Raw genomic sequence first — 115343 nt, 5'->3', positions numbered from 1 at the left:
TAGCCTCTGCCGCCACCCCACAGCGCATTGCGCCACAGCGCCTCCAGCACCCGGACGCCGCGACCCACATCACCGACGGGTCCGACGAAGGCGCTGTCTCCGGAGAGCATGTAGGCGGTGGTGACGCCCAGGGTCCGCACCAGAGCCGGGATGTCGTCGCTGATCGGGTTCGCGGTACCCGCGGCGATCTCCTCGTTGACCACGCCGACGATCTGGTCGATCACCGCGTCGATCTGGGCGTCCAGCAGCTCCCGGATCTCGGCATCGCTGTTGCGCGCCAGGTTGCACGCCGACATCACCGGATCGTTGTGGGCGTAGACCGCGGCCGCGCTGCCCACCATCCGCTGCGCGAACGCCGCCGGCGATTCGTCGGCGCCCCGCGGCGCGAAGTAGTGGGTGAGTTCTTCGAGCTCCTGGGTCGCCTCGGCCAGGATGTGGGCGAGCACGGCGTACTTGGAGTCGAAGTAGAAATAGAACCCCGAGCGCGCCACCCCGGCCCGGTCGCTGATGGTGCTGACCGACAGTTCCGCGAAGGGCTTTTCCTCCAGCAGCTCCCGCACCGCCTGAACGATCGCCTGACGCTGCTTGTCACCCCGCCGCATCGGCAGATCGTCAGCAGACCGCTCGCTCACGTCGTCCTGCGTATTCACCTCTGCACCTTGCACCACGCCGAGCCGGATTCAAACTTGACAGGCGTCAAGCTTAATCCAAGTATTAGGGGCTAAGTGACGGTTGCCACAACCTGTCCGGGCCGTTAAAGGAGCGTCTGTGACTACCATCAGCACCCCGCGTTACCTGCTCGACCAGGCCAAACGCCGGTTCATACCGACGGTGAACACCATCCCCGGGATGGGACTGCTGGAGAAGCGGCTGATGACCGTCGACTGGCCGCAGAGGACCCTGGCCACCCCGCCGGCGGGCAGCGACCTGAAACCCATCGTCGGCGACTCGGGTCTGCCGTTGCTGGGGCACATCGTCGAGATGTTCCGCCAGGGACCGGACTTCCCGCTGCACCTGTACCACACGCGCGGCCCGATCACCTTCGCCGATTCGCCGATCCTGCCGTCGATCGTCGCCCTGGGGCCCGACGCCACCCAGACGATCTTCACCAACAAGAACAAGGACTACTCGCAGAAGGGCTGGCTCCCGGTGATCGGGCCGTTCTTCAACCGCGGCCTGATGATGCTGGAGTTCGACGAGCACATGGCGCACCGGCGGATCATGCAGTCCGCCTTCACCCGACCCCGGCTGGCCAGCTACGTCGAAGACATCGACCGGGTGGCCAGCGCGATCGTGGCGGACTGGCCCACCGACGACGGCCGCTTCCTGGTGTACCCGGCGATGAAGGAACTGACCCTCGACGTCGCCTCGGTGGTGTTCATGGGCCACGAGCCGGGCAGCGATCACCAGCTGGTCACCAAGGTGAACCGCGCCTTCGAGCAGACCACCCGGGCCGGCGGCGCGATCATCCGGACCTCGGTGCCGCCGTTCAAATGGTGGCAGGGTCTGCAGGGCCGCAAGGTGCTCGAGGAGTACTTCGTCGAGCGGGTCAAAGAGCGCCGCAACGCCGAGGGCACCGACATGCTGACGGTGCTGTGCCACACCGCAGACGAGGACGGCAACAGCTTCTCCGACGCCGACATCGTCAACCACATGATCTTCTTGATGATGGCCGCCCACGACACCACCACCTCGACGGTGACCACGATGATCTACCACCTGGCGGCCAACCCGGAATGGCAGGAACGGGCCCGCGACGAGTCGGCGCGCCTCGGCGACGCACCGCTGGACATCGAGTCGCTGGAGAAGCTGGAGACCCTGGACCTGGTGATGGACGAGTCCCTGCGGCTCGTCACCCCGCTGCCGTTCAACATGCGCCAGACGGTGCGCGACACCGACCTGCTGGGCCACTACGTGCCGGCCGGCACCAACGTGGTCACCTGGCCGGGGATGAACCACTGGCTGCCCGAGCTCTATACCAACCCGCGTCAGTTCGACCCGGAGCGGTTCCTCGAACCGCGTGCCGAGCACAAGAAGCACCGCTACGCTTTCGCGCCGTTCGGCGGCGGGGCGCACAAGTGCATCGGAATGGTGTTCGGCCGCCTCGAGATCAAGACGGTCCTGCATCGGCTGCTGCGCCAGTACCGGTTGGAACTGGCCCACCCCAACTATCAGCCGCGGTGGGACTACGGCGGCATGCCGCTTCCGATGGACGGAATGCCGATCGTTCTGCGGCGGCTCTAGTTCACTCGCCGGCCGCGGTAGCGGTCAGCAGTCGGTTAACGCAGGTGACAACCGCTTCCACCACGGAGCCCCCGGCATCCGGTGCGAAACCGACCGCCCAGGCCGTCTCGCGGCCGTTGGAGCCGTGGATGAACGTCGCCGTCTCATCTCCGCAGCCGAGCTGGTGAAACCCGAGTATTTCCAACGTGATTCCACGTTCGTACAGCATCTCGGTGAGCGCGGCCAGCGGCCCGTACGCCGCCGCGGTACAGGTACCGGATCGGTCGCCGACGGCGATCGTGGCCTGGTAGGTCCTGCTCTGCAGGCCCAGCCGGCTGCCCGGCCGTTCGGAGTCCAGGCAGCGCCACCTGCCGACTCGCAGCGGCCCCGTGGCGTGCCCGTAGGCGGCCACGAACCCCTCCCAGGTCAGCTGCGCGCCTTGGTCGCGCAGTTCACGTGGGAGTCGGGTGGTGAAGCGGTCTGCGAAAGATGTGCTGGTCATGATGCGGTCTTTTCTGCTCGAAGAGAGCGACCGACGGGTAGTAGCTTCCGACCCACAGCGGGGGGTCGGTCTGGATCAGACCCCGCTGCGGGTACTGGCTACTACGAGAAGAAGTTGCATGATGTCACCAAGGCTAGTGGCGCGTCCGCTGGAGGCGCAAGGCATTTATGAACCAGCGCCGAGATCGATATCAATTCAAGATGCGGCGGGCCACGTTGGTGCTCACCAGGTCAAGCAGTTCATCGGCGCGACCGGCCAGGATGGTCCGGATCGCATAGAGCGAGAACCCTTTGGCCTGTTCGGCGGTGATCGCCGGCGGGATCGACAGTTCCTGGCGGGCGGTGACGACGTCGACCACGGCCGGTCCGTCGTAGGCGAACGCGTCCCGCAGGGCGTCCTCCAGCTCGGCGGGCTGCTCGACCCGGCGCCCGAACATGCCCAGCGCGGTGGCGACGGCGCCGAAGTCCGGGTTGTCCAACTCGGTGCCGAAGTTGACGATGCCGGCGGCCTTCATCTCCAGTTCGACGAAGTTGAGCGACGAATTGTTGAACACGATCACCTTGACCGGCAGGCGGTTCTGGTTCAGGGTGAGCAACTCTCCGAACAGCATCGCCAGCCCGCCGTCGCCGGCCAGCGCGACGACTTGCCGCTCACGGTCGGCGGTCTGTGCACCGATCGCATGCGGCAGCGCGCACGCCATGGTGCCGTGGTTGAACGACCCGATCAGCCGTCGTCGCCCGTTCATGCTCACGTAGCGCGCCGCCCAAACCACCGGGGAGCCGACGTCGACGGTGAAGACCGCATCATCTGCGGCCAACCGATCGGCCACCGCGGCAACGTATTCGGGACGTATCGGGGTGCGGTCCCGATCGTTGGAGGCCAGTGAGTCCAGCCGCTTACGGGTCTTGCGGTAGTGCTTCAGCGACCTTTCCAGGTGGGTGCGGTCGGTCTTGCTCGTCAACAACGGGCGCAGCGCTGCGACGGTGTCGGCGACCGTGCCGAGCAACCCGAGATCGATCGGGGTGCGCCGGCCCAGGTTTCGGCCGCGGATGTCGATTTGGATGATCTGCGCGCGGTCGGGATAGAACTGCTGGTAAGGAAAGTCGGTGCCGAGCATCAGCAGCACGTCGGCTTCCGCGATCGCCTTGTACCCGGAGGCGAACCCGAGCAGCCCTGTCATGCCGACGTCATAGGGATTGTCGTACTCGATGTACTCCTTGCCGCGCAATGCGTGAACGATCGGGGCCTGCAGCGTGTGCGCCAGCTCGACAACCAGATCGTGGGCGCCGGCCACCCCCGCGCCGGCCAGGATGGTGACGTTGGCGGCAGAGTTGAGCATGGCCGCGGCTGCCCTCAGCCCCTGCTCGTCGGGGTGGCACACCGATCCGGTGGGTAGCAGCGGACGCGCTCCCCAGCCGGTCTCGTCGAGGCGGTGACCGAAGACCTCGCCCGGCACGACGACGACGGCGACGCCGTTCTCCTCCACCGCCGCGCGCATGGCCATCGCCAGGATGCGCGGCGCCTGCTCGGGAGTGCTGACCAACTCGCAGTAGACACTGCACTCGCGAAACAGGTTCTGCGGATGGGTTTCCTGGAAGTAGTCGGAGCCGACCTCGGCCAGCGGGATGTGGGCGGCGATCGCCAGCACCGGCACCCGGGTGCGCTGTGCGTCGAACAGCCCGTTGATCAGGTGCAGGTTGCCGGGTCCGCAACTGCCCGCGCACACCGCCAACGCGCCGGTCAGCGCCGCCTCAGCGGCGGCCGCGAAGGCGGCGGTCTCCTCATGGCGCACCTGTTCCCAGCTGAAGTCGTCGGCTCGGCGGATCGCGTCGGTGAAGCCGTTGAGGCTGTCGCCGGGTATCCCGTAGGCCCGCTGTACGCCGCTGCGCTTGAGGGTCGCGATGACATGGTCAGCGACGGTTGCCATTTCGCATCCTCCTCACCCACGAGCGAGCGTGCGCAGAATGCCGTTGCAGCCGGCGTGTCGCCGTGCAAACACGCACCCTCGCGCCGAGAAGAACGCTACTTGATCAGCGGGTCGCGGGGCATCCCAAGGATCCGCTCGGCGATCTGATTGCGGGTCACCTCCGAGGTGCCGCCGGCGATCGCGATCCCGCGCGCCCCCATCACCATCCGGCCGGCCATCGCGCCCGGCCCGTCGTCGAGGGCGACGTCGGGTCCCAGCAACGCCGCTCCGATAGCCGCACCGTCGCCCATGTGCTCGGCGAGCTTGAGCTTGGTGACGTTGCCCTCCGGGCCGGGGCCGGCACCGGCGATGCTGCGCGCCACCCGGCGCAGGTTCAGCAGCCGCAATGCGTGCTCGTCGGCGACGAACCGCCCGACCCGGGTGGCCGCGTCGGCCATCGACTGCCGGTGCTGCTGGGCCAGCGCGATCAGCCGCTGGTCGATGCCGGCGGTGTAGGAGCCGCCCCCGCCGATGCTGACCCGCTCATTGCCCAAGGTGGCCCGGGCCACCTTCCAGCCCTCGTTCACCTCGCCGACGACGTCCTCGTCGGGCACGAAGACGTCGTTGAAGAACACCTCGTTGAACTCCGAACCGCCGGTGATCTGACGCAGCGGCCGCACCTCGACCCCGGGCGCCTCCATGTCGATGATCACCATGGTGATGCCGGCGTGCTTGGGGACGTCGAAGTCGGTGCGCACGGTCGCCAGGCCGCGCCGGCACAGGTGCGCGCCGGACGTCCACACCTTCTGGCCGTTGATCTTCCAGCCGCCCTCGACCCGGGTGGCCTTGGTCTTGACCGCGGCGGCATCCGAGCCGGCGTCCGGCTCGGAGAACAGCTGGCACCAGATCTCCTCCTGGCGCAGCGCCTTCTCCACGAATCGCTCGATCTGCCAGTCGGTGCCCTGCTGGATCAGCGTCAGGATCACCCAGCCGGTGATCGAGTAGTCGGGCCGCTGGACACCGGCGGCGCTGAACTCCTGCTCGATCACCAGCTGCTCGACCGCGTCGGCGGCCCGGCCCCACGGCTTGGGCCAATGCGGCATCACGTAACCGGTCGCGATCAGCCGATCCAACTGTTCGTCGGCGCCCAACGCGGCGATCTCCGCCGCGTCGGCGTGGATCCGGGTGCGCAGTTCCTCGGCCTCGGGCGGCAGGTCGAGGCTGTTGGCCCGGGTGATGCCGGCGGCGGCGCTCTCGAAGACGGCCAGGGCCGGTGCGTCACCGCCGAACAGGGCCTGCACCGTCAGTGCGCGACGCAGCTGCAGGTGGGCGTCGTGCTCCCAGGTGTAGCCGATACCGCCGTGCACCTGGATGTTCAGCTCGGCGTTGCGCACGTAGGCCGGAAACGCCAGGGTGGCGGCCACTGCGGCGGCCAGCCGGAACGCGAACTCGTCCTCGCCGTCGGCACGGGCGGCATCCCACACCGCGGCGGTGGCCGACTCGGCGCCGACCAGCATGTTCGCGCAGTGATGCTTGATGGCCTGGAAGGTGGCGATGGTCCGGCCGAACTGTTCGCGCACCTTGGCGTACTCGACCGCCGAGTCCGTGCAGTCGGCCGCGCCGCCCACCGCCTCGGCCGCCAGCAGCACCCGGGCCCGCGCCAGCGCCGACTCGCGCCCACCGGCCAGGACGTCGTCGGCGCTGATCCCGACACCGGTCAGCGTCACCCGCCCGGAGCGCCGGGTCGGGTCGAGGTTGCCGGGCACGTCGACGTTCACTCCGGCCCGGTCACGCTCCAGCACCAGCACGTCCTCGCCGGCCGCCACCAGCAGCACGTCGGCCAGCCCGGCGCCCAACACGATCCCGGCGTCACCAGAGGCCACACCCCCGTCGAGGGCGACGTCACCGGCCAGACCCACTCCCGCGGTCACCGAACCGTCGATCAGTCCGGGCAGCAGGCGGGCCTGCTGTTCGGGGGTGCCGGCGGCGGCGATCACCGCCGAGGCGATGACCGTCGGAACGAACGGTCCCGGCGCCACCGCCCGGCCCAGCTCCTCGATCACCACCACCAGCTCCGGCAGCCCGAAGCCCGAGCCGCCGTACTGCTCGTCGATATGCAGGCCCAGCCAGCCCAGGGCCGCGAGTTCTCCCCAGAACGGTGGCCGACTCTCGTCTTCGGCGTCCAGCAGCGCACGGGCCGCCGAGCGGGCTTTCTGTGCGGTCAGGAATCCGCGGGCCACCTCGGCCAGTTCGCGGTGGTCGTCGGTTACTGCGATGCCCATGGGAAGCCTCCTGGATTCGTCTACTCGGGAAGCTACTTGGGAGCGAATCGTTGCCCGGCGTCGAGTCGCAGGCACTGCCCGTTGAGCATCGGGTTGTCGACGACGGCGGCGACCAGCTTGGCGAACTCCTCGGGCCGGCCCAGACGCTTGGGGAACGCCGCGTCCTTGGTCAGCGCGCTGGCGAACTCCTCCGGGATGCCCTTGGTCAGTCCGGTGGCGAACAGGCTCGGAGCGATCGCCAGCGCCCGGATGCCCACCGAGCCGAGGTCACGAGCCATGGTCAGGGCCATGCCGGCGATGCCCGCCTTGGCGGCGGTGTAGGCCACCTGGCCGATCTGGCCTTCGAAGGCCGCGATCGAGGCCGTGTTGATGATGACCCCGCGCTCATCGTCTTCGGGCTCGTTGGTGCTCATGTGTGCCGCGGCCAGCCGGTTGATGTTGAACGTGGCGACCAGGTTCAGGTCGATCACCGCGCGGAACGACTCCAGGTCGTGCGGGCCGGACTTGGACAGGGTGCGCTTGGCGATGCCACCGCCCGCGGTGGTGACGATGACGTGCAGGCCGCCGAGGCCCTCGACCGCTGCGGCCAGGGTCTTCTCAGTGCCGGCGAAGTCGGTGACATCCACCGGGTAGAAGGCGCCGGCTCCCCCCTTCAGGCCCGCGGCCACCTCCCCGCCCTCCGAACCCTCCCGGTCGAGCACCGCAACGTCGGCTCCCCCGGCGGCCAGCAGCTCCGCGGTGGCTCGCCCCATCCCGGAGGCGCCGCCGACGATGATGACCTTCTTGCCGTTGATGTCCATCCACACACCCCTTCAGACCGTTACGCGAGAATCTAGTAGTTGAGAATCTAGACAAGTTATCGTTCCGCTCGGAAACCACTGCCCCTCGGGCATCAGACAGGGCCCAAGGAGGGAACCGTGGCCGCACCGACGGCGCCGGAAGTGCTCGAGCGACACGACGGCCCGGTGACCTACCTCCACACCGACCCCGGCCTGCCCCCGGTCGCCGTCATCGACCGCTCCCCGATCTCCGCGCGCCAGAAATTGATGTTCGGTGCACTCGCCGTGGTGGGCGCCGTGGCGTGGGCGGTGATCGCGTTCGCCCGCGGCGAGTCGGTGAACGCCGTGTGGTTCGTGATCGCCGCGCTCTGCACCTACATCATCGGAATTCGTTTCTACGCAAGGTTTATCGAGCGCAAGATCGTGCGCCCCCGCGACGAGCACGCCACTCCCGCGGAGATTCTCGAGGACGGCACCGACTACCTGCCGACCGACCGGCGGGTGCTCTTCGGCCACCATTTCGCGGCGATCGCCGGCGCCGGCCCGCTGGTCGGCCCGGTACTGGCCACGCAGATGGGCTATCTGCCGGGCGCCATCTGGATCGTGATCGGCGCGGTGGTGGCCGGCTGCGTGCAGGACTACCTGGTGCTGTGGTGCTCGGTGCGGCGGCGCGGCCGTTCATTGGGACAGATGGCCCGCGAGGAACTCGGCGTGATCGGCGGTGCGGCCGCGATCATCGGGGTGCTGGTGATCATGGTGATCCTGATCGCGGTGCTGGCGCTGATCGTGGTGCGGGCGCTGGCGGTCAGCCCCTGGGGGGTGTTCTCCATCGCGATGACCATTCCGATCGCACTGTTCATGGGGTGCTATCTGCGATTCCTGCGGCCGGGCCGGGTGTCGGAGGTGTCGCTGATCGGGGTCATCGCACTGCTGGGCGCTGTCGCAGGCGGCAAGTGGGTCGCCGAAACATCCTGGGGCGCCGCTTGGTTCACGCTGTCCCCGGTGACGTTGTGCTGGTGCATCATCGGCTACGGCTTCGCGGCCTCGGTGCTGCCGGTGTGGCTGCTGCTGGCGCCGCGCGACTATCTGTCGACGTTCATGAAGGTCGGCACCATCGCGCTGCTGGCCGTCAGCATCCTGCTCGCCCGGCCGGTGATGGCCGCTCCCGCCGTCTCGGAGTTCGCGCACACCGGTGACGGGCCGGTGTTCGCCGGGTCGCTGTTCCCGTTCCTGTTCATCACGATCGCGTGCGGCGCGCTGTCGGGATTTCATTCGCTGATCGCCTCGGGCACCACCCCGAAACTGCTGGAGAAAGAGAGCCAGATGCGGCTGATCGGCTACGGCGGCATGCTCACCGAGTCTTTCGTGGCGGTGATGGCGCTGATCACGGCCGCGATCCTGGACCAGCACCTGTACTTCGCCCTCAATGCCCCGGTCGCCGCCACCGGCGGCACCGCCGAGAGCGCCGCCGCCTACGTCAACGGACTCGGCCTGGGCGGGTCACCGGTGACCGGCGAGCAGATCAGCGAGGCCGCCGCCGCTGTCGGCGAGCAGTCGATCGTGTCGCGCACCGGTGGCGCGCCGACCCTGGCGGTGGGGATGGCCGACGTGCTGGGCCGGGTGTTCGGCGGCCCGGCCCTCAAAGCGTTCTGGTACCACTTCGCGATCATGTTCGAGGCGCTGTTCATCCTGACCACCCTCGACGCGGGGACCCGGGTGGCCCGGTTCATGCTCGCCGACGCACTGAGCAACCTCGGCGGGCCGCTGCGCCGGCTGGCCAACCCGAGTTGGCGCGTCGGGGCTTGGGCCTGCAGCCTGGCCGTGGTCGCCGGCTGGGGTTCGATCCTGTTGATGGGCGTGACCGATCCGCTCGGCGGGATCAACACCCTGTTCCCGCTGTTCGGCATCGCCAATCAGTTGCTCGCCGCGATCGCACTGACCGTGGTGACGGTGATCGTGATCAGGCACGCCGGCCTGAAATGGGCACTGATTCCCGGCATTCCGCTGCTCTGGGACCTGACGGTCACCATGACGGCGTCGTGGCAGAAGATCTTCTCCGGTGATCCGCGGGTGGGCTACTGGACCCAGCACTTCGCCTATCGGGCCGCTGAGCGGGCCGGTGAAACGTCATTCGGGTCGGCGGCCGATCCGCGGCAGTTGCACGACGTCGTCCGCAACACCTTCATCCAGGGCAGCCTGTCGATCGTGTTCGCCTCCGTGGTCGCCGTGGTGTTCGTGACCGGAATCGTGGTGTCACTGCGTGCGATTCGCCGAACGGATCCGATCACCGAACCGCCGCCGGTGCTGTCGCGGCGGTTTGCGCCGGCCGGATTGATCCCGACGCCCGCCGAGCGAAAGGTGCAGGCGCAATGGGACGCCCACTCGACCGGCTAGCCCGGGCCGCCCGCCATATCGGCTGGTACTGGGCAACCCTGATGGGCGACAACCACTACCGCCGCTACCTGGAATACCACCACCGCGCCCACCCCGGTGAACCGGTGCTCTCCGAACGGGACTACTGGCGTCGGCGTCACGCCACGGACCCCGGCGCGCGCTGCTGCTGAGGCCGTTCACGCAGGGCCGTGGCCAAACCTTAATGAAGCCTTGACCGAGTTGTGGGCATGTGCGAAGGGCTTCGCCGCCCGAATCTCCCTACCATCAACGGCGATAACCCAAGTTTTAAGTTCGGGAAGGTACGCCGGAGATGTGGAAATCGGTGCGCTCTGCAATGGTGGTGGTCGGGGTCGCAGTCACAACGCTGGTAACGCCGCCCGGATCGGCCTCGGCCGCGGCCAGCCAGCCACCCGGTGCCGGTATCGCATCGATCCAGCCGGCGTCGGGCACCGTGGTCGGCGTGGCGCATCCGGTGGTGGTCACGTTCTCCGCGCCGGTGCTCGACCGCCGGGCCGCCGAGCGCACCATCGCGGTGCGCACCAATCCGCCCATGACCGGAACCTATGAGTGGGTCGAGGACACCGAGGTGCACTGGGTTCCCGACCACTATTGGCCCGCGCACAGCACCGTGGCACTGTCGGTGGGCAAGCTCTCCGCCGACTTCAGCACCGGCGCAAAGGTGGTGGGTGTCGCCAGTATCTCCGCGCACACCTTCACCGTGACCGTCGACGATGAGGAGGCGGGCCCGCTGCCGGCACCGCACCACCGCCCGCACTGGGGCGAAGACGGGGTCATGCCCGCCACCATGGGCAAGTCCGAATACGAGACACCGACGGGCAACTACACCGTGCTGGCCAAGGACCGAAAAGTGCTGATGGACTCCAGCAGCGTCGGTATCCCCATCGACGACCCCGAGGGCTACCGCTTCGAGGTGGAGCAGGCCGTGCGCATCACCCGGCGTGGGCTCTACATCCACGCCGCCCCCTGGGCGCTGCACTCACTGGGCCTGGAGAACGTCAGCCACGGCTGCGTCGGTCTGAGCCCCACCGACGCGGAGTGGTACTTCGACCGGGTCAATATCGGCGACCCGGTGATCATCAAGGAGTGACGCCGCGCGTCAGGCCGAGGCCGCAGTCCCGAATTCCACCGGCATGGCGTCGATCCCGTTGATCCAGGGCAGCACCGAGCGTGACGGACGGTCCAGCTGGTGAATGTCGGGAATGATGTCCGCCAGTGCGCCGAAGATCAGGTTGATCTGCATGCGAGCGAGATTCGCGCCGATGCAGTAGTGCGCGCCCGGAGCCCCGAAACCCAGATGATGGTTGGGGCTTCGCAGGATGTTGAACGTGAACGGGTCGTCGAAAACCTCTTCGTCGTAATTGGCTGAGCCGTAGAACATTCCGACCCGTTGACCCTTGCTGATCTGCACCCCACCGAGCTCGACATCGCGCAGCGCCGTGCGCTGAAACGAGATGATCGGTGTGGCCCAGCGGACCACCTCGTCGGCCATGGTCGGCGGGCGCTGCTCGACGTAGAGCCGCCATTGGTCGGGGTGGTCGAAGAACGCCAGCATCCCCTGCGAGGTGGCGTTGCGGGTGGTCTCGTTGCCGGCGACCATCAGCATCATCACGTAGTAGCCGAATTCCAGTGGGGTGAGCGCTTCTCCGTCGATGGTCGCGGTGACCAGGGCGGTCGCAATGTCGTCCCGCGGCCTGCGCTTCCGGTCCTCGGCCAGCTGGTAGGCGTAGCCCAGAAGTTCCGCGGAAGCCTGCATGCCGTCTGCGACGGCCTCCGGTTCACCCGTGCCGCCGCCCACCAGCCGATTGCTCCAGTCGAAGACCTGCTGGCTCTCTTCGGCCGGCACCCCGATCAGCTCGCAGATGGTTGCCAACGGCAATTGCGTTGCCACCTCGGTGACGAAGTCGCCGGATTGGTGCTCGGCAGCGGCTGCGACGATCTCGCGCGCTCGGCGGTCGAGTGAATCCCGCATGCCCGCGACGACGCGGGGCGTGAATCCACGGGAGACGATCCGGCGCAACTTGGTGTGCTTCGGTCCGTCGAGGAACAGCATCACGTTGTCGCGGCTGGCCTCGTGGACATCGGCGTTGTCGGTGGTGTTCGTCCGGATCAGCGAAGTGTTCTCATGCGAGGAGAACACCTCGTCGTGCAGCGACACCTCGCGTACATCAGCGTGTTTCGTGACGACCCAGTAGCCCTCGTCGGGGTAGCCGGAGACGCCGTAGGGCTGGGCGTTCCACCAGATCGGTTGAGTCTTGCGCAGCAGAGCGAACTCCTCATGCGGAATCCGCTCGGCGATGAGCGCGGGGTCGGTGAAATCGAAGCCCTCCGGCAGCAGGCGTTGTGTCTCGGTCATCGTGCTCCCTCTCGCTCTACCAGTGGTTGCCATGCCATACCGTCTTCGGCGCTGATGACGTAGCCGCCCGAGGGGGCGGCGAAATGTGATCCGAGCAGCAGTGCCCGCTCGTCGGCGACACGGCGCAGCAGCTGCAGCCGGCTGGCGTGAGCCGCGCCCGCGTCCGCGTCGGGCAGGGCGCTGATCTGCGGGTCGCCGATCTGGACCGGATGGTGTACGACGTCGCCGGTGATGTACGCGACCGCGCCGGCGGACTCGATGCGCACCGACACATGGCCGGGGGTGTGACCCGCGGTGGGGACGAGCCGGACCTGCTCGCTCACTTGATGATCGGGGGCGATCAGCCGGAGCCTGCCATGGTGTTCCAACGGTGCGACGCATTCCGAGGGCGCCCGGTCCTCACCGGTGATCCCGCACCAGTGTTCGTGCTCGGCCACGGTAACCAGGTATTCGGCATTGGCGAACATCGGCACCCATTGCCCGTCGCGCTCGACGGTGTTGCGGCCGGCGTGGTCGCGGTGCAGATGAGTGCACACCACCGCCGTGATGTCGTCCGGGCGAAATCCCGTGGCGGCCAGTGACTCCTCGAAGCGATCCGGTATCCCCCGGGTCCGCAGGAAGCTTTCGGCGAAGCAGGTGTCGACGAGCACGCGGGCGGCCGGGGACTCGATCAGGTAGGACTGGATCGCCATCAGGATGTTGCCCGACTCATCGGAATAGTCGGGCAGCGAACTGTCCGGAAAACGCTCGGGTGCTGCTGCGAACAGCCGCGACGGCGGGATCGGAATGACCGCCTGCAGGACCGCGTAGATGTGAGCTTCGCCGACAGTCCAGTGCTGCACGCCCATGGTCCCCTTCTCGCACGGCGATCGTATGACACAAATCATTTGGAATTCAATGATTCGTCGAACCGGGCGGTCTGGCACACTCAACCCGTGGCAGCACCCACCGTCCGCTTTCGGCGGCTCGCCGAACAGGTCGCCGATGAGCTCCGCCGGCGCATCCTCGCCGGCCAGCTCACCGACGATCATGTGCTTCCCAAAGAGGACCAACTGCTGGTCGAATTCGCCATCAGCAAGCCGTCGCTGCGCGAAGCCATGCGGATCCTGGAGGCCGAGGGGCTGATCACCGTGCGCCGCGGCAAACACGGCGGCGCGGTGGTCCACCGCCCCACTCCAGCAAACGTCGCGTACACGATGGGCCTGGTCCTGGGCTCCCAGCAGGTGAGCCTCGCGGACGTCGGCACCGCACTGTTGCAGGTCGAACCGGCCTGCGCGGCGCTGTGCGCTCAGCGGCCGGACCGGAAGAGCACGGTGGTGCCCATTCTGCGTCGCCTGCACGAGGAATCGGTGATCGCGGTCGCCGACTTGCAGCAGGCCACCTCGGCCAGCCGGCGCTATCACGAAGCGCTCGTCACGCACTGCGGCAACGCCACCATGCGCGTAATGGCGGGCGCTCTGGAAACCCTGTGGTCGGCTCACGAGCAAAGCTGGTCGAGTCAGGTCACCGACCACTCGACGGTGCCGGTGTCCGAACGGCGCGCGGTCCTGGAGGACCACCGACAGGTGATCGACGCGATCGACGTCGGCGACGCCCAGCGGGCCCGTGAACTCGCGGCCGCACACCTGCTGCACGTTCAGCACTACCCCGGCCGATCGGCGATCGTCGATCCCGCCATGATCCGCCCGCGCGGGCTCCCCACGTCCTACGAGGACGACCGCGCAGCGCCCGCCGGCTCGCATTGACGGCCCGCCTTATTTCCATATGATTTGTTCATGCCGGACTCGGTCGACGTGCAGAGCCCCCGCCTCGGCGGTTCAGCGGTCTGGTCGCCCTCGGTGGTCCCGCCGATCGGGGTGGAGCTGAGCAACGCCCAGGCCCTGGCGGTGGCGTTCCGGCACCTCGCCGACATCGGCTTCGCCGAGAACATGGCCGGCCACATCACCTGGCAGCCCGAGGGCCAGACCGAGATGCTGGTCAATCCGTGGGGATTGTGGTGGGCCGAGCTGACCGCCTCCGACATCTGCACCGTGGACGAGGACGCCCGGGTGGTGCGGGGCCGCTGGGACGTCACCCCGGCCATTCATATCCACACCGAACTGCACCGTGCCCGCCCCGACGCGCGCGTGGTGATCCACAACCATCCCTACTACGTGAGCCTGTTGGCGTCGCTGCAGACGCTGCCCGAACTGGTCCACCAGACCGGGTCGCTGTTCCTCGACGACCTGTGCTTCGTCGACACCTACGACGGCGAGGTGGACACCGCATCGAGGGCCCGGGAGCTGGCCGAGCGCATCGGTGGCGCGAACCTGGCCATCCTGGCGTCGCACGGGGTGATCGCCACCGGGCGCACGCTGGCCGAGGCGGTCTATCGGTCCGCGACCATCGAGCGGGTGTGCAAGCTGGCCTACCACGTCATGCTGACCGGCCGGACGCCCCCGCCGATGAACCGGTCCGACATGGCCGGCATGCAGGCATCCTTGATCGAGCGCGCCGCCGATGTGTACTGGGCCGGCGCGGCACGCATGACCATCAAGGCCGACCGCGGTGTGCTGGAGTAGCGCCCATGAAATCGATCGATGAACTCAGCTCCGACCTGAGCTTCACCACCGCCAAGTCCGGCGCGGAGCGCACCGTGACGTTCCTGCCCGAACCGCCGCGGGCACAACGTCGCTACACGGTGATCTCGGTGGACGATCACATCGTCGAACCCCCGGACACCTTCGAGGGCCGGGTACCACGCACACTGGCCGACCGGGCGCCGAAGGTGGTCGAGACCGAGACCGGCGGCCAGACCTGGATCTACGACGGCCAAGCACTGCCGAACGTCGGTTTCAACGCCGTGGTCGGCCGGCCGGTATCCGAGTACGGCTTCGAGCCGGCCCGATTCGACGAGATGCGGCGCGGCGCCTGGGATATCCACGCGCGCATCAAAGACATGGATCTCAACGGCGTCTACGCCTCCCTCAACTTCCCGTCCTTCCTGCCCGGTTTCGCCGGTCAGCGCCTGCAGCTGACGACCAGCGACCGGGAGCTGGCCCTGGCCTCGGTGCGGGCGTGGAACGACTGGCACCACGAGGTGTGGGCCGGCTCCTACCCGGACCGCATCATCGGCTGTCAGTTGCCCTGGCTGCTGGATCCGCAACTGGCGGCGTCCATGATCTACGAGAACGCCGAACGGGGTTTCCGCGCAGTCACATTCAGCGAGAACCCCGCGATGTTGGGGTTGCCGACCATTCACTCCGGGTATTGGGATCCGATGATCGCCGCCTGCGCCGAGACGGGCACCGTGGTCAACCTGCATATCGGGTCGTCGGGCACTTCACCCTCCACTACCGACGACGCACCCCCGGATGTTGCCGGCGTGCTGTTCTTCGCCTACGCCATCTCCGCCGCGGTCGACTGGTTGTACTCCGGGTTGCCCAGCCGCTTTCCGGAGCTGAAGATCTGCCTGTCCGAAGGCGGGATCGGCTGGGTCGCAGGCCTACTGGACCGCCTCGATCACATGCTGAGCTATCACGAGATGTACGGCACCTGGAAGGCCCTGGGTGAAACGCTCTCCCCCGCCGAGGTCCTGCAACGCAACTTCTGGTTCTGCGCCGTCGAAGACCAGTCGTCGTTCTGCCAGCATGAGCGCATCGGCACCGACCACATCATGCTTGAGGCCGACTACCCGCACTGCGACTCGACCTGGCCGAACACCCAGCGGGTCATCCACGAGGAGATCGGCGACCTGCCGCCGGAGGTGATCCGGAAGTTCACCTGGGAGAACGCCTCTCGGCTGTATCAGCATCCCGTCCCCGAAGCGGTCCAACGCGACCCGGACGCGTTCTGAAGATGGGAGCCTCCTCATCGCCGCTGCGCATCGCGGTGCTCGACGACTATCAGGGCATCGCCGAAACGGTGGACTGGTCGGCCATTCCGCGTCCCGTCGACCTGCTGGCCATCCGCGAACACCTGGAACCCGGCGATGAACTCATCGCCCGGCTGGCCGATCGCGAGGTGCTGGTGGCGATGCGGGAACGCACGCCGATCGGCGCCGACCTGCTGGCTCGGCTGCCGTCGTTGAGATTGCTGGTCACCACCGGGCCGTTCAACGCCGCCATCGACGTGCCGGCCGCCCACCGACTCGGGATCACGGTCTGTGGCACCGGCGGCACCATCACGCCGACGGTCGAACTCACCTGGGCATTGATCCATGCCCTGCAACGTCACCTGATCGTCGAGGACGCGGCGCTGCGCGCCGGGCGGTGGCAGCAGACCGTGGGCGCCGATCTCGCCGGGGCGACGCTGGGGCTGGTGGGACTGGGCCGGATCGGCCGGCTGGTCGCCGCGGTGGGCCGTGCCTACGGCATGCGGGTGGTGGCATGGAGCCCGCACCTGACCACCGAGCGGGCCGCCGAAGCGCAGGCGGAGCTGTTGGACCGGCGTGCCCTGTTCGAGACCGCCGACGTGGTGTCGATCCACATGGTGCTCTCCGAGGCAACCCGCGGGCTGGTGGGCCGCGACGAGCTCGCCGCGATGAAACCCAGCGCTGTGCTGGTCAACACCTCACGGGGCGGCCTGATCGATGAGGCCGCGCTGATCGACGCACTGCGCGCAAACCGGATCCGCGGCGCCGGGCTCGATGTCTACTCCCAGGAGCCACTGCCGGCCGGACACCCGTTGACCGCGCTGAAAAACACCGTGCTGACTCCGCACCTGGGCTATGTGACCGAGAACTGCATGAACAAATTCTATGCGGATATCGTCGACGATATCGTCGGCTACTGTGCGGGTACCCCGCGACGCCTGGTGAAGAGTTGACCAACGCCGTTTATGCGGTTTTATAAGGCGTGGTTCCGTAACAAATACGTCGCATCGATATAACAGTTCTACAAACAATTATGTGCGGCCATATTCGTTATTTTGCGCGCGACAAAGGGCCCGCGACCGAGGATGGTGGCGGGCCCTTTTGTCGTCGAAATGCTATTTGGTGCCGCCGGCCAGCCCGATGGGGGCACCGGCGACGTCTGCCGCCACGCCGGCGATAGGGCTCGCGGCGGCGGCGCCGGCTGGCCCCGGCGCCACCAACGGCACGGGTGGCGGCATTCCGGGCACCACCGGTATCGGGGCAATCGGAATCGGGGGCACCGGACCGGGAAGCCCCATCGGCACCGCTGGAGCAGCAAGAGTGGTCAGGTCGGCCGCCGCTGGCCCGCAGGGCACCCCGGTGCCGGCCACCAAGGTCGCATCGGCCACGCCGGGGACCGGCGCCGCTCCCGGAATCGGAGCTGCTCCCACGATCGGAGCCGCTCCGGCAACCGGCGCTCCGGCCGGTGCACCGGCACCCGCCGGACCCACGAACGTGGTCAGTCCCCCGTTACACACCGGGCCGCCCACCGGCAACGGCACCATCGAAAATGGCGCAGCCGCCGCACTCGCATTCAAAATCAATGCACTTGCACACAAGCCAATACCGGCAAATGCAGCGATACCGGGTCTCCCGAGGCTCTTCAACGCAAACTCCGATTGTTAGTATCCAGCCCCCCGGACACGCAATCTGATGACTGCAAATGGAACCGTATCACAGCGGTGTAAGTAGCTCGGACCGCAATTTGATTCGTTACCGTACCGATGCGGATCGGCCACGTTGACTCTGCGCTCACGGTGCGGTCTACTCGCACTTTTGCGCCGTCAGCGCAGAGTGAATGGAGTGGTCGTCAAAATGAGTGGAGCTAAGGGGACTCGAACCCCTGACCCCCACACTGCCAGTGTGGTGCGCTACCAGCTGCGCCATAGCCCCGCGTTGTCGTGCTCATCGAAGCTACACCACGGCCATCTCCAGGTTCAAAACACCTGGTCGGTCAGGTGTGGTTCAGGCCGGATGCTGGGACTGATGCAGCCCGAAGGGCACCGCGTCGAGCAACGTGACCGTCACGTTGGCACCGCTGGGCACCTGGTAGCTGCGCTGCTCGCCGGGTCGGGCACCGGTGATCGCCATGCCCAGCGGTGACTGCGGCGAGTAGACCTCCATCCCGCTCTGGTCGTCGTCGCGCACCCCGAGCAGAAAGGTCTCGGTGTCCCCGTCGCCGTAGCGGACCGTGAGCACCATGCCGGGCTCAGCCACACCGTCATCGGGCGGATCCTCACCGACCACCGCGACCGACAGCAGCTCGTGGATCTGATGGATCCGAGCTTGGCGCGCCTGTTGCTCGTTGACATCGGTACCGCCCGAACCGGCTTGCGGTGCAGACAGTTCAGCCAGCTCGGCCAGCAGCCGCTCCTTGGTCTGCGGCGTCATCCAGACACCTTGCGGATCAGTCATCGACAGTTCTCCTTTACAACAGCATTTGGTTCAGCACCCACCGACTCAGTGGGCTCAGCGCAAGGGATCGAGGTCGCGCAACACGGCCGACTGCTTGCCGGTGGTGATCTGCTCGGCCAGCAGCCGGCCCGTCACAGGACCGTGCGTCATGCCCCACATGCCGTGCCCGCAGGCGACGTAGACGGTGCGTGGGCATACCTCCCCCACCAGGGGGCGCCCGTCGGGGCTGACCGGGCGGGGACCCACCCAGATGTCGGTGCGCTCATCCCAGCGCACCCCGTCGAGGAACGGGCGGGCCGCCGCGACGATCGCTTCGACCCGGGCCGGGACGATCGGGGCGTCCGGATCACCGAACTCCATGGTGCCGGCGACCCGCAGCTCGGCGTTCAACGGCGTGCAGGCCACCCGAGCATCGGGCAGGTAGATCGGGCCGGTGACCGGTCCGTCGACCGGCACGGTGAAGGAGTAGCCGCGCCCGGCCCGCACCGGCAACCGAATCCAGCGGGCAGCCAACCGCGACAGCCAGGCGCCGTTGGCGATCACCGCCGCTGCCGCGGTCAGCGTCGTACCGTCATGGCCGGTCACCACCACACCGTCGCCGGCCGGCGCCACGTCGGCGACATCCACGGTGTACAGCGCGGCACCGCGCGCCACCACCGCACGGCCCAGCGCGGTCACGAACCGGCCGGGGTCCAGGAACCGTTGGCCGTCGATCTGCACCGCGGCGGCCACCGCCGCCGATGCCAGTGGCACCCGTTCGGCCAGCGCGGCGCCGGTCAGTTCGGTGCCGAACACCGGCTGACCGGCCTCGGAGAACCGCCGCAGCTCGTCGAGCAGTCGCTCGGCGTCGGCGGAGGTGCGGAAGATCGCGGTGATCGGCGCGTCGGTGACCGGGGTGTCCACCCCGTTGGCGACCAGCACGTCGTAGGCCTCGATGCACTCAGCGCTCAGCGGCGCGTTGGCGCGCACCGCGCGGCGCCAGGCCGCGGGGCGGCTGTTCGCGGCGAAGCGCGCCAAGAACGTCCACATTGCCGGGCTGGCGTTCAGCGGGACCTGCAGCGGCGCGGTCCGGCTCAGCAGCGACCGCAGCCCGAAGCGCAGGTTGGCGGGCTCGTTGAGCGGAATCGCCAGCGCAGGCGAGATCCAGCCGGCATTGCCCCATGAGGAACCGGCCGCCACTCCGACGCGGTCCACCACCGTGACCTCGACACCGCGCTCCTGCAGGAACCAGGCGGTCGACAACCCGACGATGCCGGCGCCCACCACGATCACCGACCGTGGGGCTCCGTCGATCCGGTTGCCCTCACCCATCACTCCATGATGCGACCACCTCGGGACGGCCGGTTTAACCGAATCGCACAACGACGATGTCAGGGTTTGTCGAGTTCCGACATGTCACCGGCTGCCAGCTCGATCATCGCCGCGAACCGGGCGCGCGGATCGGCCAGGCCCAGCGCTGTGACCTCGGCCATCTTGCGGAGCCGGTAGCGCACCGTGTTCTCGTGCACACCCAGCTGCTCGGCTGCCGTCGCCAGATCGCCCTGGGCGTCGAGCCAGGCCCGCAGCGTGCTCACATAGGGCGTGTTGTGTGCTGTGTCGTGGTGGCGCAGCTCCGCGACCGGCCCGCGGGCCGGCACCCGGCCGGCTCTGGCCGCGGTGTGCAGGCGGCGCAGCACGATCTCATCCCAGGACTCGTCGTAGGACGGCGGCGTGCTCTCGGGCGGCCCGGCTTCGTGCAGGGCCAGGCACTCCTCGGCCTCCCGGCGCGCTGCCGCCAGCTCGGTGACGGTGGCGACCGCGCTGATCCCGGCCAGCACGGTGGCCTGCGGCGGCAGGGCCGCGCTCAGCCCGCGCACCCATTGCCGGGCCTGGGACGCATCCTCTGCCGGCAGCAAGGTGTAGATGGTGTTGGCGGCCAATGCGCTGCGACCGGGGCGCGACCAGCCGAATCCGGTGGTGACGGCCTCGAAGGCCAGCAGCAGACCGGCGTGCGGCTGAGTGGCGATCCGGGTGTGCACGGCGATCACCCGCAACGGCGCCTGCGGCAGCCCCAATCTGGCCAGCAGAGCAGCGGCGTCGACAGCATTGTCATCACCGTCCAAAAGCCGGGTCACCCAGTCGGATTCGACTTGACGTTCCAGATCAGCACTGGCCCGTGATCGCAGCACGTGCAGCGCCACCGTGCGGGCGCCGTCGGCCAGCGCGGTCAGCTGATCCCCGCTCAACGGGGCCGGGCAGGCCACCCACACCGCGCCCAGCAGCTCCCGGCCGGCCCGCACCGCCACCACCATCCGGCCGGTCAGCCCATGCTCGGAGTCGGCCTCGACGAACAGCGGTTCATCGTGGAGATCCAAATGCGCTAGGACACCGCGCTTTTCGAATAGATCCCGCAGCGGACCGGCCTCCTGCCGGTTGAGGATCGTCGCCGAGCGCGCCGGATCGGCGTGGCGCTGTCCACGCGAGTAGGCCAGCACCCGCCCGAGCTGATCCTCGATGGTGATCGCTCCGCCGACCGCGTCGGCCAAGCTGTCGGCCACCGCGAACAGATCCGTTGGGCCGCGGCCCGATTCGGTCTCCCGGCCTTCGAGCACCAGCCCGTAGACCACCGCGGCCAGCTCACTCCAGGACACCGCCGCGTCCAGCACGAGCACCGCCAGCGACTCGCCTTCACCGGCGAACGCGGCCTTGTCTTCGACGTCGCGCACCAGCACGGCGACGGCCTTGGCGGCCACCGCCCAGCGCACCGCCTCTTTTACTGAGCGCGCTCCCACAGCCAGCAGCACGTCGCCGACGGCAGCACGCTCACCGGTCACCTCGTGCATCACGACACTGCTCAGCGGCGTCGTCCGCGGGACGGAACAGAACCGAAGGCGAACCCCGTAGCTGCCCACCACATTGACCAGCCGGTCCAGTGTCACCATCAGCCGAGCCTAACGACGCCGTCGGGACGGCGATCCCGCCGATCGGATCGGCGGTCCGCGTCTCCGGCGCCCACAACCAGGCGGCCGCCGCCACCAACAGCACACCGCCGCTGACCGCGAAGCCCCACTCATAGGACAGCCGCTCGGCGATCTGGCCGACCGCCAGCGATCCCACGATCGACCCAAGGTCGGCCATCATCTGATACGTCGCCACCGCGGTGCCGGCGCGGGCCTGGTTGCCGACGAGGTCGGCCATGACGGCCTGCTGCGGCGACCCGTACATACCCGAGGCCGCCCCGGTCAGAAATGCCGCGATCAGGAACACCACCAGCAACGACGTCGCCCCGAGCAGGATGGTCGTGATGCCGGACAGCGCCAGCCCGATGATGAGCGGACCGCGCCGGCCGATCCGGTCGGAGAGTTGGCCGCTAGGCAGCACCGCGCAGACATTGCCGATCCCGATCGTCGCGAACACCAGGCCGGCCGCGGCGGGCCCACAGCCCAGGACTTCGGTGACGAACAGCGGCACCAACGCGACCCGCAGGCCGAACACCGACCAGCCGGTGGCGAAGTTCGACAACAGCGCCGACCGGTACGCGCGATGGCCCAGGGCCGCCCGCACCGACACCGTGGGCCCCGTCGACTCAGCGGGTTCGGCCAGGTGCGAGTTGCTCAGGCTGACGAACACTCCGGTGGCCGCCACCAGCAGCACCGAACCGTAGAACAAGAACGGCGCACTCAGACCGAAACCCGCTGTCAGGCTGCCCAATACCGGACCACCCACGGTGCCCAGCAGGAACGCGGTCGCGAACATCCCGGCGACCCGACCGCGAGCATCCGCGGGGCTGATCCGAATCATCAGACCCACCGCGGCGATGAAGAACATCGTCGATCCGACGCCGCCGAGCACACGGCAGAACATCAGCTGCCAGTAGGTCTGGACGAAGGCGCAGGCGGTCGTGGACACCGAGACGATCAACAGGCCGGCCACATAGACCCGACGCTCCCCTATCCGCTGAACCAGCAGACCGCTCACCGGCGCGAAACACAACCGCGCCAGCGCGAACACGGTGATGAGAAACGTCGTCGCGGAGATACTGACCCCGAAATGACGGGCATAGACCGGCAATACCGGCGACACCACCCCGTAGCCGAGCGCGATCAGGAAGTTCGCGCCGAGCAATACCCCGACCTCTCGCGGCAGCCGCATCCGGGCGGCCGAAGAGTCGGAGGTCACCCGACAACTTTAGTCACCCCCCGTAACCTCAGGCCCCGGGGAGGCAGGCTCACTGCCGGGCCAGCAGCTTGGCCAACACCGCCGCCTGACTGCCGTCCACGTCGCGGGTCGCGGTCACCAGGGTGACGGTCTTGTGGCCGCGGGCCAGCTCGCGCAGGCCCTCGAGCGCCGCCGCGCCCTGCGGAGTCCGCAGCTCGTCTTCGTAGCGGGTGACGAACTCGTCGAAACGCCCCGGCTGGTGGTTGTACCAGGTGCGCAGTTCCTTAGATGGCGCCACGTCCTTGTACCAGCGCCCCACCCGGGGATCGTCTTTGCGGAAGCCCCGGGGCCAGACCCGGTCGACCAGAATCCGTTCGCCGTCCTCGGCACGGGGTTCGTCGTACACGCGGGCCACCCGGTACGTGGTCGTGGGACTCATACCTCAGGCTATCGCCGGCTCCCAGGGCGTCAGCCGCTCACCCGGCATCGCGACGAATTCGAAGTTAGCTTAGGCAATGCTATTTTGATGTTATTTATCAATGACGCTCGTAGAAAATGGTGTCTGGCGTGGACGGTAGTTGGATCGCATCTCCTCCGGAGGTGCATTCCGCGCTGTTGAGCAGCGGGCCCGGTCCGGGCGCGCTGCTGGCCGCCGCGGGCGCCTGGTCAGCGTTGAGCGTCGAATACTCCGCCGTGGCCGCCGAACTCATCACCGTGCTCAGCGCCACCCGGTCAGCGACCTGGGACGGCCCGAGCGCGGACAGCTACGTCGCGGCGCATGCGCCCTATCTGGACTGGCTGACCCGCGCCAGCGCCGATGGCGCCCGCGCCGCCGCTCAACACGAGGTCGCGGCGACCGCCTACAGTGCGGCCCTGGCCGCCATGCCCACGCTGGCGGAACTGGCACTCAACCACACCGTCCACGGGGTCCTGACCGCCACGAATTTCTTCGGTATCAACACCATCCCGATCGCCCTCAATGAGGCCGATTACGCCCGGATGTGGGTGCAGGCCGCCACCGTCATGGCGACCTACGACGCGGTATCCGGCGCGGCCCTGGCCTCGGTACCCGGTATCGACCCGGCCCCACCGATACTCGCCGCCGACACCGGCCCGTCCGATACCGGCGACGGCGGCGGCGATGGCGAGCCGACCGATCCGATCGAAGAAGCGAACCGCTGGTTCTGGTTCATCTTCTGGAACATCGTCTTCTGGTCGACGTTCTTGTTCATCGTGACGATTCCGGTCCGGCTGCCGATCGTGCTGCCGCTGTTGATCAACGCCATCAACGACTTCATCGCGTCCATGCAGACCGAACCCGAGCCGGTGGTCGAGGAGCTCGCACCAGAGCCCTCCCCGGCCCCCGTGCCGCATCGCGCCGTCGTCGCACGACCGGCCGAGCATCCGATCGCGGTCGCGATCGGTGTCGGGGCCGGCGTCGCCGGGTCCGCGGGGACGTCCGCCAACCCGCCCGCTCCGGCGGCCACCACTCCGGCGCTGCCGGTGAGCGGCGCGGAAATGTTGGGCTATCTGGTCTCCGGGGGCCACGCCGAAGGATTCGGGCCCACCCTGATCGACCGCGATCGGTCCAGCGCACCGGCCGCCGGCCTTTCGGCGCTTGCCTCGGCCAAGGCACCGTCGGCTCGGGCACCGGTGCGGGCACGGCGACGCCGCCGCGTGGAGATGAAAGAGTACGCCGACGCCACCATGGTGCTGGATCCCGATTTCGGTCCGCCCGATGAGCCGGAGACGACGAGCACCGCCTCGGAATCCGGCGCGGCAGCGCTGGGATTCACCGGGACCGCGCAGCGAGCCGACGCACGTTCGACGGGGCTGGTCCGGTTGCGCGGTGACGTGTTCGGCGACGGCCCGGTGGTGCCGCTACTGCCCGAGACCTGGGACCAGGACCCTGCCGAGCGCTGACCGCCGCTAACCGTTGCGGGGCCGCAGCCCGAACCGTCGCCGCCCGCGCGCGGAGAACATGCGCATAAAGGCCAGCGCTATCGCCATCCCGCGTTTGGTAGCCGGATACCACAGCAGTTCGGACTTCTGGGTGGGCAGGCGCGGTGCCGTAATCGCTTGCTGGCGACAGTATTTGATGATCCCGCTGGGCCCGCCGGCACGATAGCCGATGCCGGACTGCTTCCAGCCACCCATCGGCAGGCCCGGGCAGAAGACGTTGACCAAGGCATCGTTGACGTTCACCGCGCCCACCTCAAGGCGCCGCGCCAGCCGCTCGCCGCGGCGCGAGTCGCCGGTCCACACCGTGGCCGACAATCCGTACGGCGAGTCGTTGGCCAGGCGGATCGCCTCGTTCTCGTCGGCGACCTTGATCACCGGCAGCGTCGGGCCGAAGGTCTCTTCAGTCATGCACGTCATGGACGGGTTGACGTCGGCGAGCACCGTCGGGGCAAAGAAAGTGCCGACCCCGGTCGGTTTGCCGCCGGTGAGCACGCGGGCGCCGGCGGCCGTCGCGTCATCGACATGCTGCGCCACGATGTCGCGTTGGGCGTCGGTGGCCATCGCGCCGGTGTCGCCGTCGGGACCCTGCCGCACTTCGCCGACCCGAGCGGCCAGCTTGGCGACGAATTCGTCGTACACCGGCGCTTCGACATAGATCCGTTCCACCGAAACACAGACCTGTCCGGAGTTGAACAGTCCGCCCCAAGCGATCCCGTTCGCGGCGCGGTCGAGATCGGCATCGGCCAGGACGATCGCCGGGTCTTTGCCTCCGAGCTCAAGGCCGTAGGGAATCAGCCGCTGCGCGCAGGCCACCGCGACCTTGCGCCCGGTGGCCGTGGACCCGGTGAACTGCAGGAAGTCGGCATGCTCGATCACCGCCTGGCCGGTGGCGCCGTAGCCGGTGGTCAGGCCGAGCACCGATGGTGCGCCGATCTCGGCCCAGCCGCGCACGAACTCGACCGCCGACAGCGGGGTCACCTCCGAGGGCTTGAGCAGCACGGCCGCACCGGCCGCCAACGCCGGCGGCACATCCAGGCCGGGCATCGCGAACGGGAAGTTCCACGGTGTGATGACCCCGACCAACGGATACGGCCGGTAGGCGGTGGTGAACCGCTTCACGCGATAGATGGGACTGTGCGCCTTGGGATGACGGTCGGCGAGGAACTCCTTGGCGTGGGTGGCCCAGTAGGCGATGGCGTCTCCGGTGGCGACCGGCTCCAAACTGGCGTCGACATGCGACTTTCCGGTCTCGGACATCAGCACCTCGGTGATGCGGTCGGCGTTGTCCAGGATCCATCCCTGCCACTTCAGCATCCATCGCTTGCGGCCCGTGGGCCCGAGCGCCTCCCATTCCGGTTGCGCCTGAACCAGTTCGGCCGCCTTGGCCGCCACCGTCTCGGGATCATCGATCGGCACGGTGCCCGACACCGCACCGGTCGCGGGGTTGCGCACGGTGATCGTGGACTCGGTGCTGGATTGCAGTGCGGTCATAGTGCACTCCCTGTCTAGGACCTGCGGGGTAGCTGTGACCTCACCGTATGCGATCGTCAGTTGCTCCGACAGGGTTTGTCGAGGGTTGAACATCCGTCTCTGGGGCGCAATCCGAGATCGCTTGCAACAGCTGACGACATCCGCGGCGCGATCGAGGCGAACTAGGTGCAGGCGCGCATGGGTTCGGTGATTCGGGTCCGCTCGTCGCGCGACATCGGCGTGAGCGTCACCTTCAGGCCCAGCGCCGCCGCGACCTCCGCGATGGTGCCGAGAGTCGGGTTTACCGAGTCAGATGACAGCAGCCGGCGCACAGTGCTCGGCTCAGAGCCGATCGCGCGGGCCAGCGCCGCCTTGCTCAGCTTCTCCGTGCCCCGCGCCTCATCGAGGGCGTTGATGATGGAGTCGATCGCCTCGATCCGTGCCGACTCCGCAGCATAGGCCCGGGCGAACTCGGGGTCACGCGCCTCAACTTCGAGCAGTGTGTTGAATACGTCGTTCATGGCGATCACCCCTCTAGGCTGCTGACGCGCAGACCGGGAAGCGTGGCATAAATGCCACGGTCAGGGTGGCGGTCGCGAACTCCCTGAAGCGGTAGCGATTCAGGGAGTCGAGGACGGCGGATAAAGCGAGAGGTGTTGACGGAGTCAACGCCCAGGATCACCCGCGAACTGCATCAGGATGGGTATTGCCCATCTACCCATGGCGGGGCAGACTGGTCGAGGGAAGGGAGGGCTGCGACATGACCATGGACGCAGGGTTTGAGCCGGTGACTGAGGTGACCGCGGATGACCGTGCCCGCATTTCCTTCGGTCGTGTTGGCGTACACCGCGACGATCGGTTCCTGGTGTCTCGGAACGCAAGCGGTGAGATTCTGTTGACCCCGATGGCGTCGGTCCCTCGCCGCGAACTCCTGATCTGGGAGGACGATCTATTGCGCGAGTCTCTCTTACGAGGCCTCGCCGATGCAGCGGCCGGCCGTGTCTCCCCGCGTGACGATCTCCTCGATTTGTGACCGCTCCGCCGTTCCAACTGCTCTACACCGACGAAGCTCTCAACGTCCTGAATGACCTCGCCCAACCTCGGCATGCCGTCAAGAACAAGAAGGTCATCAAAGCGCTTCGCCTTCTCCGTGACAACGGCCCGGCACGCCCCGGGCTGGAGTCCCACAAGTACCACTCGATCAGCGGTCTGCGGGGGGAGGACGTCTGGGAGTCCTACGTGGAGAACCGGACCCCCACCGCCTGGCGGATGTGGTGGGTTTATGGGCCAGGTCCGGACACCATCACCATCGTGACGATCGGTCCGCACCCGTAGTATCCGGAAACTGCCGCCAGAAAAAGGCCCTGACCTGCTGTTTCAGGTCAGGGCCCTCTCGGTGGAGCTGCCGGGAATCGAAACAGGCTCAAATTTCACCTTGACCTGGGAAAACGTCGGATATCAGGACGCGAAACAACGTCAAACGACGTGTCGCGACCTGGGAGTACAGCGAAAGGTGTTGACGGCGTCAACGCGGTGGTGGCGGGCAATACCGATGGTCGGATGCCTGCGGTGCCGCCGGTAAGGCCACACGAGCCGCGATTCGTCTGCTGCGACTGCTGCGTTTATTGCGTTTGGCCCGTAAGATGGGAGCATGACGCTGAAGGACCTTCACAAACCTGTAGCGCCGTCACGTGCCGGCCAGGCGCTAGGCGAACTCGATGCACTGCTCGCCGAACGTGGTCCTGCAGATGTGCCCGTGGCGGTCAGCGGTGCCCCAGATGTCGTTCACCTGCCCCGCGAGGTCGCGATGATCCTGCGCGAAGTTCTCGTCAGCTTCGCCAGCGGCACACCGGTCGCCGTGCTGCCGACACACGCCGAGCTGACCACCCAGCAAGCAGCGGACTTGCTGAACGTCTCACGCCCGTACGTGATCAAACTGCTTGATGCCGGAGAACTCGCACACCGCAAGGTCGGGACCCATCGCCGCATCCGTATTGATGATCTGCAGGCATACCAACGCGCCCAAGCCCTCGCCAGTAGGCGTGCCGCCGATGAGCTGACCGAGCTGTCCCAGAATCTCGGGCTGTACTGAGGTGACGTTCGTCGTTCTGTACGACGCCAACGTGCTGTACCCATCGACAATGCGTGACGTGCTCATTCGGGTCGCCCAACTGGGGGTCTTCCAAGCACGGTGGTCGGAGATGATCTTGAATGAGGCGCTGGGCAACCTCGCGAAGAATCGCCCAGACCTGAGCCGCGACCTCCTGGACCGGACACGCACGCTGATGAACCAGGCAGTGCCCGACTGTCTGATTGACGGTTTCGAACCTCTCATCGAGGAGCTGAACCTGCCGGACGCAGACGACCGCCATGTCCTCGCTGCCGCCATCACCGGCCAGGCGCGGGTCATCGTCACGATCAACCTCAAGGACTTCCCGTCGAGCGAGCTCGCCAGATACGGCATTGAAGCCAAGCATCCCGATGCATTCCTCCAGGACGTGATCGCAGTCGCCGGGCCCCGAGTACGCCAGGCAGTCACCGATGCCGCTGCGGCATGCAGGAATCCACCGCTCACTCCCGGCGACATCATCGACCGGCTAGAGCGAGATGGAATGCCGATTTCTGCTGCACTTCTACGCGGCCAAGTCGAGCACTGACGCTCTGATCGATCGGCACACTTGACACAGACAAAGATGCTGGTCACGAATCATAGTCGTGACCAGCATCTTTCGTTGTGGAGCTGCCGGGAATCGAACCCGGGTCCTACGGCATTCCCTCAAGACTTCTCCGTGCGCAGTTCGCTGTGCCTCTACTTGGATCTCCCGGTCACGCGAACCAGCCGAGATGACGATCCCAGTCGCTGTTGGTGTCCCGATAAATCCCGCGACCGGACGTATCGGTGGATCCCTCTAGTCGATGCCAGGGTCCGGGCCGAGGGAGGTCCCGGTCTGACAGGCCCGCTATCGCTTAGGCAGCGAGAGCGAAGTCGCTCTGAAGAGCGACCTTAGCCGGAGTAAGTGCAACCTTGGCGCTTACTTGGTTACAGCGACGCTTAACGGTGGTCTCCTGCCTGCACCGGCACGCTTCCCTTGATTCGACACACGCAGTCGAAACCTTTCAGCCCCCTGTTCTTGGGTTTTGCCGCCGACCTTCGACGGACACTTCATGGTACGCGGTTCCAACGACAAAGAGGCGCCCGTTCATTCCCCCGCGGCCAGAGCGTCACCCCGCGGTGATCATGACCACCGCCACGCCGGCCAGCACCATGCCCAGCACCTGCCCGCGGTGCACCCGCTCGCGCAGCACCACGATGGCCAGCACCACCGTCACCGCCGGGAACAGCGAGATCAGCACGCTGACCAGCGACAGGTCCGATCCCCGCAACGCCAGCAGCATGGCGACATTGGCGGCGGCGTCGGCCAGCCCCGCCAGCAGCGCCAGCTTCAACGGCCCGCCGGAGGGCAACCGCAGTTCGCGTGCGCCGGTGGCCGCGGCGAGCACCAGCACCGCGGCGGCCACCCGCGCGAACGCCAGGGGCCACAGCCCGGAGTCCGCCGGCGCCTCGTGGATGAACACGAAGTCCAACCCGAATGCCAGGCCGGTTCCGACGGTCAGCCAGGCCACCTTGCGGGTGAATCGATGCGGCCGGACGTCTTCGTCGGTGGCCTCTCTGCTCACCAGGGCCACCGCCAGCAAGGCCAGCACGATCCCGCTGGCGGCCACCAGCCCGGGCCGCTCGCCCTGGATCAGGCCGATCACCACCGGCACCGCGGCGGCCAGCACCGCCGACACCGGCGACACCACCGAGAGAGGACCCGAACCCAGCGCGGCGTAGAACCACCAGCCGCCCAAGCCCAGAGCCACCCCGGATGCCAGGCCCCAGCCGATCGCACCCGCCGGGATCGGCCCGCCCACCACGATGGCCAGCGAGCCCAACAACACCAACGCCACCGGATAGGACACCAGCACCACCCGCAGAGCCGGCACCCGGCGTGCGGCAAGACCGCCGGAGAAGTCGCTGACCCCGAAACCGGCCGCCGACAGCAGCGCCAGGACGGCGCCGCTCACATGCCCTTGGCGCGCCGGCCCAGCGCCCGGGTGACCTCACGCTGCGCGTCGCGGCGGGCCAGATCCTGCCGTTTGTCGTGGGCCTGCTTGCCGCGCGCCAGCGCCAGCTCGACCTTCACCTTGCCGTCGGTGAAGTACACCGACAACGGCACCAGGGTGAGGTTGCCGTCGCGGATCTTGCCGATCAGCATGTCGATCTGGCGTCGGTGCAACAGCAGCTTGCGGGTGCGGCGCGGCTCGTGATTGGTCCAGCTGCCGTGGTGATATTCGGGGATGTGCATGTTGCGCAGCCACACCTCGCCGTCGTCGACGGTGGCGAAAGCATCGACCAGTGACGCCTGGCCCGCCCGCAGGCTCTTCACTTCGGTGCCCAGCAGCGATATCCCCGCCTCGTACACGTCGAGGATCGAATAGTTGTGTCGTGCTTTGCGATTCGACGCGACAATCTGCTTGGCGGGCTGCTTCTTTCCGACCTTGGCCGCCGACTTCTTGGCCACCACTACCGCCGGACGTACAGACGCAGCGTGACGTAGGCGGTCGCTCCGGCCATCGCCGCGCCCAGCAGCAGCAGGATCGGCGAGATGTAGACGATATCGGCGTAGTCGATGCGTGCGATCAGATGCGCTTGATAGAACTGGCTCAGCGCGTTGTCGAGGAACAACGCCCGCACCACGATCAAACCGATGATCGCGATGATGACGCCCACCGTCGCGGCCAGCACCGCCTCCACCAGGAACGGCAGCTGGGTATACCAGCGGCTGGCGCCCACCAGGCGCATGATGGAGACCTCGGTGCGCCGGGTATAGGCGGCGACCTGAACCATGTTGGCAATCAACAGCACCGCCCCGACCGCCTGCACCAGGGCGATAGCGAACGCGGCACTGCTCAGTCCGTCGAGCACGGCGAACAACCGGTCGATCAATTTCTTCTGATTCAGCACGCTGAGCACACCCGGTTGGTCCTGCATCGCGGAGTCGAAATCCTTGCTCTGCTCCGGGTTTTCCAGCTTGACGATGAACGACGCCGGGAAGGAATCCTTACTCGCGACGTCCTTGAACTCGGGGAACTTGCGGATGGCGTCGGCGTAGGCGTCATCGGAGTTGAGGTAGCGCACGGACTTCACGTCGTCGCGTGTCTCGATCTGCTCCCGCAGCGCCTTGCAGGCCTGCCCCTCGCAGTTCGGGTCGTCGGCCGCGACGTCGGCGTCCAGGAACACCTGCGATTCCACCCGGTCCAGGTAGATGTTGCGGGACTGGTCGGCCAGGCGCACCACCAGCAGGCCGCCGCCGAACAGGCCGATCGAGATGGCCGTGGTCAGGATCATCGCCACCGTCATGGTGACGTTGCGGCGCAGCCCGGTCAGGACCTCATTGAACAGAAACCCAAAGCGCACGTCAGCGATCCATTCCGTAGACACCGCGCTGTTCGTCGCGCACCAAACGCCCCAGCGACAGCTCGACGACCCGTTGCCGCATCGAGTCGACGATGTGGTGGTCGTGGGTAGCCATCAGCACCGTGGTTCCGGTGCGGTTGATCCGCTCGAGCAGATCCATGATGTCCTCACTGGTCTCCGGGTCGAGGTTTCCGGTCGGCTCGTCGGCCAGCAGCACCAGCGGCCGGTTGACGAATGCGCGGGCGATCGCCACGCGCTGCTGCTCGCCGCCGGACAGTTCGCCGGGCAGCCGGTTGGCTTTGCCGGACAGCCCGACCATCTCCAGCACCTCGGGAACCACCCGGTTGATCATCTCCGGCTTCTTGCCGATGACCTCCAGCGCGAACGCGACGTTCTCGAACACGGTCTTCTGCTGCAGCAACCGGAAGTCCTGGAACACGCATCCGAGCACCTGGCGCAGGCTCGGGATGTGGCGGCCGGGCAGCTTGTTGACGTGGAACTTCGACACTTGGATGTCGCCCGAGGTGGGGGTCTCCTCGGCCAGCAGCAGACGCATGAACGTCGACTTGCCCGAGCCGGACGGGCCGATCAGGAAGACGAACTCGCCCTTGTCGATCTTGACGTTGATGTCGTCCAGTGCCGGACGGGCCGACGATTTGTACTGCTTGGTGACATGGTCGAGCGTGATCATCACGGCACGCAGTTTAACCGTGCGGCGTGCCAGGACCGGGCGGGGACGTCGGCGCGCCGGTCGGCGCCGTGGACGGGGGCGCCGATGGTGTGGGCTGGGCCGATGGTGAGGGCGACGGGGTGCTGTGCTCAGGCTGCTCCGACGGGGTCGGGTCCGGCGGCGGGCACAGCGGTGGACAGAACGGGAACCCCGGGACCGGTGTCGGGCTCGACGGTTCGCTGGTCGGCGATTCGGTCGGGGTCGGTTCCTCGGTCGTCGTCGGCGTCGGGGTGGGAGTGGGAGTCTCGGTGGGCGCCTGCGGCTGCTGCACCCTGGTGCGCGGCACCCAGGTGTAGGCCGGGTCGGGGATGAAGCCCGGCGGCACCACCTGCGGCGCGGCGGGCGGCGTCGACTCCTCCCGATAGGTGTCGTAGACCCACCACACCGCGACGAACGCGATGATCAGCACCACGGTGGAGGTCCGGACACGACCGCCGAACAGATGCGACGGCCAGTGCCATCCCCCACCGCCCGGCCGCTCCGGCCGGTCATCAGGCTTTCCCACCCAGAGCTTCACGGTGTCTCCACCGGCTTCACCTCACCGGCGGTGACGACACCGACCGATGCCAGCGCCCGCACCACCTGGACCCGCAGTCGGCGTCCCACTTCGAACTGCTTGCCGGGCAGGGTGCGGGCCACCATCCGCAGGTTGACGACACCGACCTCGAGGCTCTCCACCCCCATCATCGAGGGCTGGTCCAGCAGCAGGTCCCGCAGCGGGGCGTCGGCCTCGCGGGCGTGCTCGCACACCTGGTGCAATACCTCGTTGACCCGGGTCAGGTCGGCGCTGGTGGGTACCGGGATGTCGACGACGGCGCGGGCCCAGTCCTTGGACAGGTTCAGCGACCGCACGATGTTGCCGTTGGGGACGGTGTAGACCTCGCCGTTGGGGGTGCGCAGCTTGGTCACCCGCAACGTCACCTCCTCGACGGTCCCGAGCGCCTCGGTCAGCGCCCCGGTCATGGACAGCTGCACCAGATCGCCGAAGCCGTACTGCTTTTCGGTGATGATGAAGAACCCGCTCAACAGATCCTGGACCAGCTTCTGGGCGCCGAAACCCAATGCGCCACCCAGCACGGCGGCCGGGCCCACCAGTGATCCGACCGGGATGTCGAGGATCCCGGTGATCTGCACGGCCACCACCACACACAGCAGCACCACCGACACCCAGGAGATCACCGAAGCGACCGCCTGGCGATGCTTGGAGGCCTCCGAGCGCACCAGCGCATCACCGGCCTGGAAGCCGCGTTCCAGCCGGCGGGTGATCCGGCGTGCGGCCCAGTTGATGAACCGGGATGCCAGCACCGCCGCGATCAGCAGGAGGATGATCCGCAATCCCTTGGTCAGCACCCACTCGCCGATCTGACCGCGCCACAAATCGTGCCAGCGCTGTCCCGGCGAGAAGGCCAAAATCATCAGCTCAGTCGCCTTCCGGCCTGTTACGCCAACGGATTCCGGCCTCCAGGAATCCGTCGATGTCGCCGTCGAGCACCGCGGCGGGGTTGCCGACCTCGAACTCGGTGCGCAGGTCTTTGACCATCTGGTAGGGGTGCAGCACGTAAGAGCGCATCTGGTTGCCCCACGAGCTGCCGCCGTCACCCTTGAGCGCGTCGAGCTCGGCGCGTTCCTCGGAACGCTTGCGCTCCAACAACTTCGCCTGCAGCACCCGCATCGCCGAGACCTTGTTCTGCAACTGGGACTTCTCGTTCTGGCAGGTGACGACGATCCCGGTGGGGATATGGGTCAGCCGCACCGCGGAGTCGGTGGTGTTCACCGACTGTCCGCCGGGTCCGCTGGAACGGTAGACGTCGACGCGGACGTCGCCCTCGGGGATGTCGATGTGGTCGGTGGTCTCCACCACGGGCAGCACCTCGACCTCGGCGAACGACGTCTGCCGTCTGCTCTGGTTGTCGAACGGGCTGATCCGCACCAGCCGGTGAGTGCCCTGCTCCACCGAGAGCGTGCCGTAGGCGAAGGGTGCGTGCACCGCGAATGTGGCGCTCTTGATCCCGGCCTCTTCGGCGTAGGAGGTGTCGAACACCTCGACGCCGTACTTGTGCTGCTCGGCCCAGCGGATGTACATCCGCATCAGCATCTCGGCCCAGTCCGCGGCATCCACGCCGCCCGCACCGGAGCGGATCGTGACCAGCGCCTCGCGCTCGTCGTACTCGCCGGACAGCAGTGTGCGGACCTCCATGGCCTCGACGTCGGCCCTCAGCGAGGCGAGCTCGGCGTCGGCTTCGGCCAGCGCGTCGGCTCCGGCCGCGCCTTCTTCCTCGGCGGCCAGCTCGTAGAGCACCGGCAGGTCATCGAGGCGGCGGCGCAGGTCCTCGACCCGGCGCAGTTCGCCCTGGGCGTGTGACAACTCGCTGGTCACCCGCTGGGCGCGAGTCTGGTCGTCCCAGAGGTTCGGGTCGGACGCCTCGTGCTCGAGTTTGTCGATGCGGCTGCGCAGTCCGTCGACGTCTAGCACCCGCTCCACCGTGGTCAGGGTGGCGTCGAGGGCGGCGATGTCGGGCTGGCGGTCAGGTTCCACGTTTATCGAGGTTACCGGCGGCCGTCGGTGTTCGACCTCTAGCATCGGGGTTACGCGGGTGCATGCACGACTTCCGACAGGAAAGAAGGTTCGAGGATGCGGCCCTACCACGTCGCGATCGTGGGCTCCGGTCCATCTGGGTATTTCGCCGCGGCATCGCTGCTCAAGCTGGCTGCGGGCGGCGAGGTGGACGTGCGTGTCGACATGCTGGAGATGCTGCCGACGCCGTGGGGCCTGGTGCGCTCTGGCGTGGCGCCGGATCACCCGAAGATCAAGTCGATCAGCGCGCAGTTCGAGAAGACCGCGGCCGATCCCCGTTTCCGGTTCTACGGCAACGTCACCGTCGGCGAGCATGTCCAGCCGGCGGAACTGGCCGAACGCTATGACGCGGTGATCTACGCGATCGGTGCGCAGTCGAACCGGCACCTGGGCATCCCCGGGGAGGATCTTCCCGGCAGCGTCGCCGCGGTGGACTTCGTCGGCTGGTACAACGCACATCCGCACTTCGCCGACCACGCACCCGACCTGAGCTGCAAGCGGGCCATCGTCGTCGGCAACGGCAATGTGGCCCTGGACGTCGCCCGCATCCTGGTCAGCCAGCCCGACGAACTGCGCCGCACCGACATCGCCGACCACGCACTGGACGTGCTCGGCCCGCGCGGCGTCGAAGAGGTGGTGATCGTCGGCCGGCGCGGCCCGCTGCAGGCCACGTTCACCAGCCCGGAACTGCGCGAACTCGGCGATCTCAAGGGTCTCGACGATGTCGACGTGGTGATCGACGCCGCCGAGTTCGCCGGGATCACCGATGAGGACGTCGAGGCGGCCGCCAAGCACCCCAAGCAGAACGTCAAGGTGCTGCGCACCTATGTTGGACGCGAGATCCGCCCGGCCCATCGCCGGATCGTGTTCCGGTTCTGCACCTCTCCGATCGAGATCCGCGGCAACGGGCGGGTCGAGGAAATCGTGCTGGGACGCAACGAGTTGGTGACCGACGAGAACGGCCGGGTCAGCGCGCACGACACCGGTGAGCGCGAGGTGCTGGCGACCCAGCTGGTGGTGCGCTCGGTCGGCTACCGCGGCGTCCCGATGCCGGGATTGCCGTTCGACGAGCGCAGCTGCACCATTCCGCACACCGACGGGCGCATCGAAGGCACCAGCAACCAGTACGTGGTCGGTTGGATCAAGCGCGGACCGTCCGGGGTGATCGGTTCCAACAAGAGCGACTCACAGGCCACCGTCGACACGCTGGCCGCCGATCTGGCCGCCACCGACCTCCCCGACGTCGACGCCGACTACGAGACGCAGCTGCACCGCTGGCTGCTGTCCCGCCAGCCCGAGCTGGTCACCGCCGAACACTGGCAGCTGATCGACGCCCACGAGCGCTCGACCGGAGAGCCGCACGGCCGGCCCCGGGTCAAGGTGGTCAGCGTCGCCGAGATGCTGCGGATCGGACACGGGTCGGATGCGGCCGAGCCCTGCCCCGAGTGTGATGCGACCGCGAGTGGGAATCTGACGACGCAACACGCCGACGCGACGTCGGCCGATTCACTCTCGCGGTGACGACGGGGGCACCAGATTCCAGTTGTCCGGGTTGCGCGGCGAATACACCACCGGCAGCAGATCGCCGATGCTCGGCCAATTGCCGACATCGACCGCCAGCCGTTGGTAGACCTCATGCTCATCGATCGTGGGACCGTGCAGGACGCCGGTGATGGTGACGTACTGCAGGCCGGTGGCGTCAGGCCGCGGGCTGACACCGGTGATCAACACCGTGCCCTCTTGCGCTCCCCCACCCGGCCCCGGCCGGATGAACCGCGGCGCCACGAACGCCGCCAGGATCGCCAGCAGCAACAGCAGTGCCCAGATCTCCCACATCCGGTCATGGTAGGACTTCTGCCATGGCGCAGAGCAAAGACAATCTCGACTCACCTCTCCAAGCGGACCTCACCCTGGCACTGGCCCTGGCCGACCGTGCCGATGCGATCACCCTGGCGCGGTTCGGTGCGCTCGACCTTCGGGTCGACACCAAGCCGGATCTGACTCCGGTGACCGATGCCGATCAGGCGGTCGAGACCGCACTGCGCGAGGTGCTGGCCGCCGAGCGACCCGAGGACCAGATCCTGGGCGAGGAATTCGGCGGCACCGCCACGTTCTCCGGACGGCAATGGATCATCGACCCGATCGACGGCACCAAGAACTTCGTGCGCGGGGTTCCGGTCTGGGCCACCCTGATCGCGTTGCTCGAAGACGGCGTGCCGATCCTCGGGGCGGTCAGCGCGCCGGCGCTGCACCGGCGCTGGTGGGCGGCGCGCGGCCAGGGCGCGTTCGGGTCCGTCGGCGACGCCCCGGCACGACGGCTGTCGGTGTCCTCGGTGGCTGATGTCGAGTCGGCCAGCCTGACCTTCGCCGGTCTGACGACCTGGGCGCTGCGCGGTCTCCGGGAACAGTTCCTGGGGCTGACCGAGTCGGTGTGGCGGGCGCGCTCCTACGGCGATTTCTGGGCGTACTGCTTGCTCGCCGAGGGCGCTGTGGACATCGCCATCGAGCCGGCGGTGTCGGTGTGGGACCTGGCCGCGATCGACGTGCTGGTGCGTGAGGCGGGCGGAATCTTCACCGACCTGTCCGGCGCATCGGGGCCGCACGGCGGGAGCGCGGTGGCCGCCAACCCCGCGCTGCACGCGCAGGTGCTGGCCACCCTGACCACGGAGTAGTCCGGCGCCCGGCGGGGGCGCTGAGGACTTCGTCACACCTTACTGTCGAGTCATCTTACTTCGGAGTAAGGTGCTGTCATCGATACCTTCCCATCGAGTGAGGCTTTGACATGACTGATATCGCCCCCGCCACCAACGGCTCGAAGGTCCGCCTGAACAGCCGAGCCAGCGGCGTCGGGTCCGACCCGCACAAGCGCACCCCGATCGCGGCTGCGCTGGCGCTGGTGACTCCGCTGGTCAGCCGGGAGTTTCTGGACCGCTACCGGCTGCGGGACCCGCTCAACCGGAGTTTGAACTACGGCGTGAAGACCGTCTTCTCCGTCGCCGGCGCATCCACCCGCCAATTCAAGAAGGTCCAGGGCCTGGGCAAGGCGCCGACTCGGCTCGGCGCCCGCGGGGGCGGCGCAGACTACTTCGACCTGACCCCCGATGACGACCAGCAGATGATCATCGACACCGTCGAGGAGTTCGCGGCGGAACTGCTGCGTCCGGCGGCTCACGACGCCGACGAAGCCCTGGACTACCCCCGCGAGCTACTCGGCAAGGCCACGGAGCTCGGCATCACGGCGATCAACATCCCGGAGGACTTCGACGGGATCGCCGCACACCGTTCCGCAGTCACCAACGTGCTGGTCGCCGAGGCGCTGGCCTACGGCGACATGGGCCTGGCGCTGCCGATTCTGGCCCCCGGCGGCGTGGCTTCGGCATTGACCCACTGGGGCAGCGCCGACCAGCAGGCCACCTACCTGCCCGAGTTCGCCGGCGAGAACGTCCCGCAGGCCTGCGTGGCGATCGTCGAGCCGCATCCGCTGTTCGACCCGACCAACCTCAAGACCACCGCGGTGCGCACGCCCAGCGGCTACCGGCTGGACGGCGTGAAGTCGTTGGTCCCGGCCGCCGCCGACGCGGAACTGTTCATCGTGGCCGCCCAGCTGAACGGCAAGCCGGCCCTGTTCATCGTCGAATCCTCCGCACCGGGCCTGACCGTCAAGGCCGACCCCAGCATGGGCATTCGGGCCGCAGCCCTGGGCCAGATCGAACTGAACAAGGTATCGGTGCCGCTGAACGCCCGACTGGGCGAGGACGCCGCCGGCGACGCCGACTATTCACAGGCCATCGCGCTGTCCCGGTTGGGCTGGGCCGCGCTGGCGGTCGGTACCAGTCACGCCGTGCTCGACCACGTGATGCCCTACATCAAGGAGCGCGAAGCGTTCGGCGAGCCGATCGCCAACCGCCAGTCGGTGGCATTCATGTGCGCCAACATCGCCATCGAGCTCGACGGGCTGCGGCTGCTCACCTGGCGCGGCGCGTCGCGCTGCGAGCAGGGCCTGCCCTTCATCCGGGAAGCCGCGCTGGCCAAGCGGATCGCCACCGACAAGGGCATGCAGATCGGCCTGGACGGGGTGCAGCTGCTCGGCGGCCACGGCTACACCAAGGAGCACCCGGTCGAGCGCTGGTACCGGGATCTGCGGGCACTCGGCGTCGCCGAGGGCGTCGTGGTCATCTGAGTCATCTGAGCCATCAAGCAAACTCTGCTGCGAACACGAAAGTCTGATCATGGCAATCAATCTGGAACTGCCCCGCAAGCTGCAGGAAGTCATTGAGATGACCCATGCCGGGGCCGCCGAGATGCTGCGCCCCATCTCGCGCAAGTACGACTCGCGCGAGCACGCATACCCCGTTGAGCTGGACACCCTGGAAACCCTGTTCGACGGAGTATCGGGTACCGGCGGCAACGCGATGGCCGGCGCCGAGGCCTTCCGCGACACCGGCGAGCAGTCCGGGAACCGTAACGGGGCCAACATGGCCGCGATGCTGCAGGTGCTCGAGATGAGCTGGGGCGACGTCGCTTTAATGCTGTCGGTGCCCTACCAGGGCCTGGGTAACGCGGCGATCTCCGGTGTGGCCACCGATGAACAGCTCGCACGGCTGGGCAAGGTGTGGGCCGCGATGGCGATCACCGAGCCGAGCTTCGGCTCCGACTCCGCGGCGGTCACCACGACGGCCACCCTGGACGGCGACGAGTACGTCATCAACGGCGAGAAGATCTTCGTCACCGCCGGTTCGCGATGCACCCACATCGTGGTGTGGGCCACGCTGGACAAGGCGCTGGGGCGTGCGGCGATCAAGTCGTTCGTCGTGCCGCGCGAGCACCCGGGCGTGATCGTCGAACGCCTGGAGCACAAGCTCGGCATCAAGGCCTCCGACACCGCGGTGATCCGGTTCGACAATGCCCGCATCCCCAAGGACAACCTGCTCGGCAGCCCGGAGATCAACACCGAGAAGAGCTTCTCGGGGGTCATGGAGACCTTCGACAACACCCGGCCGATCGTGGCCGCGATGGCCGTCGGGGTGGCTCGCGCCGCACTCGAAGAGCTGCGCAAGATGCTCGCCGACGCCGGCATCAAGGTCTCCTACGACAAGCCGGCGCACGCCCAGAGCGCACCGGCCGCCGAGTTCCTGCGCATGGAGGCCGACTGGGAGTCGGCAAACCTGCTGACGCTGCGCTCGGCGTGGCAGGCCGACAACAGCATCCCCAACTCCAAAGAGGCGTCGATGGGCAAGGCCAAAGCCGGCCGGGTAGCCAGCGACATCACCCTCAAGGCCGTCGAAATGGCCGGCACCCTGGGCTATTCCGAGCAGACACTGCTGGAGAAGTGGAGCCGCGACTCGAAGATTCTGGACATCTTCGAGGGCACCCAGCAGATCCAGCTGCTGGTGGTGGCCCGCCGGCTGCTGGGCCTGAGTTCGTCCGAGCTCAAGTAGGACTGCCGAGCAGACACAGAATCGCACCCGCGGATGCCGCGAGGTGCGATTCTGTGTCTGCTCGCGGAGACCTGGCGTCTGCTACCGACCGGCCGCGATGGCGGCCATGATCGCCGCCGCCTCGTGGCTGCATACGCGCTGCAGCCCAACCGGGCCGCGACTCACGAGGTCGTCCACCCGGCGCCTGAGCTCGCCGGAGGCGACGTGGGCTTGCAGGCCCGCACCCGGGCAGGTGGTTTCCGACGTCATGTCCCGGTGACCGGCCAGGGTGTCGGTGCCGATCTGGAAGTGTTGTGCCGCCCACGCCAATACGAGTGCGGCGCTGTCGAGTTGCGCCTCCGGAACGTCCTGCTCGTCGAAATTTCCTTCGCACAGCAGAAGGAAGTGCCCGGTCGGGTCGTAGTCGGTCGCGGTGTCGCCGACCAGGCCGGTGTCCCGCAGCTCGAAGATGTTGCCGCCAAGGTCGATTCCCACGTGGTAGGCGATGTCGATCCAGCCCTTCTCGTCTTGGTGGTATCGCTGGTGCTGGCGGAAACGCTCGGCGATAGTCCGGTTGTCACTCAGCACGACGCCGGAATGGTGGATCGTCATCCGGCTTATGGTGTGGGGCCGCCCACCGGGCAGCGCGGGCCGCGCGCCCCAAGCGTCGCGGCACAGCAGCACCCCGGAGGTCAGAATCGGCTCGACGGTGGGCGGCGCCACGGCAGGGGGTTCCGCGACCGCTTCGGTCGGCGCACCGGACTCCGGCGACGGAACGGGATTCGGTGCGGTTCCGGATTCAGCGCCACGCTGGGCCGTCGTCCGGTCCGAACATGCGCCGACTGCCATGGCCAGCCCTGACGCCCCAGCCAGTTGCAGCAGCCGTCGTCGACTCGGGTCCATGACGTCACACGATACGGCGGCAGGCACTGCTGAACCCTGCGGTTGGCGTGGCGAGTACAGGCGCCACAGCAACTCTTGCCTCCGACCGAAACAAAAAGTAAAGTCACTTTTACTTTTTTGGTCCGATCACCGGGAGTCGCCGATGGAATCCTTCGTCCACCTGCGCAAAGGCACCACTCCGCGCCGCATACATGCCGACCTCGACGGCCTCAAAGACGACGAGCTGGGCCGGGGTGGCTTCAGCGGGCGTACCGCGAACATGTACCGGCGCCACGACCCCACCGCCTACCGAGCCGAAGGCCCGCTGCGGCCCGTCGACGTGCTCGCCGCACAGCTGCAACCGGCGGACGCCACCGACCCGGCGGGCCATCCGCTGCGGCTGTTCGACAACGCCGACTGCCGGATCTCGCTGTCTCGACGCTCGGCCGAGATGCCGTTTCACGTCCGCTATGTCGACGGCGACCTGCTCTGCTTCGTGCACACCGGGGCTGGCCGGTTGGAGACCGAGTTCGGGCCGCTGGACTACCGCGAAGGCGACTGGCTGTATCTGCCCAAGGCGACCACCTGGCGACAGCTTCCCGCGTCGGAGACGACGTTGCTGATGATCGAGGCCACCGACGAGTTCCGGTTGCCCCCGCCGGGACCGCTGGGCCGGCACTTCCCGTTCGACCCGTCGCTGGTGGTGATCCCCGAACCCGCCCCCATCGAAGATGACGGGCGAGACCGCTACGAGGTCCGGTTGATCCATCGGGGTGGCCCGACAAGGCTGTACTACCAACATAATCCGATCGACGTAGAAGGCTGGCGCGGGGACAACTTCGCCTTCTCCTTCAACATCGCCGACTACAACGTGGTGACGTCGGACAGCGTGCACCTGCCCCCGACGGTGCACCTGTTCATGCAGGCCACCGGGGTGTACGTGATGAACTTTCTGCCCAAGCCCGCCGAAACGGTGCCGGGCACCGAACGCACGCCGTGGTATCACCGCAACGTCGACTACGACGAGATCGCGTTCTTCCACGGCGGATCGCTGTACGGGATCCCGATGCCACCCGGCCTGATCAGCCACGCCCCGCAGGGCGTGCACCACGGCGCGCCGGAGAAGGCCCGCGAGCGGGCGCGCCGCAAGTTCGACGACTATCAGCGGGTGGACTGGCAGGTCATCGCCATCGACACCCGACGCCGCCTCACCCCGTCACCGGAAGTTCTCGCCGCCGACCTAGGACAACACGCATGATCACCAAGCACGACTACGAGCGAATCCCCTACCTGATTGCCTACCAGAACAATTCGGGCGTCCGCGACGTCTACGGCGGCGTCGCCGAGCTGGTGGTGCTGGAGAGCTACCTGCTGCGGCCGAAGAACACCCCGAGTGACACCGTGCTGGTGTTCATGCATCCCATCGGTGGCGGCGCGTACCTGCCGATGGTCAACGCACTGGCCCGCGCCAGGCACCACGTCATCTACTGCAACAGCCGATTCCGCGGCACCGACTCGGCGCTGCTGATGGAGAAGGTGGTCGAAGACCTCGGCGAATGCATCAAAGACGCCAAGAACCGACTCGGTTATTCCAAAGTGGTGCTGGCCGGATGGAGCGGCGGCGGCTCACTGTCGCTGTTCTACCAGCAGCAGGCGCAGCATCCGACGGTGACGGCGAGCCCGTCCGGGGACGGACCGGATCTGACCAAGCTCAACCTGATCCCGGCCGACGGTGTGCTGCTGCTGGCCGCCCACATCAGCCGGCACGGCACCCTGACCGAATGGCTGGACGCGTCGATTCTCGACGAGTCCGATCCGGCGAACCGCGATCCGGAGCTGGATCTCTACAACCCGGACAACCCCAACCAGCCGCCGTACAGCGCGGAATTCCTGGACCGCTACCGGGCCGCCCAGATCGACCGGAATCGCCGGATCACCGCCTGGGTCAAGGCGAAGCTGGCCGAGCTCAAGGCGGCGGGGCGTCCCGAGGATGAGTTCGCGTTCGTGGTGCACGGGACCATGGCCGACCCACGCTGGCTGGATCCGGCGGTGGACCCCAACGACCGCACGCCGGGTAGCTGCTATCTGGGGGATCCGCAGGTGGTGAACATGGGCCCGGTCGGCCTGGCGCGGTTCTGCACGCTGCGCAGTTGGCTGTCGCAGTGGAGCTACGACGACGCCCATGCTGACGGGGTGGACTGCGGCAACGACATCACGGTGCCCACGCTGGTGATCGGCAACATGGCCGACGACGCCTGCACCCCCAGCCACACCCGCCGGCTCTTCGAGGCGATCGGCACCGGCGACAAGGAGATGCATGAAATCCCCGGCGCCAACCACTATTACGCCGGTCCCGACCAGCGTGATGCGCTGCGACAGGCCGTGCAGATCGTCAGTGATTGGCTGGCCGAGCACGATTTCGTAGGCTCGTCGGCATGACCACACCCACGGGCGCGCTCGACGGCATCCGTGTCCTTGAGCTCGGCACGCTGATCTCCGGGCCGTTCGCCGGGCGACTGCTCGGCGACATGGGCGCCGAGGTCATCAAAGTCGAGCTGCCCGGCAAACCCGACCCGTTGCGCACCTGGGGGCAGGCCGAAGTCGACGGGCACCACTTCTTCTGGACCGTGCACGCCCGCAACAAGAAGGCCGTCACCCTGGACCTGCGCGCCGAGCGGGGCCGGGAACTGTTCCTGGAACTCATCGAGCAAACCGACATCGTCGTGGAGAACTTCCGGCCCGGCACCCTGGAGCGCTGGGGACTGGGATTCGATGCGCTGCGGCAACGCAACAAAGGCATCATCCTGGTGCGGGTCTCCGGGTACGGACAGACCGGACCGGACGCGCACAAGGCCGGCTACGCCTCGGTCGCCGAGGCGGCCAGCGGGCTGCGGCACATGAACGGCTTTGCGGGCGGTCCACCGCCGCGGCTGGCGCTGTCCCTCGGTGACAGCCTGGCCGGGATGTTCGCCGCGCAAGGCGCGCTCGCCGCCCTGTACCGGCGCACGGTCACCGGCGAGGGCCAGGTGGTCGATGTCGCCCTGACCGAATCCTGCTTGGCCATCCAGGAATCCACCATCCCCGACTACGACGTCGGAGGTGTGGTGCGCGGGCCGTCGGGCACCCGCCTGGAAGGCATCGCCCCGTCAAACATCTACCAGGCGGCCGACGGCAGCTGGGTGGTGATCGCCGCCAACCAGGACAGCGTGTTCGCCCGGCTGTGCGCGGCCATGGGCCAACCGGAGCTGGCGACCGACCCGCGGTTCGCCGATCACGGTGCGCGCGGCCGCAACCAGGACGAACTGGACACCATCATCGGGAAGTGGGCCGCGCAGCGAGCACCCGAGGACATCATCGCGACGCTGAGCGACGCCGGGGTGATCGCCGGGCCGATCAACACCGTCGCCGAGGTGGTCAACGACCCGCAGCTGCGGGCCCGCGGCATGCTCGCCGCGCACTGGGACGAAGGCGCCGAGCGCACGGTGCTGGGCCCCGGGATCATCCCGGTGCTCTCCGAAACGCCGGGCGGAATCCGCAACGCCGGCTCGGCCCGGCCCGGCCAGCACAACGACGAGGTCTACACCGGCCTGCTGAAGAAGACCGCCGCGGAGTTGGCGGCCCTGCGCACCGAGGGGGTGCTGTGAGCACACTGCCCGCCCAGGTCACCATCCGCGAAGTGGCGCTGCGCGACGGACTACAGATCGAGCAGCCGATCCCGTTGAGCGCCAAGCTCGAACTGTTGGCCGCGATCGCCGCCACCGGAGTGCGCGAGGTCGAGGTGACCTCGTTCGTCTCACCGACCAAGGTTCCGGCACTGGCCGACGCCGCCGAACTCGCCGCCGAACTGTGGCGATACCCCGACCTCGAATTCTCCGCGCTGGTCGCCAGCCCCGGTGGCGCCGCCCGGGCGGTGGCCGCCGGCCTGAAGTCGATCGAGTACGTGGTGTGTGCCTCGGACACGTTCAGTACCCGCAACGTCGGCCGGGTCACCGCGGAGGCCGTCTCCGCCATCTCCGACATCGCCGGGATCGCCCATGAGGCCGGCGCGTCGGTCGAGATCATCATCGCCACCTCGTGGGACTGCCCCTTCGACGGGCCGACACCGCCACAGCGCGTCACCGAGATCGCCGAGTCGGCGAGAGCGTTCGGGGTCGACCGGCTGGCCATCGCCGACACCATCGGTACCGCCACGCCCCGGCGGGTCACCGACCTGATCGCGGCGGTACAGCCGATCATCGGCGACATCCCGCTGGGGGCGCACTTCCACAACACCCGCGGCGCGGGGCTGGCCTGCGCCTACGCAGCGGTTCAGGCGGGCATCACCCGGCTCGACGCCTCGGCCGGCGGCCTGGGCGGGTGCCCGTTCGCCCCTGGAGCCACCGGCAATATCGCCACCGAGGACCTGGCCTACCTGCTCGGTGACTGCGGCATCGACACCGGGATCGACCTGGATGCCGCGATCGCCGCGGCCGGGGTGGCCAGTTCGGTCGTCGGGCACGGACTGCCCAGCGCGCTGCTGGCCGCCGGGGACCGGAAGCGGGCCTGAACAGGCGATGACAAGCCAGCGTGAGCTCAGCACGAAAGGGCGCCAAACCCGCGGGGCGATCGAGCAGGCCGCCCGGGAACTGTTTGCCGAACGCGGTTTTCACGGCACCACGCTGGCCGACATCACATCCACGGCCGGTAAGTCCACGGCCGTGCTGTACCGGTATTTCAGCGACAAGGAGGATCTGCTGGCCGCGCTGGCGGAGTCGTTTCTGACCGACGTGGTGGAGCCGTCGGGGCTGAAGATGCGGCTGCCGGACTCCCCACAGGACACCGAGTTCTTCACCTCGGTGGTCAGCGCCTACTGGAGCATGTTCAAGCAGAACATCGGCGTGATGATCGGGGTTGCGCAGCTGGCCGCGACCAGTGCGCGATTCGCCGCGCTGCAGAACGAATTCCGCCGGTTCGGCATGGAGATCGTGGCCGCTTCGGTCCGGCGCGCCCAGCAGCAGGGCCACGGTCTGGACCTCGACCCCGACCACATCGCAGCAGCCATCGCGTTGCTGTTCGAGAACTTCACCGTCGTCTTCGTCGGCCCCTCAGGGCCGGGCTGGCGAATCAGCGACAGCGACGCCATCACGACGTTGTCGACGATCTGGAGAAAGACCCTGTACGGCTGTTGAGCACCGACAACTGAAGGAATCACCATGGACTTCACACTGCCCGAACACCTTCCCGGGCTGCTCGCCGAGATGGACGACTTCATCGAGCGCGAGATCGCCCCGCTGCAGGCCGACAACATGCAGTACTTCGACCACCGGCGAGAGTTCGCCCGCACCGATGTCGAGCAGGGCGGCATCCCCCGCCGCGAGTGGGAGGAACTGCTCGGCGAGATGCGCCGCCGGGCCGATGCCGCGGGCTGGCTGCGCTACGGGCTGCCGTCGTCACTGGGCGGCCGGGACGGAACCAACGTCGACATGGCGGTGATCCGGGAGCACTTGGCGCACAAGGGGCTCGGCTTGCACAACGATCTGCAGGACGAGTCGTCGATCGTCGGGAACTTCCCGCAGGTGATCATGATGGAGCGGTTCGGCACCGACGAGCAGCGCCGCGAGTTCTCGCAAGCCATGATCACCGGCGAGCGGTCGATGGCCTTCGGCCTGACCGAGCCGGACCACGGTTCGGATGCGACCTGGATGGAGACCCGCGCCGAACTCGACGGTGACACCTGGGTGATCAACGGCGCCAAGCGATTCAACACCGGAGTGCACAGGGCCACCCACGACCTGGTGTTCGCGCGCACGTCCGGCGAGGACGGGTCAGCGCGCGGCATCACCGCGTTCCTGGTGCCCACCGACACACCGGGCTTCACCGTCCCGTTCTACTGGTGGACGTTCAACATGCCCACCGACCACGGCGAGGTCGAACTGCGCGATGTGCGGGTGCCCGCCGATGCGGTGCTCGGTGAGGTGGACGGCGGCCTGGACGTAGCGCAGACGTTCTTGCACGAGAACCGGATCCGCCAGGCCGCCTCCAGCCTGGGTGCCGCACAGTACTGCATCGACCGCGCCGCCGAATACGCCCGGAAGCGCATCGTGTTCGGCAAGCCGCTGTCGGTCAACCAAGCGGTGCAGTGGCCGCTGGCCGAGCTGGCCACCGAGGCCCAGATGGTGCGACTGCTGGTGAATTACGCCGCTTGGCATCTGGACCGCGACCACCACTTAGAGGTCTCCGACAAGGTGTCGATGGCCAACTACCGCGCCAACCGGCTGGTGTGCGAGGCCGCCGACCGGGCCATCCAGGTGTACGGCGGGCTGGGCTACACCCGCCACGAGCAGTTCGAGCACATCTACCGGCACCATCGCCGCTACCGAATCACCGAGGGCGCCGAGGAGATCCAGATCCGCCGGGTCGCCCAGCGACTGTTCGGGTTCGACCGCCGCCGATGACCGTCGACCAGTTGGCGGACCGGCTTTCGCAAGTGCTGGCACCGGTTTTGGGTCCGGTCGCAGTCGAAGGCCTGCGCGCCCTGACCGGTGGCGCCAGCCGGACCACCTGGGCTTTCGACGCCGTCTTGGAGAAGGGCCTCGGGACGGACCAGCGCAGGTCGCTGATCCTGCGCACCGGCCCGGTCGAGGAGCTCAACGCCACCATGGAGCTGGAAGCGCACGCACAGCGCGCCGCGGCGAACGCCGGCGCTCCGGTACCGGCCGTGCTGGTTGCCGATAATTCTCCTGCGGCACTGGGAAATCCGTACCTGATCTGCGATGAGGTCGCGGGCGAGACGGTGGTTCGCCGGATCGAGCGCCGGCTCGACCGAGCCGATGGACAAGCCGGACGCGCACACCTGCTGCACCAGTGCGCGCAGGCGTTGGCCGCCATCCACCGCGCCGACCCCGACGGTATCGCGCTGAGCGCCGAGGACCAGCTCAGCGCCTGCCGCAACCAGCTGGACACGCTGCCCAACACCACGGCCCCCTTCGAATGGGCGCTACGGCGGCTGGCCGCCGACCGGCCACCGCCCGCACCGGCCCGGCTGGTGCACGGCGATTTCCGGATGGGCAACCTGATGGTGTCCGACGGCGGTGACCTGGCGGCGGTGCTGGACTGGGAACTGGTGCATCTCGGTGACGCCTGCGAGGACCTCGCCTGGTTCTGTGTGCGGGCTTGGCGGTTCGGTGCGCCGGTCGATCGCGCCGCCGGCGGACTGGGCGGCATCGACGCCTTGCTGGACGCGTACGAACGGGCCGGTGGCGGGCACGTCGACCCGGACCGGTTCGACTGGTGGCTGCTGCTGAGCACACTGCGCTGGGGAATCATCTGCCGCTACCAGGCGCAGCGGCACCTGAGCGGCCAAACCCGCTCGGTGGAGCTGGCCACCATCGGCCGGCGGGTCTCCGAAAACGAATGGGACCTGCTGCGACTGCTCGACGGGGTCCGGCCGTGACCGCCGGGGGCCGCCGGCCCACCGCCGCCGAACTCGTCGCCGCGGTCACCGAATTCCTCGACACGGCGTTCGTCAACCGAGACGCACAGACCGCCACCGACGGGCAAGTCCGATTCCACGCTCGGGTGGCCGCCAACGCGTTGCGCATCGTCGAACGCGAGCTGCGTGATACCTCCGCCGGTGTCACCACGCAGGCGCTGGCCGAACTGGGTTTCGCCGACGAACAAACACTGGCGGCCGCGATCCGGGCCGGCGATCTCGACGATCGGGCCGAGGCGCTCACCGCCTGCTTGTACACCCTGGTAGAGCACCGACTGGCGATCGATCACCCGGGATACGCCCAATAGTCGCTAGAGTCGCTGCGCGACAATCACTTCGACGGGCCTGCGCCAAACCCGCCGTATCGGCGTGGCCCGGGCAGTAGCATCGGCACCGTGTCCGACTCCAATGCCACGCTGCGAATCCTTGTCTACAGTGACGACGCCGCGACCCGTGCACGGGTTGTGACCGCGTTGGGCAAGCACCTTCACCCAGACCTGCCGGAGCTCAGCTATGTCGAGGTCGCGACGGAGCCGGTGGTGATCCGGCAGATGGATGCCGGCGGAATCGACCTCGCCGTCCTGGACGGGGAAGCGGTTCCGGCCGGGGGCATGGGCATCTGCAAACAACTCAAGGACGAGATCACGCCGTGCCCGCCCATCGTGGTGCTCACCGGCCGCGCCGACGACGTCTGGCTGGCGAGGTGGTCACACGCCGACGCGGCGGTGGCACACCCGGTGGACCCGATGGAATTGAGCCGCACAGTCCTGGGGCTACTGCGCACCCCTGCGCCGAGTTAGGTAAGCCTCAGAACACGAATTCCCCTGTCGCCGTTGACCGCTACAGGTGATGCCTGTCACAGTTGACGGCAATTTGGGATTCTTCGCAACCGCCTGGTGACCGCACGTTAGGCTGTGCTGGAACTCACATCGGCGCCCGGAAGGGAACTACGTCACTGAGCATGAACCTGTATCTCCCGATCCTGGTACTCGCCGCGCTTGCCGCCGGTTTTGCCGGATTTTCCGTGGTCATCACCGCGCTGGTCGGCCCGTCGCGCTACAACCGGTCGAAACTGGAACCGTACGAATGCGGCATCGAACCCACCGACCAGCCGGTGAGCGGGCCACATGCCGCGCCCGGGCAGCGGTTCCCGGTGAAGTACTACCTGACCGCGATGCTGTTCATTGTCTTCGACATCGAGATCGTTTTTCTCTACCCCTGGGCTGTCGCCTTCGACGGGCTCGGGGTGTTCGCCGTCATCGAAATGGTGCTGTTCGCACTCGTCGTCTTCGTCGCCTACGCCTATGTCTGGCGGCGCGGCGGCCTGAACTGGGATTGATTTGGAGTAGGCGGGCTTATGGGATTAGAAGAACAGCTCCCGAGCGGTTTCCTGCTGTCCACGGTGGAGGACCTGGCCGGGTATTTCCGCAAGGGATCGCTGTGGCCGGCGACCTTCGGGCTGGCCTGTTGCGCGATCGAGATGATGTCGTCGATGGCGCCCGACTACGACATCTCCCGGTTCGGCATGGAGGTGTTCCGGGCCTCGCCGCGCCAGGCCGACCTGATGATCGTGGCCGGCCGGGTCAGCCAGAAGATGGCACCGGTGCTGCGGCAGATTTACGACCAGATGGTGGAGCCCAAGTGGGTGCTGTCGATGGGCGTGTGCGCGTCGTCGGGCGGGATGTTCAACAACTACGCGATCGTGCAGGGCGTGGACCATGTCGTCCCGGTCGACATCTACCTGCCTGGCTGCCCGCCCCGGCCGGAGATGTTGATGTACGCAATCCTCAAGCTGCACGAGAAGATTCGCACCATGCCACTGGGTGCTAACCGGGAGCAGGTGATCACCGCGACCGAAGAAGCGGCCTTGTCGGCCCCGTCCACCTGGCAGATGAGGGGGTTGCTGCGGTGAGCGAGGTGAACGAGCCGGACCGGGGCGACGCCGGGGATGTGATCAAGGTCCGCCACGGCCTGTTCGGTGCGGCGGGTAGCGGTGACACCTCCGGGTACGGGCACCTGGTGACCGAGGTCGCACTACCCGGGGAAACTCCACGGCCCTACGGCGGATATTTTGACGAACTCGTCGACACCCTCACCGAGGCGCTGCAGCGCAACGGCATCGAATACGCCGATGCCATAGAGAAAGTGGTGGTGTACCGCGGCGAGCTGACCCTGTACGTGCATCGGGCGCACCTACCGGCGGTGGCGAGGGTGCTGCGCGACGAGCCGGCGCTGCGCTTCGAACTGAGCCTCGGGGTCTCCGGCGTGCACTACCCCGGTGACGCCGACCGCGAACTGCACGCGGTCTACCCGCTGCGGTCCATCACCCACAACCGCCGCGTGCGCCTCGAAGTCGCTGCCCCCGACGCAGATCCACACATTCCGTCGCTGTTCGACATCTACCCCACCACCGACTGGCATGAGCGTGAGACCTACGACTTCTTCGGGATCATCTTCGACGGCCACCCCTCGCTGACCCGGATCGAGATGCCCGACGACTGGCACGGCCATCCCCAACGCAAGGACTATCCGTTGGGCGGCATCCCCGTCGAGTACAAGGGCGCGCAGATACCGCCGCCAGACCAGCGGAGGGCCTACAAGTAGATGAGCACCGACACGCCCCGCAAGGTCCTGAACGTCGGCGGGCAGGAATGGGACCAGGTGGTCGAGGCGGCCAAGGCCGCCGATCCCGGTGAACGCATCGTCGTCAACATGGGTCCCCAGCACCCGTCGACGCACGGCGTGCTGCGCCTGATTCTCGAACTCGACGGCGAAACGGTGACCGAAGCCCGTTGCGGCATAGGCTATCTGCACACCGGCATCGAAAAGAACCTGGAAAGCCGTTACTGGACCCAGGGCGTCACGTTCGTGACGCGGATGGACTACCTGTCACCGTTCTTCAACGAGGTCGCCTACTGCCTCGGGGTGGAGAAGCTGCTCGGCATCACCGACGATATCCCGAAGCGCGCCAGCACCATCCGGGTGCTGATGATGGAGCTCAACCGCATCTCCTCGCACCTGGTCGCGCTCGCGACCGGTGGCATGGAACTCGGGGCGCTCTCGGTGATGCTGTTCGGTTTCCGGGAACGCGAGCTGGTGCTCGACATCTTCGAAGCGATCACCGGCCTGCGGATGAACCATCAGTACATCCGGCCCGGCGGGGTGTCGGTGGACCTGCCCGACGAGGTGATCCCCCAGATCCGTGACTTCCTCAAGCTGATGCCTGAGCGGCTCAAGGACATCGAGGACCTGCTCACCGAGAACTACATCTGGAAGGCCCGCACCAAGGGCGTGGGATACCTGGACCTGACCGGGTGCATGGCGCTGGGCATCACCGGGCCGGTCCTGCGGTCGACGGGTCTGCCCTATGACGTGCGCCGCGTGGAGCCCTATTGCGGCTATCAGGACTACGAATTCGATGTGATCACCGATGACGGTTGTGACGCCTACGGCCGCTACCTGATCCGCATCGCGGAGATCAAGGAGTCCCTGAAAATCGTCGAGCAATGTACAGAGAGATTGGCCAGGTTGCACGGCGATCCCGTCATGGTCGAAGACCGCAAGATCGCCTGGCCGGGCGATCTGAAGGTCGGCCCCGACGGGCAGGGCAACTCCAAGGAGCACATCGCCTGGATCATGGGCCACTCGATGGAGGGTTTGATCCACCACTTCAAGCGGGTCACCGAGGATCTGTGGGTGCCGCCGGGTCAGGTGTTCGTCTCGGTCGAGTCGCCCCGCGGCGAACTCGGGGTGCACATGGTCAGCGACGGGGGCACCCGGCCTTACCGGGTGCACTACCGGGATCCCTCGTTCACCAACCTGCAGGCCGTCGCCGCCATGAGCGAGGGCGCGCTGATCGCCGACGTGATCGGCGCGGTCGCCAGCATCGACCCGGTCATGGGTGGGGTGGACCGGTGAGCGCGGCAGGCGGCGAGGTCGATCGGACCGGCGTCAACAAGACCGGCCGCGGCCGGTTGATGCCGCCGACCGCCGGGACCGACGGCAAGCGGGTCTTCCTGCAGCTGGGCCGCCAGCCCGAAGAACCCAACCAGTTCAACCACCCTGACGCGCCACGCCGCTACTCCCCCGACGTGCGCGCCCGGCTGGAGGCCGACGCCAAGGAGATCATCGGCCGCTACCCGCAGCCGCGCTCGGCGATCCTGCCACTGCTGCACCTGGTGCAATCAGAGGACACCTACGTCACCCCGGCCGGCCTGTCGTTCGTCGCGGAACTGCTCGGCCTGACCGCCGCCGATGTCGCCGGGGTCGCGTCGTTCTACTCGATGTACCGGCGTGACCCCACCGGCAAATACCTGGTCGGGGTCTGCACCAACACGCTGTGCGCGGTGATGGGCGGTGACGCCATCTATGACGAGCTCAAGGAGCACCTGGGCGTCAACAACGACCAGACCACCGCGGACGGCTCAATCACGCTGCAGCACATCGAGTGCAATGCCGCATGCGACTACGCGCCGGTGGTGATGGTCAACTGGGAGTTCTTCGACAACCAGACACCGGAATCGGCACGCGAACTGGTCGACAGGCTGCGTGACGATCAGGAGGTGCGGCCCACCCGCGGGATGCCGCTGTGCAGCTTCGCCGCGACCGAACGGATTCTCGCCGGCTTCCCCGACGAACGCACCGACGACGGGCAGGGCGGTGCCGGCGCGGCGACGCTGGCCGGTCTGCAGGTGGCGCGCGAGCGCGGGATGACGGCACCGGAGCCGGGCAGCAGCGCCGATAGGGGTGCGAAATGACCCTTACCAAAGGAACACCGCCCGAAGGCACACCGCTGACTCCGGTGTTGAGCAGCTACTGGGACGACCCCGAGTCGTGGACGCTGGAGACCTACCGCCGTCACGACGGTTACGCCGGTATGAAGCAGGCGCTGGACATGACGCCCGACGAGGTCATCGAACTGGTCAAGGACTCCGGGTTGCGCGGTCGCGGCGGCGCCGGGTTCTCCACCGGGACCAAGTGGTCCTTTGTCCCGCAGGGCACCGAGGGGGCCGGGGCAAAGCCGCACTACCTGCTGGTCAACGCCGACGAGTCCGAGCCCGGCACCTGCAAGGACATCCCGCTGCTTCTGGCGACGCCGCACGTGCTCATCGAGGGCATGATCATCTGCTGCTACGCGATCCGGGCCCGGCACGCCTTCATCTACATACGCGGTGAGGTGCTGCCGGTGGTGCGCCGGCTGCAGGCCGCGGTCGCCGAGGCGTATGCGGCCGGACTGCTGGGCAACGACATCGGCGGCAGCGGTTTCGACCTGGACATCACCGTGCACGCCGGTGCCGGCGCCTACATCTGCGGCGAGGAGACCGCGCTGATCGAGTCGCTGGAGGGCTACCGGGGCCAGCCCCGGCTGCGCCCGCCGTTTCCCGCGGTGGCCGGCTTGTACGCCTCACCCACGGTGGTCAACAACGTCGAATCGATCGCCAGCGTGCCGTCGATCCTGCGCAACGGAGCGGCCTGGTTCCGCTCGATGGGCACCGAGAAGTCTCGTGGGTTCACCCTGTATTCGCTGTCCGGGCACGTGAATCGGCCCGGGCAGTACGAGGCGCCGCTGGGCATCACGCTGCGCGAACTGCTCGTCTACGCCGGCGGGATACGCGACGGGCACCGGCTGAAGTTCTGGACGCCGGGCGGGTCGTCGACGCCGATATTGACCGAGGAACACCTCGACGTCCCGCTGGACTACGAGGGCATGGCGTCGGTCGGATCGATGCTGGGCACCAAGGCATTACAGATCTTCGACGAGACCACCTGCGTGGTGCGCGCGGCCATGCGCTGGTCGGAGTTCTACAAGCACGAGTCCTGCGGGAAGTGCACGCCGTGTCGCGAGGGCACCTACTGGCTGGTGCCGATCTATGAACGGCTGGAGACCGGACGCGGCACCCCCGAAGACCTGGAGACGCTGCTGGACATCGCCGATGTCATGTTCGGAAAATCCTTCTGCGCCTTGGGGGATGGTGCGGCGATGCCGGTGAAGTCGTCGATCCAGTATTTCCGTGACGAATACATCGCCCACCTTGAGGGGGGCTGCCCGTTCGACCCGAAAGCGAGCATATTCGTGCCAAACGGAGCACAAGGCGGTGTGGCGTGACGGCACCGGACGGTCAGGAGTCGGTGACCTTCACCATCGACGACCAAGAGATCACGGTCCCCAAGGGCACCTTGATCATTCGGGCCGCCGAGCAGCTGGGCATCGAGGTTCCACGGTTCTGCGACCACCCGCTGCTGGACCCGGTGGCCTGGTGCCGGCAGTGCATGGTCGAGGTGGAGGGCCAGCGCAAGCCGCAGCCGTCGTGTGCGGTGGCCGCCGCCGAAGGCATGGTGGTGCGCACCCAGCACACCTCCGCCGAAGCCGACCGGGCCCAGCACCTGGTGATGGAACTGCTGCTGATCAACCACCCGCTGGACTGCCCGACCTGCGACAAGGGCGGCGAGTGCCCGCTGCAGAACCAGGCAATGACTCACGGGCGCACCGAAACCCGGTTCGAAGAGGAAAAGCGCCACTACCCCAAGCCGATCAACATCTCCTCGCAGGTGCTGTTGGACCGGGATCGCTGCATCCTGTGCGCGCGCTGCACCCGATTCGCCAACGAGATCGCCGGGGACAAGTTCATCGAGATGATGGACCGCGGCGCCCTGCAGCAGGTCGGCATCTACACCGACACGCCGTTCGACTCCTACTTCTCCGGCAACACCGTGCAGATCTGCCCGGTGGGTGCGCTCACGGGTGCCTCCTACCGGTTCCGGGCCCGCCCGTTCGACCTGGTGTCCACGCCCACCATCTGCGAACACTGCGCCGGCGGCTGCGCCGAACGCACCGACCACCGTCGCGGCAAGGTGATGCGGCGGCTGGCCGGCCAGGATCCGGACGTCAACGAGGAATGGAACTGCGACAAGGGTCGTTGGGCGTTCACCTACGCCACTCAGCCCGACCGGATCAGCACTCCCCTGGTGCGCGACCCCAATGATCCGGCCGGCGAACTGGTTCCGACCTCCTGGCCGCACGCGCTGGCGGTGGCGGCGCGCGGCCTGGCCGCCGCCCGCGGCCGCACCGGGGTGCTGGTCGGCGGCCGGGTGACCAGTGAAGACGCCTACGGCTACGCCAAGTTCGCCCGGGTGGCGCTGCACAGCGACGACATCGACTTCCGGGCGCGTGTCCAGTCCGCCGAGGAAGCCGCGTTCCTGGCCGCCCGGGTGGCCGGTCGCGGTATTGACGTCAGCTACACCGACCTGCAAGCCGCCCCGGCGGTACTCCTGGTCGGCCTGCAACCCGAGGAAGAGGCCCCGATCGTCTTCCTGCGGCTGCGCAAGGCCGCGCGCAAGAACGACACCAAGGTTTTCAGCGTCGCGCCGTTCGCCGACCGTGCGCTGGGCAAGATGTTCGGCACCGTGTTGCCGACCGTTCCCGGCGGTGAGGCGGCGACGCTGGATGACCTGCACACCGGTGATGTCGGGCAGCTGCTGCGCCAACCCGGCGCGGTGATCCTGGCCGGCGAGCGGTTGGCCGGCTCGCCGGGCGCGCTGTCCGCGGCGGTCCGGCTGGCCGAGGCCACCGGCGCCCGGCTGGCCTGGGTGCCTCGGCGCGCCGGGGAGCGCGGTGCACTGGATGCCGGCGCGCTGGCCGGCCTGCTGCCCGGCGGACGTCCGCTGAGCGACCCGGCCGCGCGGGCCGAAGTCGCCCAGGCGTGGGGCCTCGAAGGTCCCGATGCCCTGCCGTCGCAGGCGGGGCGCGACACCGACGGCATCCTGGCGGCCGCCGCCGACGGGACGTTGGGGGCGTTGCTGGTCGGTGGGGTCGAACCGGCCGACCTGGCCGACCCGGACGCGGCACTGGCCGCCCTGGACGCGGCCGGATTCCTGGTCAGCCTTGAGTTGCGGCACAGCGAGGTCACCGAACGCGCGGACGTGGTGCTGCCGATCGCGCCGGCGGCGGAGAAGGCCGGCACCTTCGTCAACTGGGAGGGCCGGCACCGGCGGTTCGGTGTCGCGCTGGGCGACACCGGCGCCCTGCCCGACCGGCGGGTGCTCGATGCGCTCGCCGAGGAGATGGGTGTCGCGCTGGGTCTGGCAGACGTGGAAGCGGCCCGCGACGAGTTGGCCGCACTGGGTGCCTGGTCCGGCGAGCGCCTGGCCGGTCCCGACGTGGCCGCGGGGCACCCCCCGCAGCCCGGCGCCGGTGAAGCCGTCCTGGCCGGCTGGCGCATGCTGCTCGACGACGGGCTGATGCAGGCCGGTGAACCGAATCTGGCCGGCACCGCCCGCAAACCGGTGGCCCGGCTGTCGGCGTCGACCGCCGCCGAGATCGGTGTCGCGCCGGGCGATCCGGTCACGGTCAGCACCGAGCACGGCCACATCACCTTGCCCCTGGCCGTCACCGAGATGCCGGACAACGTGGTGTGGCTGCCGTTGAACTCCTCGGGTTCGGCGGTGCACCGGGATCTGGGGGTCACCACCGGCGCAGCGGTACGGATTGGACGCGGACTATGAACGATCCCTGGTGGTTGATGCTGGCCAAGGTGCTGGGCGTCTTCGTATTCTTGATTCTGACGGTGGTCTTGGCGATCGTCATCGAACGAAAAGTGGTGGGGCGCATGCAGATGCGCCCCGGCCCCAACCGGGTCGGACCCAAAGGCTGGCTGCAGAGCCTGGCCGATGCGATCAAGCTGGCGCTCAAAGAGGACATCGTCCCCTTCAACGTCGACAAGGTGATATACGCATTGGCCCCGGTCATCTCGACGGTTCCGGCCATCACCGCGTTCGCGGTGATCCCGCTCGGCCCGGAGGTCAGTATCTTCGGACACCGCACCGCGTTACAGCTGGCCGACCTGCCGATCGCGGTGCTGTTCGTCCTGGCGATGTCCTCGATCGGGGTCTACGGCATCGTCCTGGCCGGCTGGTCGTCCGGGTCCGCCTACCCGCTGCTCGGCGGAATCCGCTCCACCGCCCAGGTGATCTCCTACGAGGTCGCGATGGGCCTGGCCTTCGCATCGGTGTTCCTCTACGCCGGGACGATGTCGACCTCGGGCATCGTGGCCGCCCAGGATCGGGTGTGGTTCGCGTTCCTGCTGCTGCCGGCATTCATGGTCTATCTGACCGCGATGGTCGGTGAGACCAACCGGGCGCCGTTCGACCTGCCCGAGGCCGAAGGCGAGCTGGTCGGCGGCTTCCACACCGAGTACTCGTCGCTGAAGTTCGCACTGTTCTTCCTCGCCGAATACATCAACATGACCACCGTCTCCGCCGTGGCCGTCACGCTGTTCCTCGGCGGCTGGCACGCCCCCTTCCCGTTCAACATGTGGCCGGCGGCCAACACCGGCTGGTGGCCGCTGCTGTGGTTCACCCTCAAGCTGTGGGGCTTCATCTTCATCTACATCTGGCTGCGAGGCACCCTGCCCCGGCTGCGCTACGACCAGTTCATGGCGCTGGGCTGGAAGGTCCTCATCCCGGTGGCGCTGGGCTGGGTGATGCTCGCCGCCGTGATTCGCAGCCTGCGCAACGACGGCTACCAACATTGGCAGGTGTTGCTGGCCGGCCTCAGCACGCTGGCCACCGTGGCGTTACTGCTGGCACTGCATCGCCGCTTCAGCGCACTGAATACCAGGCGATTCGAATCCGCGCCGGCGGTCGCCGCACCGCCTTCGTCCGCGGGTTCATTCCCGACACCACCGCTACCGCAACGCAGTTCGGCGGTGCAGCGGGTCAAGGAGGATGTCAATGGCTAGCTTGAGAGACGCCCTGGCCGGATTCGGCGTCACCTGGAAGACGATGTTCAAACGGCCGATCAACGACGGCTACCCCGAACACAAGAAGCCGACGGCGCCGCGCTACCACGGCCGTCACCAACTCAACCGGCACCCCGACGGGCTGGAGAAGTGCATCGGCTGCGAACTGTGCGCGTGGGCGTGCCCGGCCGACGCCATCTATGTGGAAGCGGCCGACAACACCGACGAGGAGCGCTTCTCCCCCGGCGAACGCTACGGCCGCGTCTACCAGATCAACTACCTGCGCTGTATCGGCTGCGGACTGTGCATCGAGGCCTGCCCCACGCGTGCGCTGACCATGACCAACAACTACGAGATGGCCGCCGACAACCGCGCGGAGCTGATCTGGGAACGCGACCAGCTGCTGGCGCCGCTGGAGCCGGGCATGACCGCGCCCCCGCACCCGATGCCGCCCGGTGCCACCGAGAAGGACTACTACCTGGGCCGGGTCAGCCCGGACGGGCTCGACGAGAACCCGGACCTGTTCGTCATGCTCGACCGGGTGAAGCAGGGGAAGGCCTGATGGGCGCCACGCTGCTTGCCGGCGACGTCGTGGTCCGCACCTCCACCGGGGAGGCGGTGGCGTTCTGGGTTCTCGGCGCCCTGGCCCTGCTCGGTGCCATCGGCGTCGTCACCGCCGCCAAAGCGGTGTATTCGGCAATGTTTCTGGCGATGACGATGCTGATCCTGGCGGTGTTCTATTTCGTCCAGGATGCGATGTTCCTCGGCGTGGTGCAGATCGTCGTCTACACCGGCGCGGTGATGATGCTGTTCCTGTTCGTGATGATGCTGATCGGGGTCGATTCCGCCGAGTCACTGGTGGAGACCCTACGCGGCCAGCGGGCCGGCGCCACGCTCGCCGGTATCGGCTTCGGAATGCTGCTGATCGCCGGTATCGGCGGCGCGACGATGCACCTGCGTCGCATCGGCACTCCCGCCGCGACCATCGACGGCTCGGCGGACCTGGGCCAGCACAACGTCGAGGGGCTGGCGGCGCTGATCTTCACCCGCTACCTGTGGGCGTTCGAACTGACCAGCGCGTTGCTGATCACCGCGGTGCTCGCGGCCATGGTGCTGACGCACCGGGAGCGGCTGCAGCCGCGAATGACGCAGCGGGAGCTGTCGATTCAGCGTTTCCAGGCCGGCCGCCGGCCAACCCCGCTGCCCACTCCCGGCGTCTACGCCCGCCACAACGCCGTCGACATCGCCGCGCGCCTGCCCGACGGCTCCTATTCGGAGCTGTCGGTGTCGGACACCTTGACGCACCGCTGGGTCGACGCCACCGGGAACGCCGAACATGCGACTAACGGGGGGGAATCGGACCAGTGAATCCGGAGAACTACCTGTACCTGTCGGCCATGCTGTTCACCATCGGCGCCACCGGAGTGATGTTGCGGCGCAACGCGCTGGTGATGTTCATGTGCGTCGAGCTGATGCTCAACGCCGCCAACCTCGCGTTCGTCACCTTCGCCCGGCTGCACTCCCAGCTCGACGGCCAGATGGTGGCGTTCTTCACCATGGTCGTCGCCGCATGCGAGGTGGTGATCGGCCTGGCCATCATCATGACGATCTTCCGGGCCCGGCGATCCGCCTCGGTCGACGACGCGAACCTACTGCGCGGCTAGGAAGTTGGGGAGCTCTATGACGAATGTGAGCCAGCTGAGCTGGCTGCTGGTGGCCCTGCCGGCGGCCGGCGCGCTGATCCTGCTGCTCGGCGGGCGCCGCACCGATCGGTGGGGACACCTGCTGGGCTGCGCCACCGTGCTCTCCTCGTTCGGGATCGGACTGGCGCTGCTGGCCGACATGCTGGGCCGCACCGGCGAGGACCGGGCGATCCACACCCACCTGTTCAGCTGGGTGCCGGTCGGGGCCCTGCAGGTCGACTTCGGGGTGCTGATCGACCAGCTGTCGATCTGCTTCGTGCTGCTGATCAGTGGCGTCGGCTCGTTGATCCACATCTACTCGACCGGCTACATGAAGCACGACCCCGACCGCCGGCGCTTTTTCGCCTACCTGAACCTGTTCGTCGCGGCGATGCTGCTGCTGGTCGTCGCCGACAACTATCTGGGTCTCTACGTGGGCTGGGAAGGTGTGGGCCTGGCCTCCTACCTGCTGATCGGCTTCTGGTACGCCAAGCCGGTTGCGGCCGCGGCCGGCAAGAAGGCGTTCGTGTCCAACCGGGTCGGCGATATCGGCCTCGCGCTGGCGACGTTCGTGATGTTCGCCGGATTCGGCACGCTGTCCTACGACGGGCTGTTCAGTGCGGTCGAAGCCGACGGATCCAGTGGGCTGACCACCGCCATCGGACTGCTGCTGCTGGTGGGTGCCTGCGCCAAGTCCGCGCAGGTGCCGCTGCAGGCGTGGTTGTTCGACGCGATGGAGGGCCCCACCCCGGTGTCGGCGCTGATCCACGCGGCCACCATGGTGACCGCCGGGGTGTACCTGATCGTGCGGTCCGGTCCGGTGTTCGACCTGTCCGCCGACGCCCGGCTGGCCGTGGTGGTGGTCGGTGCCGTCACATTGCTGTTCGGCGCGATCATCGGCTGCGCCAACGACGACATCAAGCGGGCGCTGGCCGCCTCCACGGTGAGCCAGATCGGCTACATGGTGCTGGCCGCGGGCCTCGGCCCGGCGGGCTACGCGGTCGCGATCATGCACCTGCTCACCCACGGCTTCTTCAAGGCCGGGCTGTTCCTGGGCTCCGGGTCGGTGATGCACGGGATGAACGACGAACAGGACATGCGCCGCTACGGCGCGCTGCGGACCTTCATGCCGGTGACGTTCGCGACGTTCGGGCTCTGTTACCTGGCGATCATCGGGGTGCCGCCGTTCGCCGGCTACTGGTCCAAGGACGCGATCATCGAAGCCGCGCTGGCCAGCGGCGGCACCCGCGGTTGGGTGCTGGGAGCGATAACCATCCTGGGCGCCGGCATCACCGCCTTCTACATGACCAGGGTGATGCTGATGACGTTCGGCGGCGAGCGCCGCTGGGCCGCCGACGAGAGCGAGGTGAGCGGCGAACGGGCGCTGCAGCATCCGCATGAATCCCCGCGGGTGATGACCTGGCCGATGATCGTGCTGGCGCTCGGCGCGGTGTTCGCCGGTGGCGCGCTGGCCATCGGCGGGCGGCTGGAGCACTGGCTGGAGCCGGTGGTCACCCGGGTGACGGCAGAGCCGGTTGCCGAACACGCGCACGCCATCCCGGCCTGGCTCACCGGCGCGATCACCCTGGGAGTGGTCCTGCTCGGAGTTGCGGTGGCCTACAACATGTACGGCAGCAAGCCGATACCGATCACCGCACCCACGGACGTCTCGCCGCTGACGGTGGCCGCCCGCAAGTATCTCTACGGCGATGCCTTCAACGAGGAGGTGCTCATGCGTCCGGGTAACCGGCTGGCGCAAACCCTGGTCGCCGTCGACGACCGGGTGGTGGACGGTTCGGTCAACACGACGGCCGGGCTGGTGGCGCTCGCGTCCTATCTGGTGCGCCGTCTGCAGACCGGATTCGTGCGCTCCTATGCGCTGATGATGCTGGCCGGCACGGTGCTGGTCGTCGCGGTAGTGCTGGCGGTGCAACTGTGAACCTGGACGTGGACCTGAACCTGCCCTGGCTGAGCCTGCTGTGGCTGGTGCCGCTGGCCGGCGCCGGATTGGTGATCCTGCTGCCTGCCGGCCGGGCGGGACTGGCGAAGTGGACCGGGCTGCTGGCGAGCCTGGCGACGCTGGCGGTGGCGATCGTGGTCACCGCCGGTTTCGACACCACTCCGGTCGCCGCGCCGTACCAGTTCGTCGAATCCCATTCCTGGATACCGGCGTTCGGGGCGAGTTACACCCTCGGGGTGGACGGTATCGCGGTGATCCTGGCGCTGCTGACCGCAGGACTGGTGCCGTTGCTGATGCTGGCCGGCTGGAACGACGGGGGCGAGCGCACCCGAGGCCCGCACGCCTACACCGCGCTGACGCTGGCCATCGAGGCGATGGTGCTGATCTCGCTGGTCTCGCTGGACGTGCTGCTGTTCTACGTGTTCTTCGAGGCGATGCTGATCCCGATGTATTTCATGATCGGTGGTTTCGGCAATGGCGCCAAACGTTCGCAGGCGGCGCTGAAGTTCCTGCTGTACAACCTGTTCGGCGGCCTGATCATGCTGGCCGCGGTGATCGGGGTGTACGTGGTGAGCTCCGGGGAGGGAACGTCGGGCGGCACCTTCGACTTCCGTGAACTGGTCTCGATCTTCTCCCCGGCCACCACCACCGTGGATCCGGGCGTACTCAAGCTGCTGTTCGCCGGGTTCATGTTCGCGTTCGCGGTCAAGGCGCCGCTGTGGCCGCTGCACCGGTGGTTGCCCGACGCGGCGGTGGAATCCACCCCGGCGACCGCGGTGCTGATGATGGCTGTCATGGACAAGGTGGGGACATTCGGGATGCTGCGGTACTGCCTGCAGCTTTTTCCCGACGCCTCAACGTATTTCCGCCCGGTCATCATCGTTCTGGCCGTGGTCGGGGTGGTCTACGGCGCGATGGTGGCGATCGGTCAGCGCGACATGATGCGGTTGATCGCCTACACCTCGATCTCGCACTTCGGTTTCATCATCCTGGGCATCTTCGTGATGACCAGCCAGGGACAGAGCGGTTCGACGCTCTACATGCTCAACCACGGGCTGTCCACCGCGGCGCTGTTCCTGATCGCCGGGTTCCTGATCTCCCGGCGCGACGGCGCTCGGGCGATCGCCGACTACGGCGGCGTGCAGAAGGTGGCCCCGGTGATGGCCGGCACCTTCATGGTCGCGTCGATGGCCACCCTGTCGCTGCCCGGGCTCGCACCGTTCATCAGCGAATTCCTGGTCCTGGTCGGTACTTTCAACCGGTACTGGGTGGCAGCGGCGGTGGGCAGCACCGCGCTGGTGCTGTCATCGATCTACATGCTGTGGCTCTACCAGCGAGTGATGACCGGTCCGGTCTCCGCGGACAACGAACGCATCCGCGACCTGGTGCCGCGCGAGCTGCTCGTCGTCGCCCCGTTGATCGCGCTGCTGCTGTTCCTCGGCTTCTACCCGAAACCCGTGCTGGACATCATCAATCCGGGCGTCCAGCACACGTTGACCACCATCGGTGAAACCGACCCGGTACCGCTGACCGCTGAGGGGGCGCACTGACCATGTCGGGTATGCCGATCCCATCCGTCGAATACGGCCTGGTGCTGCCGCTGCTGATCGTTTTCGGCACCGCCGTCACCGGAGTGCTGGCCGAAGCGTTCATCTCGCGGCGGGCGCGTTATCTGGTACAGGTCCTGCTCTCGGTCGGCGGTCTGGTGGCCGCATTCGCTGCTGTGGTCGCCGTGGGCCGCGAGCTTCCGGACGCCGGTCGCATCACGGTGATGGGCGCCGTGGCGGTCGACAGGCCCGCACTGGTGCTGCAGGGCACCATTGTGCTGGTCGGGATCATGGCCGTCATCTTCATCGCGGAGCGCAACATCGGCGCGAGCCGTCCCGAGGGGCCGGGCGCGGCCACCGCGCCGGCTGCCGTGGGCGGAACCGCGGGCCTGGACGCGTTCACTCCGCAGGCTTCGGCGGTCCCCGACAGCGTGACCGAACTCGACGCGGCGCGCACCGGGGTCACCCAGACCGAGGTGTTCCCGCTGACCGTGCTGGCGGTCGGCGGCATGATGGTGTTCCCCGCCGCCAATGATCTGGTCACCATGTTCGTGGCCCTGGAAGTGCTGTCGCTGCCGCTGTATCTGCTGTGCGGGCTGGCCCGCTACCGTCGCCTGCTGTCGCAGGAAGCGGCGCTGAAGTATTTTCTGCTGGGCGCGTTCTCCTCGGCGCTGTTTCTGTTCGGCGCCGCGCTGATCTACGGCGCCACCGGGACACTGACGCTGCCGGAGATCGGCGAGCAGTTGTTCGGCCACAGCCGTGACCCGCTGGCGCTGATCGGCGCCGGGCTGCTGTTGGTGGGCCTGTTCTTCAAGGTCGGTGCAGTCCCGTTCCATTCGTGGATTCCCGACGTCTACGTCGGCGCACCGACACCGATCACCGGTTTCATGGCGGCCGCCACCAAGGTCGCCGCGTTCGGGGCCATGCTGCGGCTGCTCTATGTCGCCCTGCCCGCGCTGCACGACCAGTGGCGCCCGCTGCTGTGGCTGATCTCGGTGCTGACCATGGTGGTCGCCACCATTGCTGCGATCACCCAGACCGAGGTCAAGCGGATGCTGGCCTACTCCTCGATCGCCCATGCCGGCTTCCTGTTGACCGGCGTGCTGTCCGCGATCCCGGCGGGTATCTCCTCGACGCTGTTCTATCTGGCCGCCTACAGCTTCTCCACGGTCGGCGCCTTCGCCGTGGTGAACCTGATCCGGGGTCCCGGCGGCGAAGAGGAACTCGACATGTCCCGGTGGGCCGGTTTGGGCCGGCGCTACCCCGTTGTGGGCCTGCTGTTTTCAATGTTCCTGTTGGCGTTCGCGGGTATCCCGCTGACCAGCGGGTTCATCAGCAAGTTCGCGGTGTTCAAGGCGGCCGCCGAGGGCGGTGCCGCCCCGCTGGTGGTGGTCGGCGTGATCGCCAGCGGCGTCGCCGCCTACTTCTACGTCCGGGTGATCGTGCTGATGTTCTTCACCGACTCCCCCGACGACCCGCCGCAACTGGTGCTGCCCAGCGTCTGGAGCAAGGCGGCGATCGCCCTGTGCGCCGCGGTCACCGTAGTGCTGGGTGTGCTGCCGCAGCCGCTGCTCGATCTGGTGGATGCCTCGACGCAATTCGCCTTCTGACCGGATTCACACCACGCAACGTCGCCGCTAGGAGAACCACATGAGCGCGGTGACACTCACAGTTCTCGAGGACCAGATCGCCTGCGTCTCCTTGAACCGGCCCGAACGGTTGAACGCCATCGACGGGGCACTGCTTGACGGGATGGACGCCGTCCTTGATGAACTCAGCAGCGGCAGGTTCCGGGTGGCGATCCTGACCGGCGCCGGGCGGGGATTCTGCGCCGGCGCTGACCTCAGTGGCACCGGTGAGCCCTGGACCCCGCCGAGCAACAGCCCGGCTTTCAAAGTCACCTACGACGCACAAGTTCGGCTCGCCGACCAACTCACTCGGCTCTACGAACTGCCGATCCCGGTAATCGCCGCGGTCAACGGCGTCGCCGTCGGCGGCGGACTGGCCTTCGCGCTGCACTGCGACATCCGCATCGGCTCCGGGGACTCCCGGTTCGGCTCGGTGTTCATCACCGCCGGGTTCTCCTCGATGGACATGGGCACCAGTTATCTGCTGCCCAAGATCGTCGGCGCCGGTGTGGCTCGTGAACTCATGCTCACCGGGCGCATTGTCGACGCCGACGAGGCCTATCGGATCAAGCTGGTGCACCAGGTCGTCGCGCCGGAAGAATTGATGGCCACCGCGACAGCCATGGCGCGATCGATTGCGCAGAACAACGCCTACGGGGTCTGGCAGACCAAGATCGGCCTCAACGCCGCCCTGGACGCACCCAGCCTGCGCCACGCCAAGGAGATCGAGAACCGCACCCAGGTCCTCAGCGGGTTCACCAACAACCCGGCCGAAGCCGCCCTCGCGCACCGGGAGAAGCGGCCCCCGATCTGGGATCCGCTCTAGTCACACATCTGCCCCGTGACTTGGGCCTCGATCCCTGGTCACTGTAGAGTGCGCCACGACTAGTCACTTAGGCTTGGCTAACCCCGCAACAGAAGGCTCGCCCCCAACATGCTTACGCAGGCGTTGACGCGTCGTGTGCTCGGTTCGAGCCTGATCGGATTGCTGACCTGGCCGCGCCGGATCGACCACTACATCGAGCTGGTGGCTCCGGCGTGGTCTCTGGACGAGGCACGGGCCACGGTCGTGGCGGTACAGCGCCGTACGCCGCGCAGCGTCACCCTGACGTTGCGGCCCAACGGTGCGTTCTCCGGCTTTCGAGCCGGACAGCACGTCAACCTGACGATCGATATCGACGGACGTCGTCACACCCGCTGTTACTCACCGGCCAATGCCGAGGGTCAGCGGCACATCGAGCTGACCGTCGGATTGCACGACGGTGGGCTGGTCTCGACTTACCTGCGCCGTCACGCCCGCCCGGGCATGGTGGTCGGGTTGGCAGGCGTCAGCGGCGATTTCGTGTTGCCGGCTGTTCGGCCGCAGCGGATCCTGCTGATCTCCGGCGGCAGTGGGATCACTCCGGTGATGTCGATGCTGCGCACGTTGCGGGCCGAAGGTCATGTCGCTGCGGGCGGGGAGGTCGCGTTCGTGCACTACGCACGCACCCGTGCGGAAGGCTGTTATCGCGACGAACTCGCCGCGATGACCGACGTGCGGGTGTTGCACGGGTTCACCCGCGAGGGCGGGCCGCATGAAGACGGCGATCTGCAGGGGCATTTCGACGCCGAACATCTGCAGGCCGCGATGCCGGTTCCCGACGTGGTGTACGTCTGCGGCCCGCCCGCCCTGGTCGCCGCGGTGCGGGAGCACTGTCCAGATGCACACTCGGAGAGCTTCGTACCCGCGGTGTTTGCGGTACCCGCCGATCCGGCCGGCGGCCGCGTGACCTTCCGCGGCAGCGACATCACCGTGACCGACGACGGCCGGCCCCTGCTGGAGCAGGCCGAATCCGCCGGCCTGCAACCGGCGAACGGATGCCGGATGGGTCTGTGCAAGACGTGCACCTGTCGCAAAACCGTTGGCACGGTACAGAACGTGATCACCGGAATGCTTTCGACCGCCGGCGACGAGAACATCCAGATCTGCGTGTCGATCCCGGTCGGCGACGTCGAACTCGCCCTGTAAGCACCCCAGGAGCAAACATGTCCCAACCGGAGCTGGCGCTGACCCCTGCGCAGGCCGACGCGTTCGGCGCCGAACTCGACGCCATCAGGGCGCGCGTGCTCGCCGACCTGGGCAAACGTGACGCCGACTATATCCGCGGGATCGTCAAGGTGCAGCGCACCCTGGAGGTCGGCGGCCGGGTGCTGCTCTACGCCGGCAAACGCCGCCCGGCCTGGCTGGCCGGCGTGGCGATGCTCGCGGTGTCGAAGATCCTCGACAACTGGGAGATCGGGCACAACGTCATGCACGGCCAGTACGACTGGATGGGCGACCCGGCGCTGCACGGACCCACCTTCGAGTGGGACAGCGCCTGCCCGTCCGACCACTGGCGTCATGCGCACAACTACCTGCATCACACCTACACCAACGTCCTCGGCGTCGACCGCGACATCGGCTACGCCGTCCTGCGGGTGAAAGAAGCCCAGCCCTGGGATCGGTTGAAACTGCTCAACCCGATCAACGCCCTAATAGGTTTCGTGCTGTTCCAATACAGTTTGGCGGGCTACGAGCTGGAGATCGAACGGATGCCCCACGAGATCACCATGGCCGACAAACGGGAAGCCCTGGGGATGATCGTTCGCAAGGTCTTCCGGCAGACGTTGAAGGACTACGTCGCGTTTCCGCTGTCGGCCGGCCGCTTCGCGCGCTATGTGCTGACCGGCAACCTGGTGGCGAACATGATCCGCAACATGTGGACCTTCGCGATCACCTTCTGCGGGCACTTCCCCGACGGCGTCCGGGTGTTCACGATCGAGGAGACCCGTGACGAGTCCCGGGGCATGTGGTACTACCGGCAGATCCTGGGAACGGCGAACATGAACGGGGGCAGGCTGTTTCACATCCTGTCCGGCAACCTGTCGCACCAGATCGAGCACCACCTGTTCCCGGACCTGCCCGCGCACCGCTACGCCGAGCTGGCGCCCGAGGTGCGTGAGATCTGCCGGCGCTACGGCATCCCCTATAACACCGGTTCGATGCCCCGGCAGCTCGGCACTGTGGTGCGCAACATCTTCCGGCTGGCATTTCCCTAGCCGCGTTCTGACGTCACGCCGGCCGTCGGGTACATCATGGACGGATGGACGACGAGTCATTTCAGCGCCTGGTCGCGATGCTGGACTACACCATGTTTGTGGTGACCACTGCGGCCGACGGCCATGCCTCGGGCTGTCTGGTCGGCTTTGCCACCCAAACCAGCTTGGCGCCGCCGCGATTCCTGGTGGGGGTGTCCGAACGTAACCACACCTTCGGGGTGGCAGCCCAGTCCGGGCATCTGGCCGTCCATGTCCTGTCGCGCCGCGACATTGAGCTCGCCCGGCTTTTCGGCGGCCAGACCGGCGACGACGTCGACAAATTCGCGCAGTGCTCCTGGCACAGCGGCCCGGCGGGCATGCCGATCCTCGACGACGCGCCCGCATGGTTCGTCGGCAAGACACTGAACCGTATCGAGCTCGGCGACCATCTGGGCTACCTGCTGGAACCGGTCGCCGGGTACGCGCCCCAGCGCACTGATGATCTGCTGGCGTTCTCCGACGTCGTCGACATCGAACCGGGCCACGGCGCCTGAACCGGCCAGCGCTCGCGATCCTTGCTAGATCGGCTGGCGCAATGGCAGACCGGCAGCCCGGTAGATCGCGTCGATGACGGTCATGTTCTCGATCGCGTCCTCCGGCGTGGTTCGCACCGGCGCGCCGCGGAGCACGGCGTCGGCGAACGCGTCGAGCTGGTGGGCGTAGGAGCCCCGACGGGTGAAACGTTCGACGCGCTTGCCCTGCTGCGAGCGGATCCGGAGACGGTGGAAGTACTGGGGCAGCAGCGGGTTGAGGGCCAGCAGCTCGCCGCGATCGCCGATGACCCGCGCGCTGGCCTGCAGCAGGTGCGACGACCACAGTGAGCAGCTGATCGCTCCGGTGTGTCCGGCCGGGAACCGCAACTGCGCCGTCATGGCCCGGTCGATCCGGGGATCGCGCAGTTTCGCCTGTGCGGAAACGACTTCCGGTGTCTGCCCGCCGAAGGTGCGGGCCATATGCACCGCGTAGCAGCCGGCGTCCATCAGCGCCCCGCCGGCCAACGAATAGTCATAGCGGATGTCGGAGAACCGGGGCAGCGGAAAGCTCAGCGCGGTTTCCACCCGCTGGAGCGTGCCCAGCTCCCCCGAGGCGATGATCTCCTCGATCCGCAAGGTCATCGGGTGGTACCGATAGTGGAACGCCTCCATGACCACCCGGTCGGTGTTGGCGGCCGCGGTGGCGACCTCGCGGGCTTCGTCGGCGTTGGCGGTGAACGGCTTCTCGCAGAGCACATGCTTGCCGGCATCCAGCGCGGCGCGGGTCCAGCGTCCGTGCAGATTGTTCGGCAGCGGAATGTAGACCGCGTCGATCTCCGGGTCCGCTACAAGCTGCTCGTAGCTGTCGTGCACCCGACCGATGCCGTATTTGGCGGCGACGGCACGCGCGCGGCTGGGGTCGCGTGCGGCGATCGCGCCGACCACGACTTCGGCGTTGTCGGCGGCGGGTTTGAACAGCGAGTGCGGGGTGATCCGGGCAGCGCCAAGCACACCGATTCGCAGCGCGGGCTCGGTCATGCCACGGTGCTCCGTTGCAGACTGAACCCGGCCACCCGGTGGCCGGCCTGCGCCGGCGTCGTCATGTCGATCACCCGGCGCGCCTGCTCACGCACCGGAGTCGCGGGATCGAGCACCGACAGATAGACGTCGTGCGCGGCCAGAGCGTCCACCGCGGCATCGACGTAGTCATCCACCGTCTCGACGTGGGTGGGCTCCAGGCCCGACTGGAACAGCCAGCGCGGCGGGTCGTTGCACGTGTCCCAGGCGTCGGTGACCGCGGCGGCGAACTCGATGTGGTCACGTTGATTGGGTTGGTCCGGCCCGAACCGCTCGCCGCCGTAGATCGTCAAAACCACATCGGGACGGGCTTCGCTGATCACCGCGGCGATCTTGGCGCGAAGCGCCGGAGTGTTGCGGATGTTGCTGTCCGGGAAGTCCCAGAAGTCGACGCCCTCGATCGGGTCAACCCCCACGATGGCCGCGGCCCGCCGTTGCTCGGCATCCCGGATCGGCCCGGCCTGCTCCGGAGGCATCCCGGCGATGCCGGCCTCGCCGCGACAGGCCAGGGAGTAGCGGACGGTCTTTCCTGCGGCGGTCCACTTCGCCACCGCGGCGGCCATGCCGTATTCGGGATCGTCGGGATGCGGCACCAGCACCAGTAATGATTCCCAGTCGGCCGGGAAGGGCAGCGGATCCGACATCGCCGCTACGCCATCACACCGTGGGCGATGATGTCGGCGGTGCGTTCCACCCAATCACCGCCGAGATCGTCGTCGGGGCGCAGCATCATGCCCAGCAACGTTGCGCCGCCGATCAATTCGACCAGCCGGTCGGGGTCCACATCGGCGCGTGCGTCGCCGCGGCTGACCGAGACGGCCACCCAGTGGCGCATCACCTCGAACAAGCCGTTGAACCGCTCGAGGATGCGCGCGGTCAACTCGGCGTTGCGGGCCATGTCGGCGATCAGGCCGGGCAGCGCCGCCCGCACCACCGGACTGGTGAACGCATCCCGCGCACCGGCCATCATCGCCCGCAGGTCGCCGGCCACGTCGCCCGGCGGCGCCGTCACCGCACTCGGCGGTACCGCGAACGCGGCCTCGTGCACCAGCTCGGCCTTACTGGGCCACCGGCGGTACAGCGCGGTCTTGGTGGTCCCGGCCCGCTCCGCGACGGCCGCCAGGCTCAGATTCGAATAGCCGACTTCGACAACCAGTTCCGCGGCGGCCTGCAATATGGCAGCGTCGATACGGGGATCACGGGGCCGTCCGGCGCCGGACCCCTTGTCAACCGCTGAAGGTTCTGCTTTCATAACGCTACCTGTCGTATCGTAATTACTCTGACGGAGGACGCTACCGTGGCCGACCAACCGACCGTGGAAAAGGACGTCGGCCGGATCCAACGTTCCAGCCGCGATGTCAGCACCCTGCCCACGGTAATGTCTGGATGGCTTGCCACGCAGTTGCCCGGCGGGACCACGCCGGAGATCACCGTGGAAAGCGGGGTCGACACCAACGGCATGTCGTCGGAGACGATCATGCTCACCGGCCGCTGGACTGCCGACGGCGCCCCCGTCGAACAGCGCTGGGTGATGCGGGTGTCGCCCGCTGCCGAAGACGTCCCGGTGTTTCCGACCTACCGATTGGACCACCAGTTCGAGGTGATGCGACTGGTGGGTGAGCTCACCGACGTGCCGGTGCCGAAAGTTCGCTGGATCGAACCGACCGGAGATGTCCTGGACCGGCCGTTCTTCCTTATGGACCGCATCGACGGTGAAGTGCCACCCGATGTCATGCCCTATACCTTCGGTGGCAACTGGTTCGCCGACGCCACCGCCGAGCAACAACGGACCCTGCAGGATTCCACCGTCGAGGTGCTGGCCAAGCTGCACGCGATCCCCGACGCCGCGCAGACGTTCGCCTTCCTCGATGGTGGCCGCAACGGGGACAGCGCCCTGCGACGGCACTTCGAGCACGTGCGGGAGTGGTACGAGTTCGCGGTACCCGACATGGGACGCTCGCCATTGTTGGACCGCGCCCTGGCCTGGCTGGAGGCGAACTGGCCGGCCGAGGCGGCGGCCGGAGAGACGGTGCTGTGCTGGGGCGATTCCCGGGTCGGCAACGTGCTCTACCGCGACTTCCGTCCGGTGGCCGTGCTGGACTGGGAGATGGTGACACTGGGTCCGCGCGAGCTGGACGTGTCGTGGGTCATCTTCGCGCACTTGGTGTTCGAGGAACTCGCCGGGCTGGCCGGTTTGCCCGGGCTTCCGGAGGTGCTGCGCGAAGACGACGTGCGGGCCACCTACCAGCAACTCACCGGTGTCGAACTCGGTGACCTGCACTGGTTCTACGTCTACGCGGGCGTGATGTGGGCGATCGTGTTCATGCGCACCGGGGCCCGTCGGGTGCACTTCGGGGAGATGGAGAAACCCGAAGACCCCGAATCGCTCTTCTATCACGCCGGATTGCTGAGAAAGTTGATCGGAGAACAGAACTGATGCTGGGACCACTCGACGAATACCCGGTTCACCAACTGCCGCAACCGATCGCCTGGCCGGGCTCCTCGGACCGCAACTTCTATGACCGGTGCTACCTGAACGCCCACGACCGCACCGGCGACATCTTCGTGATCACCGGCTGCGGCTACTACCCCAACCTCGGGGTGAAGGACGCCTACGTTCTGGTCCGTCGCGGCGACACCCAGACGGCGGTGCACCTGTCCGATGCCATCGACCAGGACCGGCTCAACCAGCGCGTCGGCGGCTACCGCATCGAGGTCACCGATCCGCTGCGCTCCCTGCGGGTGGTCATGGATGAGACCGAGGGCATCGCGCTGGACCTGCGCTGGGAGGGCCTGTTCGACGCGGTGCAGGAACAGCCGCACATCCTGCGGTCCGGCACCCGGGTAACCCTGGACGCGCAGCGCTTCGCCCAACTGGGTTCCTGGAGCGGGCAGATCGTGATCGACGGTGAGGAGATCGCCGTCGACCCCGACGTCTGGATCGGCTCCCGCGATCGCTCCTGGGGTATCCGCCCGGTTGGCGAACGCGAGCCGGCCGGCCGGCCCGCCGACCCGCCGTTCGACGGCATGTGGTGGTTGTACCTGCCGATGGCGTTCGAGGACTTCGCCGTGGTGATGGTCATCCAGGAGGAGCCCGACGGGTTCCGCTCCCTCAATGACTGCACCCGGGTCTGGCGCGACGGCCGCGTCGAACAGCTGGGCTGGCCGCGGATCTCCACCCGCTACCTCTCCGGCACGCGCATCGCCACCGGAGCCACCATCGAGGCGACCCGGCCGGACGGCACCCCGGTGGTCATCGAGGTGGAATCCAAACTGCCGGTGCCCATTCACGTCGGCGGTGGATACGGCGGCGACATCGACTGGCTGCACGGCGAATGGAAGGGTGAGAAGTTCACCGAGCGGCTGACCTACGACATGACCGATCCGGGCATCATCGCGCGCACCGGCTTCGGGATGATCGACCACGTGGGGCATGCGGTGTGTCGCGAGGGCGACGCCGCCCCGGTGGAGGGCTGGGGTCTCTACGAGCACGGTGTGCTGGGCCGACACGACCCGACGGGATTCCCCGACTGGGTCGCCATGGCGCCCTAGGCATTAGGACAGTTCGCTGACGATCTCACCGATCAGCGCCGGTGCTATGGGCGCCGCCTGGTAGACGCACACGGTGTCGGCGATTCCGTCGACCCGGTCGCGGATGTGCGCGGCCACCTGCGCCGGTGTGCCGCACGCGGCGATGGTGTGCAGGATCTCGTCGGTGATCCGTGCGCCCATCTGCGCCCATTGCCCCTGCTTGGACAGCGCATTGAGCTCGGGCTGCAAATCCTGCCAACCATGCGCGGCCAATACCGGGGCATACGCCGGCGTCGACGCGTAGAAGCCGAGCAGCATCCGGGTGGCGGCTTCGGCGGCCTCCCGTTCGGCGTCGGTGGCACCGGTGGCCACGATGATTTCTGGCACGACCGCGAAATCCTCGGCCCGACGTCCGGCTTGGGCAAGCCCGTCGCGCACCGCGGACATGGTGCTCTCATGCAGGAATCGCTTGGTGGAGAACGGCATCACCAGTAGGCCGTCGGCGTGTGCGGCGGCCGCGCGGGTCAGCCGTGGTCCCAACGCGCCGACGTAGATCGGTGGTGGCCCGTACGGGTTCGGGCCGGGGCTGAACGTCGGGGTCATCAGCGTGTGCCGGTAATAGTCGCCGCGAAAATCCAAGCGTGCACCGGTGTTCCAGGATTCGAAGATCGCCCGCAGCGCCGCGACCAACTCGACCATACGGTCCACCGGACGGTCGAACGCCGCACCGAACCGCTTCTCGATCTGCGCGCGCACCTGGGTGCCGAGCCCCAGAACGAATCGCCCACCGCTGAGCAGCTGATGATCATTGGCCTGATGCGCCAGGTGAATCGGGTTGCGCGGGAACGCAATCGCAACGTTGGTCATCAGGTCCAGGCCGCCCACACCGGCCGCCAGCGTCAGCGGCGCGAAGACGTCGTGCGGTCCCTCGAAGGTGAAGACCCCGCTGACGCCGGCATCGCGCAGCTCACGAGCCTGATCGACCACACCGGTCAGCCCGCTGAGGGCAGTGAGGACCTTCAACGCCGCTACGAGCTGGCCTCGCGTGTGCCTGTCATGCCGTCCGCCGATCCGGCGATCAGGTCGACGAGGTCGCGCAGCTCCCGGTTCACCGCGCCGGAGTGCTCGAGGATCGAGCAGTGTCCCCCGCTGAGTTCGACGAACCTGGCGAGATTGGGTACGGCCTCGGCGATCCGCTCCGAGGCCACCATCGGCAACAACCGGTCGCGGGTGCTGCCGATGACCAGGGTGGGCACGGTCAGCCCGTCGAGGTTGATGTACGACGAGGGGCCGAGCGCGTCGATGAGTGCCCGCACCCAGTGGCCGCGGCTGACCGCCGGGGTCTTGGCGAACAACTCGCAGATCAACGCCGCGACAGAGCGATCGGCCTCACCACCGACGGCGAGCATGTGCACGAACTGCCGGACCGCCAAGTTCGCCGGCCCGACGATCGGCACGTTGCCGAAGGTCAGCAGCGCCCGGCGTGCGGTCTGCACGCGCACCCGTTGCACCGGCGGCGGCACCCGGAACAGGTCGACCTCGGCAAGCAGGTTGCCGGAGGTGGTGTTGATCAGCGCCACCGCATCGGCGCGCTGTTCGACCCGATGGCGGTAGCGATCCGACCAGGCGCTGATGGCGATGCCGCCCATCGAATGCCCGGCGATGACGGCGCGCTCCCCCGGCGCCAGGGTGGCTTCCAGCACCGAGTCCAGATCGGATGCCAGGTGGGTCAGGCTGTAACCGCCGCGCTTGGGCACCCCGCTGCGGCCGTGGCCGCGGTGGTCATAGGCGATCACCCGGTAATCGGTGGCAAGATCAGCGATCTGATGACCCCAGACCCCGATCGCGCAGGTGATGCCGTGCGCCAGCACGATCGGATAACCGTCGGACGGCCCGAAGACCTGGGTGTGCAGCTTGGTTCCGTCTGCTGCGCGGACCGCCATGGTGCGCGCCGGCGGCAATGCCGCCGCGGATATGCCGACACCGCGCCGACTGGACAGTTGAGCACTCATGGCCACCTCATCGGAAATGCGGCAACGCTGCCGCATCGCGAGTCTACGCCTGGTGGACTAGATTTTTGGGAAAGCAGAATTTGACGAAGGGTTCGCCCATGCGCGCGGTACAGATATCCCAGCTCAACGGACCGGCAGCCGCCCGGGTGGCCGATCTCGACGAGCCGGCCGGCGACGGCATGGTCGTCATCGACGTGCACGCCGCCGGGGTGGCGTTCCCCGATGTGCTGCAGTCGCGCGGGCTCTACCAGCACAAGCCGGACCTGCCGTTCGTGCCGGGCGGGGAGGCCGCCGGAGTGGTGCGCAGCGCCCCGGACGGCGCGCATGTCCGCGCCGGTGACCGGGTGGCGGTCTTGACCATGCTCAACGGCGGAATGGCGCAGGTGATCGCGGTTCCCGCCGAGCAGGTGTTCAAGCTGCCGGACACGGTGTCCTTCGAGGCCGGCGCCGGGCTGCTGTTCAACGACCTGACGGTGCTGTTCGCGCTGACCACGCGCGGCCAGTTGGCGGAGGGCGCCACCGTGCTGGTGCACGGCGCCGCGGGCGGCATCGGCACCTCGACGCTGCGGCTGGCCGGCCCGCTGGGTGCGTCGCGGGTGATCGCGGTGGTCTCCACGGAGGCCAAAGCCGAGGTGGCCCGGGCCGCCGGTGCCACCGACACGGTGCTGGCCGACGGGTTCCGCGAGGCGGTGGCCAAGCTGACCGGTGGGCGCGGCGTGGATCTGGTGCTCGACCCGGTCGGTGGTGACCGGTTCACCGACTCGCTGCGGTCTTTGGCTCCGGGCGGGAAGCTGTTGGTGGTGGGTTTCACCGGCGGCGAGATCCCGACGGTGAAGGTGAACCGGCTGCTGCTCAACAACATCGACGTGGTGGGCGTCGGCTGGGGAGCCTGGGCGATGTCGCATCCGGGTGAGCTGGAACGGCAGTGGGCGATGTTGGAGCCGCTGTTGGCATCCGGGAAGGTGGCCCCGCCGCAGCCGGATGTGTTCAGCCTGGAGCAGGCCGCCGAGGCGTTGACGGCACTGGAGAATCGCACCGCGGCCGGCAAGGTCGTGCTGCGGATGCGGGATTAGGGAGCGGCGGCGGGCTCCAGCCGCAGAGTGACACACGTCGCCGACACTTAGTTGACCAACAACGTTGACCAACCCTGGTCAACTACCTACCCTCGATGACATGAAGCAGGTCAAGGTCCAGTACGCCAAGACACACCTGTCTGCGCTGATCGCCGCGGTCGAGAGCGGCGAAGAGTTCGTCATCTCTCGCGGCGACCAGCCGGTCGCCCGCCTCGCCCCGCTGGCCAGGCAAGATGCTCGCGAACTCGGCTTTGTCGCCTATGCGGTTCCCGAGGAGTTCTTCGAGCCACTGCCCGACGAAGAACTCGCCGCATGGGAGTGACGCACCTGCTGGACACCCATGCCCTGCTGTGGGCACTCACCGACCCGGCGCGCCTGGGACCCAACGCCCGTGAAGTCCTCACCGATCGATCCGTCCCGATCTTCGTGTCGTCGGTGTCGGCGTGGGAGCTGGCCACCAAGCAGCGGTTGGGCAAGCTACCTCAGGCAGATGCGGTCCTTGGCGCCTACTCCAGGCATCTCGATCGCTTGGGCGCCACCAGATTGCCGATGGACGAGGAACACGCACTGCTGGCCGGACGGCTCGACTGGGATCATCGAGACCCGTTCGACCGCATGCTGGCAGCCCAGGCGATCATCCACTCGATGACCCTCATCACCGGCGACGCCGCATTCGCCGGCCTCGCCGGCCTGCGTACCTTGTGGTGACCGTCCGCGGTACTGGGCAAGGTCGTCTGCGGCTGCAGGACTAGGGTCGTTGCTGCGAAGCTGTCGGCAGCTCGCACCCGCGATTGCCCCGCCGCATGCTCCGGTTCACGAGAGGAATCCAGGTGCAGGATCGACGTTCACCGCACAGTGCCAGTGCACTCCTCGAAGCCGTGGAGCAATCGCCGAAAGCGGTTGCAGTACACGATAAATCAGCTTGGGTCGGGCTCTTCGCCGCTGACGGGCAGGTCAACGACCCGGTAGGGTCGACTCCCCATGTCGGCACGGCCGCCATCGGGCGGTTCTTCGACACCTTCATTGCGCCGAACACCATCGAGTTTGACGTGCAGCAGGACGTGGTCGCAGGCATGTCGGTGCTGCGAGACCTCACGGTGCGCACCACGATGTCGACGGGTGTCACCCTGCATATCCCGATGCATCTGCGATATGACCTCATCTCGGCGGGGCCAGACAGCGAGCTGAAGATCCAGCGGTTGTTCGCCCACTGGGAGCTGCAGAAGATGATCGGGCAGTTGCTGAGCTCCGGTGGCCGCGGCCTGCTGGCCTCTGCAATATTGGGGCCACAGCTGATTCGCCACCAAGGGTTTTCTGGCAGTGCTGGTTTCCTGCGCGGACTCGCAGGGGTACGAAAGCGCGGAAAGCGTCGGGTCGTCGACCTGGTCGCGGCACTGGCACAGGCTGACACGGTCGCGGTTTCCTCGCTTCTGGCTCCGAATCCAACGCTGAGCCTGGACGGTGTTACGGAAACCTCGGTTGCTGAGTTCACCTCAACAGCACAGCATCTAGAAGTTGAAAAGCTATTGGCCGCAGGGCATACCGTCTCTGCGACTGTGCATCTGGACGGCAGGCGCGGCGTGGGGTTATTCGAGTTCTCTCACGACGCCGCCCACCGGGGCGCGCTTTCCGCTGTCCGCCTCTACATCTGAGCAGGCCGTCGATCAGCACTGATCAAACCTCTGGCTGAGCGGGGAGGGCGTACCTCCCCGGAGCCCGTCCACCAGGATTGACAGCATCCTGTGTGGCGTCGAGATGAGTCTTGCCCGCCGGTGCAGACTGATCTTCATGGGCAGACTCATCTATGGCTTCACCGTGTCGGTGGACGGGTACATCGCCGACACACAAGGCGGCATCGACTGGGCCGATCCGAGCGAAGAACTGCACCAGTACTGGAACGATTTCGAGCGGGAGACCGCCCTGTCGTTCTACGGGCGGCGGCTTTACGAACTGATGTCCGGGTACTGGCCGACTGCCGACGAGGCCCCGGACGCCACCCCATTGATCGTCGACTTCGCCCGCATCTGGCGCGACATGCCCAAGGTGGTGTTCTCGCGCACCCTCGAGTCGGTCGGCTGGAACTCCCGGCTGGAACGCGGCGACCCGGTCGAGGTGGTGACGAAGCTGAAAGCCCAAACCGAGGGCAGGCTGGAGGTGGCCGGCGCGACGCTGGCCGCACCGATCGTGCAGGCCGGATTGGTGGACGAGTACCGGATCGTGGTCGCGCCCACCGCCGTGGGCGGCGGCACCCCGTTCTTCCCGACTCTGCCGTCATGGATCTCGCTGCGACTGTTGGAGAACCGCACCTTCCCGGGCGGCACGGTCCTGCTGCGCTACGAGGCGAAACACGACTGATCGAGCGAGCCTCCAGGCCAGCTACAGCACTCCCGGAATGATCGCCTTGCGGTTACGCGGATAGTCGGGGAACTGCTGCTGATACCACTTGTGGGTGGCCACCGCCCGAGGTCCGAGGTTGGCGATGGAGAAGAGCAGGAAGATCAGCCCCGGAACGGTCCACGCCATGATCGCCCAGCCCGCCCACAGAATGAGTTCACCGAAATAGTTGCCCGAAGACACCCAGCGAAACGCCCCGCCGTAGGGGATGCTGTACCCGCTGCCGCCATCGGCGCGCAGTCCGATCAGGATGCGGTCAGCCTGGAAATTGATCCCCCAGCCGATCACCGCGACGGCGAGCCCCAGGATGAAACGGGGGTCGACAAACCAGCGCTCGTGCTGCAGGTGCGGGGCCAGCGCCACGGCGTAACCGTTGGCGAACCCGTTGACCGCGTTGAAGGTGAAGCCGAAAGCGATACCGGAGATCGGGAAGCGTTTGTCGTCACCCTTGCGGCTCAGCGGATAGATCAGCCCCCGGTAAAGATAGTGACTTTGCCAAAGCACGTACAGGACGATCGCCGGGGCTCCGTGCCGGTGTGCCACAAGCCAGAACGTCACGGTAAAGGCCCACCACTGCGGGCATTCGAACATCAGCCAACTGATCTTTCCGGGCAGGGTGAAGCGCTGACCCGGACTGGCGAAGCGACCGTACGGGTTGGTGATCCAGAAGCTGCTGGCGAAGGTGACGATCGTGAGGACGATCAGGAAGACGATAGCGGCGTGGTAGAGACCGGCCATGGTGGAACCTTTCATCCGATATGAAAGGCAGTAGTAGCACATCGGGGCGCTGAAACGATGACAGGATGAGCGCTGCTCGACTGACCGCTGCGCGAGCGGTTCTGGAGAAGGGACAACGCCATGGCTCTCCGCAACGCCGGGGCGATGTTGGGCACCTGGACGTGCACTCAGCGTGGCGACTCCTTCCCGATGTCCAGATCGGTATCGCCCATCTGCCGTCCCGCGAGTCGCTGTCCCGCGTCACCGATCTGCTGAGGCGCGTGAGCACCACCAACATCGGCGTCAGTCCGATCTTCAACGATCTCGCCGACACCGCGACTTCGTTGCGCTATGCCCGGGTAGCCCTGGACGCGCCGGCCCAACGGGACGGCAACGTGTGCGTGTTCGACGACTCCGTGCTGGGCATCGCTGCGGTCAGCGCACCTGAGGTGACCCGCAAGCTCTCCGAAATCACCCTCGGCCCATTCAATCTGCTGCCCAGCGATGAACGCCTCAGCCTGTGCGAGACCTTCCAGGCTTGGCTCGACCACGACGGCTCAATCGCGGAGACCGCCTCCGCGCTGTTCTGTCACCCCAACACGGTACGGAACCGGTTGCGCCGCACCGAAGAACACACCGGACGTTCCCTGAGCGCGCCGCGCGAACTCGCCGAATTGTGTCTTGCCTTCGAGATTGTCAAGGGCCGCTCAGTGTCCGGAAACGGGAACAGGTCACCACGGCTGGACAGCTGATCAGCACAGGTGATGTTCGGCCGCCTCGATCACCCGCATAGTGCTTCCGCGGTCCAGGCCGTCGCCACCGTCAACTCCCAACTTGCGGGCTGTCCTGGCAACGGCTTGAGTGGCCTCGCCCCGTGACGCGGGGGTGACATGTCCGTCCGGCCCCTTGCGCAATGTATGACATACCACCGAACCCAGTCGGAGCGCTTGGTTGTCGCTCATCCGGATCCTGACCTTGGTATGTATCTCTCGAAGGTAGCTGCTGTTGTCGGCATGTGCGGTACCAACTATTAGTGACGGAGGCACCGATAGAAGAACGGCCGCCACGATGACCCGCCAGCGCCCGGCTTTGGTCTGTGTCATCTGATCCCTTTCCTCGGCCTATCCCGGCGCAGTAGGCATCTGCGGGCGGTTCCTTCAGGGCATCTGCTACCAGAATAAGTACTCGGTCACGGAGCCATAAGCGCCTCCGCTGTTTTGCCGCTCACTCGTGACCTCACGCGCGGCGTGCATACTCCGATGCTGGTGGCCGTATCAGTTGCCGTAGCTCTTGTTCGGGCGGTTCTGGCAGTCGATGTCAGTAGGACACCTGAACTGCGTCTCCGCCCAGCTCTGCCGCCACCGGAAAAACTCTTCGCGACCTGAAAACCCGTGCAATAAACAACGGCCGGACCTACATGCGTGGGTCCGGCCGTTGCCGATGTCCTGAAACATCACATAGTAGCGGGGACAGGATTCGAACCTGCGACCTCTGGGTTATGAGCCCAGCGAGCTACCGAGCTGCTCCACCCCGCGTCGGTGTCTACGAGGTTACCGAACGGGTGGCCGGGGCGCCAAATCGCCTGCATCCGGGGGCCGGCCCGCCTGCGCAGACGGCCTCAACACCATTAACAAAGCCGCCACGGTTCCGACGCCTCGCCGCCACCCGTCGTCTTGTCATTTCTTTGAGAACTCCCGGCATCTGGCACTTCGCCACTGCGCACGACGCCGACCGCGGCCGGTCTCACCAGCCGACCACAAACGCAAATTAACTTCCATCTTGTCGGCCCATCCCCGCTGTGCCATGCTGCATTCCGGGGCCAGAACACTGGGAGAGACAAACCGATGCCCGGATTCGTCGACGCCGTCGGCCGTCTGCTCAGCTACCGGATGAGCGTCGCAGAACTGATCGGGTTGGGCTTGATGCTCGGCACCCCCTACCTGATCATCGGACTGATCTGGTCGTTGACGCACACCGCTCACCTCCACGAGATGCAAGGACTGGACCTGGTGGTGTCGTTCCTTGGCTCGATCGTGTCGTGGCCGGTGCTGCTGGTCGCCAACGTCTGCATGCAGTGACCGTGAAACGTCACGTCGCCCCGCAGCATCGGAGGCCGCCCGGATGATGTTTCTGGTGCGGATCATCGATCTTGTCGTGAGCGTGCTCGGCGGCCGGCCCTCCCCCACAGCCCGGCCCCCGAGCCCCGCCGAGACCCGGATTCACGTCGACCGCCATACCCGGCGCTGGGACAACGATCCCGTCGATCTCACTGAGGCACTTGACTTCTGGTCGGCGGCCGCGGCCGCCGCCAACGTCGTCATGCAGCTGAGCATGCCCGGCGTCGGCCACGGGGTCGTGGAGAGCCGGGTCGAATCCGGTTCACTGATGGAACATCCGTGGAAACGGTTGCGCACCCTCGGCCAGTATTTGGCGGTCGCGGTCCTGGGCACCGATCAGGAACGCGCCGCCTACCGCGACGCCGTCGACGTGGCGCACCGCCAGGTCCGCTCTTCCGCGGACAGCCCGGTCAAATACAGTGCCTTCGATCAGGCTCTGCAACTGTGGGTCGCCGCATGCCTTTTCGTCTTCTACGAAGACACCTACCAACTACTGCGCGGCAAGATGACCGCGGAACAGGCGGAGAAGTTCTACCACCAGGCCTGGACGCTCGGCACCACGTTGCAGGTCACCGAGGACCAATGGCCGCCCACCCGAGCGGAATTCGACACCTACTGGGCCCAGACATGCCAAACGCTGGAGATGGACGACGCCGTCCGCGGCTACCTCATGCGACTGATCGACCTGAAGATGATCAACCCGGTGCTCGGCCTACCCGCCGCACCACTGCTGCGGTTTCTGACGATCGGTTTTCTTGCGCCGCGCTTTCGTGAGCTGCTCGGGGTCGAGTGGTCCGCCACCGATCAGCGCCGGTTCGAGAATCTGTTTCTGTTCGTATCGTTGGTCAACCGCTTCATCCCCCGGTTCATCCGAACCATCAACTACACCGTGGCGATGGCCGAGCTTCGTCATCGCATCCGCCGAAACAAGGCACTGATCTGACCATGGCTCCCCACGACGAAGACGACTTGGGCCCCGACAGCCTGCTGTGGCCTTTCCTGGCCGACCGGCGATTCCTATTCGTGTTGCCCAGGGCGGTATGTCTATTGCTGCTGCATCCCGGTATCGCGGCCGGCATCACCGAGCACGCGCTGATGCGCAATCGCATCTGGCTGCACAAGAAGCGCACCGTCACCCAGGCCGTCAACTACGCTTACACCGATCTGGATATGCGGCCGCAGATGCGGTTCGCCCACGAGCACGTCAAGGGCATCGACAGCCTGGGGAACAAATACCACGCGCTGACCCCCGATACCTTCCATTTTCAGCACAGCGCCTACGTGGAGTCCCTCTTCTTCATGGTCAATACCTTCATCCGCCCACTCGACGCCGAGGAACATGAGCAGCTCTACCGGGAATGCTGCGCCTGGTATCGCAGATACGGCGTATCGACTCGGCCGATGCCGCCGAACTGGCCGGAGTTCGTCGAATACTTCGAGGACCACTGCCGGTCTCAGTTGGTGGCCGGCCCGCACTTCGAGCCGTTCCGCGAACAGATCTTCGCGCCTACCGACTGGTGGATGCGCGCGGTCCCCCCGCCCGCGGTCCGTGCGATGCAGCATCCTCGCGCCCGAGAACTCACCGGGTTCCACGTCTCCACTGCCGACCGGTGGTCGCTGCGGCAGTTCGTCCGGTTGAGCCAGCTGTCGGCACTGACCCCCGGACATCACTGGAATGCCCGGGCAGGCAACGCATTACGCAAAGCGAAATCCCGCGAGGCCATGACACCCCTTGAGGCGACACGTGACTGACGCCGCTCCCGCCGACCGGCGACGCCCCAAAGACCGCAAGCATCAGATCGCCCAGGCTGCCGCCGAATCATTCAGCACCCTGGGGTATCACACGGCGAGGGTGGAGAACATCGCCACCGAGGTGGGTATCTCCGCTCCGGCCCTGTACCGACACTACGCAAGCAAATACGACCTGTTCCGCGATGCGGTACTGGCGCTGAGCCGGCAACTGGTCGACGCAACTGATCCAGCCGTCGCGTCCGAAGCCTTCGCAGGCCCGGCGGAGACGCTGGATCAGTTGATACAAGCCCTGATCGACGTGACAGTGCGCAACCGCGAATCCGGTGGCATCTACCGATGGCAGGCCCGCTACTTGCGGGAATCCGATGCCGCCCAACTATTCGGTCACCTGCGACTGGTCAACCAGCGCCTGCAGCAGCCGCTGGCCGAGTTGCGCCCCACGGTTCCGCTCCTGCATCGGCGGATGCTTTCAGCGGCACTGCTCAGCGTCATCGGGAGCATCACCGACCACCGGGTACGTGCCCCGGCCGACGAGATCAACCACATCCTGACGAAGGCGTCGTCGGCGTTGCTGAACACCGAATTGCCCGCGCCGAACAACTTTTCGCCGGACACACCCGAAATGCGCATCTTCACCTCCGACGCCGGAACCTACGAAGAGCTGCTGCACGTCTCGATGATGTTGTTTCACCGGCATGGCTACGCCGAGACCACCATGGCCCAGATCGCCGAGGCAGCCGGCCTAAGAATCCCGGGAATCTACCGCCATTTCCTCGGCAAATCCGACATCCTCGGCACCGCACTACGACGCCTGTCCGATCGACTCTCCACGGAGCTGTCGGTGGTCGACACCAACCGGTCCGAACCGCAAGAAGCGCTGACGCAGCTGGTCGACATCTATGTCGCCGCCTCGTTCGCAAACCCGGAGCTGGCATCGGTCTATTTCAGCGAACGGGTCCATCTCGATCAGTCCGATCAGACGCTACTGCTTAGCGTTCAGCGATCCACCATCGACTCCTGGGTCGGGTTACTGCTGTCGGCGCGTCCCGAACTCACCGCGACAACCGCCCGATTCCTGGTCCACGCCGCGATGGCCCTGGTGGTCGACATCGGCCGCCTGGCCCATTATGACCGCCCCGACCCAGGTCCGGCAGTGGATCTGGCCCATGCGCAGGCCTGCGTACGCACGCTGATGCACGCCGTGCTGTTCGACGCCTGAACTGACCGCTACTTGGTGTTGTTGAACTTGGCCATGGCGTCGTCAAGGCGTTGCAGCGCCGCACCGTAGGCCGCGAAATCGCCGCGACGCTGGGTGTCCCGCACCGCGGTGATCGCCGATTCGATCTCACGCAGCGCCGCGGTCTTCGCCGGCGACAGCCCGGCGCCACCCGCCGGCGCCGGCGCCGGCACCGCCGCGACGGGCGGGGTGGCCGCCGGCGGACGCTCCTGCGCCGCATTGCCGCCGTCGGTGGGTGCGATATCGGTCGCCGCCGCACTGGCACCGGGCCCGAACAGGCCGGTGAGCGCGTCGGAGACCGTCGGCCCGAAGCCGATCTTGTCGTTGTACATCATCGCCACCCGGATCAACCGCGGGTAGGACGACGAGGCGTCGCTGGAACCCGGTGAGGCATAAACCGGTTCGACGTAGAGCAGGCCGCCCTGGGCCACCGGCAGCGTCAGCAGGTTCCCCCACCGGATGCGGTTCTGGTTGTCACGTCCGATCAACCCGAGTTCCTGGCTGACCGTGGTGTCGGTGGTGATCGCGTTGTTGGCCAGCTTGGGCCCGTTGACCTGACCGGGAATGGTCAGCACGGTGATCTTGCCGTAGGTGTCCGGGTCGGAGCTGGCACTGATGTAGGCGGCCAGGTAGTCACGCTTGAACCGGTTCATCGCGCTGGTCAGCTGGTAGGACGCCGAACCATCTTCCTTAACAAGGTTTTTCGCGACGATGTAGTACGGCGGCTGGAAGCTGCTGGCGGTCGGGTTGGGGTCCAGCGGCACGTCCCAGAAGTCCGATGTGGAGAAGAACGTCACCGGGTCATTGACGTGGTACTTGGCCAGCAGCATGCGCTGCACCTTGAACAGGTCTTCGGGGTAGCGCAGGTGCTCGGCGAGCTGGGGCGAGATCTCCGACTTGGGCTTGACCGTTCCGGGGAACACCTTCATCCAGGCCTGCAGCACCGGGTCCTGCTCGTCCTGCGCGTACAGGCTCACGGTGCCGTCGTAGGCGTCGACGGTGGCCTTCACCGAGTTGCGGATGTAGGACACCCGCCGGTCCGGCAGCAGCCGGTTGAGCTCCACCTCTTTGGAGTCCATGGTCGCCGACGACAGCGACGTCAACTGCGAGTACGGGTAGTTGTCCAAGGTGGTGTAGCCGTCGATGATCCACACCAGCCGCTTGTTGACGATCGCCGGATACACCGTCGAATCGGTGGTCAGCCACGGCGCCACCGCCTGCACCCGGCGGGCCGGGTCCCGGTTGAACAGGATCCGGCTGTCCGAGCCGATCACGTTGGAGAACAAGAAGTTGCGTTCGGCGAACTTGGCGGCGAACACGCTGCGGGCCAGCCAGTTTCCGATACTCACGCCGCCCGCACCGGTGTAGGTGTAGTTCCTGGCCTCGGTGTTGGTCTCGTAGTCGTACTCGCGGTCGGCGCCGTTGCGCCCCACGATCGCGTAGTCGGCGACGGTGTTGGCGATCACCGGCCCGTAGTAGACGCGCGGCTGATCGAGGCGGGCGGGCCCCTGAGAGACCACACTCCCGTTGGCGCCGACGACGTTGGCCAGGAACTCCGGGTAGCCGCCGTTCTGGTTGGGGTCGTTGGCGATGCCCCGCACGGTGTTGGCCGGCGAGGCGATGAACCCGTTGCCGTGGGTGTAGACGGTGTGCCGGTTGATCCAGTCACGCTGGTTGTCGATCAGCCGATCCGGATTGAGTTCGCGGGCGGCCACCACGTAGTCACGCAACTGGCCGTCGTTGTCGCGATAGCGGTCGATGGTGAGCTGATCGGGGAAGAAGTAGAAGTTCTTGCCCTGCTGGAACTGGGTGAACGCCGGGCTGACGATGGTCGGATCCAGCAACCGGATGTTGGAGGTGGTGGCGGCATCGGCACCCACCTGGGCGGCCGTCGCGCGCGCGTCACCGCTGTAGTTGCGGTAGGTGACCACATCCTCGGTCAAGCCGTAGGCCTGCCGGGTCGCCGCGATCGAGCGGGAGATGTACTCACTCTCCTTCTGCGCCGCGTTGGGCTTGACGCTGAACTGCTCCACGATCAACGGCCAGCCCGCGCCGACTACCACCGAGGACAGCAGCAACAGCACCAGGCCGATCGCCGGAATCTGCAAGTCGCGCAGGACGATCGCCGAGAACACCGCGACCGCGCAGATCAGCGCGATCGCCAGCAGGATCATCTTGGCCGGCAGCACCGCGTTGATGTCGGTGTAGCCGGCACCGGTGAACGGCTTGCCGGTGCGGGTGTGGCTGAGCAGCTCGTAGCGGTCCAGCCAATAGGCGGCCGCCTTGAGCAGCACCAGGGTGCCGATCAGGCTGACCACCTGAATACGTGCCGGGCGGCTCAGGGCGCCGGCGCGGCCCGACAACCGGATGCCACCGAAGATGTAGTGCGTCGCCAGGTTGGCGACGGTGGCCAGGCACAACGCCGCCAGCAGCAGCCCCACCACCAGCCGGTAGAACGGCAGGTCGAATGCGTAAAAGCCCAGGTCCTTGCCGAACTGGGGGTCGGTGATCCCGAAGTCACCGCCACGCAGGAACAGCTGGATGCGCACCCAGTAGCTCTGCGCGACGATGCCGGCCAGCAGACCGATCGCGACCGGGATCCCGAATCCGAACAGCCGCAGCCGCGACAACACCGTGGTCCGGTACCGCGCCACCGGGTCGTTGACACCGTTGTTGGGCACGAAGACCGGCCGGACCCGGAAGGCCATCGCCAATGCGGCGAACACGATTCCGCCGACGATCAGCGCCACCACCACGAAGGCGATCAGGCGGGTCAGCAGGGTCGTGACGAACACCGAGCGGTAGCCCAGCTCCCCGAACCACAACCAGTCGACATAGCCGTCGATGAGCCGCGGACCCACCAGCAGCAGCGTGATCACGACGAACGCGCTGCCGACCATGATCCGGCTGCGCGGGGTCAATTTCGGCATCCTCGCGGTCGGCCGCATCCCCACGTGCCACGCTCCCTAGCTCGGTTGTCCCTGAAGGCCCCACTGTAGCCAACTCCGGGCTCAACAAGAGGGGGGCTGACCTCCGTCGGTGATGGTGCGCAACGCGTCGACCGCCTGGGCCAGGGTGTCGACCTTGACCAGCTGCAGCCCATTGTTGTCGGCCATGGCCTCATAGCAGTTGTCCGCCGGGACCAGAAACACCGTCGCGCCGGCCTCCCGGGCCGCGATCATCTTGTGCGTGATCCCGCCGATCGAGTCGACCTGGCCGTTGGTCTTGATGACCCCGGTACCGGCGATGAAGTTCTGTCCGGCCAGCCCGCCGGTGGTCAACTTGTCGACGAGGGCCAGCGAGAACATCAGCCCCGCCGACGGCCCGCCGATGTTGGCCAGGTTGAAGTCGACGGTGAACGGCGCCCACGGCGCATCGAGCACCGACACGCCCAGGAATCCGTTGGGACGGTCCTTGTTCTCTCCCAGCGTAATCCGCGCCGTGCCGGGCGCGGCATTCTTGCGCCGGTAGTCGATGACGACCGTCTGGCCCGGCTTGGTGTCGGCCAGCCGCGCGGTGAACTGTTTGACGGTGTAGACGGGTTCGCCGTCGACGGCGTCCACGGCGTCACCCCGCCGCAACGCACCGGCTGAGGGACCCGGATCGTGTACGTCGGCGAGGGTGACCGCCGTCGGGTAACGCAGGTATCCCAGCGCGGCGTACTCGGCGCTCTGCTCGGAGGCGCGGAAGTCGGCGTCGTTGTTGTCGTCGACTTCCTGCCGGGACTTGCCGGGCGGATAGACCAGGTCACGCGGCACGAGCTGTTCTCGCCCGGACAGCCACAGCGCCAGCGCCTCGCCCAGCGTCAGGCCGTCCCGCTGGGACACCGTGGTCATGTTGAGGTGACCCGTCGTGGGGTGCGTGGTGGTGCCCGTGATGTCGACCACCTGCTTGCCGTCGACCATGCCGAGCGTGTCGAACGTGGGGCCCGGCCCCAGCGACACGAAGGGCACGGTCACCGCCGTCAGCAGCACGCCGAACACGACTACTGGCAGCAGCGCCGCCAACAGCGTCAGAATCCGCCTGTTCACCCCGGGAATGGTAAACGGCGCCGGATCGGACTGGGTCCGGGTCGTGTCGGCTCGGACCTTTGACGACGGGAGTGGCGCGCCGGCCGATACCGATGGGTACCGTTGAGTCTATGGCTGATCTGCCCTTCGGTTTCTCCTCCGGAGACGACCCCGACCGTGAACGAGGCTCGGGACCCAGTGACCCGTTCGGTATGGGTGCCGGTTTCAACATCGCCGATCTGGGCCAGATCTTCACTCAGCTCGGGCAGATGTTCAGCGGCGCCGGCAGGGTGACCGCTGACGGCCGGCCGGCCGGGCCGGTCAACTACGACCTGGCCCGACAGGTCGCGACCAAGTCGATCGGTTCGGTCTCGCCCGTCACGGCGTCGACCACCACCGCGATCGGCGACGCCGTGCACCTGGCCGAGACGTGGCTCGACGGCGTGACCGCGATACCGGCGGGCACCACCAGCGGGGTCGCCTGGACCCCGGTGGACTGGGTGGAGCACACCATGGCCACCTGGCAACGGCTGTGCGACCCGATGGCCGAGCAGGTTTCTTCCGTCTGGGCCTCGGCGCTGCCCGAAGAGGCCAAGAACATGGCCGGCCCACTGCTGTCGGTGATGTCGCAGATGGGCGGGTTGGCGTTCGGATCGCAGTTGGGCCAGGCGCTGGGCCGGTTGTCCGGAGAGGTGCTGACCTCGACCGACATCGGCCTGCCACTGGGGCCCAGCGGCGTGGCCGCGCTGCTGCCCGGTGCGATCGAGGAATTGGCCGGCGGCCTGGAGCAGCCGCGCAGTGAGATCGTCACCTTCCTGGCCGCCCGCGAGGCCGCCCACCACCGGCTGTTCACCCACGTGCCGTGGCTGTCCAACCAGTTGCTCAGCGCGGTGGAGGCCTACGCCCGGGGCATGAAGATCGACATCCGGGGCATCGAGGAACTGGCGCAGGGCTTCGACCCGGCGGCGATGACCGATCCCTCGGCCATGAACGAACTGCTCAACCAAGGCGTGTTCGAGCCCAAGTCGACCCCGGAGCAGCTCGCCGCACTGGAACGGCTGGAGACCCTGCTGGCCCTGATCGAGGGCTGGGTGCAGACCGTGGTCAATGCGGCACTGGGCGACCGGATCCCGGGTACCGCCGCGCTCTCGGAGATGCTGCGCCGCCGGCGCGCCACCGGTGGCCCGGCCGAGCAGACCTTCGCCACGCTGGTCGGTTTGGAACTGCGCCCGCGCAAGCTGCGCGAGGCCGCGGTGCTGTGGGAGCGGCTGACCGCCGCCGTCGGAGCCGACGCCCGCGACAAGGTGTGGCAGCACCCCGACCTGCTCCCCGAGTCCGCCGACCTCGACGACCCGGCCGCGTTCATCGATCGGATCCTCGACGGCGACTCCAGTGGCATCGACTCGGCCATCGACCAGGCGATCGCCGAGTTCCAGCGGTCCACCGAAGACACCGACAACACCGACGACGACTGACGCCTAACGCGTCCCGGCCTCGGGCGGTGAGATCGCACGACGCCACGCCAACGGGTTGAGGTGACGGTAGGGATCGTCTGCTCGGACGGCGAGCAATTCAGCCAAGATCTGTTCGAGCGACTGTTGGGTTTCCTGCCGGACGGTCCCGACCCATCTGTCGGTCGAGACGCGGTCGGGCTTGGTGGTGTCGATGGGGGAGCCGAAGCGCAGATACATCCGCTGCGGCCGGGGAATGAGAGTCGGGCCGATGCCGCGCTGCAGGGGCATGACCATGTCCGGGGGCCCTGAAAGCCGTCGAGTCAGCGCCGCGCTGAAGCGCTCCCAGCTGCCGCCACGACGACTCAGGCTTCGGTAGACGTCGTCGCCCCCGACCAGTCCGACGGGCACGATCGGGTAGTTGTGTTCGACTGCGAGGCGCGCGAAACCGGCGCGGCCCTGCCAGCGCAGGGTGTACTCCTCACCTTTGAACTTGGGGATCTCACGACCGCCGCCCGGGAACACCAGGATGGGCTCGTTGTGCCGCATCAGTTCGCGGACGGGTTCGGGCGCGCCCACCAGAGCCCCGGCCGCGGCGAGCAGATCCCGTGCCGGTCCCCGCATGCGCCCGAACTGCCGGTCCGTCAGCGGCCGTACCCGCTTGCCGATCACCCGTCGAACATGGAATGGAATCAGCAGGGCTTCCACGCTGACCTGGGTGTGGTTGCCCACCAAGAGAAATCGGCCATCACCGGGAAGGTTCTCGAGCCCGGCGACGTAGGGCCGATACGCCTCGATCATGGGCGTGACGGCGTCGGCGACGGCCTCCACCGCCCGACGCATGGCTTCGACCCGCGCCGGCTGGTTGATGATCGCGTCGATGTCGTTGGCGGCGTGCACGTCCCCAACGGTACCCACGCGCCCGACCCATACGAGACCGTCACCGATCCCGCCGTGATCGCGCGCCAGCGCGCCGCCGCGCGCATCGCTTGTCACCCTGTGGATAGCGGAAGGAGCGGCACCTCCAGTCATGACAGGGTCGCGTGCGTGACAAGGGTTGCCTCCGAGACCTCCGCCTACACCCTTGACCCGGCGCTGCCGGTGCTGCTGCGCCCGGACGGCGCGGTGCAGGTCGGCTGGGATCCCCGCCGGGCCGTGCTGGTGCAACCGCCGCGCGGCCTGCCCCCGGCCGCGCTGGCCGCCGTCCTGCGCTCGATGCAGATTCCGACCACCGTCGCCGCGCTGCGTCAGGAAGTCGCCCGGCACGGCCCGGTGGACACCGCGGAGCTGGACGGGCTGCTGGCCGCGCTGGTTCACGCGCGGGTCGCGGTGTGCGACACCGGTGCGCGCAGGCAGTGCCGCACGGTGTCGCTGCGGGTGCACGGCCGCGGGCCGCTGTCGGATCTGCTGGTCGACTCGCTGCGCTGCTCGAGCGCGGTGGTCCGCACCAGCAGCCATCCGCACGCCGCGGTGAGCACCGCCGGCGCCGATCTGGTGGTGCTGTCGGACTACCTGGTCGCCGACCCGCGGCTGGTGCGTGAGCTACACGCCGAGCGGGTGCCGCACCTGCCGGTGCGGGTGCGCGACGGCACCGGCATGGTGGGTCCGCTCGTCCTTCCGGGGGTCACCAGCTGTCTGACGTGTGCCGATCTGCACCGCCGCGACCGCGATGCCGCTTGGCCCGCGGTGGCCGCCCAACTGCGTCACACCGTCGCCCACGCCGACCGCGCAACGGTGCTGGCGACGGTGGCGCTGGCACTGAGCCAGGTCGACCGGGTGATCGCCGCGGTGCGCGGGATGGCGACCGACCGGGACCTCGCCGCACCTGCGACGCTGAACGCCACCCTGGAGTTGGATCTGGCCACCGGATCGATCATGACGCGGCGCTGGACCCGCCACCCGCTCTGCGATTGCTGAGGTCACGTCCCGGCCCCGAGAATTGTCAACGCGGTGACCCGCACCACAACGACGTCGTGGATGATGGACACGTGTCAGAAATCAAACGCGGGAGCGCAGCGCGCAATGCGAAGCTGGCCAGCCTGCCCGTCGGCATCGCCGGCCGGGCAGCACTCGGATTCGGGAAGCGGCTGACCGGCAAGTCCAAGGACGAGGTCACCGCCGAGCTCATGGAGAAGGCCGCCGACCAGTTGTTCACCGTCCTGGGTGAACTCAAGGGCGGCGCCATGAAGGTGGGCCAAGCGTTGTCGGTGATGGAGGCGGCCATCCCCGAGCAATTCGGCGAGCCTTACCGGGAAGCGCTGACCAAGCTGCAGAAGGACGCTCCGCCACTGCCCGCGGACAAGGTTCACCGGGTTCTCGACGGGCAGCTGGGCACCAAGTGGCGGGAGCGGTTCAGCTCCTTCGACGACACGCCTATCGCCTCGGCCAGCATCGGCCAGGTCCACAAGGCGGTGTGGGCCGACGGCCGCCCCGTGGCGGTCAAGATCCAATATCCCGGTGCCGACGAGGCGCTGCGTGCCGATCTGAAGACCATCCGGCGGTTGACCGGCGTCTTCAAGCAGCTGGCACCCGGCGTGGACGTCAAGGGCGTCGTCGATGAGCTGATCGAGCGCACCGAGATGGAGCTGGACTACCGGCTCGAGGCCGACAACCAGCGCGTCTTCGCCAAGGCCTACGCCGGCCACCCGCACTTCCTCATCCCGAACGTGGTGGCCAGCGCCCCGAAGACGGTGATCCAGGAGTGGATCGAGGGTGTCGGCATGGCCGAGATCATCCGGAACGGCACCGTGGAGCAGCGCGACCTGATGGGCACCCGGCTGGCCGAGTTCACCTGGGACGCCGCGCGCCGGCTGGAACTGATCCACGGCGATGCCCACCCGGGCAACTTCATGCTGATGCCGGACGGCCGGATGGGCGTGATCGACTTCGGCGCGGTGGCGCCGATGCCGGGCGGTTTTCCGCCGGAACTGGGCGCCGCGGTGCGCTACGCCCGGGACAAGGACTACGACAAGGTCATCGAGACCATGCGCCAGGGCGGTTTCATCCAGAAGGGCCAGACCGTCTCGGTGCGCGAGCTCGACGAGATGCTGCGCCAGCACGTCGAGCCGGTGGAAGTCGAGGTGTTCCACTACACCCGCAAGTGGCTGATGAGGATGGCCGGCAAGCAGCTGGAGCGGCCGGTCGAGCAGCTCAAGACCGCCCGCCAGCTGGACCTGCCGCCCAAGCTGGCGATGCCGATGCGGGTGCTCGGATCCACCACGGCGATCATGTGTCAGCTCGATGCACACGTGCCGATCAAGCGGCTCTCCGAGGAATTGGTGCCAGGTTTCGTCGCCGATCCCGACAGCGGCGCAGCGATCGGGGCCTCGACCTAAGAGCTCACGCGGCCACCGGCTCCTTGCGCGGCCGACCGCGGGGCCGTTTGCGGCCGATGACGGTGCCGCGGTCGAGGATCTCGCCGCCCCACACGCCCCACGGTTCGGCGCGCTGCAAGGCCAGCGCCAGGCACTGCCGGCGGATCGGGCAGTGGCCGCACAGCGCCTTGGCCCGCTCCAGGTCGGCCGGCTCGTCGGCGAACCACAGGTCGGGATCGCTGTTACACGGCAACTGCAGCCGGTTCTTCATCGGATTTCACCTGCTCTCGGATCAGTTCAGTCGGAAAACAAAAATGGCCACGATCCCTCGCGGGTCCGTGGCCATCGGGTAGTTGTGCTGATTCGTTAGGCAAAACCCCGATGCACGGACGCAACGGCCGCGGCGGCGGCATGCGCGCCGGCGGCACGCGCAGCAGCGGCTGCGCGTACAGCGAAGGCGACGGGGGTGATCATGATCTGGGAGGTTAACGGCTGGTGGCCCGGATACACAACCGAATTATCGCCAGGGATCGACTGGTATCACTTGAGGTATCATCCATCCATGGCTTGGACGATGCGACTCCCACCTGACGAAGAGGCCGCCCTCGATTCACAGGCCGAGGCGGAGGGGCGATCCAAACACGAGATCACCCGGGATGCCGTTCAGGCTTACCTCCTGAGGCATCGTCGGTGGGAAGAGCCGTTGCTCAGCGACGCAGACACCTTCGACCTGGGCGGCCCAATCGCTAGAGACGAAATCCGCAAGGCCATGCACCGGCACGCATGATTGTTATCGCCGATAGCTCCGGGATACTCGCACTTTTCAACCGATCGGATCCGGTGCACTTCTCGGTACGACGCGCCGCGGATGCCGCGAGCGCACTCGTGGTGAGTCCGCTTGCACTGACCGAAGTGCATCATGTGGCGAGCGTTCGCGCCAGCCGTCAGGTCGCCGACGCAATACTGGGACTCCTCGCCGACCGAGCCGACGCGGGACGTGTCGTCATGGGCGCAGCCGGCTCCACCCAGTTACGCGCCGCATTGGACGTCCGGACGGCCTACTCCGACGTGAATCTTGACCTCGTCGACGCGATGTGTGTGGTGCTCGCCGCCGAGTACGACACCGATGCCGTCTTGACCCTCGACCGCCGCGACTTTCGCCTACTCCGACCCCTGCGCCGGTACCCAGCGTTCCGGGTACTGCCTGACGATCTGGGCCCATAGGTACCGTCTGGGCCCATAGGTACCGTGTCGAACTGCCTGTTCAGCCGCGGTTGCGGACCAGCTCGAGCACGTCGGAGCCGAACTGCTCCAGCTTGCGCGCGCCAATACCCGGGATGGCGACCAGCGCGGCCTCGTCGCCGGGCAGCATCTCGGCGATCGCGGTGAGGGTGTTGTCCGAAAAGACGATGTAGGCGGGCACTTTCAGCTCCGTGGCGGTGCGCAGCCGCCAATCCTTGAGCGCGACCAGCAACTCGGTGTCGACGTCGGCCGCGCACGTCTCGCATCGACTGAGCATGATGGCCGCCGGGGTGGCCAGCGCCTTGTTGCAGATCCGGCAGTGTTTCGGGGCGCTTCGGCCCCGGCGCTTCCCGGGGGTCCGCGCATCGGACTGCGGCACCGCGCCATCGATACCGTTGAGGAACCGTGACGGCTTGCGGCTGGCCCGCCCGCCCGGCGCGCGGGCCAGGGCCCAGCTCAGCGCCAGGTGTATCCGGGCCCGGGTGACACCGACGTAGAGCAGCCGGCGTTCCTCTTCGACGGCCTCGCTCTCCGCGCCGTGCGCCAGGGCGTGCGAGATGGGCAGGGTGCCGTCGGCGAGCCCCACCAGGAACACCGCGTCCCACTCCAGCCCCTTGGCGGCGTGCAGCGACGCCAGCGTCACACCCTGCACCGTCGGCGGGTGCCGGGAGTCGGCGCGCATCCGAAGCTCGGCCACCAGCGCGGGCAGGTCCAGGTCGGGGCGCTGCGCCACTTCGTCGTCGACCAGTTCGGCCAGCGCACCGAGTGCCTCCCAGCGCTCCCGCGCCTTGGCGCCGCTCGGCGGTTCGGCCGTCAGCCCCAGTGGTTCCAGCACGCCGCGGACTATCTCGGGTAGTGGCCCGTCGGCTCCGCGCTCGGCGGCCCGCTGCAAGGCGACCAGCGCCTGGCGGATCTCCTGGCGAGTGAAGAACCCCTCTCCCCCGCGAACCTGATAGGCGATGCCGGCCTCGGTGAGCGCCTCCTCGTAGACCTCCGACTGCGCGTTGATCCGGTACAGCACCGCGATCTCAGCCGGCGCGATGCCGTCCTGAATCAACCGGGCGATGGATTTGGCCACCGCGCCGGCCTCGGCCACCTCATCGGGATACTCGCGGAAGGTCGGCGCCGGGCCGTGGTTGCGTTGACCGATCAGATTCAGCTTGCTGCCCGCCACCCGCCCACGGGCCGCGGCGATCACCCGGTTGGCCAGCGACACCACCTCCGGGGTGGATCGGTAGTCGCGCTCCAGGCGTACCAGGGTGGCGTCGGGGAATCGGCGGGTGAAGTCGAGCAGGTAGCGCGGGGAGGCCCCGGTGAACGAGTAGATGGTCTGGTTGGCGTCGCCGACCACGGTCAGGTCGTCGCGCTCCCCCAGCCAGGCCGACAGCACCCGCTGCTGCAGCGGGGTGACGTCCTGGTATTCGTCGACGACGAAGCAGCGATAGCGGTCCCGGAATTCGGCGGCCACCGCCGGGTCGTTCTCGATGGCGGCGGCGGTGTGCAGCAGCAGGTCGTCGAAATCGAGCATCGCCACTTCGCCGCGCGCTTTCAGCGCCTCATAGCCGGCATAGACGTCGGCCAGCTTGGCTGCGTCGATCGGGGTGTCCCGGCCTGCCGCGGCCACCGCGCCCGGATACTGCTCCGGTCCGATCAGCGAGGCCTTGGCCCACTCGATCTCGCCGGCGACGTCGCGGACGTCGTCGTTGGAGAGCCGCAGCCCGGCATGCCCGGCGGCGCGGGCCACCACCCCGAACTTGCGGTCCAGCAGTTCCCAGCCGGTGTCGCCGACCACCCTCGGCCAGAAGTAGCGCAGCTGTCGCCGGGCGGCGGCATGGAACGTCAAGGCCTGAACTGTGCCCACTCCGTTCCCAAGCCCGCGCTCGGCTCCCGCGGCCGAGCCCAGCGCACGCAGCCGGGACCTCATCTCGCCGGCAGCGCGCTGGGTGAACGTCACCGCGAGCACTTGGCCGGGCGCGACATGACCGCCGGCGACCAGTTGCGCGATCCGGTGGGTGATGGTGCGGGTCTTGCCGGTCCCGGCACCGGCGAGTACGCAGACCGGCCCGCGCGGCGCCAGCACGGCAGCGCGCTGCTCTTCGTCCAGACCGGCGATGAGCGCATCCATGGCGTCCATCTTGGCAGGGACCTCAGACGCGGATTCGGGCATCATCGGATGACCGACTACGTTTGAGAAGTTATGAACCCGCTCGTCATGTACACCACCCGCTGGTGCGGCTACTGCCGACAGCTCAAAGCCTCGTTGGCGAAGCTCGGGATCGACTACGAGGAGATCGATATCGAGATGGATCCGACGGCGGCGGAGTTCGTCAGCTCAGCCAACGGCGGCAACCGCACGGTGCCCACGCTGCGCTTCGCCGACGGCTCCACGCTGACCAACCCGACCGGGCGTGAGGTCAAGGCGAAGCTGGAGCGGCTGGGCGGGTAGATCCGGCTCGTCAGTCCGTTTCAGCCCAGGACTCTATGATGGTCCGGGCGATCGAGATCGACCCGGGCAGCAGCAGTTTCGACTCCGTGGCGCCGTTGTTCCAGGCCCCGGCGGCCATCGCGGCCCGCACCTCGTCGCGGGTGAACCACGCGGCCTCGGTGATCTCGCCGTCGCTGAAGACGAACTCCTGCCCCCGGTCGGCGACAGCGTGGAAGCCGACCATCAGCGACCGTGGGAAAGGCCAGGGCTGGCTGCCCAGGTAGGTCACATCGCGCACCTGCAGCCCGACCTCTTCGTGGATCTCCCGGACCACGCAGGTCTCGAACGACTCGCCCGCCTCGACGAACCCGGCCAGTAACGAGAACATCCGGACCGGCCAGTTGTGCTGCCTGGCCAGGACCACGCGGTCGGCGCCGTCGTGGACCAGACAGATCACCGCCGGGTCGATCCTGGGGAACTCCTCGGCGCCGGTGAGCGGGTTGGCCCGCGCCCACCCGCCGCGCACCGGCTTGGTTGGTGTGCCGTCGACGGCCGAAAAACTGGAGTTCTCATGCCAATTCAACAGTGCTATCGCCGAGGACACTAGCTGAGCACTGACGTCGTCGAAGACATCGCCGGTGGCCCGCAAGTCCAACAGGGAGGCGTCGGTCCCCGGCGGCGCCTGCAGCGCGCCACGGATCGCCCAGACGTGCCGGCCGTCGTCGATACGGCCCAGAAACACCGCATCTGGCGGTGGAGTGTCGCGCAGTTCGCCGGCGTCGTGCAGCACCACCCGGCCGGCGGCGACCAGTACTTGATTGCGAGGATTGACCCGCAGCAGCGCGGCGGTCGACCAGCCGGCGATCGCCGCGTCGGTGTCGGTGCGCAACTGGTCGGCGCGGTCTGCCCCCACTCGCGACAGCAGAGGCACCTCGCGTAGCTGGAAGTTGCCCATTATGCCTCCCCGTGCCGACCCGCCGCGCCCGGCTTTGCCGCGCTTGCGGTCGTCACTGGCCTCTCACCGTGCGCACGTAGAGCAGCCGATCGCCGGCCTCGATCACATCCACTTCCGGTGCGTCCACCCGGAACAGCTGCCCAGCGCGGACCACACCAAGCACAATGTCTGCCATGTGCCTGGCCGACCCGCCAACCTCGCGTGCCTCGACCTCCCGCTCGGCGATGGCAAACCCGGCATCCGGCGTGAGCAGGTCTTCGATGATCTCCACCACGTTGGGCGTAGTGGTGGCGAGGCCTAGCAGCCGCCCGGCCGTCTCCGAGGACACCACGACCGAATTGGCACCGGACTGTCGCAGCAGATGCTGGTTCTCCGCCTCCCGAATGGACGCCACGATGGTGGCCTGCGGGGCGATTTCACGTGCGGTCAGCGTTACCAGCGCCGCGGTGGCATCGGAGCCGGTGGCCACCACGATCGCCGACGCCCGCTGAGCACTGGCCAACCGCAAGACATCCGACCTGGTCGCATCGCCGTCCACCGTCACCAGCCCGGCGCCTTTCGCCCGATCGAGGACCGCACGGTCGTTGTCCACCACGACGATGTCACTCGGGGTGGTCTCTTGGTCGCCGACCATCGCGGCGATCGCGGTCTTGCCCTTGGTGCCGTACCCGATGACGATGGTGTGGTCTTTCACTTGTTTCCTCCAACGCTGAATACGGAAGGCCTGCCGGGAGGTCTCGGTGAACGCCTCAACAGTCGTTCCGACCAAGAGGATCAAGAACGCGATCCGCAGCGGCGTGATGACCAGGACGTTCATCAAACGGGCGAACTCGGTGATGGGCGTGATGTCGCCGTAGCCCGTCGTCGACAGTGTCACCGCCGAGTAATAAAGGCAGTCCAGGAAGGTCAACCTTTCGCCCTGAACGTCCACGTAGCCGTCTCGGTCGACGTAGACGATCAAGCTGGAGGCCACCAGGGCCGCCAACGCGATGATGGTGCGGCGATAGACCGTGCGGCCGGGTCCCGCCGTGCCCTGGGGGATGCTCAGTACGCTGACAAGCGAATGGCTGGGCTGGGCGGTCAGAGATTCATCCAGGCCGCGCAGCCGCCGCCACCTAGCGCTCGCCACGACGGGCAATCATCGGTCAGCCTGACGCACGGACCCACTGTAACCACACACCTGGTCAGCAGTTGAGCAGTGCGGCGAGCTCGGTCGAATCGGGCAGCTCATCGGCCACGACGGTGGTTCCGGTGCGCACATAGTGGAAGGCGGCCCGCACCTGCGATTCAGGACAGTCGGTCAGTGCAGCCCAGGCCAGGCGGTAGACGCCGAGCTGGACGGCGGCGTGGCGGCGTGCCTCGGCGCCGTCGGGGGCCGCGCCAGTTTTCCAGTCCACCACGGTGACGCCGCCGTCCGGCTCGGCGAACACGGCATCGATGCGGCCCCGCACCACGGTCTGCCCAACGGTCATCTCGAAGGGCACCTCCACGGCGACGGGTGAGCGGGCGGCCCACGGCGAATCCAGGAACGCTGCCTGCAGTCCTGCCAGCTCCTGGGCGTCTGCCCGGGCGGCGTCGGCGTCGGCCGCGCCGGGCAGGTCATCGAGCTCGAACAGCCGCTCGGCCCCGTAGAGCCGCTGCACCCAGTCGTGAAACGCGGTGCCCAGCAACGCATGCGGGTCCGGGCGGGCCGGGAGCCGGCGAGTCAGCCGCTGCGCGGCACCGGCGGGATCACGGCTCAGTTCGACCAAGCTGCTCACCGACAGCTGGTTGGGCAGGGTACGGACCGGCTGCGCGGCCGCCGCGGCCCGCTCGGCCAGCAGCGCTTCGACGTCGGCGGTCCACGGACCGGCGGGCGTGCCCTCCGGCGGTTCGCCGGCCCCGAGCGCCGCCGCGACCAGCGCCGCGCCGCGTTCGACATCTGTGCGCCTTCCGGTCAGCGGATCGGCCGGCCACATTCCTTCGCTTACGTTGCCCGACAGCGGATTCTGTTCGCCGTCGGCCGGCGCGTCGGCCCAGTGCGCGACCACCCCGCAGGGGGTCCCGGCGGCGACCGAGCGGTCGATCACCGCCTTGAGTTCGGCCAGGAAATCTGACGGACCGCGCGGCTTGGTCTCATCGACTCCCCAGTGGTGACCGGAGACCAGCAGGGTGTCTTCGGCCCGGGTGACCGCGACGTAGAGCAGTCGGCGCTCTTCGTCGACCCGACGCTGGTCCAGCCGACTAAGGTGGTGGGAGATGTTGTCGGACAGTTGCTTTCGGTTGGTGACGGCGTCGGTGTCGAGCAGCGGTACGCCATAGTCACCGAATTGAGTGCGGTCGCCGCGCAGCAGCGGCGGCAGTTCGGCAGTGTCGGACAGCCAGCTGCGTCGCGATGCCGCCGACGGAAACACTCGGGCCACCAGGCGCGGTACCGCCACCACCTGCCACTCCAGTCCCTTCGCGGCGTGCACCGTGAGGATCTGGACTCGGTCGGCCGCGACCACCGGCGCAGCCGGAGCCAGCCCGTTCTCCACCACCGCGGCCGCATCCAGATAGGCCAATAGTCCTGGCAGGGACGCGGGGCCGGCGATCTCTTCTGTATAACCGGCCACCACGTCGGCGAAGGCGTCAAGCTGCTCAGTGCCGGCCGCCTCCACCGCCACCGGCTGCGCGGCCCGCACCTCACAGTCCAGTCCGAGCACTCGGCGCACCTCGGCGACCAGGTCGGGCAGCGGATGCCACAGGTGACCGCGCAGCAGGGTCAGCTCCTCGGCCAGCGCGACGATCCGCCGGTGCCCGATGGCCGAATAGCGCTCCGCCGGGCCGGGATCGGCGAGGGCATCGGCCAGACACGCGGTGTCGGAATCGGGTCCGGCCGCTGCGGCGATCTCCGCGGCCGAGGCCGGCCCGGACGGCCGTTCGGGCCGGGCCAGCTCGGTGGCACGTCGCCACAGTGCGGCCAGGTCGGCGACGCCGAGCCGCCACCGCGGCCCGGTCAGCACTCGCATCGCCGCGGCGGCGGCGCTCGGCTCCTGGATCAGCCGCAACATCGCCACCAGATCGGCGACCTCGGGCACCGACAGCAGCCCGGCCAGTCCCACCACCTCCACCGGGAGGCCCCGGGCCCGGATCGCCTCGGCGAGCGGCGCCGCGTCGGCGTTGCGCCGCACCAGCACCGCGGCGGTGGGCGGGGCGGCGCCGTCGGCCTCGGCCTGCCGGTAGCACCGCTGCAATTCCTCAGCGATCCAGTCGTTTTCGGCGGACACATCGGGGAGCAGCGCCAGCCGCACGCTGCCCGCGGGTGCATCCGGGCGAGGCCGCAGCGACTGCACGGTGACGGAGCGCTGCCGCGCCTCCGCGGAGACCTCGTTGGCCACGTGCAGCACCTCCGGCGGGTTGCGCCAGCTGGTCCGCAACTCCAGGGTGGGGGCCGGGCTGCCGTCGGAGAGCGGGAAGTCGGTGGCGAATCGGGGCAGGTTGGTCGCCGAGGCGCCGCGCCAGCCGTAGATCGACTGGATCGGGTCGCCCACCGCCGTCAACGCCAGGCCGTCATCCACGCCGCCGCCGAACAGCGAAGACAAGGCGATCCGCTGGGCGTGTCCGGTGTCCTGGTACTCGTCGAGCAGCACCACCCGGTAACTGGCGCGCAGCCGGGCTCCGACAGCCTCATCTGCCTGCGCCAGCCGGGCGGCGGCGGCCATCTGTGCACCGAAGTCCATCACCTGCTCAGCCCGCATCCGCTGGTGCAGGGCCTCGATCAGTGGCACCAGTTCGGCACGTTCGGTCTGGGTGTCCAGCATCTTGAGCAGCGACTGGTTGGGGTCGGCGCGTTGGCGTGGGCCGGGCGGCAGGGTGTGGACCAGCCGCTCCAGCTCCAGGTGGGTGTGGCGCAGTGCGCCGGTGTCCACCAGGTGTTCAGCCAGTTGTCCGGCCAGGCGCAGCACCGTGGCGGTGACCGCGGCGGGGTCCCGGTGGGTGCGCAGCTCCCCGGGGTAGCTGTTGACGACGTCGAACGCCAACTGCCACAGGCCGGTCTCGGTGAGCAACCGGGTGTCGGGTTCGATGCCGAGCAGCAGCCCGTGTTCGCGCAGCAGCGCGCCGGCGAAGGCGTGGTAGGTGCTGACGGTGGGCGCAGTCGGGACGGCATCGGCGGCCCAGGGTTCAGGGGTCGTCAGGCCGGCTCCGGCCAACCGCGCCAGCCGGGAGCGGACCCGGCGAAGCAGTTGCCCGGCGGCCTTGCGGGTGAACGTCAACCCCAGCACCTGGCCGGGTTCGGCGTAGCCGTTGGCGACCAGCCACACCACCCGGGCGGCCATGGTCTCGGTCTTGCCGGCGCCCGCGCCGGCGATCACCACCAGGGGTCCCGGCGGGGCGGCGATGACCGCGGCCTGTTCCTCGGTGGGCTGGTGCAGCCCGAGCGCGGCCGCTAACTCGGCGGGGTCGTAGCGGGTGGTGCTCACGCGCCGCTCCCGCCGGTGTGGGCCGGGCAGATCGGCCGGACCGGGCAGTGCCGGCAGCCGTCGTTGACCCGAGCGGTGAACTCCGGCCCCGCGGTGGCCTCAGCCGCCTGCGCGATCCGCTCCCGCCATTGCCGGCCGGCTTCGGGTGTGAGCGGGTCCTGTTCGCGCTCGGTGGCGCCGCCCGCCCCGGGTTTGGCCGGATAGACGAGCCGGGCGCCACCAGGCTGTTCGCCGGAACCGATGAGCCCGGCCTCCACCGCCAGCTGGTACACGGCCAGCTGTGCGTGCTGTTGCGCGTCATCCTTGGCGGCCGGGGTCTTGGCAGTCTTGACGTCCACGACCACCAGGCGCCCGGCGGCGTCACGTTCCACCCGGTCGATCCGGCCGCGCACCCGCACTCCGTCGCCGGCGTCGATCACGCCGTCGAACGCGACCTCGGTGCCGACCTCAGTGAGCTGCCCCCGGGTCTGTGCTCTCCACTCCAGAAACGTCTCGATCATGGTGCGATGCCGGTCGTGTTCGTTGGCCGAGTACCACTGCGCGGCGAAGGGCAGTTCCTGCCACGCCCGGTCCAACTCGGCCAGCAACTCCTGCGGACGGTCTGCCGCTTCGGCCACCAGGGCGTGTATCACCGATCCGATCGTCGAACGCAGATCCCGGCCGTCGGTGCCGCCGTGGCGTTCGGCCATCCAGCGCAGCGGGCAGTCCAGCAGGCTCTGCAACGCCGAGGGTGACAGCGTCACGACCTGCCCGCCGTCAGGGTCCCACAGCCGTTCGGTGGTGCTCAGCGGTGCCGTGCCATGCCAGTCCTGCGGATCGGCACCTGGTACCCCGGCCCGGGCCAGGCGGGCCAATTGTGTTGCCGCATCAGACCGTTCGGCATCGGTCACCGCTCCGTCGGGCGCGCAGACCACGGCGCGCAGTCGGCCCACCACGCCAGCCGCCGACAGCACCGGCGGTGCCACGACCGGGACCACCGGCGCCCGTTGGCCGTCGCCGGTGGCGCAGGCCGCCAGTTCGGTGAGGAACTCCGAGGGGATCTGCTCTTCGGCGCCGCCGCCACCTTCGCCGTCGACCGCGGTGATCACCAGCCGGTGCCGCGCCCGGCCCATCGCCGCGACCAGCAGTCGTCGCTCTTCGGCGAGCAACGGCGCCCGGGCCGAGACATCCTCGCCGAGGCCGTGCAGGGTGTCCAGAAGCCGCTGGGTTCCCAGTACGCCACCGCGCGGAACGGTGTTGGGCCACAGTCCTTCCTGGACGCCGGCGATCACCACCAGATCCCACTCGCGTCCGAGCGCCGCGTGCGCGCTGAGCACACCGACCGCTTCGGCGCCCGCCGCGGACTCGACGCGGGGCGCGACGAGTTGCATGGCGGTGACGTACTCGACGAGCCCCGTCAGGGTGGCACCGGCGGTGCGCGTGACGTACTGCTCGGCGAGGTCGAACAGCGCGGTCACCGCATCCAAGTCCCGGCCGGCTTGGGCACCGGCTGGGCCGCCGCGCTCGGCGGCCGACAGCCAGCGTTGTTGCAGCCCCGACCGATTCCAGGCCTGCCACAGCGTGTAGTGCGGATCGCGGCCACCGGCGTGGCTGCGATCCGCCGCCTGCAGCACCGCCCGCACCCTGCGCAGCGCGCGGGCGTGGGCGCCCGGGAGCGGGCCGGGTTCACCGGACAGCACCGCCGCCAGGCGATCGCCCGGGGTTTCCGGTCCGGCCGCGGTGCGGCGCAGCGAGCGCTGCAACTGCCGCAGCGAGATCGGATCCATCCGCCCTATGGGTCCGCTGAGCAGCGTCAACGCCCGGCGGCCATCTGTTACGTCAGCGGTGCATTCGAGCACCGTCAGCAGGGCGGCCACCGCGGGCTGTTCGGTCAGCAGCCCGCCGGCGGCCGGCAGCGTGACCGGGATGCCGGCGGCGGCCAGGGTTCGGGGTAGCCGGGCCGCCGCCCGCAGCACCGAACGGACGATCACCGCCATCTGCGACCACGGCACGCCGTCGATCAGGTGGGCACGGCGCAGCGTGTCCGCGATCAAAGCGGCCTCGGCGTGGCCGGAGGCGACGGTACGCACGGTCACCGATCCGGGGTCGGACCCGCTGCCCTCGAGGTGTCGGGTGGCGCCGAACCCGGGCAGGCGTCCGGCGACCGCGCTGACAGCACGGGCCACCGCAGGGGCGCACCGGTACGACGTCCTCAACGTCACAACCGGGGTGACGCCCCCGCCCGCCTGCACGCCGTCGGCTAGCAAGGCGGTGGGCTCGGCGCCGCGGAACCCGAACACCGCCTGGTCCGGGTCGCCGGCGATCACCGTTCGCAACACCCCGGCGGCGAGCACCCGCACCAACCGAGCCGCCTGCGGGTCGAGTTGCTGTGCGTCGTCGACCAGCAGCAACCGGATCCGGCTGCGTGCTTCGACCAGCAGATCCGCATCGGTTGCGAACGCTTCCAGGGCTGCCCCGACCAATTCCGCCGCGCCCAGCGCCGGGGTGGTCGCCTGGGGGGCCGCGGTGCCGACCGCGGCACGCAGCAGCATCACCTGCTCGTATTGCTGGGCGAACCTGCCCGCGGCCGTCCACTCCGGGCGGCGGCACCGCTTGCCCAGCTTGACCAGCTGGGCCGGGTCGACGCCGCGTTCGGCGCAGCGCGCCATCAGGTCGCGTAGTTCGGTGGCGAAGCCGTCGGTGGCCAGCGCTGCGTGCAACGACGGCGGCCAGGCTCCGGCTCCGTCGCCGGCCAGCAGGTCGCGGATGACACTGTCCTGCTCGGCCCCGGTGACCAGCCGGGGTGGTGCGGCCTCGGCGCGCCGCGCGGCGCGTTGGAGCACCGCGAAGGCGTAGCTGTGCACGGAGCGGACCAGGGATTCGCGGATCACCGGCCGGCCGGGGGGGCGAGCCCGCAGTAGCGCTGCCGTTGTCGCGGCGCGCGCAGCGGTGCCGATCCGGCCGGGGGTGAGCAGCAGCACCGATTCCGGGTCAACACCGCCGGCCACATGGGCTAGGGCCACCTCAACCAGCAGGCTGGTCTTGCCGGTCCCCGGCCCACCGCGCACCTGCAGCACGCCACGCGCACGCGGATCGAGCGCCACGGCGACGTCCGCGGCGCTCGATCCCCAGTGCTGCGTCATGACGCTATGACAGCACTGCCCTCTGACAATCACGGCCGCGACTGGCACCATCGACGGGTGAATCCTCGACTGCACGTGCACCGCTACGGCCCGGATGGCCCGGTGGGGCTGCTGGCGATACACGGGCTGACCGGCCACGGCGCGCGCTGGCGACATGTAGCCGGGCATCTCCCCGAAATCGGCATCGCCGCACCGGACCTGGTCGGGCACGGGCGCTCGTCGTGGGCGGCCCCGTGGACCATCGATGCCAACGTAGCGGCGCTGGCCACCCTGGTCGAGAAGCAGGCCGGTGGACCCGTCCCGGTCGTCGGGCAGTCGTTCGGCGGAGCGATAGCGCTGCACCTGGCCGCGGCACGTCCCGACCTGGTGTCCGCGCTGGTGTTGCTGGACCCGGCGATCGGCTTGGACGGCGCCTGGATGGCACGGATCGCCGACGCGATGCTGACCTCCCCCGACTACCCCGATGCCGCGGAGGCTCGCGCCGAGAAGGAGCACGGTTCGTGGTCCGACGTGGACCCGGCGCTTCTCGACGTCGAACTCGACGAGCATCTGGTCGCACTGCCGACCGGGCGTTTCGGCTGGCGGATCAGTGTGCCCGCGATGATGTCGTACTGGAGCGAGCTGGCCCGGGACATGGTGTTGCCGGCGCCGGGTACCGCGACCACTCTGGTGCGGGCGAGTCGCACCTCGCCGCCCTACGTCAGCGAAGACCTGATCGCCGGGCTGCAGGACCGGCTCGGCACGAATTTCCGACTGGTGGACCTGGATTGCGATCACATGGTCGACCAGGCCCGCCCGGCCGAGGTGGCCGAACTGATCGCTGAACGGCTACCGGTGATGTAGATGGCTCCTGTCACCGAAGCCCAGGTGGAGGCGGTGCGCGCGCTGGTTGCCGCGATTCCCGCCGGCCGGGTCGCCACCTACGGCGATATCTCTTCCGCGGCAGGGCTTTCCAACCCCCGCATTGTGGGCTGGATCATGCGCACCGACTCCGCTGATCTGCCTTGGCATCGGGTGATCCGCGCATCCGGGCGGCCGGCGGCGCACCTGCGCACCGAGCAGTTGGAACGGCTACGCGCCGAAGGGGTGTTGTCAGACGACGGCAAGGTGGACCTCGCCGAGTGTCGGGTTGATGCACGCATTCTTATCGGAAACGTGTATTAACCCGACACTCGACGCGGGGAAGACGGCTAAAGCGCCAGCCGCACCAGAGCCGCGGTGCGCGCCAGCCCGGGGAAAGCCTCCGCTGTCGACCGCGGGTGCAGTGCGTGCACCGCAAGCCGGAACATCAACGCGCGCAACAACATCTGCGGCCACTCGGGCAGCGTCTCCCAGCGTTCGATCAACCCGTCATCGGCGTCCCCCCACGACAGGGCATCCACCACCACCACCCCGGCGGCCCACGAGGCCGGCCGCCAGTAAGGCGTGATGTCGGTGATGCCGGGCGCCGCGGCACCGGAGAACAGCACCGTCCCGTACAGGTCGCCATGCACAAGCTGGCTCGGGCTCTTGGTGGGCTTGCGCAAGGTGGCGAGCTGGTTGATCAGGTCGATCGAGCGCTGACCGTCCACCGAGCCCGGGGCCAACCGGGCGCCGGCCTGCAGCGAGGCGAACGGCCGTTCCTCCCACGCGGCCCGATCCGCGGCGATGAACACGTCGACGTCAGCCCACGGCGCCACCGGCGCCTGGGTGAGGAAGCGGGGCCGCTCCAGCTTGGAGGTGGCTTCGTGCAGCCGAACGGCGGCCGACACCACCTCGTCGTGGCGGGGCTCGGGGCTCCCGCCGACAAAGGTGTCGGCCCGCCAGCCCGAGACCACATAGCGTCCGTCCGTGGATCGCACCGGCCGGGCCAGCCGGATGCCGTCGGCGAACAACGTCTCGCGCACCTTCGCCGACCACGCGGCCCTGGCATGGTCGGCGACCATCGACAGCACCACTTCCCCGCACTTCCAGCCGTCTTCCCAGCCGGCACCCAGCGGTGCGGGTGTGACATTGCGGAGCCCGAACGTCGCCAACACATGTTCAGGCGGCGGCTCGAGGGTCACGCGACAAGCCTAAGCGGTGATCGCAGCGGGTCGCGGCAGGCACGCTTCAGTACATGACCATGTCGGGCTGCATCTGCTTGGCCCACGCCACGATTCCACCCTGCAGATGGACCGCATTGGCGAACCCGGCCTTCTTCAGGGTGGCCAGCACCTCGGCGGAGCGGATGCCGGTCTTGCAGTAGAGCACCGACATCCGGTCCCGCGGCAGGCTCGCCAGGCCGTCGCCGGCGTTGATCGCCGACTGTGGGACCAGCTGCGCGCCCTCGATCCGGTTGATCGCCCATTCCGCCGGTTCGCGCACGTCGATCAGTGCCAGCTCCGTCCCGGAGTCCAGCAGCTCACGCAGCTGGGCCGGGGTGATGGTGGACCCGGAAACCGCCTCGCCCGCTTCGTCAGAGATCACGCCGCAGAACGACTCGTAGTCGATCAACTCGGTGATCGCCGGTGTGGACGGATCCTTGCGGATCGCAATGGTGCGGTAGCTCATCTCCAGGGCGTCGTAGAGCAACAGACGGCCCAGCAGCGGTTCCCCGATACCGGTGATCAGTTTGATCGCTTCGGTGCCCATCACCGACCCGATCGACGCGCACAGCACTCCCAGCACGCCGCCCTCGGCGCACGAAGGGGCCGTGCCCGGCGGCGGGGGCTCGGGGTACAGGTCGCGATAGTTCAGGCCGCGGCCGTTGGGCGCGTCCTCCCAGAACACCGAGACCTGGCCCTCGAAGCGGAAGATCGAACCCCACACGTACGGCTTGTGCGCCAGCACCGCGGCGTCGTTGACCAGGTAGCGGGTGGCGAAGTTGTCGGTGCCGTCCAGGATCAGGTCGTAGGACTCGAACAGCTCGACGGCGTTCGACGGCTCCAACCGGACCTGATGCAGCTGGACCCGCACCAGCGGGTTGATCTCGGCGATCGAGTCGCGCGCGCTTTCGGCTTTCGAGCGGCCGATATCGGAGACCCCGTGAATGACCTGACGCTGCAAGTTGGACTCCTCGACGATGTCGAAGTCGACGATCCCGATGGTGCCGACACCGGCGGCGGCCAGATACAGCAGCGTGGGCGCGCCCAATCCCCCGGCGCCGATCACCAGCACCCGGGCGTTCTTGAGCCGCCGCTGCCCCTGCACGCCCACATCCGGGATGATCAGGTGCCGGCTGTAGCGCTCGACTTCATCCCTGGTCAGCTCGCCGGCCGGCTCCACCAGCGGCGGCAGTGATATCGACACCCGACCATCTTCCCGCAAGCTCAGGAAGTCGGCTCAGGCGATCGGGGAAGGCCACGGATTGAACCGGCACGTCTTGCCGTCGGCTTTGACCCAGTCCGGGTCGAACTTCGCCGCGTCGTCGTTGGAGGTGCCGAACGTCTGCTGCATCATCACCGGCGCCAGGCCGTCCTGCTTCTCGCACGGTTCGTGGTGCTGATACCCGATGGCGTGACCGACCTCGTGGTTGATCAGGTACTGCCGGTAGGACCCGATGTCTCCCTGGAAGGGCACGGCGCCGCGTACCCAGCGGGCCTCGTTGATGAACACCCGCGGTTCCGACGTCGCCCCGTAGGACGGGTTGTAGCAGGACGCCTCCAACGGGATCTCGTAGCCACAGCCCTCCCGGACCGACATGGGAGAGGTCAGTGAGATACGAAAATCAGGAGTGATCGGATCTGTACCGTCCACCCGCACGAATCCGATCTGCGGCGTGTGCGTCCATCCCTTGGGGTTGCGCAGGGTCTGGTCGACCATCCGGGCGAACGCCTCGTCGCCGCCGAACGCGGTGGTGTCGATGCCGTTTTCCACCTCGATGGTGTAGGCGAACACCTTCTCGGTCCCCTGGCCGAACTGCGGTTCCTTGCCCGGGATGACGTGCCAGGTCATGTCACCGGCCTCGGTGAACGGGCCGCCGTCGGGCAGCACCCCGGTCGGCAGGTTGACGTCGAATTCGGTGAGACCGCGCGGTGGCGCGCCGATGATCGAGGTGCCGGCCGATCCGATCGTCGGCGGACCCTGGACCGCGTCGTCGGCGGCCCGGGTGCGCACCCCGGTGCCGGTCACGGTCTGATACACCACCACGACGGTGAGCGCCATCAACACCGGCAGGGCGTAAGCGCGCCAGCCGTAGGTGGACACGAACCTGCCCAGCCAGCTCTGCTTGCGCCACTGGCGGTGGATGTCACGGTCGGACCGCAGTCGCCCGGCACCGGCCGCGAGCGGGTCACGCTGGGCGCGCAGCGGTTCACGGAAGCGATCCCGCAGCACCGGGGCTCGACCACCGCCACTTCGCCCCGGGTCGTAGGTCACCGTCCCAGAATGACACAAGGTCTGCGAGCTGGGACTCTTCGGCGCGCCAGCGACGCGCCGAGGAGAGGTGCTGCGGAGGTGTCTGAAAACCCGTCTCCGCCGAATTGGCGGATGTCGCTGGTGGGTGTCAAGGGCGCAGCGCGTAGTCTCGCTCTCACGCACCGACCGTCGAGTACTCAATCCCGGCGGCCGGCCGAACTGGATTGAGGAGTCGATGAGCAAACCGATCGACACGGCCGAGCGGGACGGCGCCAAGTCGACGGGCCGCAGCTCGGGGGGCGCCAAGGCGTCGGCCACCGGCGGTCGTCGGGGCAGCCGGCTGCCCCGCGACGAGCGCCGCGGCCAGCTGCTGATCGCGGCCAGTGAGGTGTTCGTCGACCGCGGCTACCACGCCGCCGGCATGGATGAGATCGCCGACCGAGCCGGGGTCAGCAAACCCATCCTGTACCAGCACTTCGCGTCGAAGCTGGAGCTGTACCTGGCGGTGCTGGCCCGGCACGTGGAGAACCTGGTCTCCGGTGTCCGTCAGGCCCTGCGCACCACCACCGACAACCGCCAGCGGCTGCGGTCGGCGGTGCAGGCGTTCTTCGACTTCATCGAGCACGACGGCCAGGGGTATCGGCTGATCTTCGAGAACGACAACGTCGCCGAGCCGCAGGTCGCCGTTCAGGTGCGGGTGGCGACCGAATCATGCATCGACGCGATCTTCGACCTGGTCAGCCACGACTCCGGCCTGGACCCGCACCGCGCCCGGATGGTCGCGGTGGGGCTGGTTGCGATCAGCGTCGACTGTGCGAGGTACTGGCTGGACAGCGACCGCCCGATCTCCAAGGAAGACGCCGTCGACGGGACGGTGGCCTTCGCCTGGGGCGGCCTGTCACACGTGCCGCTTAACCGGTAGCGGCGTCGGCTCCGATCCCGAACCCGACTCGCCGGCTGTCGGCGACACCGATCTCCACGTAGGCGATCTTGGCGGTCTGCACCAGGTAGCGCCGGCCCTTCTCGTCGGTGAGGGACAGCAATCCGGCGTCGGCGCCCTTGCCCAACGCGGCGGTGACCAGCTTCTCGACTTCATCGGGCGTCTGCGCACTGTTGATGACCAGTTCGCGCGCGCTGTCGGTGACCCCGATCTTGACCTCCACGCCGGCCCCTTTCGTTTGCGGTGGGCGTTGCTAAGCAGGCTAGTGGACGGACACCACGTGGGTGCGCACCGGCCGTTCGCCCTCGGCGATAACGTCTGGGCGGGCTGCTGCTTGTCGGCCCTAAGCCAGCCCCAGCTCGCGCATGCGCTCGTCATGGGTCTGCTGGACCCGGTCGAAGAACCCGGCCAGGTGCGCCAACCCGGCCGCGCCGGAGACCACCAGATCGACGAGCTCGTCGTGGTCGGCCAACACGTACTGGGCCTGGGTGATGGCCTCGCCGAGCAGCCGGCGCGACCACAGCGCCAGCCGGCTGCGCTGTTTGGCGCTGGCCGTGACGGCGCCGCGCACCTCGTCGACGACGAACTGGGAGTGCTTGGTCTCGGCGAGCACCGCGCGCACCACGTCGGCCACCTCGTCGGGCAGTCCGTGGGCGATCTCCAGGTAGAAGTCGGCGGCCATCGCGTCACCGATGTAGGTCTTGACCAGTGCCTCCAGCCAGGTGCTGGGCATGGTCAGCCGGTGGTAATTGTCCAGGGCGGTAGCGTATTTCGACATCGCCGCCACCACGTCGACACCGCGGCGCTCAAGGGCCTCACGCAGCAACTCGAAGTGGCCCATCTCCGCGGCGGCCATCGCCGCCATCGAGATCCGGCCACGCAGATCGGGGGCCATCCGGGCTTCGTCGGTGAGCCGGTAGAACGCGGCCACCTCGCCGTAGGCCAGCACCGCGAAAAGCTCGTTGACACCGGGATGATCGGCGGACAGCCGCGGCTGGGAAGCCTGCGCCACCGGGTCAGCCGGGGGAACCGAATTCATCACCACACTGTAGGCGTTGCGCGGCTGTGGACCGATGCCCGGCCCGACCAGGTAGTATGAGACCAGGCAGTGCCTGTTCGGCGCTGCCGCGCAATGTGCGTACATGCGGTTGGCCCGCCTACTCGGCGAGTGCAGGGCCCCGACGGTGCTGTTGATGATCGGCAAGGTATCGACCGTCCAAGTGTGTGCGCCCCGACCCGCACCGCGATCGACTGACATACCGCGCCGACTCCGAAAGGCACCTGCCCGCGCATGACCCCGCTTATCTCCACCACCGTTCCCACCACCCCTCCGAGCTTCGCCGAACTGGGCGTGCGCGACGAGATCGTCCGCGCACTCGCCGAGGACGGCATCGAGCACGCTTTCGCGATCCAGGAACTGACGCTGCCGCTGGCACTGGCCGGCGACGACCTGATCGGCCAGGCCCGCACCGGTATGGGCAAGACCTACGGCTTCGGCGTCCCGCTGCTGCAGCGGGTCACCACCAACCCCGATCGACCGCTGACCGGCGCCCCCCGGGCGTTGGTCGTGGTGCCCACCCGGGAGCTGTGCATTCAGGTCTCCGGCGACCTTGCCGACGCGGCGAAATATCTGACCGCCGGGGATCGCCCGCTGTCGGTTCAGGCCATCTACGGCGGACGTCCCTACGAGCCACAGATCGAGGGGCTGCAGGCCGGCGCCGACGTGGTGGTGGGCACCCCGGGCCGGCTGCTCGACCTGGCCCAGCAGGGCCACCTGCAGCTGGGCGGGCTGACCGTGCTGGTGCTCGACGAGGCCGATGAAATGCTCGACCTGGGCTTTTTGCCCGACATCGAGCGCATCCTGGCCCGTATTCCCGACGACCGGCAGTCGATGCTGTTCTCGGCGACCATGCCGGGCCCGATCATCACGCTGGCCCGCAGCTTCATGAACCAGCCCACCCACATTCGAGCCGAGGCACCGCACTCCTCGGCGGTGCATGACGCCACCGAGCAGTTCGTCTACCGGGCACATGCGCTGGACAAGGCGGAGCTGGTCGCCCGGGTGCTGCAGGCCCGCGGGCGCGGCGCCACGATGATCTTCACCCGCACCAAGCGGACCGCGCAGAAGGTCGCCGACGACCTCGGCGAGCGCGGCTTCAAGGTGGGTGCGGTGCACGGCGACCTGGGCCAGATAGCCCGGGAGAAGGCGCTGAAGTCATTCCGGTCCGGTGACATCGACGTGCTGGTGGCCACCGACGTGGCCGCCCGCGGCATCGACATCGACGATGTCACGCACGTCATCAACTACCAGTGCCCCGACGACGAGAAGACCTACGTGCACCGCATCGGCCGCACCGGCCGGGCCGGGCGCACCGGCGTGGCGGTCACCCTGGTCGACTGGGACGAGCTGGCCCGCTGGACGATGATCGACAAGGCCCTCAACCTGTGCTGCCCGGACCCGGCGGAGACCTACTCCAGCTCGCCGCACCTCTTCACCGAGCTGAACATCCCCACCGACGCCGGCGGCACCATCGGCAAAGCCCGCCGGTCACCGGCCAAGCGGCCCGAGGGCGGAGACCGCGAGCACCGCGAAACCTCAGCCGACCGCCAGCGGGCGCCCCGCAACCCCAACAGGTCACGGCGGCGCACCCGAGGCGGCGGCGAGGCGACCAACGGTTCACCGCAGGCCACCGAAGCCAGGACAACCGGCAGCACCGGGTCTTCTGACGCCGACGGCCAGAGCGCACCGCGCCGCCGCCGGCGCCGGCGCCCGAACAAGACCGCGGCCGCCGCCGCGAACGGCAGCTGAGCCCGCGCTCCGCAATGGTGCGACCCGAACGCCGCACCACCGGTGATCTGGTCGCGGCGGCGGTGATCGCAGTCGTGATCGCCGTCGTCGGGGTGGCCATCTGGTGGACCAGCGACGCGCGCGCCACCGAGCTTCGGCCGGCATCAGATTCGGCGACCAATCCCCCGTCGGCCGCAATGGTGCCGGCGGCCCTGTCCCAGCTGTGGACGGCGGCAAGCCCGGTCACATGGGCGCCGGTGATCGTCTCCGGCACCGTCATCACCGGCGACGGGCCTCAGATGAGTGGGCGCGATCCGGCCACCGGGGAAGAACGCTGGAGCTATGCCCGCGGAGTCGATCTGTGTGGAATCTCCTGGGTCTACCGTTACGCCGTTGCCGTCTATCCCGACTCCCGGGGCTGCGGCCAGGTCAGCAGCATCGTCGCCGCGACAGGCACCCGCGGGCCGGCCCGAACCAGCTACGCCGACCGGGCGGTGACCGTCACCTCCGAGGGCAACGCGGTGCTGTCCGCCGGAACCAGCCGACTGGAACTGTGGCGTTCGGACCTGGTCCGGGTGCTGTCCTACGGGGAGATCGATGCCCGGGTCAAGCCGTCGGCTCGCGGCCGCGGCCAGGGCTGCACCCTGGTGTCGGCCGCAGCGGCCTCGTCGGCGGTCTCGGTACTCGAATCCTGCGAGGGGCAGGCCGACCTCCAGTTGACCCTGCTGCGTGCGGGCAAGGACGAAGACGAGCCGGAGACCCAGCATGTCCCGGAACCCGGAGTGGCTGCCGACTCCGGAGCCCGGGTGCTCGCGGTGACCGATTCCGACTCCGGCACCAACACCGCGGTCTACCTGCCCACCCCGCAGCCCCGGATCGAAGTGGTCGACCAGACCGGCTCCACGATCGCCAAGACGCTGTTGCCGGCTGCGCCCACCCCCGGCAGCGCCGTCCTGCCGGTTTCGCGGCCCACCGGGCTGATCTGCTGGTGGACCGGCGATGCCGTGATGGTGTTCGACTCCGGAACCCTGACCTACCGCTACACCGTTGCAGCCTCGGGTGCGACCGTTCCATTGGGACCGGCGGCGCGGATGGGCGATCGGCTGTTGATCCCGGTGACCGGAGGGGTCGGGGTGTACGACCAGAGCACCGGTGCACCCGAACGCGTCATCCCGGTCGGCCGCCCGCCCGGGGTGTCGTCGGTGTTTCCGGCGGTGTCGGGCCCGACGGTGCTGGAGCAGCGCGGCGACACCGTGGTCGCGCTGGGCTGACCTCCCGCCCGCGAACGTGCACAGATGTACAGTCGGCCCCGGCGCGTCGCGTACAAACACGCACTCAGTGTCATTGTCGGTGTTGCCGCTGTTGCGGTGGTTGGGTTCTTTCCCATCTGGAGTCTGGCTCAAAACATGCA

Annotated in this window: 111 protein-coding genes, 2 tRNA genes and 1 other RNA gene (1 of these 114 running past the window's edge); 67 read left to right on the top strand and 47 right to left on the bottom strand. The window is 67.8% G+C overall.

From position 1 onward, the window contains the following. Positions 1–602, bottom strand: the 5' portion of a protein-coding gene (locus AWC16_RS09090; RefSeq protein WP_085264559.1) for a TetR/AcrR family transcriptional regulator. It extends 1 nt beyond the left edge of the window; 602 of the gene's 603 nt are visible here — the first part of the coding sequence; it begins with the start codon at positions 600–602; the stop codon is cut by the window's left edge — 2 of its three bases fall inside, at positions 1–2. Between the two features lie 166 nt (positions 603–768). Here AWC16_RS09090 and AWC16_RS09085 point away from each other — a divergent pair, with 166 nt between their 5' ends. Continuing rightward, complete coding sequence (locus AWC16_RS09085) at positions 769–2244, top strand: cytochrome P450 (protein WP_085264417.1); 1476 nt, start codon at positions 769–771, stop codon at positions 2242–2244. Between the two features lies 1 nt (position 2245). On the opposite strand, the gene AWC16_RS09080 is transcribed toward AWC16_RS09085, so the two are convergent. The 4 genes from AWC16_RS09080 to AWC16_RS09065 all read right to left on the bottom strand — a co-directional run bounded on the left by AWC16_RS09080 (position 2246) and on the right by AWC16_RS09065 (position 7713). Next, positions 2246–2725 carry a 2-isopropylmalate synthase gene (locus AWC16_RS09080; RefSeq protein ID WP_085264416.1) on the bottom strand — a complete coding sequence of 160 codons (480 nt, stop codon included), beginning with the start codon at positions 2723–2725 and terminating at the stop codon, positions 2246–2248. Between the two features lie 190 nt (positions 2726–2915). After that, positions 2916–4652, bottom strand: a complete 1737-nt coding sequence (gene poxB / locus AWC16_RS09075) for a ubiquinone-dependent pyruvate dehydrogenase (RefSeq protein ID WP_085264415.1) — start codon at positions 4650–4652, stop codon at positions 2916–2918. A 95-nt stretch (positions 4653–4747) separates the two neighbouring features. After that, positions 4748–6913: an acyl-CoA dehydrogenase family protein gene (locus AWC16_RS09070; RefSeq protein WP_085264414.1), complete on the bottom strand. Its 2166-nt coding sequence runs from the start codon at positions 6911–6913 to the stop codon at positions 4748–4750. A 32-nt stretch (positions 6914–6945) separates the two neighbouring features. After that, on the bottom strand, positions 6946–7713 hold the full coding sequence (locus tag AWC16_RS09065) for an SDR family NAD(P)-dependent oxidoreductase (RefSeq protein WP_085264558.1): 768 nt from the start codon (positions 7711–7713) through the stop codon (positions 6946–6948). 117 nt (positions 7714–7830) lie between these two features. Between AWC16_RS09065 and AWC16_RS09060 the strand changes: the two genes are divergently transcribed. The 3 genes from AWC16_RS09060 (at position 7831) to AWC16_RS09050 (ending at position 11194) form a co-directional block, all read left to right on the top strand. Next, positions 7831–10086 carry a carbon starvation CstA family protein gene (locus tag AWC16_RS09060; protein WP_085264413.1) on the top strand — a complete coding sequence of 752 codons (2256 nt, stop codon included), beginning with the start codon at positions 7831–7833 and terminating at the stop codon, positions 10084–10086. Then, positions 10062–10256, top strand: a complete 195-nt coding sequence (locus AWC16_RS09055) for a CstA-like transporter-associated (seleno)protein (protein ID WP_085264412.1) — start codon at positions 10062–10064, stop codon at positions 10254–10256. The genes AWC16_RS09060 and AWC16_RS09055 overlap by 25 nt, the downstream gene beginning before the upstream one ends. Before the next feature lie 140 nt (positions 10257–10396). Next, entirely contained in the window at positions 10397–11194 is a 798-nt protein-coding gene (locus AWC16_RS09050; RefSeq protein WP_085264411.1) for a L,D-transpeptidase, read from the top strand. Between the two features lie 9 nt (positions 11195–11203). Here AWC16_RS09050 and AWC16_RS09045 read toward each other — a convergent pair whose 3' ends face one another. Then, positions 11204–12460 carry a cytochrome P450 gene (locus tag AWC16_RS09045; RefSeq protein WP_085264410.1) on the bottom strand — a complete coding sequence of 419 codons (1257 nt, stop codon included), beginning with the start codon at positions 12458–12460 and terminating at the stop codon, positions 11204–11206. Further along, positions 12457–13308, bottom strand: coding sequence for an MBL fold metallo-hydrolase (locus tag AWC16_RS09040; RefSeq protein ID WP_234812184.1), 852 nt, complete (start codon positions 13306–13308; stop codon positions 12457–12459). The genes AWC16_RS09045 and AWC16_RS09040 overlap by 4 nt, the downstream gene beginning before the upstream one ends. Positions 13309–13395: 87 nt before the next feature. Between AWC16_RS09040 and AWC16_RS09035 the strand changes: the two genes are divergently transcribed. From AWC16_RS09035 to AWC16_RS09020, 4 genes are read left to right on the top strand one after another with little or no spacing between them, the layout of a single operon-like run. Then, positions 13396–14205 (top strand): FadR/GntR family transcriptional regulator, encoded by an 810-nt coding sequence (locus AWC16_RS09035; protein WP_085264556.1) that lies wholly within the window; start codon positions 13396–13398, stop codon positions 14203–14205. A gap of 30 nt (positions 14206–14235) precedes the next feature. Further along, positions 14236–15021 (top strand): class II aldolase/adducin family protein, encoded by a 786-nt coding sequence (locus AWC16_RS09030; RefSeq protein ID WP_085264409.1) that lies wholly within the window; start codon positions 14236–14238, stop codon positions 15019–15021. A gap of 5 nt (positions 15022–15026) precedes the next feature. Continuing rightward, the gene (locus tag AWC16_RS09025; protein ID WP_085264408.1) at positions 15027–16295 is read left to right on the top strand and encodes an amidohydrolase family protein; all 1269 of its coding nucleotides are present in this window, start codon (positions 15027–15029) and stop codon (positions 16293–16295) included. A gap of 2 nt (positions 16296–16297) precedes the next feature. After that, a complete protein-coding gene (locus tag AWC16_RS09020; protein WP_085264407.1) occupies positions 16298–17266 on the top strand; it encodes a D-2-hydroxyacid dehydrogenase family protein in 969 nt (322 codons plus the stop codon). Positions 17267–17428: 162 nt separating this feature from the next. Here the strand turns inward: AWC16_RS09020 and AWC16_RS09015 are convergent, their stop codons facing one another. The 7 genes from AWC16_RS09015 to AWC16_RS08985 all read right to left on the bottom strand — a co-directional run bounded on the left by AWC16_RS09015 (position 17429) and on the right by AWC16_RS08985 (position 23343). Further along, complete coding sequence (locus tag AWC16_RS09015; protein ID WP_165759192.1) at positions 17429–17854, bottom strand: hypothetical protein; 426 nt, start codon at positions 17852–17854, stop codon at positions 17429–17431. Between the two features lie 318 nt (positions 17855–18172). Continuing rightward, a tRNA-Ala gene (locus tag AWC16_RS09010) sits at positions 18173–18245 on the bottom strand. 72 nt (positions 18246–18317) lie between these two features. Continuing rightward, positions 18318–18767, bottom strand: coding sequence for a GreA/GreB family elongation factor (locus AWC16_RS09005; RefSeq protein ID WP_085264405.1), 450 nt, complete (start codon positions 18765–18767; stop codon positions 18318–18320). A gap of 54 nt (positions 18768–18821) precedes the next feature. Further along, positions 18822–20078, bottom strand: a complete 1257-nt coding sequence (locus tag AWC16_RS09000; protein ID WP_085264404.1) for an NAD(P)/FAD-dependent oxidoreductase — start codon at positions 20076–20078, stop codon at positions 18822–18824. 59 nt (positions 20079–20137) lie between these two features. After that, a complete protein-coding gene (locus tag AWC16_RS08995) occupies positions 20138–21688 on the bottom strand; it encodes a PucR family transcriptional regulator (RefSeq protein ID WP_085264403.1) in 1551 nt (516 codons plus the stop codon). Beyond that, on the bottom strand, positions 21570–22898 hold the full coding sequence (locus AWC16_RS08990; RefSeq protein WP_109561337.1) for an MFS transporter: 1329 nt from the start codon (positions 22896–22898) through the stop codon (positions 21570–21572). The genes AWC16_RS08995 and AWC16_RS08990 overlap by 119 nt, the downstream gene beginning before the upstream one ends. 76 nt (positions 22899–22974) lie before the next feature. Next, the gene (locus tag AWC16_RS08985) at positions 22975–23343 is read right to left on the bottom strand and encodes a DUF488 domain-containing protein (RefSeq protein WP_085264402.1); all 369 of its coding nucleotides are present in this window, start codon (positions 23341–23343) and stop codon (positions 22975–22977) included. Between the two features lie 128 nt (positions 23344–23471). On the opposite strand from AWC16_RS08985, the gene AWC16_RS08980 reads away from it, so the two are divergent. Next, complete coding sequence (locus AWC16_RS08980; protein ID WP_109561346.1) at positions 23472–24827, top strand: PPE family protein; 1356 nt, start codon at positions 23472–23474, stop codon at positions 24825–24827. Between the two features lie 6 nt (positions 24828–24833). Here AWC16_RS08980 and AWC16_RS08975 read toward each other — a convergent pair whose 3' ends face one another. Beyond that, complete coding sequence (locus tag AWC16_RS08975; RefSeq protein ID WP_085264400.1) at positions 24834–26357, bottom strand: aldehyde dehydrogenase family protein; 1524 nt, start codon at positions 26355–26357, stop codon at positions 24834–24836. A gap of 161 nt (positions 26358–26518) precedes the next feature. After that, positions 26519–26857, bottom strand: coding sequence for a helix-turn-helix domain-containing protein (locus AWC16_RS08970; RefSeq protein WP_234812183.1), 339 nt, complete (start codon positions 26855–26857; stop codon positions 26519–26521). A 239-nt stretch (positions 26858–27096) separates the two neighbouring features. On the opposite strand from AWC16_RS08970, the gene AWC16_RS08965 reads away from it, so the two are divergent. The 4 genes from AWC16_RS08965 to AWC16_RS08950 all read left to right on the top strand — a co-directional run bounded on the left by AWC16_RS08965 (position 27097) and on the right by AWC16_RS08950 (position 28993). Then, on the top strand, positions 27097–27369 hold the full coding sequence (locus AWC16_RS08965; RefSeq protein ID WP_165759191.1) for a hypothetical protein: 273 nt from the start codon (positions 27097–27099) through the stop codon (positions 27367–27369). Then, on the top strand, positions 27366–27671 hold the full coding sequence (locus AWC16_RS08960; RefSeq protein ID WP_085264398.1) for a hypothetical protein: 306 nt from the start codon (positions 27366–27368) through the stop codon (positions 27669–27671). Before AWC16_RS08965 ends, AWC16_RS08960 begins: the two co-directional genes overlap by 4 nt. A gap of 316 nt (positions 27672–27987) precedes the next feature. Continuing rightward, on the top strand, positions 27988–28428 hold the full coding sequence (locus AWC16_RS08955) for a helix-turn-helix domain-containing protein (protein WP_085264397.1): 441 nt from the start codon (positions 27988–27990) through the stop codon (positions 28426–28428). A 1-nt stretch (position 28429) separates the two neighbouring features. Then, complete coding sequence (locus AWC16_RS08950) at positions 28430–28993, top strand: PIN domain-containing protein (RefSeq protein ID WP_085264396.1); 564 nt, start codon at positions 28430–28432, stop codon at positions 28991–28993. 75 nt (positions 28994–29068) lie between these two features. On the opposite strand, the gene ssrA is transcribed toward AWC16_RS08950, so the two are convergent. The 8 genes from ssrA to prfB all read right to left on the bottom strand — a co-directional run bounded on the left by ssrA (position 29069) and on the right by prfB (position 35063). Further along, positions 29069–29461, bottom strand: a transfer-messenger RNA (tmRNA) gene (gene ssrA / locus AWC16_RS08945). A gap of 97 nt (positions 29462–29558) precedes the next feature. Next, entirely contained in the window at positions 29559–30404 is an 846-nt protein-coding gene (locus AWC16_RS08940) for an EamA family transporter (protein ID WP_109561336.1), read from the bottom strand. Further along, positions 30401–30901, bottom strand: coding sequence for an SsrA-binding protein SmpB (smpB, locus tag AWC16_RS08935; protein WP_085264553.1), 501 nt, complete (start codon positions 30899–30901; stop codon positions 30401–30403). The genes AWC16_RS08940 and smpB overlap by 4 nt, the downstream gene beginning before the upstream one ends. A 2-nt stretch (positions 30902–30903) precedes the next feature. Beyond that, positions 30904–31797, bottom strand: coding sequence for a permease-like cell division protein FtsX (ftsX, locus tag AWC16_RS08930; RefSeq protein ID WP_085264395.1), 894 nt, complete (start codon positions 31795–31797; stop codon positions 30904–30906). A 1-nt stretch (position 31798) separates the two neighbouring features. Further along, on the bottom strand, positions 31799–32488 hold the full coding sequence (gene ftsE, locus AWC16_RS08925; protein ID WP_085264394.1) for a cell division ATP-binding protein FtsE: 690 nt from the start codon (positions 32486–32488) through the stop codon (positions 31799–31801). A gap of 13 nt (positions 32489–32501) precedes the next feature. Beyond that, positions 32502–33032, bottom strand: a complete 531-nt coding sequence (locus AWC16_RS08920; RefSeq protein WP_085264552.1) for an Rv3103c family proline-rich protein — start codon at positions 33030–33032, stop codon at positions 32502–32504. An 8-nt stretch (positions 33033–33040) separates the two neighbouring features. Continuing rightward, a complete protein-coding gene (locus AWC16_RS08915) occupies positions 33041–33943 on the bottom strand; it encodes a mechanosensitive ion channel family protein (RefSeq protein ID WP_085264393.1) in 903 nt (300 codons plus the stop codon). Positions 33944–33947: 4 nt separating this feature from the next. Then, complete coding sequence (gene prfB / locus AWC16_RS08910) at positions 33948–35063, bottom strand: peptide chain release factor 2 (protein WP_085264392.1); 1116 nt, start codon at positions 35061–35063, stop codon at positions 33948–33950. A 96-nt stretch (positions 35064–35159) separates the two neighbouring features. Between prfB and AWC16_RS08905 the strand changes: the two genes are divergently transcribed. Continuing rightward, entirely contained in the window at positions 35160–36623 is a 1464-nt protein-coding gene (locus tag AWC16_RS08905) for an FAD-dependent oxidoreductase (RefSeq protein ID WP_085264391.1), read from the top strand. Here AWC16_RS08905 and AWC16_RS08900 read toward each other — a convergent pair. Continuing rightward, on the bottom strand, positions 36609–36938 hold the full coding sequence (locus tag AWC16_RS08900) for a hypothetical protein (RefSeq protein WP_085264390.1): 330 nt from the start codon (positions 36936–36938) through the stop codon (positions 36609–36611). The two genes, AWC16_RS08905 and AWC16_RS08900, sit on opposite strands and share 15 nt — an antisense overlap. Before the next feature lie 23 nt (positions 36939–36961). On the opposite strand from AWC16_RS08900, the gene hisN reads away from it, so the two are divergent. From hisN to AWC16_RS08885, 3 genes are all read left to right on the top strand, one after another. After that, positions 36962–37774 carry a histidinol-phosphatase gene (gene hisN / locus AWC16_RS08895; protein WP_085264389.1) on the top strand — a complete coding sequence of 271 codons (813 nt, stop codon included), beginning with the start codon at positions 36962–36964 and terminating at the stop codon, positions 37772–37774. A gap of 110 nt (positions 37775–37884) precedes the next feature. After that, positions 37885–39282 (top strand): acyl-CoA dehydrogenase family protein, encoded by a 1398-nt coding sequence (locus tag AWC16_RS08890; RefSeq protein WP_085264388.1) that lies wholly within the window; start codon positions 37885–37887, stop codon positions 39280–39282. Positions 39283–39331: 49 nt separating this feature from the next. Then, on the top strand, positions 39332–40540 hold the full coding sequence (locus tag AWC16_RS08885) for an acyl-CoA dehydrogenase family protein (RefSeq protein ID WP_085264387.1): 1209 nt from the start codon (positions 39332–39334) through the stop codon (positions 40538–40540). A gap of 81 nt (positions 40541–40621) precedes the next feature. On the opposite strand, the gene AWC16_RS08880 is transcribed toward AWC16_RS08885, so the two are convergent. Further along, positions 40622–41422: a peptidoglycan recognition protein family protein gene (locus AWC16_RS08880; protein ID WP_234812182.1), complete on the bottom strand. Its 801-nt coding sequence runs from the start codon at positions 41420–41422 to the stop codon at positions 40622–40624. A 142-nt stretch (positions 41423–41564) separates the two neighbouring features. Here AWC16_RS08880 and AWC16_RS08875 point away from each other — a divergent pair, with 142 nt between their 5' ends. The 27 genes from AWC16_RS08875 (at position 41565) to AWC16_RS08745 (ending at position 69037) form a co-directional block, all read left to right on the top strand. Then, entirely contained in the window at positions 41565–42659 is a 1095-nt protein-coding gene (locus tag AWC16_RS08875) for a homogentisate 1,2-dioxygenase (RefSeq protein WP_085264385.1), read from the top strand. Continuing rightward, positions 42656–43840 carry an alpha/beta hydrolase family protein gene (locus tag AWC16_RS08870; RefSeq protein WP_085264384.1) on the top strand — a complete coding sequence of 395 codons (1185 nt, stop codon included), beginning with the start codon at positions 42656–42658 and terminating at the stop codon, positions 43838–43840. The genes AWC16_RS08875 and AWC16_RS08870 overlap by 4 nt, the downstream gene beginning before the upstream one ends. Continuing rightward, positions 43837–45045, top strand: a complete 1209-nt coding sequence (locus AWC16_RS08865; RefSeq protein ID WP_085264383.1) for a CaiB/BaiF CoA transferase family protein — start codon at positions 43837–43839, stop codon at positions 45043–45045. Before AWC16_RS08870 ends, AWC16_RS08865 begins: the two co-directional genes overlap by 4 nt. Continuing rightward, entirely contained in the window at positions 45042–45947 is a 906-nt protein-coding gene (locus AWC16_RS08860) for a hydroxymethylglutaryl-CoA lyase (protein ID WP_085264382.1), read from the top strand. Before AWC16_RS08865 ends, AWC16_RS08860 begins: the two co-directional genes overlap by 4 nt. Before the next feature lie 7 nt (positions 45948–45954). Then, a complete protein-coding gene (locus AWC16_RS08855) occupies positions 45955–46569 on the top strand; it encodes a TetR/AcrR family transcriptional regulator (RefSeq protein ID WP_085264381.1) in 615 nt (204 codons plus the stop codon). A gap of 24 nt (positions 46570–46593) precedes the next feature. After that, entirely contained in the window at positions 46594–47835 is a 1242-nt protein-coding gene (locus tag AWC16_RS08850; protein ID WP_085264380.1) for an acyl-CoA dehydrogenase family protein, read from the top strand. Further along, positions 47832–48833, top strand: coding sequence for a phosphotransferase family protein (locus AWC16_RS08845; RefSeq protein WP_085264379.1), 1002 nt, complete (start codon positions 47832–47834; stop codon positions 48831–48833). The genes AWC16_RS08850 and AWC16_RS08845 overlap by 4 nt, the downstream gene beginning before the upstream one ends. Beyond that, positions 48830–49180, top strand: coding sequence for a DUF6285 domain-containing protein (locus tag AWC16_RS24285; protein ID WP_234812181.1), 351 nt, complete (start codon positions 48830–48832; stop codon positions 49178–49180). The genes AWC16_RS08845 and AWC16_RS24285 overlap by 4 nt, the downstream gene beginning before the upstream one ends. Before the next feature lie 87 nt (positions 49181–49267). Then, positions 49268–49672 carry an Rv3143 family two-component system response regulator gene (locus AWC16_RS08835; RefSeq protein WP_085264377.1) on the top strand — a complete coding sequence of 135 codons (405 nt, stop codon included), beginning with the start codon at positions 49268–49270 and terminating at the stop codon, positions 49670–49672. A 161-nt stretch (positions 49673–49833) separates the two neighbouring features. Continuing rightward, positions 49834–50211, top strand: coding sequence for an NADH-quinone oxidoreductase subunit A (locus AWC16_RS08830; protein ID WP_085264376.1), 378 nt, complete (start codon positions 49834–49836; stop codon positions 50209–50211). An 18-nt stretch (positions 50212–50229) separates the two neighbouring features. Further along, a complete protein-coding gene (locus tag AWC16_RS08825) occupies positions 50230–50784 on the top strand; it encodes a NuoB/complex I 20 kDa subunit family protein (protein WP_085264375.1) in 555 nt (184 codons plus the stop codon). Next, positions 50781–51476 (top strand): NADH-quinone oxidoreductase subunit C, encoded by a 696-nt coding sequence (locus AWC16_RS08820; protein WP_085264374.1) that lies wholly within the window; start codon positions 50781–50783, stop codon positions 51474–51476. Before AWC16_RS08825 ends, AWC16_RS08820 begins: the two co-directional genes overlap by 4 nt. Next, positions 51477–52790: an NADH-quinone oxidoreductase subunit D gene (locus AWC16_RS08815; protein WP_085264373.1), complete on the top strand. Its 1314-nt coding sequence runs from the start codon at positions 51477–51479 to the stop codon at positions 52788–52790. 59 nt (positions 52791–52849) lie between these two features. Then, positions 52850–53629 (top strand): NADH-quinone oxidoreductase subunit NuoE, encoded by a 780-nt coding sequence (gene nuoE / locus AWC16_RS08810; protein WP_085264551.1) that lies wholly within the window; start codon positions 52850–52852, stop codon positions 53627–53629. Continuing rightward, positions 53626–54978, top strand: coding sequence for an NADH-quinone oxidoreductase subunit NuoF (gene nuoF, locus AWC16_RS08805; protein WP_085264372.1), 1353 nt, complete (start codon positions 53626–53628; stop codon positions 54976–54978). Before nuoE ends, nuoF begins: the two co-directional genes overlap by 4 nt. Further along, positions 54975–57374: an NADH-quinone oxidoreductase subunit G gene (locus AWC16_RS08800; protein WP_085264371.1), complete on the top strand. Its 2400-nt coding sequence runs from the start codon at positions 54975–54977 to the stop codon at positions 57372–57374. Before nuoF ends, AWC16_RS08800 begins: the two co-directional genes overlap by 4 nt. After that, on the top strand, positions 57371–58609 hold the full coding sequence (gene nuoH, locus AWC16_RS08795) for an NADH-quinone oxidoreductase subunit NuoH (RefSeq protein WP_085264370.1): 1239 nt from the start codon (positions 57371–57373) through the stop codon (positions 58607–58609). Before AWC16_RS08800 ends, nuoH begins: the two co-directional genes overlap by 4 nt. After that, complete coding sequence (gene nuoI, locus AWC16_RS08790; RefSeq protein WP_085264369.1) at positions 58602–59171, top strand: NADH-quinone oxidoreductase subunit NuoI; 570 nt, start codon at positions 58602–58604, stop codon at positions 59169–59171. Before nuoH ends, nuoI begins: the two co-directional genes overlap by 8 nt. Continuing rightward, entirely contained in the window at positions 59171–59977 is an 807-nt protein-coding gene (locus AWC16_RS08785) for an NADH-quinone oxidoreductase subunit J (RefSeq protein WP_085264368.1), read from the top strand. The genes nuoI and AWC16_RS08785 overlap by 1 nt, the downstream gene beginning before the upstream one ends. Then, complete coding sequence (gene nuoK / locus AWC16_RS08780; protein ID WP_085264367.1) at positions 59974–60273, top strand: NADH-quinone oxidoreductase subunit NuoK; 300 nt, start codon at positions 59974–59976, stop codon at positions 60271–60273. The genes AWC16_RS08785 and nuoK overlap by 4 nt, the downstream gene beginning before the upstream one ends. 16 nt (positions 60274–60289) lie before the next feature. Beyond that, positions 60290–62230, top strand: coding sequence for an NADH-quinone oxidoreductase subunit L (gene nuoL, locus AWC16_RS08775; protein ID WP_085264366.1), 1941 nt, complete (start codon positions 60290–60292; stop codon positions 62228–62230). Further along, entirely contained in the window at positions 62227–63801 is a 1575-nt protein-coding gene (locus AWC16_RS08770) for an NADH-quinone oxidoreductase subunit M (RefSeq protein ID WP_420094296.1), read from the top strand. The genes nuoL and AWC16_RS08770 overlap by 4 nt, the downstream gene beginning before the upstream one ends. A 2-nt stretch (positions 63802–63803) precedes the next feature. Then, entirely contained in the window at positions 63804–65408 is a 1605-nt protein-coding gene (gene nuoN, locus AWC16_RS08765; RefSeq protein WP_085264365.1) for an NADH-quinone oxidoreductase subunit NuoN, read from the top strand. A 49-nt stretch (positions 65409–65457) separates the two neighbouring features. After that, the gene (locus AWC16_RS08760) at positions 65458–66252 is read left to right on the top strand and encodes an enoyl-CoA hydratase/isomerase family protein (RefSeq protein WP_420094297.1); all 795 of its coding nucleotides are present in this window, start codon (positions 65458–65460) and stop codon (positions 66250–66252) included. Positions 66253–66360: 108 nt separating this feature from the next. Continuing rightward, positions 66361–67434 carry a ferredoxin reductase gene (locus AWC16_RS08755; RefSeq protein WP_085264363.1) on the top strand — a complete coding sequence of 358 codons (1074 nt, stop codon included), beginning with the start codon at positions 66361–66363 and terminating at the stop codon, positions 67432–67434. A 17-nt stretch (positions 67435–67451) separates the two neighbouring features. Next, positions 67452–68504 (top strand): fatty acid desaturase family protein, encoded by a 1053-nt coding sequence (locus tag AWC16_RS08750; RefSeq protein WP_085264362.1) that lies wholly within the window; start codon positions 67452–67454, stop codon positions 68502–68504. 44 nt (positions 68505–68548) lie between these two features. Further along, positions 68549–69037 carry a flavin reductase family protein gene (locus AWC16_RS08745; RefSeq protein WP_085264361.1) on the top strand — a complete coding sequence of 163 codons (489 nt, stop codon included), beginning with the start codon at positions 68549–68551 and terminating at the stop codon, positions 69035–69037. Positions 69038–69061: 24 nt separating this feature from the next. On the opposite strand, the gene AWC16_RS08740 is transcribed toward AWC16_RS08745, so the two are convergent. Genes AWC16_RS08740 through AWC16_RS08730 form a run of 3 tightly spaced genes read right to left on the bottom strand, consistent with a single transcriptional unit; the run spans position 69062 to position 71345 of the window. After that, complete coding sequence (locus AWC16_RS08740; protein WP_085264360.1) at positions 69062–70054, bottom strand: Gfo/Idh/MocA family protein; 993 nt, start codon at positions 70052–70054, stop codon at positions 69062–69064. Then, the gene (locus AWC16_RS08735; protein WP_085264359.1) at positions 70051–70737 is read right to left on the bottom strand and encodes a PIG-L deacetylase family protein; all 687 of its coding nucleotides are present in this window, start codon (positions 70735–70737) and stop codon (positions 70051–70053) included. Before AWC16_RS08735 ends, AWC16_RS08740 begins: the two co-directional genes overlap by 4 nt. 5 nt (positions 70738–70742) lie before the next feature. Next, positions 70743–71345 (bottom strand): TetR/AcrR family transcriptional regulator, encoded by a 603-nt coding sequence (locus tag AWC16_RS08730; RefSeq protein ID WP_085264358.1) that lies wholly within the window; start codon positions 71343–71345, stop codon positions 70743–70745. A 45-nt stretch (positions 71346–71390) separates the two neighbouring features. On the opposite strand from AWC16_RS08730, the gene AWC16_RS08725 reads away from it, so the two are divergent. Continuing rightward, on the top strand, positions 71391–72530 hold the full coding sequence (locus AWC16_RS08725; RefSeq protein WP_085264357.1) for a phosphotransferase family protein: 1140 nt from the start codon (positions 71391–71393) through the stop codon (positions 72528–72530). Next, complete coding sequence (locus tag AWC16_RS08720; protein WP_085264356.1) at positions 72530–73645, top strand: Rv3169 family protein; 1116 nt, start codon at positions 72530–72532, stop codon at positions 73643–73645. The genes AWC16_RS08725 and AWC16_RS08720 overlap by 1 nt, the downstream gene beginning before the upstream one ends. A gap of 3 nt (positions 73646–73648) precedes the next feature. Here the strand turns inward: AWC16_RS08720 and AWC16_RS08715 are convergent, their stop codons facing one another. Together AWC16_RS08715 and AWC16_RS08710 are read right to left on the bottom strand one after the other, a co-directional pair. Beyond that, positions 73649–74647 (bottom strand): TIGR03617 family F420-dependent LLM class oxidoreductase, encoded by a 999-nt coding sequence (locus AWC16_RS08715; RefSeq protein WP_085264355.1) that lies wholly within the window; start codon positions 74645–74647, stop codon positions 73649–73651. 5 nt (positions 74648–74652) lie between these two features. Continuing rightward, positions 74653–75636, bottom strand: coding sequence for an alpha/beta fold hydrolase (locus AWC16_RS08710; protein WP_234812180.1), 984 nt, complete (start codon positions 75634–75636; stop codon positions 74653–74655). A 98-nt stretch (positions 75637–75734) separates the two neighbouring features. Between AWC16_RS08710 and AWC16_RS08705 the strand changes: the two genes are divergently transcribed. The 5 genes from AWC16_RS08705 to AWC16_RS08685 all read left to right on the top strand — a co-directional run bounded on the left by AWC16_RS08705 (position 75735) and on the right by AWC16_RS08685 (position 79064). Continuing rightward, the gene (locus AWC16_RS08705; RefSeq protein WP_085264354.1) at positions 75735–76709 is read left to right on the top strand and encodes an NADPH:quinone oxidoreductase family protein; all 975 of its coding nucleotides are present in this window, start codon (positions 75735–75737) and stop codon (positions 76707–76709) included. A 100-nt stretch (positions 76710–76809) separates the two neighbouring features. Further along, positions 76810–77031 (top strand): type II toxin-antitoxin system Phd/YefM family antitoxin, encoded by a 222-nt coding sequence (locus AWC16_RS08700; RefSeq protein ID WP_085264353.1) that lies wholly within the window; start codon positions 76810–76812, stop codon positions 77029–77031. Further along, a complete protein-coding gene (locus AWC16_RS08695) occupies positions 77022–77417 on the top strand; it encodes a type II toxin-antitoxin system VapC family toxin (RefSeq protein ID WP_085264352.1) in 396 nt (131 codons plus the stop codon). The genes AWC16_RS08700 and AWC16_RS08695 overlap by 10 nt, the downstream gene beginning before the upstream one ends. A gap of 122 nt (positions 77418–77539) precedes the next feature. Further along, positions 77540–78361, top strand: a complete 822-nt coding sequence (locus AWC16_RS08690; RefSeq protein ID WP_234812179.1) for a nuclear transport factor 2 family protein — start codon at positions 77540–77542, stop codon at positions 78359–78361. A gap of 136 nt (positions 78362–78497) precedes the next feature. Beyond that, positions 78498–79064 (top strand): dihydrofolate reductase family protein, encoded by a 567-nt coding sequence (locus AWC16_RS08685; RefSeq protein ID WP_085264350.1) that lies wholly within the window; start codon positions 78498–78500, stop codon positions 79062–79064. A gap of 21 nt (positions 79065–79085) precedes the next feature. Here AWC16_RS08685 and AWC16_RS08680 read toward each other — a convergent pair whose 3' ends face one another. Then, the gene (locus AWC16_RS08680; RefSeq protein ID WP_085264548.1) at positions 79086–79841 is read right to left on the bottom strand and encodes a phosphatidylethanolamine N-methyltransferase family domain-containing protein; all 756 of its coding nucleotides are present in this window, start codon (positions 79839–79841) and stop codon (positions 79086–79088) included. Positions 79842–79906: 65 nt separating this feature from the next. On the opposite strand from AWC16_RS08680, the gene AWC16_RS08675 reads away from it, so the two are divergent. Continuing rightward, entirely contained in the window at positions 79907–80572 is a 666-nt protein-coding gene (locus tag AWC16_RS08675) for a PucR family transcriptional regulator (RefSeq protein WP_085264349.1), read from the top strand. A gap of 709 nt (positions 80573–81281) precedes the next feature. On the opposite strand, the gene AWC16_RS08670 is transcribed toward AWC16_RS08675, so the two are convergent. After that, positions 81282–81355 (bottom strand) — tRNA-Met (locus AWC16_RS08670). 309 nt (positions 81356–81664) lie between these two features. Between AWC16_RS08670 and AWC16_RS08665 the strand changes: the two genes are divergently transcribed. From AWC16_RS08665 to AWC16_RS08650, 4 genes are read left to right on the top strand one after another with little or no spacing between them, the layout of a single operon-like run. Continuing rightward, positions 81665–81898, top strand: a complete 234-nt coding sequence (locus AWC16_RS08665) for a hypothetical protein (RefSeq protein ID WP_085264348.1) — start codon at positions 81665–81667, stop codon at positions 81896–81898. 43 nt (positions 81899–81941) lie between these two features. Then, positions 81942–82880: an oxygenase MpaB family protein gene (locus AWC16_RS08660; protein WP_409370653.1), complete on the top strand. Its 939-nt coding sequence runs from the start codon at positions 81942–81944 to the stop codon at positions 82878–82880. A 2-nt stretch (positions 82881–82882) separates the two neighbouring features. Further along, positions 82883–83689, top strand: a complete 807-nt coding sequence (locus AWC16_RS08655) for an oxygenase MpaB family protein (protein WP_085264347.1) — start codon at positions 82883–82885, stop codon at positions 83687–83689. Then, on the top strand, positions 83682–84908 hold the full coding sequence (locus AWC16_RS08650) for a TetR/AcrR family transcriptional regulator (protein WP_085264346.1): 1227 nt from the start codon (positions 83682–83684) through the stop codon (positions 84906–84908). The genes AWC16_RS08655 and AWC16_RS08650 overlap by 8 nt, the downstream gene beginning before the upstream one ends. An 8-nt stretch (positions 84909–84916) precedes the next feature. On the opposite strand, the gene AWC16_RS08645 is transcribed toward AWC16_RS08650, so the two are convergent. Both AWC16_RS08645 and AWC16_RS08640 read right to left on the bottom strand, forming a co-directional pair. Further along, complete coding sequence (locus tag AWC16_RS08645; RefSeq protein ID WP_085264345.1) at positions 84917–87880, bottom strand: UPF0182 family protein; 2964 nt, start codon at positions 87878–87880, stop codon at positions 84917–84919. A gap of 57 nt (positions 87881–87937) precedes the next feature. Beyond that, positions 87938–88957, bottom strand: a complete 1020-nt coding sequence (locus tag AWC16_RS08640) for a YlbL family protein (RefSeq protein ID WP_085264344.1) — start codon at positions 88955–88957, stop codon at positions 87938–87940. Positions 88958–89067: 110 nt separating this feature from the next. On the opposite strand from AWC16_RS08640, the gene AWC16_RS08635 reads away from it, so the two are divergent. Then, positions 89068–90411, top strand: coding sequence for a zinc-dependent metalloprotease (locus tag AWC16_RS08635; RefSeq protein WP_085264343.1), 1344 nt, complete (start codon positions 89068–89070; stop codon positions 90409–90411). Positions 90412–90414: 3 nt separating this feature from the next. Here the strand turns inward: AWC16_RS08635 and AWC16_RS08630 are convergent, their stop codons facing one another. Then, a complete protein-coding gene (locus AWC16_RS08630; RefSeq protein WP_085264546.1) occupies positions 90415–91230 on the bottom strand; it encodes a lysophospholipid acyltransferase family protein in 816 nt (271 codons plus the stop codon). A 204-nt stretch (positions 91231–91434) separates the two neighbouring features. On the opposite strand from AWC16_RS08630, the gene AWC16_RS08625 reads away from it, so the two are divergent. Next, on the top strand, positions 91435–92304 hold the full coding sequence (locus tag AWC16_RS08625) for a TOMM precursor leader peptide-binding protein (RefSeq protein ID WP_085264342.1): 870 nt from the start codon (positions 91435–91437) through the stop codon (positions 92302–92304). A 56-nt stretch (positions 92305–92360) separates the two neighbouring features. Continuing rightward, positions 92361–93722 carry a macrolide-binding ATPase MABP-1 gene (locus tag AWC16_RS08620; RefSeq protein ID WP_085264341.1) on the top strand — a complete coding sequence of 454 codons (1362 nt, stop codon included), beginning with the start codon at positions 92361–92363 and terminating at the stop codon, positions 93720–93722. Positions 93723–93726: 4 nt separating this feature from the next. On the opposite strand, the gene AWC16_RS08615 is transcribed toward AWC16_RS08620, so the two are convergent. Continuing rightward, a complete protein-coding gene (locus tag AWC16_RS08615; protein WP_085264340.1) occupies positions 93727–93972 on the bottom strand; it encodes a WhiB family transcriptional regulator in 246 nt (81 codons plus the stop codon). Between the two features lie 201 nt (positions 93973–94173). Between AWC16_RS08615 and AWC16_RS25775 the strand changes: the two genes are divergently transcribed. Both AWC16_RS25775 and AWC16_RS08605 read left to right on the top strand, forming a co-directional pair. Continuing rightward, positions 94174–94488 (top strand): CopG family ribbon-helix-helix protein, encoded by a 315-nt coding sequence (locus AWC16_RS25775; protein WP_409370672.1) that lies wholly within the window; start codon positions 94174–94176, stop codon positions 94486–94488. Beyond that, the gene (locus tag AWC16_RS08605; RefSeq protein ID WP_085264338.1) at positions 94485–94925 is read left to right on the top strand and encodes a type II toxin-antitoxin system VapC family toxin; all 441 of its coding nucleotides are present in this window, start codon (positions 94485–94487) and stop codon (positions 94923–94925) included. The genes AWC16_RS25775 and AWC16_RS08605 overlap by 4 nt, the downstream gene beginning before the upstream one ends. Positions 94926–94965: 40 nt before the next feature. Here AWC16_RS08605 and AWC16_RS08600 read toward each other — a convergent pair whose 3' ends face one another. Next, the gene (locus AWC16_RS08600) at positions 94966–97077 is read right to left on the bottom strand and encodes an ATP-dependent DNA helicase UvrD2 (RefSeq protein WP_085264545.1); all 2112 of its coding nucleotides are present in this window, start codon (positions 97075–97077) and stop codon (positions 94966–94968) included. 63 nt (positions 97078–97140) lie between these two features. Here AWC16_RS08600 and AWC16_RS08595 point away from each other — a divergent pair, with 63 nt between their 5' ends. Further along, positions 97141–97389, top strand: coding sequence for a mycoredoxin (locus tag AWC16_RS08595; protein ID WP_085264337.1), 249 nt, complete (start codon positions 97141–97143; stop codon positions 97387–97389). Between the two features lie 10 nt (positions 97390–97399). Here the strand turns inward: AWC16_RS08595 and nudC are convergent, their stop codons facing one another. Genes nudC through AWC16_RS08575 form a run of 4 tightly spaced genes read right to left on the bottom strand, consistent with a single transcriptional unit; the run spans position 97400 to position 105887 of the window. After that, on the bottom strand, positions 97400–98323 hold the full coding sequence (gene nudC / locus AWC16_RS08590) for an NAD(+) diphosphatase (protein WP_085264336.1): 924 nt from the start codon (positions 98321–98323) through the stop codon (positions 97400–97402). 52 nt (positions 98324–98375) lie between these two features. Next, entirely contained in the window at positions 98376–99452 is a 1077-nt protein-coding gene (locus AWC16_RS08585; RefSeq protein WP_085264335.1) for a potassium channel family protein, read from the bottom strand. 55 nt (positions 99453–99507) lie between these two features. Next, the gene (locus AWC16_RS08580) at positions 99508–102765 is read right to left on the bottom strand and encodes an ATP-dependent helicase (protein ID WP_234812178.1); all 3258 of its coding nucleotides are present in this window, start codon (positions 102763–102765) and stop codon (positions 99508–99510) included. Next, the gene (locus tag AWC16_RS08575; RefSeq protein ID WP_085264333.1) at positions 102762–105887 is read right to left on the bottom strand and encodes an ATP-dependent helicase; all 3126 of its coding nucleotides are present in this window, start codon (positions 105885–105887) and stop codon (positions 102762–102764) included. Before AWC16_RS08575 ends, AWC16_RS08580 begins: the two co-directional genes overlap by 4 nt. Before the next feature lie 57 nt (positions 105888–105944). Between AWC16_RS08575 and AWC16_RS08570 the strand changes: the two genes are divergently transcribed. Together AWC16_RS08570 and AWC16_RS08565 are read left to right on the top strand one after the other, a co-directional pair. Beyond that, entirely contained in the window at positions 105945–106730 is a 786-nt protein-coding gene (locus AWC16_RS08570) for an alpha/beta fold hydrolase (RefSeq protein WP_109561335.1), read from the top strand. Beyond that, positions 106731–107051: an MGMT family protein gene (locus tag AWC16_RS08565; protein ID WP_085264331.1), complete on the top strand. Its 321-nt coding sequence runs from the start codon at positions 106731–106733 to the stop codon at positions 107049–107051. It abuts the gene before it with no gap. A 26-nt stretch (positions 107052–107077) separates the two neighbouring features. Here the strand turns inward: AWC16_RS08565 and AWC16_RS08560 are convergent, their stop codons facing one another. The 3 genes from AWC16_RS08560 to AWC16_RS08550 are packed head-to-tail and all read right to left on the bottom strand — an operon-like array spanning position 107078 to position 110225. Then, the gene (locus AWC16_RS08560) at positions 107078–107932 is read right to left on the bottom strand and encodes a TIGR02569 family protein (RefSeq protein ID WP_085264330.1); all 855 of its coding nucleotides are present in this window, start codon (positions 107930–107932) and stop codon (positions 107078–107080) included. A gap of 46 nt (positions 107933–107978) precedes the next feature. Continuing rightward, on the bottom strand, positions 107979–109157 hold the full coding sequence (moeZ, locus tag AWC16_RS08555) for an adenylyltransferase/sulfurtransferase MoeZ (RefSeq protein WP_085264329.1): 1179 nt from the start codon (positions 109155–109157) through the stop codon (positions 107979–107981). Between the two features lie 33 nt (positions 109158–109190). Further along, positions 109191–110225 carry a DUF3152 domain-containing protein gene (locus AWC16_RS08550; RefSeq protein WP_085264328.1) on the bottom strand — a complete coding sequence of 345 codons (1035 nt, stop codon included), beginning with the start codon at positions 110223–110225 and terminating at the stop codon, positions 109191–109193. A 214-nt stretch (positions 110226–110439) separates the two neighbouring features. Between AWC16_RS08550 and AWC16_RS08545 the strand changes: the two genes are divergently transcribed. Continuing rightward, positions 110440–111126 (top strand): HTH-type transcriptional activator FasR, encoded by a 687-nt coding sequence (locus AWC16_RS08545; RefSeq protein ID WP_085264327.1) that lies wholly within the window; start codon positions 110440–110442, stop codon positions 111124–111126. Here the strand turns inward: AWC16_RS08545 and AWC16_RS08540 are convergent. Next, positions 111116–111367: a DUF3107 domain-containing protein gene (locus AWC16_RS08540; RefSeq protein ID WP_085264326.1), complete on the bottom strand. Its 252-nt coding sequence runs from the start codon at positions 111365–111367 to the stop codon at positions 111116–111118. The genes AWC16_RS08545 and AWC16_RS08540 overlap by 11 nt on opposite strands. 120 nt (positions 111368–111487) lie before the next feature. Next, positions 111488–112183: a ferritin-like fold-containing protein gene (locus AWC16_RS08535; protein ID WP_085264544.1), complete on the bottom strand. Its 696-nt coding sequence runs from the start codon at positions 112181–112183 to the stop codon at positions 111488–111490. Positions 112184–112435: 252 nt separating this feature from the next. Here AWC16_RS08535 and AWC16_RS08530 point away from each other — a divergent pair, with 252 nt between their 5' ends. Continuing rightward, positions 112436–113953: a DEAD/DEAH box helicase gene (locus AWC16_RS08530; RefSeq protein ID WP_085264325.1), complete on the top strand. Its 1518-nt coding sequence runs from the start codon at positions 112436–112438 to the stop codon at positions 113951–113953. A 14-nt stretch (positions 113954–113967) separates the two neighbouring features. Continuing rightward, the gene (locus AWC16_RS08525; RefSeq protein WP_085264324.1) at positions 113968–115203 is read left to right on the top strand and encodes an Rv3212 family protein; all 1236 of its coding nucleotides are present in this window, start codon (positions 113968–113970) and stop codon (positions 115201–115203) included. Positions 115204–115343: the final 140 nt, after the last annotated feature.

Origin of the sequence: Mycolicibacter longobardus (genome assembly GCF_002102265.1) — a bacterium.
Lineage (GTDB): Bacteria > Actinomycetota > Actinomycetes > Mycobacteriales > Mycobacteriaceae > Mycobacterium > Mycobacterium longobardum.
The sequence above is the reverse complement of the archived record's forward strand: the minus strand, read 5'-3'. Positions and strand labels throughout refer to the sequence as shown.

Coding starts and splice junctions, on each gene's coding strand:
- AWC16_RS09080 (WP_085264416.1), bottom strand. CDS start 2,725: ATGACCAGCACATCTTTCGCAGACCGCTTCACCACCCGACTCCCACGT.
- poxB (WP_085264415.1), bottom strand. CDS start 4,652: ATGGCAACCGTCGCTGACCATGTCATCGCGACCCTCAAGCGCAGCGGC.
- AWC16_RS09070 (WP_085264414.1), bottom strand. CDS start 6,913: ATGGGCATCGCAGTAACCGACGACCACCGCGAACTGGCCGAGGTGGCC.
- AWC16_RS09065 (WP_085264558.1), bottom strand. CDS start 7,713: ATGGACATCAACGGCAAGAAGGTCATCATCGTCGGCGGCGCCTCCGGG.
- AWC16_RS09055 (WP_085264412.1), top strand. CDS start 10,062: ATGGGACGCCCACTCGACCGGCTAGCCCGGGCCGCCCGCCATATCGGC.
- AWC16_RS09050 (WP_085264411.1), top strand. CDS start 10,397: ATGTGGAAATCGGTGCGCTCTGCAATGGTGGTGGTCGGGGTCGCAGTC.
- AWC16_RS09045 (WP_085264410.1), bottom strand. CDS start 12,460: ATGACCGAGACACAACGCCTGCTGCCGGAGGGCTTCGATTTCACCGAC.
- AWC16_RS09040 (WP_234812184.1), bottom strand. CDS start 13,308: ATGGGCGTGCAGCACTGGACTGTCGGCGAAGCTCACATCTACGCGGTC.
- AWC16_RS09030 (WP_085264409.1), top strand. CDS start 14,236: ATGCCGGACTCGGTCGACGTGCAGAGCCCCCGCCTCGGCGGTTCAGCG.
- AWC16_RS09025 (WP_085264408.1), top strand. CDS start 15,027: ATGAAATCGATCGATGAACTCAGCTCCGACCTGAGCTTCACCACCGCC.
- AWC16_RS09020 (WP_085264407.1), top strand. CDS start 16,298: ATGGGAGCCTCCTCATCGCCGCTGCGCATCGCGGTGCTCGACGACTAT.
- AWC16_RS09005 (WP_085264405.1), bottom strand. CDS start 18,767: ATGACTGATCCGCAAGGTGTCTGGATGACGCCGCAGACCAAGGAGCGG.
- AWC16_RS09000 (WP_085264404.1), bottom strand. CDS start 20,078: ATGGGTGAGGGCAACCGGATCGACGGAGCCCCACGGTCGGTGATCGTG.
- AWC16_RS08995 (WP_085264403.1), bottom strand. CDS start 21,688: ATGGTGACACTGGACCGGCTGGTCAATGTGGTGGGCAGCTACGGGGTT.
- AWC16_RS08990 (WP_109561337.1), bottom strand. CDS start 22,898: ATGCGGCTGCCGCGAGAGGTCGGGGTATTGCTCGGCGCGAACTTCCTG.
- AWC16_RS08985 (WP_085264402.1), bottom strand. CDS start 23,343: ATGAGTCCCACGACCACGTACCGGGTGGCCCGCGTGTACGACGAACCC.
- AWC16_RS08975 (WP_085264400.1), bottom strand. CDS start 26,357: ATGACCGCACTGCAATCCAGCACCGAGTCCACGATCACCGTGCGCAAC.
- AWC16_RS08970 (WP_234812183.1), bottom strand. CDS start 26,857: ATGAACGACGTATTCAACACACTGCTCGAAGTTGAGGCGCGTGACCCC.
- AWC16_RS08965 (WP_165759191.1), top strand. CDS start 27,097: ATGACCATGGACGCAGGGTTTGAGCCGGTGACTGAGGTGACCGCGGAT.
- AWC16_RS08955 (WP_085264397.1), top strand. CDS start 27,988: ATGACGCTGAAGGACCTTCACAAACCTGTAGCGCCGTCACGTGCCGGC.
- ftsE (WP_085264394.1), bottom strand. CDS start 32,488: ATGATCACGCTCGACCATGTCACCAAGCAGTACAAATCGTCGGCCCGT.
- AWC16_RS08915 (WP_085264393.1), bottom strand. CDS start 33,943: ATGATTTTGGCCTTCTCGCCGGGACAGCGCTGGCACGATTTGTGGCGC.
- AWC16_RS08905 (WP_085264391.1), top strand. CDS start 35,160: ATGCGGCCCTACCACGTCGCGATCGTGGGCTCCGGTCCATCTGGGTAT.
- AWC16_RS08900 (WP_085264390.1), bottom strand. CDS start 36,938: ATGTGGGAGATCTGGGCACTGCTGTTGCTGCTGGCGATCCTGGCGGCG.
- hisN (WP_085264389.1), top strand. CDS start 36,962: ATGGCGCAGAGCAAAGACAATCTCGACTCACCTCTCCAAGCGGACCTC.
- AWC16_RS08890 (WP_085264388.1), top strand. CDS start 37,885: ATGACTGATATCGCCCCCGCCACCAACGGCTCGAAGGTCCGCCTGAAC.
- AWC16_RS08885 (WP_085264387.1), top strand. CDS start 39,332: ATGGCAATCAATCTGGAACTGCCCCGCAAGCTGCAGGAAGTCATTGAG.
- AWC16_RS08880 (WP_234812182.1), bottom strand. CDS start 41,422: ATGGACCCGAGTCGACGACGGCTGCTGCAACTGGCTGGGGCGTCAGGG.
- AWC16_RS08875 (WP_085264385.1), top strand. CDS start 41,565: ATGGAATCCTTCGTCCACCTGCGCAAAGGCACCACTCCGCGCCGCATA.
- AWC16_RS08870 (WP_085264384.1), top strand. CDS start 42,656: ATGATCACCAAGCACGACTACGAGCGAATCCCCTACCTGATTGCCTAC.
- AWC16_RS08865 (WP_085264383.1), top strand. CDS start 43,837: ATGACCACACCCACGGGCGCGCTCGACGGCATCCGTGTCCTTGAGCTC.
- AWC16_RS08855 (WP_085264381.1), top strand. CDS start 45,955: ATGACAAGCCAGCGTGAGCTCAGCACGAAAGGGCGCCAAACCCGCGGG.
- AWC16_RS08850 (WP_085264380.1), top strand. CDS start 46,594: ATGGACTTCACACTGCCCGAACACCTTCCCGGGCTGCTCGCCGAGATG.
- AWC16_RS08845 (WP_085264379.1), top strand. CDS start 47,832: ATGACCGTCGACCAGTTGGCGGACCGGCTTTCGCAAGTGCTGGCACCG.
- AWC16_RS08830 (WP_085264376.1), top strand. CDS start 49,834: ATGAACCTGTATCTCCCGATCCTGGTACTCGCCGCGCTTGCCGCCGGT.
- AWC16_RS08825 (WP_085264375.1), top strand. CDS start 50,230: ATGGGATTAGAAGAACAGCTCCCGAGCGGTTTCCTGCTGTCCACGGTG.
- AWC16_RS08815 (WP_085264373.1), top strand. CDS start 51,477: ATGAGCACCGACACGCCCCGCAAGGTCCTGAACGTCGGCGGGCAGGAA.
- nuoE (WP_085264551.1), top strand. CDS start 52,850: ATGCCGCCGACCGCCGGGACCGACGGCAAGCGGGTCTTCCTGCAGCTG.
- nuoF (WP_085264372.1), top strand. CDS start 53,626: ATGACCCTTACCAAAGGAACACCGCCCGAAGGCACACCGCTGACTCCG.
- nuoH (WP_085264370.1), top strand. CDS start 57,371: ATGAACGATCCCTGGTGGTTGATGCTGGCCAAGGTGCTGGGCGTCTTC.
- nuoI (WP_085264369.1), top strand. CDS start 58,602: ATGGCTAGCTTGAGAGACGCCCTGGCCGGATTCGGCGTCACCTGGAAG.
- AWC16_RS08785 (WP_085264368.1), top strand. CDS start 59,171: ATGGGCGCCACGCTGCTTGCCGGCGACGTCGTGGTCCGCACCTCCACC.
- nuoL (WP_085264366.1), top strand. CDS start 60,290: ATGACGAATGTGAGCCAGCTGAGCTGGCTGCTGGTGGCCCTGCCGGCG.
- nuoN (WP_085264365.1), top strand. CDS start 63,804: ATGTCGGGTATGCCGATCCCATCCGTCGAATACGGCCTGGTGCTGCCG.
- AWC16_RS08755 (WP_085264363.1), top strand. CDS start 66,361: ATGCTTACGCAGGCGTTGACGCGTCGTGTGCTCGGTTCGAGCCTGATC.
- AWC16_RS08750 (WP_085264362.1), top strand. CDS start 67,452: ATGTCCCAACCGGAGCTGGCGCTGACCCCTGCGCAGGCCGACGCGTTC.
- AWC16_RS08745 (WP_085264361.1), top strand. CDS start 68,549: ATGGACGACGAGTCATTTCAGCGCCTGGTCGCGATGCTGGACTACACC.
- AWC16_RS08740 (WP_085264360.1), bottom strand. CDS start 70,054: ATGACCGAGCCCGCGCTGCGAATCGGTGTGCTTGGCGCTGCCCGGATC.
- AWC16_RS08735 (WP_085264359.1), bottom strand. CDS start 70,737: ATGTCGGATCCGCTGCCCTTCCCGGCCGACTGGGAATCATTACTGGTG.
- AWC16_RS08730 (WP_085264358.1), bottom strand. CDS start 71,345: ATGAAAGCAGAACCTTCAGCGGTTGACAAGGGGTCCGGCGCCGGACGG.
- AWC16_RS08720 (WP_085264356.1), top strand. CDS start 72,530: ATGCTGGGACCACTCGACGAATACCCGGTTCACCAACTGCCGCAACCG.
- AWC16_RS08710 (WP_234812180.1), bottom strand. CDS start 75,636: ATGAGTGCTCAACTGTCCAGTCGGCGCGGTGTCGGCATATCCGCGGCG.
- AWC16_RS08705 (WP_085264354.1), top strand. CDS start 75,735: ATGCGCGCGGTACAGATATCCCAGCTCAACGGACCGGCAGCCGCCCGG.
- AWC16_RS08700 (WP_085264353.1), top strand. CDS start 76,810: ATGAAGCAGGTCAAGGTCCAGTACGCCAAGACACACCTGTCTGCGCTG.
- AWC16_RS08695 (WP_085264352.1), top strand. CDS start 77,022: ATGGGAGTGACGCACCTGCTGGACACCCATGCCCTGCTGTGGGCACTC.
- AWC16_RS08685 (WP_085264350.1), top strand. CDS start 78,498: ATGGGCAGACTCATCTATGGCTTCACCGTGTCGGTGGACGGGTACATC.
- AWC16_RS08680 (WP_085264548.1), bottom strand. CDS start 79,841: ATGGCCGGTCTCTACCACGCCGCTATCGTCTTCCTGATCGTCCTCACG.
- AWC16_RS08675 (WP_085264349.1), top strand. CDS start 79,907: ATGAGCGCTGCTCGACTGACCGCTGCGCGAGCGGTTCTGGAGAAGGGA.
- AWC16_RS08665 (WP_085264348.1), top strand. CDS start 81,665: ATGCCCGGATTCGTCGACGCCGTCGGCCGTCTGCTCAGCTACCGGATG.
- AWC16_RS08660 (WP_409370653.1), top strand. CDS start 81,942: ATGATGTTTCTGGTGCGGATCATCGATCTTGTCGTGAGCGTGCTCGGC.
- AWC16_RS08655 (WP_085264347.1), top strand. CDS start 82,883: ATGGCTCCCCACGACGAAGACGACTTGGGCCCCGACAGCCTGCTGTGG.
- AWC16_RS08635 (WP_085264343.1), top strand. CDS start 89,068: ATGGCTGATCTGCCCTTCGGTTTCTCCTCCGGAGACGACCCCGACCGT.
- AWC16_RS08630 (WP_085264546.1), bottom strand. CDS start 91,230: ATGCGTCGGGCGGTGGAGGCCGTCGCCGACGCCGTCACGCCCATGATC.
- AWC16_RS08615 (WP_085264340.1), bottom strand. CDS start 93,972: ATGAAGAACCGGCTGCAGTTGCCGTGTAACAGCGATCCCGACCTGTGG.
- AWC16_RS25775 (WP_409370672.1), top strand. CDS start 94,174: ATGATCTGGGAGGTTAACGGCTGGTGGCCCGGATACACAACCGAATTA.
- AWC16_RS08605 (WP_085264338.1), top strand. CDS start 94,485: ATGATTGTTATCGCCGATAGCTCCGGGATACTCGCACTTTTCAACCGA.
- AWC16_RS08600 (WP_085264545.1), bottom strand. CDS start 97,077: ATGGACGCCATGGATGCGCTCATCGCCGGTCTGGACGAAGAGCAGCGC.
- AWC16_RS08595 (WP_085264337.1), top strand. CDS start 97,141: ATGAACCCGCTCGTCATGTACACCACCCGCTGGTGCGGCTACTGCCGA.
- nudC (WP_085264336.1), bottom strand. CDS start 98,323: ATGGGCAACTTCCAGCTACGCGAGGTGCCTCTGCTGTCGCGAGTGGGG.
- AWC16_RS08575 (WP_085264333.1), bottom strand. CDS start 105,887: ATGACGCAGCACTGGGGATCGAGCGCCGCGGACGTCGCCGTGGCGCTC.
- AWC16_RS08565 (WP_085264331.1), top strand. CDS start 106,731: ATGGCTCCTGTCACCGAAGCCCAGGTGGAGGCGGTGCGCGCGCTGGTT.
- AWC16_RS08545 (WP_085264327.1), top strand. CDS start 110,440: ATGAGCAAACCGATCGACACGGCCGAGCGGGACGGCGCCAAGTCGACG.
- AWC16_RS08535 (WP_085264544.1), bottom strand. CDS start 112,183: ATGAATTCGGTTCCCCCGGCTGACCCGGTGGCGCAGGCTTCCCAGCCG.
- AWC16_RS08530 (WP_085264325.1), top strand. CDS start 112,436: ATGACCCCGCTTATCTCCACCACCGTTCCCACCACCCCTCCGAGCTTC.
- AWC16_RS08525 (WP_085264324.1), top strand. CDS start 113,968: ATGGTGCGACCCGAACGCCGCACCACCGGTGATCTGGTCGCGGCGGCG.